Genomic DNA, 115,343 nt, shown 5'->3' on the forward strand with positions numbered 1-115,343 from the left:
AAATCCTGCTCCAGGACCGAGCAGGATTTGCGAAACCCAGCTGAGACTCGACGCTAATCAGGCTGCCTGCAGGGGAGGGCTGGGGTGGGGTTGTACGAGCTTGCCGCACCGTTGAAGTTCACCGCGCGGTTGCTTCACCCCACTCCAGCCCTCCCCTACTACACGTAGGGGAGGGAGCAAGTACTCGCCAGCTGACACATAGCACTCAGGTGCACGTAGGGGAGGCGGCAGGTCGCGACAGGGTGTAGGCTAGGATTGCGATGCCGGCATCGGAATGCCGGGTGGAAAGCTGGGAATGCCATCTCAGCCAGCGTACTTGCCTCTCCCGTTGATCGACACCAACACGCCACGCTTTGCGAATGCGGGTGCGGCGAGTATCCTGAACGGAAAACCACCCTTCGCCTACGGACCATGAGCCAACAGACTGTCCTGGTCATCGACGACGAACGCGACATCCGCGAGCTGCTGACGATCACGCTCGGCCGCATGGACCTGAAGGTCGATGCCGTCGGTACGGTCGCGGAAGCGCGTCAGGCGCTTTCTGAACGCAGCTACGACCTGTGTTTCACCGACATGCGCCTGCCCGATGGCAGCGGTCAGGAAATCATCGAGCTGATCGCGACCGAGCATGACGAAACCCCGGTGGCGATGATCACCGCCTACGGCAACGTTGACGCCGCCGTCACGGCGCTGAAGGCCGGCGCCTTCGATTTCGTCTCCAAGCCGGTGGACATCCAGATGCTGCGCCGGCTGGTGCGCACCGCGCTGAAGCTGGCCGAAGAAAAGCGCACCGGCGGCGGTGCCAGCCCGGCCGCATCCAGTTCGGGCGAACGGCTGATCGGCGACTCGTCCGCCATGCAGCAGGTGCGCAACACCATCACCAAGCTGGCCCGCAACCAGGCTCCGGTCTACATCGCCGGCGAATCGGGAGTGGGCAAGGAGCTGGTGGCGCGCCTGATCCACGAACTGGGTCCACGCGCCAGCGGGCCGTTCGTGCCGGTGAACTGCGGCGCGATTCCCTCCGAACTGATGGAAAGCGAATTCTTCGGCCACCGCAAAGGCAGCTTCACCGGCGCGGTCGCCGACAAGGAAGGCCTGTTCCAGGCCGCGCACGGCGGCACCTTGTTTCTCGACGAGGTGGCCGAGCTGCCCTTGCACATGCAAGTAAAGCTGCTACGCGCGATCCAGGAGAAGGCCGTGCGCCCGATCGGCGCGCGCGAGGAAATCGCGGTGGACGTACGCATTCTTTCCGCCACGCACAAGAACCTTGCCGCGCTGGTGGACCAAGGCCAGTTCCGCCAGGACCTGTTCTACCGCATCAACGTGATCGAGCTGCGCGTACCGCCCTTGCGCGAACGCCGCGGCGACGTGCCGTTGCTGGCCGATTTCGTGCTGCGCCAGCTGGCAACGAAGAGCGGCGGCGGCGTACCTGTACGCCTGCTACCGGACGCACGCCAGGCGCTGGAGGACTACGACTTTCCAGGTAACGTGCGCGAACTGGAGAACATCCTCGAACGCGCCGTAGCCATGTGCGACGGCGACCGCATCGAGGCTAGCGACCTGATGCTGCCGCAGCGTCCCGCCCGCCAGATGGCGGAAGCGGTTGCTTCCACCCACAGTGGCCATCACGCGCAAACCACCTACGCGCCGTCGCATGCGCCCAATGGCACGCCGGCTACGCAAACGCCTTCCAGCGAATTGCCGCTGGACGACTACATCAGCAACCTCGAACGCAGCGCGATCATGAAAGCGCTGGAAGAATCGCGCTACAACAAGACGGCGGCCGCGCGGAAGCTGGGTATTACGTTCCGGGCGCTGCGCTACAAGCTGAAAAAGCTTGGGATTGATTGAAGAAGCATGCTGGGATTGTCATCCCAGCCTACGCCTCTCGCCTTGTGTGTAGGCTGGGATGTAATCCCAGCATCGGGGAGCGCGCAAAGCCGGGATTTTCAGCCACGTGCACCGTCTTCATTCAGATTTACAGGTCTGGTTTGATACATTCGGGCTACCGGTAGGGTAGCTACCATCAACCAGGGAAAACCTCATGTCATGCATGTCGCGCCAGCTTATTGGAAAAGCCGTATCTACCAGCCTGATCGCTTTTGCCTTTGCGTCCGCAGTCAACGCGCAGACCGCCGCACCAAGTGCCGATAGCAAGCCGGAGATGGGGCAAGCTTGGCCCAAGCATGCCCCCAACGTGAGCACAAACCCGAACTGGGACGTTTACGAGTTCCACACTCACGGCATCAAATATCTGCAATTCACTCGCAACGGCACCATCCATGCGGTGATCGGCATCGTCAACGGAGTTAGCTTCGCCGTGCCGATGGGCGTGGATGCGCAGAATGTCACGGAAACAACTGTGCCTGCGCCATCGGCAGCACAAGTGGTCTACAGCGATGCCAACACAACGGTAACCGCAACCCCGCAAGGCAATGGAGTCACTGTGTTCTCTGTAGATAACTGCCCCGCAGGTTGCAGCGGACCTGGCATTACTTCACAAATCAAGTAGCTCAGCTCACCCATAGGCGCACAGGGGCAGCATCGTCTGCGCTGGCCCGTGCGTCGTGCAATAGCACCGATAGACGTATCCGCTCGACGCCGCAATGGTAGTGCAGTTCACCATCAAAGATGCGTACCTGTTCCCGTAGCTGATCGCGATCAAGACCGCTGGCACCGAGCTTGGCAGTGAGACTTCGGCGACCTTCCGCGTCATGTATGGCACGCGCCACTTTGGCGTCGTCCATTACTCCCTCGATGCGCACCACTAGCCAACGCATACGATGAGTTTCGCCTCCGCGCAACGTCAAACGAATGCTTGAGCATGCCAAGCGGCCGCTGATATGCGCCACAGCCTCGCAAGCAGCACGATAGGCTGCGGCAAGCACCGCTGGTTGCATACGTGTGAACCCGCGACCTGTGATATGGCAACGATAAGCGATACCAGCATCATCCAAAGCGCGTCCAAGTGACTCTTGCAGCGCTGCAGGCAAGCCACGTTCGCGCCATGCGGTCGGATGGATGCTCTCGGCGAGCTGATGTATCTCCTGATGCGCAGACATTGCCTGTTGGTAAGAGGCTTCGTTTTCAATATAGGGGTGCAGGTGCTGCATTTGGCGTAACAGCCGGTTGAGCATGAGATGCAATCGTCCTGCAGAAATGTCCAGCGCCTGGGCAACATTTCGCAAGCGTTGCTCTCCTTGCTGATAGCTCTGTCGCGCCAAGTGGCGGTCGTCATTTGCACGCTGTCCCTGCAGTAGCTGTTCGCTGATGCGCGCACCCACCGCAAATAGGATCGTAATCGCCAGAGCCAGGAACACTTCAGTCTGTATCACGAATGGATCCGCTTGGAGCATCATTTGGCTGGGTAACACGCAGACTGCCCCAACAAGAGTGAAGGTACCTCCCAGGGCAGCTCCTCGCCATCCATGCCGTAAAGTGAGCCAGGCGACAGGCAGGAACATCGCCATCAGCACAAATTGCGCGTAATTCGGGCCGGAGCGGTTACTAAGCAATGCAAGCAATACCGTTATTGGCAGCAGAATCGTGAGGCCTTCAAGCAACAGGCGACTTTGGAGCCCGCGCCGGAGCTTTTCCCGCCACCGGCCTGGGCGCAGTTCAAAGCGAGCAATCAGTGGCCATGGCACTACCGCAAGCATGGCAAAGTAGAATCCTATAAAAAAGCAGCTGGCGATCCCCCATGTGGCCGGACTGGTGTTCGGCTGCAAATGCGCCAATGTCATCGCTATGCAAGTGTAGGCAGTCAACACAAGGGAAGTCGCTACCACGCCGACCAAAAGCGCCTTGATATTAATCAAGCGCTTGCTCGGGAAAAGCGCTAGGCGCGCACGGCAAAACCACACCACTGGCATCATGAAGACTAGGGGCGGAATCGACCGGAAGGCTACCCACAACGCCCCGAATTGTTCCAGGCACGGGTAGACAGCCAGAAAGTTGGGCACGAACTCACCAACAGCTAAAGCAGGCCAGTAGCGATAGGGCAAAAACAGGAGCCAGAGCAGCCGCAGTGCGGAGCCCAAGCCAAACTGCGGTGGAGAGAACGGATGTGCCGCTTCATAGGCAAGCGCGAATCCCAGCGCAACCGCGACCTGTTTCATCCATTCCATATGCCGCGATCCCTTTCCCATGCCTGGCGCCCTTTCCTGTGTGTTTTTTTCGCTTCCTCGATATGGCCTGACCGATCAAGCCATCTCATGATCTTTGTAGCTTAAACGTGAAAGCGCCGTATAACCGCAACTCGGACAAGTCCTATTGCATTGAACCGCGCTTTCAGAAGAAGCAGAGCGAGATCAATGCCGTGACTTCCCCTTGCCACCCTCGCGCAAGCTTTCGCGCACGGCATGCAGCAGTGCCCGCGTCCCCGCCGGCTTGTTCAAGCGCCGCACCCGGTTGCCATCGGGCATATGCAATTTCCCCGAGTCGCGCGGGTCGTCCGCGCGGCAAAGCACCACCACACCGCGGCGGTAGCCATATTGGCTCAAAGCCGCCAGCGTGCGTTCGCTGGTAAAGAGGCTCAGGTCGCCATCCATCACCACCAGGTCAGGCAGGCCGCAGGCTTCGATCCACTGCAACGCGGCGGTACCGCTCTGGCTGCAGTGCACTTCATAGCCCCAGGCGTCCAGCGTGTCGCTTAGCAGGGTAAGCTGGCCGGCCTCTTCCACCACCAGCAGCACATGCTCGGCATTGCCGTGCAGATTGGCGTCATTTTCGATCGACTCATCATCGGCGGTTTCATCGACCGCACGCACCAAGGGTATGTACATGTCGAAACAGCTGCCCTCTCCGACAATGCTATCCATGCGCATAACGCCACCGTGGCTGTAGACGATGCGACGGCACAAGTGCAAACCCAGGCCGGTGCCGTCATCCTTGGTGGTGAAGAACGGTTCGAAGATCCGCGCGCGCACTTCTTCGGTCATGCCCACGCCGGTATCGGCCACCGAAAAGCGCACGTATTCGCCAGGGATCGCCTCCTCGTGTTCGAGGAAAAAGCGCGCATCCAGTTTAGCCCTGCCGGTGGTCACACGCAGGATGCCGCCTTCGGGCATGGCCTGCATCGCATTGAGGCAAAGGTTGAGCAGGCACTGCTGCAACTCGGTGTGATTGCCTTCGAAGGTGAGCTGGGGATCGGTCACTTCGATATCCAGCGTCATCGTGCGCGGCACGCTGCCCTGCAACAACAGCGATAGCGCATCGATCAACGCCTTGACCTTCACCTGCTCGGCGCGGTGCGCACCACGTGCGAACGACAGCATGGACTGCACCATTTCCAGCCCGCGCCGCCCACAGTCGCGCACCAGAGCGCCGAGCCGCGCCAGGCGCGGATCGTCCTGGTAATCCTGCAGGCTTTCGCCGGCCAGCAACAGCGGCTGCAGCAGATTGCGCAAGTCATGGCTCAAGCCGCCAGCCAGCATGGCCAGGCTTTCAAAGCGCTGGATGCGGATCAGCTCCGCCTCCGCCCGGGCACGCGCCCGTTGTTCGTCCGCCTCGCGTAGCGCTCGACGCACGGCGCTGGCCAGCCGCGCCGGATTCTGCTTGAGGATGTAATCGGTGGCGCCTTCACGCAGCGCCGCGATGGCCGCTTCCTCGCCCAGCGTGGCCGATACATAGATGAACGGTATGTCCTGGCTATGGTCGCGCAGCAGCTCCAGCGCGCGCTGCCCCGAGAAGCCGGGCATGCTCAGGTCCGATAGCACGATATGCGGCTTGAACGACTTCAACGTCTCCACATACGACGGCTCATCGTCGACCAGGCGCACCTCATAGTCGATACCGTCGGCCTGCAGTTCGGTCAGCATCAGCTCCGCATCGAGCGGGCTGTCCTCGACCTGCAGCACCCGTATCCGGGGCAACGTACGTTGTTGACTGGACTTGTCCGGCATTCGAAAGGCTTTCCAAGTGACGTGACCATCATATTTCAATCGGGCGCGGCAAAAAGCAAAGCATGTAGGCTGGGATGACCATCCCAGCCTCGGGATCTGGCATGCATGGAACTGCTGGGATGGTCATCCCAGCCTACGCTCGCCCTAGCCCGGCTCCGGCGCCTGATTGAGCAGGGCCCAGAACTGGCCGAGGGTACGCACCGCCTGGAAAAACTGCTCCACGTCCACGGGCTTGATCACGTAAGCGTTTACCCCCAGGTCCCAGCTGCGCGCCAGATCGCTCTCCTCGCGTGAGGAGGACAGGATCACCACCGGCATGAGGCGAAAACGCTCGTCCGAACGCATCTTGGTGAGCACGTCCAAGCCGTTCATGCGGGGCATCTTGATGTCTAGCAGCATGACGACCGGCTCGTCATCCTCGCGGCCCGCGAAAGCGCCGCGCGCGTACAACCAGTCGAGGCAATCCACCCCGTCCTCCAGGTGAATCACCGGATTGGCCAGGTGCGCCTGGCGCAAGGCCTCCAGCGTCATCTCGGCGTCGACGGGGCTGTCTTCAACCAGCAGGATGGGGCGCAGGACCGGCGGCTTCATGGCGATGGCGGTGGGGGTTCGATGGCCGATAGGGTGAAGTGGAAGCGCGCGCCATGTCCCGGTTCGCCTTCTGCCCAGACGCGACCGCCGTGACGCATCACGATGCGCCGCACGTTGGCCAGGCCGATGCCGTTGCCGGGAAACTCGCTGGCTTTGTGCAGCCGCTGAAATACACCAAAAAGTTTGTCGACATAGCGCATATCGAAGCCGGCGCCATCGTCCGCGACGATGAATTCGTGATCGCCGTCATCCTCGTGCCGCACCGAAATGTCGATATGTGCGATCTCGCGCTGGCCGGTGTACTTCACCGCATTGCCGATCAGGTTCTGCCAGACCGTGCGCAGCATGTTTTCGTCGCCCACCACGGTTGGCAGCGCATCGGTGCGCCAGATGATCCTCCGCCCGGGCGCTTCCGCTTCGGCCAGGGCGCAGGTCTCCGCCACCAGCGCCCGCATGTCCACGGCCTGCAGGCGCAACGCGCCACGGCCCAGGCGCGAGAACACCAGCAGGTCTTCGATCAGTTGCGCCATGCGGTGCGAGGCATCACGCACCACCCCGAGGTAATGGCGGGTGGTGGTGTCCGCCTGCTCGCCGAGGTGGTCTTCCAGCTTCTGCGCGAACGCCGTGATGTGCCGCAGCGGCGCGCGCAGATCGTGGGATACCGAATAGCTGAACGCCTCCAGCTCGCGGTTGACGTCGGAAATCTGCGCCACCTTGTTTTCCAGCTGGTGGTTGAGTTCCTTCACCTGCTGCTCGACCAGCGCACGTGCGGTGACATCGCTAACCGTCAGTAGCAAGACGGGGCTGTCACTGTCCTGTTGCTGCAGGCGGCGCGCATTGATCACCACGTGCCGCTCGACGCCGTCGATGGTGCGCTGGGTAAGCTCGAAATCCCATAGCTCGCGGTCGCGCAGCAGCACGTCACGCAGGCGTTGCAGCAGCACTTCGTCCGCCCATGCACCCTGGCCGATATCTTCCAGGTATTCCGCGCGGCTTTCTTCGGAGACGCCGTACAGCTCGCTGAAGGCCGCATTCACCAGCAAGCTGCGCAGGTTATGGTCGAGCAGCGCGATCGGTTCGCGCACCGCCTGCAAAATCATCTGCGAACGCTGCACCGCCTGCCGTTCGCGCACCTCGGCCCGCAAGCGGCGGCCGATCTGCCGTTCGGAGACGATCACCACGATCATCAACATCAGCAGCTGCGCCGCGGAGGTCAGGGTAAGCACCAGGAGGCTGTCATGCGATTGCTTGCGGGCTGCTTCGCGGCGTTGCCGCAGCGACTGCTCTGCGCCAGCGACAACCTTGTCGGCCACTTCATCGACGTGGAACAGCGCATCGGCGTCGCGCAAGGCCTGTTCCGCACCGGCACGATCGTTGTGCTGAAAACGCTGCAATGCTTGATGCAACAGCGCCAGACGGCCGTTCTCCACCACGCTCAGCTGCTCGACCAGGTGCTGCTGTATGGCGTTGTCGGCCGTGATGCGGCGCAATTCGTCCAGCAGGCCGGGGATCTCGTTTTCAGCACCCAACGCCGCCGCCTCCGCGCGGCTGGACGGGTCATCCGCCAGCAGATGCTGGATCGCCGATTCGGCCGCGTGGGTCCGATCGGCGACGCGATAGACCAGCGCCTGGACTTCGGCGGAGCGCGTCACCAGCTCGCCGGCCTGGAAGGACTCGTTGGAACTGCCCCGCGTGATCATGTAGGGCAGCGCGACGATCACCAGCACCGCAAGCAACAGGCCGCCGGTGCGCCAAGGCATCGCCACTTGTCGCACTGCCCCTGAAATCATTGGCCGCCCTTGGTCCGTCGTTTCGGCATGATGCATGCATTCTGCGCATGTTTTACGCTCACTGACTAGTGCGATAGCTCAGCGCCTACGTAAAGACTCGTTACGCAACTGCCGATTCGCCATTCGCGGCACCAGCGATGCCCGTCCTGGACAAAAAGGGCAGCCGCTATCAAAGAATCAGACGGAAAGCCCAGCGCAAACCCCACCCTTGGACAGTAGAACCGCTCGGTTTCGGTTCCGCTCGCGCGACATCGCCCCAGCCCTCTCCTCGCCTCAATCCAGGGAAGTGCGTAGGCTGGGATGGCAATCCCAGCAGCCAGGAAGCGGCAAGGGAAGCTGGGATTGTCATCCCAGCCTACGACGCGAAACATCGCGCAAGGCGCCTGGCCGGGACTTGCGCCGCTCAGGCGCCAGAGCGTTACCGGTAGGGACTCATCGCCGCAGGCCGGGCCGAAACAGCCTTGCCCCAGTCTTTGTTCGGCTGCGCCTGCATCGTGAAATGCAGCTCGCCGCCGGCCAGGATATCTGCGTGCTTCAGGTACACGCGGTCCAGCGGCTTGCCGTTGAGCGTGACCTGGCCAACGTAAGGATGGGCGTCGTCCAATGGCGCGGCGCTGACCGTGAAGCTGCGGCCGTTACCTAGATGTAGCGTCGCGCGCGGCACGAACGGCCGGCCGATGGCGTATTCGTCGCTGGCAGGCGTGACCGGATAGAAACCCAGCGCGGTGAAGATGTACCAGGCGGACATCTGGCCCAGATCGTCATTGCCGATCAGCCCCGCCGGGCCGGGACCGTATTCGTTGTCCATGATCTGCTTCAACCTGGCTTGGGTCTTCCACGCCTCGCCAGCGTAGTCGTACAGGTAGGCGATGTGATGGCTGGGCTCGTTGCCGTGCGCATACCAGCCGATCAGGCCGGTAATGTCCTCCACGTTCTTGAAGATGGAGGGATCGACCTTGGCGTCGAACAATTCGTCCAGCTTGTGCGTAAAGGCCTCATCGCCCCCCATTGCGGTGATCAGCCCGGCCACGTCCTGCGGCACGTACCAGGAGTACTGCCAGGCGTTGGCTTCGGTGTAGTCATCACCGTAACCGGCGCTGGTGGGATCGAACGGCTCGCGGAACGGGCCGGTAGAGAGGCGCGCGCGCATGAAACCGGTTTTCGGGTCCCACACATTGCGCCAGTTGCCGGCACGTTTCTCGAAGCGGTCGTAGATGTCGCGCTTGCCCATGGCCTTGGCCATCTGCGCAATGGCCCAGTCGTCATAGGCGTATTCCTGGGTCTTGGAGCCGCCCTCCACTTCCTTGTCGATCGGCACGTAGCCGAGCTTCATGTAATCGGCCAGGTCGCCGTAGTCGCCATAGGTGGCGGTGGACACCATCGCCCGCATGGCTTTATCGGCGTCGTAACCGCGAACGCCCTTGATGTACGCATCGGCAATGATCGCCACCGCGTGGTAGCCGGTCATGCACCAGGTTTCCAGGCCCTGGTAGGCCCATACCGGCAACATGCCGAACGGACTGGCTTGTTGCGATGCGATCAGCGAACGCACGAAATCCACGCTGCGATCCGGATGCAGCAGGATCATCAGCGGTTGTTGCGCACGATAAACGTCCCAGATCGACCAGCTCGAATAGAAATCGAAGCCGTCGGCGCGATGCACCTGGTGGTCCGGTCCGCGATAGTCGCCGTTCACGTCCATGCTGAGGCTCGGCGATATCAGCGCGTGATAAAGCGCGGTATAGAACTGCGTGCGCAGGGTTTTGGAGCCATCTACGTCGATTGCCGCAAGCGCCTTGTTCCAGTCCGCCATGGCGGCGTAGCGCTGGGCATCGAAATCCCAGCCCTTGCCATCCTGGTCGAGGTTGGCCACCGCATTGGCCTCGCTTACCGGCGAAATGGCCACCTTCACCATCAACGGCGCCTTGAGTTGGCCGAAGTCGAACACGCCGACGAGCGCGCGACCGTTCTCGGCGTTCTGGTCCTGCGGCTGATAGCCCGGCCCCTTGAAGCCCTTGTAGACCAGATCGGTTTCGCGGTTGTAAAGCTCGCGCGAGACCATCGGCTGGTTGAAGCGCATGGCGAAGCACAGCTCGCGCCCCGGCGCCCAGCCGCGCGTGGTGCGGCAACCGGTAACGGTGCCGTCCGCGTGCACTTGCAGACTCGACCACAACACCTTGCCTGGGTAGTCGTAGATGCTGGGACGAAGATCGAGCAAGACATGCGCCGGCTTGGCTACCGGGAAGCTATAGCGATGCCAGCCGACGCGGCGGTTGGCGGTCAGTTCAGCGCGCACGCCGTAGTCGCTTAGCGTCACCGCGTAGTAGCCGGCTTGTTCCACTTCGCTCGCGTGGTCGAAGCGCGAGCGATAGCCGCTGCCCGGCACTTTCTCGTCGCCCGGGTCGAGCTTCACCTCACCGGCGATCGGCATCACCAGCACGTCGCCCAGATCCGAGTGGCCGGAGCCGGAGAAGTGCGTGTGCGAGAAACCCATGATGGTGGGGTCGTTGTACTGGTAACCCGCCGCCCATTTATAGGCATGCCGAAAATCCGGCATCGCCGTATCGGGCGAGAGCTGGATCATGCCGAACGGCACCGTGGCCCCCGGGAACACATGGCCATCGCCGCCGGTGCCGATGCGCGGATCGACTTCGGGCGCATGCGACCCTGTGGCCCGGGCCGCTGGCAGCAGGGTCACGGCCGCTAGCAGCGCCAAGGAGAGACCGGAACGGAGCAGGCGATGGTTCATTGCATGGTGGCCTGTTAATGTGTTCGGTTGAAGCGGGCTGGGGAGCCCGCACAAACCCCATTCAGTGCCGAGGCAAGGCCAGAAGTGGGGTCTGACGGTTTGGATCGTTCCAAGGCGTCGGAAGCTAGCACTGGGGGCGGAGGCTTGGCATGCTGCACTGCAGGATCACGACTTCGCTGGTTCGGGTACATTTGGATCGTTACAAAAGGCGAGGTTCTGGCATAAATGGGGAACACACCGCCGGTCGGCCGTAAGGTCACCCTGAGCGATATTGCCGCGGGCTGCGACGTCTCCCGCGCTACCGTTTCGCTGGTCCTGCGGGGCAGCCCGCTGGTCAACAAGCACACGCGTGCCCGCGTCGAGGAGGAATTGCGACGCCAGGGCTACGTGTACAACCGGGCTGCCGCGAATCTGCGACGGCGTACGTCGTCGAGCATCGCGCTGGTACTCAATGACCTGGCCAACCCCTTTTTCGCGGAATTCGCCGCGGGTGTGGACGAGGTGCTGGGGGATACCGGCTTCGTGACCCTGCTGGGCAGTACCAGCGAATCGACCGAACGCGAACTCGCCGTGCTCTCCTCGCTGATGGAGCACGGGCCGGCCGGCATCATCCTTTCGCCTGCCGAGGGCAGTGACGCTCAGCAGATTCTCTCCGCCGTGGGCGGGGTGACGCCGCTGCTGCTGTTCAACCGCGAAGTGAGCGGCGATGTGGCTGCATGCGACCACTGGGATCGCCTGTTCCTGGACAACCAGCGCGGCGCGCGCCTGGCCACCGAGCACCTGATTGCCCAGGGCCACAAGCGCATCGCGTTCTACGGCGGGCACCTGGGTTCCAGCTCGTGCCGTCAGCGTCGCGCGGGCTATACCGAAGCCATGAAGGCTGCCGGCCTGAGCGTGGAACCGAGCTGGATGGTGGAATGCATTCCCAATCGCCTGGACGCGGTGGCGCAGAGCGACCGGCTGTTCCAAGGCAAGACCGCCCCCACCGCCGCCGTCTGCTACAACGATGCGGTGGCGCTGGGCCTGATGCTGGGCCTGCACCAGCATGGCCTGCAGCCGGGCCGCGACTTCGCCCTTACCGGTTTCGACGACATCGCCGAGGCCGCTGTCAGCGCTCCGCCTTTGACCACTCTTGCGGTGACGCCTCGCGACCGCGGCAGGCAGGCCGCGGAACTGATCCTTCAGCGCGTCAAGGATCCCTCCCCTCCTCCACGTCAAACCATTGCTCCCGTGCAACTGCTGATACGCGCAAGCAGTTGCCCGCCGCACGTCTGATCACCGGACTCCATCATGGCCTTTACCGCAGCAACACCGCCGTCCTCGCGCTCGTCGACGGTTTCCACCGATAGCCGCTATACCTATTACCCGCTCGCGCTGACCGTCATCACGACGGTGTTTTTCATGTGGGGCTTTCTCACCTGCCTCAACGATATTCTGATACCGCATCTGAAAGCGGTGTTCGAGCTGAACTACGCGCAAGCGATGCTGGTGCAGTTCACCTTCTTCGGCACGTATTTCCTGCTGTCGCTACCCGCCGGCTGGGTGGTGGGCAGGCTTGGCTACAAAAAAAGCATCGTGGCCGGGCTGGTGATTGCTGGCGTCGGCGCGCTGGGTTTCTGGCCGGCTGCGGGCTTGCGCTGGTATCCGGCGTTTCTCGGCGCGCTGTTCGTACTCGCTTCCGGCATCACGCTGCTACAGGTAGCTGCCAATCCGTACGTCGCGCTACTGGGACCGGAGAGAACCAGTTCCAGCCGCCTTACGTTGGCGCAAGCATTGAATTCCCTCGGTACCACCATCGCGCCCTATTTCGGCAGTTTGCTGATTCTTTCCACCCAGGTGAAGAGCTCTACCCAACTCGCCAGCCTGGCGATGAAAGAACAGTTGCTCTACCGTGCGCAGGAAGCCCACTCGGTACAGATGCCCTACCTCGGCCTGGCTGTAGTGCTGGCCTTGCTGGCGCTGTTCGTATGGCTGTTCCGCTTGCCTGCTTTGGAAGAAAGCACAATCAAGGCCGATACCGGACACCACACCCTGCTCGATGCCCTGCGTTATCCCCATGTCCTGTTCGGTGTACTCGCCATCTTCTTTTACGTGGGCGCGGAGGTATCGATCGGCAGCTTCCTGGTCAATTACATCTCCCAACCGGATATCGGTCACATGAGCGAGCAGGAAGCCGCGCGCTACGTCATGGTCTATTGGGGTGGGGCCATGGTCGGACGCTTCCTTGGCTCCTTCCTGCTGGCTGCTTTCTCGCCGCGCAAACTGCTGGCGATCTTCTCCGTGGTCAACGTGCTGCTGCTCATCGCCACCATGACATCCGGTGGGACTGTTTCGATGTACAGCGTGGTCGCCATCGGGTTGTTCAATTCGATCATGTTCCCGACCATCTTTTCGCTCGGCATCGAGCGTATGGGTCCACTGACCGGCAAAGCATCGAGCCTGTTGATCATGGCAATCGTCGGTGGCGCGATAGTGCCCTCGCTGCAAGGCATGCTCGCGGACACTATCGGCATCCAGCACGCGTTCGTGCTGCCAACGCTGTGCTATGCGTACATCGTGTTCTACGGCCTGCGCGGTTCAAACATTCGCAACGCTCCGGTCAGCGCCCAATAAAACAAAACATGTCCCCTCTCCCGATGGAGAGGGGGTTGGAGTGAAGGGCCAGGCTCACCGATCGTCCGAAGCCCGCTTTGATCTCGATGGGCCGCTGCCCGGCCGCTCCCTTGAAGAAAACAAAACCATTGCTTGGGGTCCTTTGATGAAACGTTCCATCCTCTGCTTCGGCGAGGCCTTGATCGATATGCACGGCGAAGGCGGTGATGGCCACGGCTTTGCGCGCCATTTCATTCCCTTCGCCGGAGGCGCACCGGCCAACGTGGCGGTTGCCGTAGCCAAGCTCGGCAGCCATGCCCGTTTTGCCGGCATGCTTGGCCTCGACCGCTTCGGCGACTTCCTGTTGCACAGCCTGCAACAGGCTGGCGTAGATACTGCCGACGTCGTGCGCACTGGCGAAGCGAACACTGCACTGGCCTTCGTTACACTGGATGGGCGCGGCGAACGCAGCTTTGCGTTCTACCGGCCACCGTCAGCCGACCTGCTGTTTCGCATCGAGCACTACCGTCCGCAGACATTCCATGACACCGCGGTCTTCCACATCTGCTCCAACAGCATGACCGATCCGGATCTGGCCGAGGTCACCCTCACCGGCATGCGGCGCGCGCGGCAGGCCGGCGCGCTGGTGAGCTTCGACCTGAACTTACGCCCCGCCTTGTGGCCGCTGGGCGTCGACCCCCGCCCGCACGTGTGGCCCGCATTGCTGCTGGCCGACGTAGTGAAGCTCAGTGCCGAGGAATACGACTGGCTGGCCAACGAGGGTGAAGAGGCGATGCTCGAACGCCTGTGGAGCGGCAATGCGCGCTTGCTGATCGTTACCGACGGCTCGCAACCGCTACGCTGGTTCCATCCTGATGCGGAAGGCGAATTACCCTGCTACGACGTCCCGATGGTCGACAGCACCGGCGCGGGCGACGCCTTCGTCGGAGGCCTGCTATACCAGTTCGCCGAAATGAACCTCACTGCCGCCAACCTCGACGCCTGGGTGGCAACGCTGCCACGCCTGCACGCCGCACTGCGTTTTGCCAGCGCCTGTGGTGCCGTTGCGGTAACCCGGCACGGCTCGTTTGCGGCCATGCCGCACGCCAGCGAGGTAGAACAATTCATGGAGACTTACGCATGACCGCGCCGTCCCACCCGGACTTCCGTTCCGAAACCTTCCTGCGCGGGCATATCGGGCAGACCATGGCGTTCTACCACCCGCGCGCAATCGATCAGGCCGGCGGTTTCTTCCACTATTTCCTTGACGACGGCACCGTCTACGACGCCAGCCATCGCCATCTGGTGAGCAGCACCCGCTTTGTTTTCAACTACGCCATGGCCGCGATTGAATTCGGCAGCCCCGAATACCTCGACGCCGTACATCATGGCTTGCGCTATCTGCGCGACGTGCATCGGGACGCCGCCACCGGCGGTTATGCATGGACCCTTCGCGACGGCAAACCGGAAGACCGCACCAATCATTGCTACGGCGTCGCCTTCGTCCTGCTCGCCTATTCAATGGCCTTGAAAGCCGGTATCCAGGAAGCCGCCGCTTGGATGGATGAGACCTGGCAGCTGCTGGAAAAGCATTACTGGGACGCGCAGGCGGAGCTGTATCGCGATGAAGCCGATCCCGCCTGGCACTTCAGCACCTATCGCGGCCAGAACGCCAACATGCACATGTGCGAGGCGATGCTTGCCGCGTATCAGGCCAGCAAGCAAACGCGCTACCTCGATCGCGCATTCACGCTGGCGCGCGTCATGACGCAGCGCCAGGCGAAGCTTGCAGACGGCCTGGTGTGGGAGCACTACCATCAGGACTGGAGCATCGACTGGGATTACCACCGCGACGACCCCAAGCACCTGTTCCGTCCCTGGGGCTTCCAGCCCGGCCATCAGACCGAGTGGGCCAAGCTGCTGATGATCATGGAGCCGCTGCTCAAGCAACAAGGCCAGCACGAAGCTTGGATCCTGCCTACCGCACAGCACCTGTTCGACACCGCGCTGGCGCACGCCTGGGACCCGGTGCACGGAGGCATTTGCTATGGCTTCGCGCCGGACGGCAGCGTCTGCGACGGCGACAAATACTTCTGGGTGCAAGCCGAATCGCTGGCTGCCGCCGCACTGTTACATGCACGCACGGGGGACGCGAAATACGACGACTGGTACACGAAACTGTGGTCCTACTCGTGGGAGCACTTCATCGATCACCAGCACGGCGCGTGGTACCGCATCCTTAGCCAAGACAACAAGAAATACAGCGACGAGAAGAGCCCCGCCGGCAAGGTTGACTACCACACCATGGGCGCCTGCTATGAAGTGATGGCACTGCTGCGCCATGACGGCAAGCCCTGAAAAGCCATACCTATCCGGACCGCCTCCCTGGGGCCGGTGCAAACAAGCCCGCGTTTTGCGGGCTTTTTTGTATCCGAAAAATGTTGCGCCGCAGCTTGTCGGCCTCAAATCAATCTTATTATCCTAAAATACGACAATTGGAAATCGGTCTGAAGCACGGCCTGGTTTTTGGGGAAGTTCGCGCCAAGCCTGTTTCGCACCGTGACTGGCGAACATCGAAGGGGTGGCCTGAAGGCCATGGTGTTTTCCAGTGGGGATGAGTGCGACGTCGACATGAAGCATGCCGACGTTGTAGAGCACTGTGTCACGCGACATCGCATTCGTTATTCGTGGTCGGCAACGTAGTTCCACACGGAGGGGTATTCGATGCAACGTAATCCAATGGCGCGCTCGGTGCGCCTGGCACTGGCAGCGATGGGCATCGCCAGTTTGGCCGGTTATAACGTACAAATACACGCGCAAACCAGCGCACCGGCAGCAGCATCCACCGCCGCACCATCGGGTGTAGGCAGCAGCGGTGATGGTACCGATGCAAGCAGGACCGACAACAAGAAAAAAGCCACCAGTCTCACCGCGATCACGGTCACCGGTCAGCTCGCCGCCATCCAGCGCGCCGAGTCGATCAAACAGAACGCCGTGAACGTCGTCGACTCGATTTCCGCGGAAGAGAACGGAAAATTCCCCGATCCCAACGTCGCCGACGCCTTGCAGCGCGTACCCGGCGTATCGGTGAATCGGAGCGGCGGCGAATCCAGCCAGATCGCCATCCGTGGTTTTGGCCCCGACTTCGTCGCCGTGACGGTCAACGGCCGCCAGATGGCCACAGCCTCCCAGAGCTCCAATACCTCCACACGCGCGTTCGATTTCAACGTGCTTCCCGCCGATATCATCAGCCTCGCTCAAGTCAACAAGACTTCATCGGCCGATATCTCGGAAGTCGATATCGGCGGTGTCGTGGACATTCAAACCGCGCGTCCGCTGGACTTCAGCGGCTTCCATGCGACCGGTTCCGCCGCCGGGGTCAACAGCAACCTGACCGGCAGCTGGGCCGGCAAGACCACGCCCAAGGTATCGGGCCTGGCAGGCTGGACCAATGCGGACCACACGTTCGGCGTTCTGGCCTCCGTGCAGTATTACAAGCGTGATGACACGCAGATCAACACACAGGCCAACTCCTGGTACGCCAACCAGAATATTTCCAAGCTTTCCGGACTTGCCAACCCCAACTACACCAACGTCGCCATCCCCGAAACACTGGCCAACAACGTGCTCAACGAGGAGCGCACCCGCAAGAGCTTCACCGGCGCCATCGACTGGCGCCCGATCGACCAGCTGACCGTCAAGTTCGACACCTTGTACGCGGGCTACCAGATCAAGCCGTTCGAACACGAATTCGGCGAATATGGCAACGCCGGCGACTTCCAGTCGCTGACCACGGACGCCAACAACACCGTGCTCAATTACGTGCGAAAAAATACCGGCACTATGGCGAACGACTACGTCGTGGCCTACAACCCAAGCGATGAAAAGATGGTGCAGAACGGCTTGAACCTGGCGTTCAACGTCGACCCATCGAGCACTATCAGCCTGGACGTATCCAACTCCAAGGCCTGGAACAAGCAAAGTCCCTACGGTTATTTCGCGGTGATCGGCGCGCGCAATATCGGCGTCAATCCGACCTGGACCAACAACGGCAGCAGCGAGCCGCCGAGCTACACCAACATCATCTCCACCACCAACCTGAACGATCTGTACGCGCATTGCTGCAACGAGGGCGGCCAATCGAACAACATTACCGCTGGCGTCACCCAGTACCAGCTGAATTTCGCCAAGAATTTTGAAAGCGGCATCCTGTCCAACCTCGAATTCGGTGTGCAGGAAAACCGCGATTACAACAAGTCGGTGAATGTGGCCACGCCCAACGGCATTCTTTGCAACGCGTACTGCGGTTATGCCGTGTCCGTACCCGCCAGTGCCGTCGGTGCATATGTATATACGCCCCCAGCACCGATCAGCGGCGTTTCCCAGCCGGGGCTGCCCGCGCAATGGATCCAATACAACGTGCCCCAGTTCATGAACTGGCTGACCACGCCTGCGGCCTACAATCAATTGACGGCTGACAAGCGAGCCGCCCTGCTCGCGGCGTTGGCCCAATACGGCAGCTTCGGACCCAAGGTCAATCCCGGCAGCTTCAATGAAGTGCGGGAAGTGCAGAAGGCCGTATTCGCCAAAGCGGTGTTCGAAGGCACGATGTGGGAAAAACCCTGGGCGCTGGATATCGGCGCGCGCTATTTGCACGTAGATTCCCAATCCCAGGCGATTTTCCAGCAGCCGATCAGCTACCGCGTGGATCCCAATGACAGCAGTGCTAGCCAGGTGGCGTACGGACCGCTGCAACCGCAGTCGGCCACGGGTGGCTACCACAAGTGGCTGCCGGCGATGAATTTCAAGCTCAACCTGCTCGACAATCTGGTCTATCGCTTTTCAGCCTCCAAAACGCTTACGCCGCCCCAGTTGAGTAATCTGTACTACAACCAGAGCTTCGGTACGCGCCCGGAATCGTTGACGATCAGCCAGGGCAATCCCAATCTTCAGCCTTATACCTCGACCAACTTCGACACCGGCATGGAGTGGTACATCGACGACGCCAGCTACTTGGCTCTGGAAACCTTTTACAAGCACGTCAGCAACTTCAGCACGATCGTCAGCACACCGGTGTCGTTCCTCGGCCAGACCTGGTCGCTGAGCGAACCGATCAATTTGAATTCGGCGAAGATCTACGGCGAAGAACTGACCTTCAACTATCAGTTCACGCATGTGCTGCCAGCACCGTTCGACGGCCTTGGCACTGCCTTCAATTACACCCACGTACAAAGCAGCGCCAACCTGAGTCCGGGCACCATCAGCACGTCCGGCAAGTTCGCGGTACCCGGCATCGGCGATTCGGCCAACCTTAGCGGGTACTACGAGAAGGGCCCCTGGCAAGTACGCCTGGCTTACAATTGGCGCGGAAAGTATCTGGAGAGCATTTCATACGGATCAGGTGCGCAGCCTGCCACGCGAACTTCCTACGGCGAATTGGACCTGAGCGCCAGCTACAAGATCAACAATCACGTTTCGTTGTTCGTGTCTGGCACCAATCTAACGCAGTCGCATCTTTACGACTACTCCGCCTATCCCAATCGCTTCCTCTACGCGGAAGCAGATGGCACGGTATATACCGTGGGTGTGCGCGGTACGTTCTAAGGCAAGTATATGGGCGGAGCAACGCAAGGGATTTCGATGAATGTATTGAAGAGCATATCGATAGGTGTCGGGCTTGGCCTTTTGCTGTCCGGCCAGGCATACGCCGCGCCCGTCGAAGCGGTGCACGGCCTGACCATCGAACAGGGCCAGTTCGTGCTCAACGGCAAGCCCTTGCGCATCATCGCCGGGGACATGCACTACACGCGGGTTCCCCGCGAGTATTGGCGCTCACGCCTGAAGATGGCGAAGGCGATGGGCCTGAACACCATTACCACCTACGTGTTCTGGAATGCGCACGAGACGACGCCTGGACACTACGACTTCAGTGGCCAGAACGACGTAGCGGAGTTCATTCGCGAAGCTCAGCAGGAAGGCCTGTATGTGATCTTGCGACCCGGCCCCTACGTGTGTTCGGAATGGGACCTGGGCGGCCTGCCCGCCTGGCTGCTGAAAGACCGTGACGCACACATCCGCACTACCGACCCGAAGTTCATGCAGCCAGCGCAACGCTGGCTGCATCGGCTCGGCCAGGAACTGGCACCGCTGCAGTACACGCGCGGCGGTAACATCATCGCCGTGCAAGTCGAGAACGAATACGGCAGCTTCGGCAAGGACAACGATCCGTATCTGCAGCAGATCCGCAAGGACATCGTCGAAAGCGGCTTTGATGCCTCGCTGCTGTACACCTCCGATAGTGCACCCCAATACGGGTCGCTGCCCGATTTGCCCAAGGTGATCAACTTCGGTGTCGGGCATGCACCAGAAAAACTGGCGAAGCTACACACCTGGCAACCAGGCGGCCCGTACATGGTCGGCGAATACTGGGTGGGCTGGTTCGATCACTGGGGTGGTCCGCACTACGTGATCGACGCCACCAAGGTGGCGAAAGAGTTGTCCGGCATGTTGAAACAGGGCTATTCCGTAAGCCTGTACATGTTCCATGGTGGCACTTCGTTCGGCTGGATGAGCGGCGCCAACTGGGACGACAACAGCTACCAGCCCGATGTGACCAGTTATGACTACGACAGCCCGCTGGACGAAAGCGGCAGGCCCACACCGAAGTATTACGCACTGCGAAAAGTGATCGCCGAGGCCACCGGAAGCACGCCGCTGGCGTTGCCGGCAACGCCCGCAACGCAAGCCATCAACAACATCAGGCTGGACGAATCGCGGTCGCTGTGGGATGCGTTGCCGACACCAACGGCATCGCATGAGCTCAAGACCATGGAGGAACTGGGCGAGTCCTATGGCGACATCCTGTATCGCAAGCGCATCGACGCCGATGAATCCGGCACCTTGCGCATCGACGGCCTGCACGACTATGCGCTGGTCTATGTCAACGACAAGCGCATAGGCACGCTCGATCGCCGCCTGAAACAGGATTCGCTCAGCGTCAAACTCGCCAAAGGCGACACCCTCGATCTACTGGTGCAGAACGACGGCCGTATCAACTTCGGCGAGAAGATGGTCAACGAACGCAAGGGCATCGTTGGCGCGGTGACGTTGCAAGGACAGCAGCTGCGCGATTGGCAGATCTATGCCCTGCCCTTTACCGAAAACGAGGCTACGGCCTACGCGCATGGACCTTGCCGGCATGCGCCTTGCGTGTATCGTGCGACATTCAATGCGCTGGTGTCTGGAAGCGCCAACGCCGACACCTTCCTGGACACCAAAGGCCTCGGCAAAGGCGTAGTGTGGCTTAATGGGCATCCATTGGGTCGTTACTGGAGCATCGGGCCGCAGCGCACACTGTACATTCCAGGTGCATGGCTTAAGCCCAGTGACAATCAACTGGTGGTGCTGGACTTGCTGACCGAAGGCCAGCCCTCGCTGCATACGTTGAAGCAGCCCATACTCGGTACGCCCAAGCAAGCAAAATAAACCATGCGCGTTCGACCCCGTTTCCATTAGTGGTGGAGAAAAATCGATGATGGCTTCCCCTGCATCCCTGCGGCATACCGCCGCTTCGCTCGTTCTCGCTGTAGCAACCGTGGCCGGCGCCACGCCAGCTTCTGCCCCGCAGGCATCGCCGCCACAGATGGGCTTCAACAATTGGAACTCGACCCACTGCCGCGACGAATTCAATGAAACGATGATCCGCGGCATCGCCGACAAGTTCATCAGTCTGGGACTGCGCGATGCCGGCTACCGCTACGTCAACATCGACGACTGCTGGGCCAACTGGCAGCGCGACCAGAACGGTAAGCTCGAACCCAATCCCAAGCGCTTCCCCAGCGGCATCAAGGCGCTGGCCGACTACATTCACCAGCACGGCCTGAAGTTCGGCCTGTATTCCAGTGCCGGCACTTCCACCTGCGAGCCGCTGCAGGAAAACCGCGGCTTTCCCGGCGGCCTAGGTCATGAAAAACAAGACGCCGCGACCATCGCTTCATGGGGTGTGGATTACCTCAAATACGACAACTGCAACAACCAGAAGGTCGATGCCCTCAAGCGCTACACGGCGATGGCCGAAGCGCTGCGTGCAACCAACCGTCCGATCTTCTTTAGCGTGTGCGAATGGGGCGAAAACAAACCTTGGACTTGGGCCGGCAAGCCACCGGTCGACGCCGGCTCATGGCGCACCACTGGCGATATCAGCGACAGCTACGCTTCGATGCTGAAGAACTTCAAGCAGAACGTGGTGCTTGATCAGTACGCCACGCCCGGCCACTACAATGACCCGGACATGCTCGAAGTGGGCAACGGCGGCATGACCGACGTCGAATACCGCAGCCATTTCAGCCTGTGGTCGATCATGGCCGCGCCCTTGCTGATCGGCACCGACCTGCGCACGATCAAGCCCGATGCGCTCAAGATCCTGCTCAACAAGGATGTGATCGCGGTGGATCAGGATCCACTGGGCGTGCAAGGCAAACAGGTGCGCGATGCCGATGGCATCCATGTGATCGTCAAGCCACTCAAGGACGGTAGCAGCGCGGTGGCGGTGTTCAACGAAAGCGATACGCCGCGCGATGTCACGGTTTCCGCCTCCGAAATTGGGCTGAAGTCCGCGAGCAGCTACAGCTTGCGTGACCTGTGGGCACATACCCAAACCAAGGGCGACGGCTCGCTGAAGCTCCATTTGCAAGCCCATGAGACGGCCATGTATCGCATCAACCGTCGCTGATGACGCAAGGACACATCAGGTGTGCCTGCTCGTAAGCAGCCCCTCTCTTCTGTGAGCAGGGGCTAGCTCCTCACCCCGCCGCCGCTTTGATTCATGGCGCGAAAATATCGACGCGGAACGGATCGAATGTGTTCTCGCGCAACTCGATTTGCCCTACGCATCTCCAAGCCTCAGCTATATCTTACGACTTGCAACAGATGCAACATATTGAAATAAGTTTTAGCTGCCGCCGCTGAAACTTCCGGGCGAAGGTAGGCGCTAAACTGCGCACGCCGAAGCAACCACTGCGAGATAAAGCCCGTTCGGCCTTTGGGTCTCAAGCGTTCGATTGTGCTGCCCATTTTCCCAAGTGGAGAGAAATCGATGATCGCCTACCGTGCCTACTCGCGGCGGATCGCCGCGAGTCTCGTGTTCGCCCTGACAATCGCCTTCCATGCCAGCTCAAGCGTTGGCGCACAGGCTTCGCTACCGCAGATGGGCTTCAACAACTGGAACGTTACACAGTGTGGCGATGCGTTCAATGAAGGAATGATTCGCGGCATCGCCGACAAGTTCGTCAGTCTTGGGCTGCGCGATGCCGGTTATACCTATGTCAATATCGATGATTGCTGGGCCAATGGGCAACGCGACAAGAACGGCCAGCTGCAACCCAATCCCAGGCGCTTCCCCAGCGGCATCAAGGCACTGGCCGACTACATTCATCAGCGCGGCCTGAAGTTTGGCCTGTACTCCAGCGCCGGCACCTCCACCTGCGAGACGAGGGAAAACGGTGGCTTTCCCGGCAGCCTCGATCACGAAAGGCACGACGCTGCGACGTTCGCAGCGTGGGGCGTGGACTACCTCAAATACGACAACTGCAACCACATGGATATAGACGCCCAGCAGCGCTACGCGGCCATGGCCCTGGCCCTTCGCGCCAGTGGCCGCTCGATTTTCTACAGCATATGCGAAAGGGGCGAGAACGAGCCTTGGGCCTGGGCCGGCAAGCGACCGGTCGATGCTGGATCATGGCGCACCAGCAATGACCTCAGCGATGTCTACGCCTCGATGCTGGAAAATTTCAAGCAGAACGTAGGATTGGATCGCTATGCCAGACCAGGCCATTACAACGATCCGGACGTGCTGGAAGTAGGCAACGGCGGCATGACCGACACCGAATACCGCAGCCATTTCAGCCTGTGGTCGATCATGGCCGCACCGCTGCTGATCGGTGCCGACTTGCGCACGATCAAGCCGGAGGCACTCAAGATCCTGCTCAACAAGGAAGTGATTGCGGTGGATCAGGACCCGCTGGGCATACAAGGCAAACAGGTACGCGATATCGATGGCATCCACGTGATTGTGAAACCACTCAAGGATGGCAGCCGCGCGGTGGCGGTGTTCAACGAAAACGACACGTCGCGCGAGGTAGCCATTTCCACCACCGTGATCGGCCTGGCATCGGATGCTCCATACACCCTGCGCGACCTTTGGGCGCATTCGCAAGTCAAGGGCGAGCGCATGTTGAAAGTTCAGTTACAGCCGCATGCGATAGCCATGTATCGCATCCGTCAGGATTGATACCAGTCATTCGCGCCGGCCTTTGCCGATCAGGTAACGCCTAATGGCGCAACGTCCGCTTTCGTCTTTGGCTCATCGACCCATGGCTCGGAATCGGGCATCCCTTGAACCCAGTCGGGCAGCGCGATGATGAAACTATAGAAATCCGGCTTGACCCGGCTGGTCGAGACGATCCTGGTTTGCTCGCCCAGCAATACACGAAACAAGGGGGTAAGTACGAACTTGAGGAACGATGGCAAAGGAAGAGGGTATCGCCTGACAATGGCAAAATTTTCGTATCCAACCTCTTTCAAGAATGACAAGACGGGCGACTCGCCATTTATGAAGTCGTCGATGTGCTGCTCGAACAGAATGATCGGCCGATGTTCCTGAATGATTTTTTTTGCACCGGACAATGCCTTGTATTCGTGCCCCTCGACATCGATCTTCAATAACTTGACGTTCTCGAATTCGCAAAAGTCATCAAGCTTCACCAGCTTTATGTCCACTGACCTGGAATCTCTCGACTCGCTTATGGTGGATCGGCCAAAATTCACCGCGGGTCCGGACAGGATGGCAGTTCCGTCCTGATCGGACAGGCCGACGTTGTGGCAGATAACATTACTGGCAAGCTCCGCATTCAGGGATAGCACCTTGAATATGCGCGGATGCGGTTCGAAGCTGACAACGCGCTTGAAGTGATCGGAAAAATAAAGACTGTGATTGCCGATGTTGGCGCCTATATCAAGGGCGGTGGCGTCCTTGAAATTGATCCCCATGGACTGTGCCCACTCGAAAAACGTATCCAAATCGTCCTTTTCGTATACGCCATTCAGGTTTATGTTATGCGCAATAAAATCAAATGAGAACACGACAAGCTGCTTTCGTTGTTCAGCAATGTGCCTGCTCGATTGCCGCCGCAACAATTGAATGACAAGCCAACGATAGCCTTCCTTCAAGAAAGCCAGTCGACTGTGCTTTTTCCTGAACATGAGCGTTGCCGTATTTGCTTTAATCACAATCGATTCCCTGCGAAAACCCCAATCGGGTTAGCGAGTCGAAAGGTGAACCGCTTTTTTACTTCGTAAGCAGAAATCGAGGACCGATGCCGCGTCCCCTTGAATATCCCTCACTCCCTTGAGGTAACGCCCAAGTCCTGCCATCAACTAGTCGACCATAAGATTTGATCGGTGAAGAAAAGGAAAACCCCGAAAGCTAGGGAGCCTAGGAAAAAAACGTGCCAGTGATCATGGCCCCTCTCGCATCGACGCCCGTGCCCGTTCATTGCATTTTGAAAAGAAAAGGCCCCCGACCAGACAGGGGCTTTTCTTGGACATCTACCGCTACGACCGCGGGTATTTTCAGAACGGTTCTTACTACCCGAGACCCCCAAACATAGCGTAAGAGCCTATGAATATTGGATTTCTTTCTTCAGACCGGATAGATAGTCCGTCCTTTCGTCACGTTTGGTGCCACACGGCCGTCGAACCGCAAGACTTTGAATTCGGTTCCGGAAGGGCTGGAATGCGGCAACGCAACGATGATGCAAATACACGAGTCCAGGTTCCGGCACGATTGGCCCCAATGGCAGAGGGCAGCAGGTGGATATGGCAGCGCGAGCTAACGGCAAATTTGAATTGAAGCGCCGCACGAACGTCGAAATGTAACCACTTCGGGAACTTCGGGTTCTAGCGGAGAGCACCGCAACAACCGTAATTGTTGTTTAAGGTGAACCACGGAGTGTCCTTTTAGATGACTACCAAACGGGCCCTTGCCGCGTAGCCTACTCATCAGAACACAAGAAAAAACGTCCCGGCGAATTGGAATCTTGTGTCGAGAAAATCGCCGGCAATGAGGGGCCGTTAAAAGTAGGAGTCAAACATGTGTTTGTGCCACGAATCACGCCACCCAGATCACGACTTGGTTCCGTCGCGCTACGCGACGCGTATCGGCGAAATCGACGTACTAGTGATCAGCGATGGCGCGTTACCGATACCTGCCGATATCTTGGGCACCAACGTCGATTCTGCCGTCCGGGACGCCGCACTGCGCGAGAGATTTCTACCGGACGTGATCGATTGGGGGCTGAACGTGGTCGTGGTTCACAGTGGCGGTCGAACGATCCTCATCGACGCTGGGGTGGGGTTGGAGATGCCGGACGCCACGCGGGCGGGGCGGTTGGCCCTGCGGCTGAAGGGTGCCGGCATCGATCCCGCGTCCGTGACTGACGTAGTGGCAACTCACATCCACATGGATCACATTGGCGGGCTGCTCGACCAGCGACTGAGGAGTCAGATGCGTCCGGACCTGCGGGTTCATGTGTCGCATACGGATATCGAGTTCTTTAAGTCACCCGATTTCTCTCACAACACGTTTGGTGGAATTCAGGACATCATCCGGTCGAGCGCCCGGAAGTTCCTGGATGCGTACAAGGCCGAGCTGCGGCCATTTGATAAGCAGCACGAGGTTGCACCCGGGGTCGTCGTTACTCTCACCGGCGGCCACACCCCAGGGCACAGCGTGGTCCGCGTGTCGTCCGGCGGCGAGCGGCTGACCTTCGCCGGCGACGCAGTCGTCCCAGTGGGGGTCGACTGTCCCGAATGGCAAAATGCGTTCGATCACGAACCTGAAGAAGCGACTCGCGTCCGGATGCGCCTCCTGCGGGAGGCGGCCTCGACCGGTGAATTGTTCCTGGCCAGCCACTTGTCGTTCCCATCGCTCGGCCGCGTCGCGGCCGCTGGCAAAGCGTTTAGATATGTACCTGCCAACTGGGCGTACTGAACGCGTGCTGTTGAAGAACCACTTGGCAGAGGGCCCAGAGTCCAGGTGCTTTCGCTGACAACATCAGAACACCGTTGGTGATCGTAATGTTCTTCAACAGCGTCAGGTGCTGCGCCCGTACTTTCAAGGAGTGGCGCGGCACTGGCCATCGAGCCCCAAAAGTCAACGCAGTCGCCCGGCGGCCGCCGACAGGTAAGCAGTAAAATCGTCACAAGCTGGCTGCCTGTTTGGCTCGCCATGGCATGGAGCGAACGGCCAAATCATCTTGGTCGGAGCGGTGCCGCCCATCATGGTGAAGAACGCCGACAACCCTGGTGCAACTCCCATCGAAATATTCGATGACCTCAGGCAGCTACTCGCGGCCAATCGTGCCCAGTTCTTTATCAGCGTCCCCGCAGGGCCGTTCTATGGATTCAATCGGAGCGGAGCCCAAGAATTCAGCAGGAATCACAAACAGCTGGTGGCGGCAGGCCATGATGGGCAGCGCGAAGGCTCACCCTAATTGCATCAAGGCCTTCTCAGAGACCGACTCCTCCGAGGATCTAAAGAAGATCATGCGGCCGACGTTGGTGTTGCGTGGTGACGATGACCCGGCGGTTCGATACAAAGTCAAAGTTCAGCTCTCCCATACGCGCTAACGACATGGTGAACCAATATTTAATGACACGCATCTGATGCAAGATGGACCACCGTATTGAATCAACCATAAACAATGCATCCTGGAGATCGATACCTGTTTGTTTTTCGAGCAACCACGCCATACACAACAACAAAGTTTCAAGCGGTTTCTTTAGCCCGTTTGCGCTCATCGGTACGCCGACGACAATGATCGACATAGCAAAAGACGTGGCGGACTTTTCAATTGAGCCTACACCATTACGCATTCCTCTCAGCTCTCGCCGTGAATCGGCTTCTGACGTAATCATACGTAATGGCCTCACAAAGAGCGCAGTAGCGCGGAATGCGCCATACGCATTCAACACGTAATTGGGCGCGTTAAGTAGAACAGTAAGCGCAATGAAGCCAAGTAAGTAGCTGGTTGGCATCAATCATCATGTTGTACATAGAACAACAATCCAGACTGGGTGCTTTCATCACCATGGAATGCTTGAATCCATGGCGATTGCGATCAAGAAGTCATTCGCACATCGACTGTTTGTGCCCGCATCGATTAGATGCGATATCCCTGGGCAGCCTATCTTGTCTCATGTAGTTCGTACCTATCCTGCAGAAGTCGAGCAGCCTCACCAGCTCCCCTCCCTGAGAAAATCAAACACAGGCACACGGCGTCGAGCGCACAGTCCCTTCAAGTCATCTGAAGCAGGGCGGACCATGTGCCGAATTACGTATCCACCCCTCCAAGACCCATTCGATTGATGCCACACAAGCAACACCGTGAGTCCTTTGCCATGTCTACAAGTGCATTCGGTGCGTGATCACAATGGACCCACACCGAGAAGGCGCCATGACCCGTATGGAAAAAATCATTTTCGCGTGTGTCGGTTACGTGGCACTTGCCTTGGCGATGACCCTTGCTCTTGCGGGCTGCACAATATCGAACGACGTCCGCCCACCAACGCTTGCATCAACCGCAGCGGCCGAACGGTCGCGCGACGCCACCGTGGCGACCTCCCCCACGTTGACTGACAAAGCGCCACCCTCCGAATGGTGGCAACTTTTTGGCGATGCCACGCTGACGACCCTGGAAAATGAGGCATTGGCATCCAATCTGGACTTGCAAGCAGCGACGGCACACGTTGACGAGAGCCGTGCTCAACTTGGGTTGGCCAACGCATCACGGCGGCCACAGCTTGCTGCAGAGGCTGACTACACGCGGTCTGGAATCAGCCAGCATTCTGCCTTGGCCGAACTCGGTGCGCCCTCAAGTGCATTCAATACGTGGGACTTGGGTCTAGAAGTGAGTTGGGAAGTGGACCTGTGGGGTTACCTTCGTCACCTGAGTGAATCGGCGAACGCCCGTCTACAAGCCAGCGAATTCGATAGGGCGTCGGCCAAAGTCTCAGTTGCTGGCGACGTGGCGCGTACCTACCTGTTGCTGCGTGGTACGCAAGCACAAATCAACATCACCGAGCAGAATCGTCAGGTTGCCGAACACCTGCGCCAGTTGGCCGAAAGTCGCCTGCAGAACGGCGTAGCGACCCGCTTCGACGTAGCATCGGCTCGCGCCGATGTGGCCAGTATCGATGCCCGCCTATCACAACTCCATGAGCGGCGCGACGCTTTGATAAACGCGCTAACGCTACTTTTAGGCAAGCCGCCGCGGGACTTGGAAGCAAGTCTTGGCAGTGCGGCCATGCCATCCATGCCGAAACAACTACCCATCGGAGTGCCTTCTGAACTGGCCCGCAATCGTCCAGATATCCTTCAAGCCGAAGCTCGCTTACGCGCTGCGGTTGCCGACGTCGGCGCGGCCAAGGCGGATTTCTATCCTCGAATCAGCTTGACGGGAAATCTCGGGGTTCAAGCGTTAGACCTGGGCGATCTGGGGAGCTGGAACTCGCGGCAGTTTTCCTTCGGTCCGACGCTTTATCTTCCGATCTTTCAAGGTGGGCGGCTCGAGCGCAATCTCGAACTAAGTGAGGCCCAGCAACATCTGGCAGGCGTCGCCTACCTGAAGACAGTCCTGAACGCATGGCACGAGGTTGACGATGCGCTCGACGCCTATACGACTGAAGTCAAGCGACACGATCAACTTCAAGAAGCTCTGGCGCAAAACCAAACCGCACTCGACGTCGCGCTGCGTGCATATCAGCAAGGAACCGCCGACTTCACCACCGTCTTGGTATCAAGGCGATCATTACTGGCCAGTCAGGCAGAGCTGACTGATTGCACAACTGCGTCCGCGTTATCGGTCGTTTCACTCTATCGAGCACTGGGCGGCGGCTGGTCGCCTGAGTTTCTGACCGCGTCGACGGCTAGTGGGAGTCGCAAATGACAGCCCCTGCGTCCGCCCAAATGGCGGAACAAAGGAATCATCCATCGATAGAAGCTCCTGAGTCGGTGTTTGGCGTTCGTCTGGCCATCGGCCTGCTCGGGGTGCTGCTAGCAGCCATGGTGTCTGGACTAAACAATCGTGTCCCCGGCTTGGTCTTGGCTGATTTGCAGGGTGCCCTAGGCGTTGGCTACGACGATGGATCCTGGCTAAGCACCGCCTATGCCGCAGGCGAACTGGTTGCTATGCCTTTTGCGTCCTGGTTCGCAGTCACCTTTTCGCTGCGGCGCTTCCACCTCACCATACTGTCGGCAGCATTAGCGCTGGCAGCGCTTATCCCATTTGTGCACGAGCTACATTTGCTACTGGCCCTGCGTGCCCTCCAAGGCCTCTTTTCAGGCGCGCTGATTCCGTTGCTGATGATGTGTGCGTTGCGCTTCCTGCCAATGTCCCTCCGATTGCATGGCCTGGCACTGTACGCGTTGACCTCGACGTTCTCGCCTAATATCGCGCTATACCTCGCGACACTAACGGTAGATCGGTTAGCCGACTGGCGTTGGGCCTACTGGCACGTGATTCCCATTGGCATAGTGGCAATGGCACTGGTTGCTTGGGGCCTTCCGAAGGCGCCCACGGCTCTACCGCGCTTGAAGAGTGCCGATTGGGCAGGTATGGCGCTCGGCGTTCCTGGTTTGACGTTACTCGTCGTGGGTTTGGACCAAGGGGTTCGCCTAGACTGGTTCCATTCGCCGATAGTCACCGCGTCACTTCTGACCGGAACGATCCTCACTGCGTTGTTCATGGCGTGCGAATGGAGGCACCCTGCACCATTCATCAAGCTGCAGATGCTCCAGCGCCGCAATTTGGGAGTAGGCTTCAGCGTGTTCGTCTTGCTACTGATTATCGGTGGCACTGCAGTCACGCTGCCTGCCAACGTACTTGGACAGCTGCAGGGCTTTCGTCTTGAGCAAAGTATGGACATTGGCCTGATCGTCGGGCTACCCCAGCTGGTGTTGGGATCGTGTGTGGCAATGCTGCTTTATCAGCGCTGGATCGATGCCCGCCATATCTTTGCAGCGGGACTCGCCTGCCTTGCGACCGCATGTTGGCTGGGAAGCTTTATTACAAGCGATTGGATGGTGGCTCAGTTCATCGACCCGGAAGCCCTGTACACGCTAGGGCTGCCTATGACGATTATTCCCCTGCTGTTCCTGGCAACAAGCGTCGTGCAACAGCCGGAGGGCCCATATGTTTCCGGCATCGTCAATCTCTTTCGCGCACTAAGTGCCACACTTGGCAGCGCCGTGATCGGTCAACTTTCGGTAGTACGTAACCGCTTTCACACCGAAATGCTACTCGACCAGGCAGGCCATTTGGCCGCCCGACTGCCTTCTGACGATGCCCGCTGGGCATCAATGCCGTCGATCGTCGCACAGCAAGCCGGCGTGCTGGCCACCGCCGATGTCTATCGCGCTTTAGGACTCCTGGCTCTGTTGTTGATTCCAGTTGTATTGAATCTCCAGTACATCCCAGCACCCACGACGATCACCCGTCCGACCATTTCGCCTTCGACCACACCACCGGCAAGCGCAGCCTCCTGACCCTCTTCTTCTCGGTACGAGACACTCCATGGCAACGAACACTCGCTTTCGCATCATGGTCGGCGCTATTGCCGCCTTTGCTCTGGTCGGCGCATTTATAATTTTGAATCACTCCGAATCTAGTGGGTCCGAACAGAGAACCGATGACGCATACGTGCAGGCCGACTTTACCGTCATCGCTCCCCAAGTAGCCGGTGTTATTACCCGCCTGGCAGTGCAGGAGAACCAGGAGGTCCGGGCCGGCGCCCCCCTCGTAAACATCGATGAACGTGATCTACGCATCGCTGCCGACAGCGCAAAGGCGACCGCTGACGGCCTGCAGGGTCAGCTAGAGCAACAGCAGAGCATGATTGCGGAAGCTCGTGCGATGGTCGCGGCGTCTGGTGCCAACTTAAAGCTCGCCGAGGCCAATCGGAATCGCTTCACGAACCTCGCTCGTGATGGCTCCGGCACGGTTCAAGCCCGCCAACAAGCGGAAGCAGCATGGGAAATCCAGCGGGCCACGCTTGAGCGCGACCGTGCGGCACTTCGAGCGGCAGTGCAGCAAGTGGCCATTCTCCAGGCCAACCTGGACAGGGCCAAGGCCGCCAAGGCGGATGCTGATCTGAAGTTGTCCTATGCAACGATCGTTGCGCCGATTAGCGGCTTTGTGGCGCAGCGCAAAGCCCGAGTCGGGGCATACACGCATGTGGGCGAACCGCTGCTAACCCTGGTACCGCTCGATGCTGTTTACGTTGAAGCGAATTTTCGCGAAACACAGCTTGCCCGCTTGCGCGTCGGCCAGCTGGCGGACATCACCGTCGATGCCTTGCCAGGCACGCACCTCAAAGGCTCGGTCGAAAGCTTGGGTCCTGCCAGCGGCGTCAGCTTCTCTGCCGTACCAGCCCATAACGCCACCGGGAACTTCACCAAGATTGTGCAACGCCTACCCGTTCGCATCCGTCTCGATCCGGGCCAGGATGACATCCGACGGCTACGCGTAGGCATGTCGGTCCGCCCCAGTATCAGAGTCGACCCTAGCTGACACCCCGTCACGCCGAGCCACATGGACCCCAACTTGAATTGAAGTGCTTATTGGCTTCGCCCTGCCGTCACAGAAGCAGCCACTGAAACGTCTATCCGGTTAGAGCCACCAAAGCGTCAGTATTGTGGCGGAGTCGGAAGCATCTCCCGGCGCGAATGCTTGTCTTTATCGACTTGATAGCTTCAGCAACTTGCACCTTGAATCTTGAATACGTGAGCGGACTAGCCCCGACTTTGTCCGCACCATTGATCGCAGCGAGTACAACAAACATGACGAGGGCTACTTTGCGGGTTTTTCTTTACGTGACAGCTCGTTCAGGGCGCGACGATTGGTGCATTGCAGGCAACACCGTGAGCCCATTGGCGGCTCTACCAGTAATTGGCCACCATGCCTAGCATCAACAAAGCAGACACTTTCGGCGTCAACGAAAGGGCAGGTTTCCGCATGCAACTGGAAAACAGCGACTGGCTTGTTGAAACATCCTCGATTGACGACTCGTATCTGTTGGTTGTCCTGCATGGGACAACTCATCTGGATATCGCCTTCTATGGCTTCTTTCACCTGATGAGGTTCACCCGCCGTATGACAGAAAATGCTGGTGTTCGAACGGCTGTCTTTGCCCATGAAAGCATTCTCGCCTGAGGCCAACCATGGCTAGCCAGAACCGCCCCCCCATCACCCTGCTCGACAAACACCACGGGCCGGATTTCCTCCCACTATACACGGCGACCGTACACGCCACGGGCGGCGAATCAAAACATGGACGCGCCTCCGGTGTTGTTCGCTCCGACGACGGAGTCCTGGACCTGCAACTCCGGATGCCGGAACAGTTGGGTGGTGAAGGCGGCGGCACTAATCCGGAGCAGTTGTTCGCAGCCGGCTACGCTGCGTGCTTTCACGGTGCCCTCAGCCTGCTCGCTGAGCGAGGGCGCATCGATATCCCGGACGCGGAGGTGGTCGCCTCGATCACATTCGGCAGGGACCCGATGGACGGCCTGTTTGCACTCATGGCGGAAATCCGCATTCGCTTGCCTGGGGTCGATCGGGCGATTGCTGAAGAGCTGGTGCGCAATACGGAGCGCATTTGTCCTTACACGAAGATGGCCAAGTCCGGGATTAGTTGCGTCATTTTCCTCGAATGATGATTGCATCAAATGCACTGGTATTTTGGATCGACTTTTGACGTGTAGAGCCTCATAGCTTTCATTCCCCTACTGAAGTCCCGGTGGATAGGATCGCCCCGAAAGGAGCTGGACATCAAACCATCGGCGACGAAGTAGCAAAACCGCCATAGGCAACATGAACTGGAGTCAAAAATGAGCGTAGTAACGAACATCTCGCACCCCACGAAAGCGGCGTCCGATGAATTGGTTCCATCGCGTTATTCGCTGCGAGTGGGCGATATTGAAGTGCTCGTGATCAGCGATGGTGTGTTTTCGCTGTCGGCTTCGACGCTGGCCACTAATGTGGAACCGGCCGACCTGTCGGCTTGGCTAACTGCCAGACTTGAGTCAGTGGACGAGTACAAGTGGCCACTGAACGTAGTCGTGGTACGTAGCGGTGACCGGACCGTGCTCATCGACTCTGGCGTGGGGGAGGAGTTCCCTGACGCTCCACGCGTCGGCAAATTGATCGCGCGACTGGACGCCGCCGGAATCGATCCTGCATCCATAACTGATGTGGTGATCACGCACCTGCACGTTGACCATGTTGGCGGCCTGCTTTCAGAAGGGTTGAGGAGCCGGTTGCGTCCCAACGTACCGATTCACTTGGCGGCCGCTGAAGTCGCGTTCTGGACGTCACCCGACTTTTCCCAGAACACATTTGGCGGGTTCCCTGATGTGCTGGAATCAGCCGAAAGTCGATTTGTCGATATGTATCGCGGCCAGCTGCGCCCCTTTGAGACTGAGTTCGAAGTGGCGCCAGGCGTGGTCGCCTGTTGCGTCGGCGGCCACACTCGCGGACACAGCGTGGTCCACATTGCGTCCGGCGGCGACCGGCTGACATTCCTCGGTGATTCGGTGTTCGAGAATCACTTCGATCATCCCGACTGGCACAACGCATTCGACCACGACCCCGAAGAGGCGGTCCGCGTGCGTCTCGCGCTTCTGCGAAAGCTGGCAGCCAGCGGTGAGTCGGTGCTGGCCGCTCACCTGCCATTCCCATCTGTCGGACGTGTCGCAGTCAACGGCGACGTCTTCCGCTGGATACCGACCCCCTGGGACTACTGAGGTCTGGTCATGCCGATGAAACTTCGGCTCGGGTGAACGCATGAGCTTTTCGCGGATCGCCATGCGCAAAGAAATGGGCCGCCCAAACGGGGCGGCCTTTTTTCATTAGTGGCTGCGCGCAGGCCTGAACATGTTGATTCTCTAAGGCACACTGGTGGTCGATTGATGTCTTACAGGCAGAACACTTCATTCCGTTCGGTGCTTGCCGCCGACTGCTTTCGCCACACTGTATGCGTGTCTGGCGGAGCGTAGGCTGGGATGGCAATCCCAGCACCGGGATGCCGTATGGAAAGCTGGGATTATCATCCCAGCCTACGCTCCGCCACTTGTCCGTCTTTCTACGGCTTGATCGAATTCAAGGGTGTTTTTTTTCACCAGCAATAGTCTCTGCTGATCGGCGAGTTGAAGCTCCTCGTGGCCTGCCTGCGCCAACCATGGACAGCGGCTTATAGCTCGATGATGCCTCGTCGCGCCGCCACCGTAACCGCATGCGTACGATCAGCGACATCCAGCTTGGTAAATATGTTCTTCAGGTGTCCCTTGACCGTCTCTTCGGACAGACCAAGCTTCGATGCCACCTGCTTGTTGGCTTGGCCAGATGCCACGAGACGAAGAATCGCGATTTCACGTTCGGTAAGCGGTTCATCGACCACATGCGTCGCTATCTCGTTAGCGACATCACGCTGCACGTGGCGTTGACCGCGATGAACGTCACGAATAGCATCGATCAACTCGGTCCGCAGGCCGCTCTTGAGCAGATAACCGACTGCACCTGCCTTAAGCGCACGCATTACCTGCGCATCGCCCATATAGGTGGTGAGCACGATGATCCGGGCGCCCGGATCATCGCTTCGGATAGCAGCGATCGCTTCAACACCATTCATCCCCGGCATTTGTAGATCCATCAGCGTTACGTCCGGACGCAACGCCCGAAAAAGCTCGATTGCCTCTCTTCCGTTGCGAGCCTCGCCCACCATGACCATGTCGCTATGGTTGCCCAAGGCAGCGGCAACTCCATCCCGCAGGACAGGGTGGTCGTCTACAACGAGAACTCGGATCTGACGGTCGTTCATCTATCGAACTCCTTCGCATGAAGCGCGGCAGTCAAGCTTTGCGGGGCGACCTGAGCTTTGCAAACGCTAGCTTGGCTGGCATGGTGAGCGTGATCTCTGAGCCTGCATCGGGGCTGCTGACGATCATAATATCGCCGCCGATCTTCTCGGCGCGCTCGCGCATGCCAAGCATGCCGAAGTGTCCGTCCTTGTGTCCACTCACTAAAACGTCCTGGGGAATGCCAATGCCGTCATCCCGCACGCGTATAGCAAGGTGTCGCGGCTCGAAGCCGATGGCGACTTCGGCGGACGACGCTTGGGCATGATACGCGATGTTGAACAGCGCCTCGCGCACGATCCTTTTTATCTCTTCAGCGACGAATGGATGTAGAAGCCGCGGCCTCCCCTCCACTACGATGCGGACCGGGATCGGCGGATCGAACGGCGTGTCGGTCACGAGCTGCTCAACGATCACACAAAGATCATTCGTGCCTTCGGCGCCGCGCAGATCACGCACGCGGTTCCTGGCGTCGATCACGACGTCCTCGGCCGCCACCAGCGCAGCCTCGAGCTGTTCATGAATTTTCTCGTCATGCGTCATCCGATCCGCCGTCGCCTGGAAACGAAGCATCAGCCCCTGGATACCCTGCAAAAGCGTGTCATGGAGTTCACGCGCTATGCGCTCTCGCTCCTTGGCCCGCTCGTCCAGTCGACCATGGATGCTGCGCGCAATCTGCGTCACTCGCAGCCGATAGATGGCCCAAAGCAAAATGAGCACGAGCGCAGAACTGACCAGCGGGAACCACACCGATTGGAAGAAGGTCGGCGGAATCTCGAAATCGAGTGTCGCACCAGAACGATTCCAGACCCCATCGTTATTGGCCCCGATGACGCGAAACCTGTACTTTCCGGGCGACAGGTTCGTATAGAACGCTTGCCGCCTGGCGCCCGGATCGACCCAGTCCCGGTCAAACCCCTCGAGCATGTATTTGGCACGGGTACGGGTGGGGTCAGCGAAGCTCAGGACGGAGAAATCGATTTCGATGTTGGCCGTGTCGGCCATCAGTTCCAGCGTCTCCGGATCCCGGTACGCACGCCTGTCGGCGGTGATCGACGTGATCGCAATGCCGGGAGGCAGCGTGTCGCGGACGATGTGCGCAGGATCCATCCACAGGGTTCCGGCCTCGGTCGCGATCCACAGCCGCCCATCGCCGCCGCGCACGATGGACCGTTGCGAATGTGAATGAGGCCGGCTCTCCAATCCATCACCAAAACCGAGCGACGTCGTCGGCGCCGGGAACACCCTGTCGCGGAATGCACGCTCGAGATCGCGGGACTGAAGCCTTACTAGCGATGTTGGGTATGTCAGCCAGATATCGCCGTCCGGCATCTGTACCATACCGCTTATGCGACTAGCCGGTGACACCGGGTCGGCCCTGACCGTTTCGATGTTCGGCCCGCGGATGCGCGACAGACCGAACGCGCCAGCTGCGTAGACATCCCCTCCGGTCGCGTAGAGCGTGAGGACCTGGAGTTCGCTTCCATCGAAATCCATGCGCGTTGACGACCGTCGTCCGGAACTATCGATCCAGACCAGCTTGTCCCCCGTCTGGACAACCACGCCGCCCGATGGGGTCCGGATCATGGTGGTCGGGTAGAAGTCAGATCGATCGCCAGGAGCCAGGATCGTTTCCCATCGACCGTCCCTGTAGCGGCGCACGCCGCTGGCGGCCGCGGATATCCAGAAATCACCTGCCGCGTCGAAGGCGCAATCGTAGATGATGTGCCCAGAACCCTTGTCGGGACGCTCGATTGTCTGGCGGATAGCGCCGTTGGCCCACACAACGATCCGGGGCCCGAAGCCAATCCAGATCGCGCCGTCCGGCGCCTCGCACATGCTCTGGGGCTCGATCCCATTGCCCAGGATCGGCTCCGGCGCGCCCCCGGGCCTGACGCGGAAGACCGTGTGAGCCTCGCCAATGTAGACGCTTCCATCAGAAGCATCCAGCAACTTGTCGCCGAAGATTGCAGGCGACTCCAGCTCAGGGTCCGCTATCAGCGTGGCGGACCGGAACTTGTCGAGGCCACTTTCAGTACCGACCCAGATGTTTCCTTCCCGATCCTCGAGCAACTGGTTCGTGACATCCGAGGACAGGCCGTCGCGGCTCGTGAACGATTCGGGGGCTCCGCCATCGCCGCTTTCGAGAGTAGCGGTTGGCATCGCGAGTCGTCGCACACCACCGTAGCGTGTACCGATCCAAAGGTTTCCTTCATGATCAAACAGCGGCGCCCCCTCGCTAAGTGCGTCACCGGTGCGATAGGGAGTGCTCAGCGACGCCGGCGTACCATGACCGCCTGGCCCGGTAATGGGATAGCTTCCGCTGCTCTCGGAGAGCCATATCCGGCCCTCCCGATCCTGGGACAACAGGCCAAAAGGCGTCTTGCGATAGATCTCGAATCGCTCGGCGCCGGGAGCCAAGCGCGCAACCCCATCACTGCACGCGATCCAGACCGCGCCATCGGCGGCCACGAGCATGTTCGAGGAATTGCCCGACGGAAGGCCATCGGCCGCATTGAACGTTTTCCAATGCCCGTCGCGAAAACGAAGCGCCTCGGCACTGAAATTCGCCGTAAGCGCCCATACCTCACCCCCATTTCCTTCCATCATCTGGACGATACGGCTCGGAGCGGGCGGCGCATTCAGGATGCGGAGCGCGCCCCGTCGATAGATCGCAAAACGATGCGACGGCTCGAGGCTGATCCAGACGTCGCCGCTCCTCGTCACCAACAGCGCGCTTGGCAGGTCAGCTTTCTGGTCAATGCCTTCCGCTTCGATCCGTTCGAACCGCATTCCATCGAATCGGAACAGCCCCTCGCCCGTTGCGAGCCAAATGAAGCCATCCGGCCCTTGCGCCATCGCCCGCACTGGCGCCGGCGCTCCGCTTCCTTCGTTCCATTGCTGGTGCGAGTAGTGTGCGAAAGACCGAGGCGCTCCTGCGAATGTCACCAAAGGCAAAGTTGCCAGGACTGCAGACAGAAGGGTCCGGAATAGCCACCTCGTCACGATCAAGCCCTTCCGGCATCGCCCCACAAGCCAGTTTCACCCTACATAGGGTACATCCTACCCCCCCGAACTGGGGGATGCGAAGCCCCTCGTAAGGGCCTCCCAGTGCAGCGATATGGCGATATTGTCGCCAAATGAGCAATTACGTATGTCGCTACCCTGATGGCCCCGCCGGACTTGCCCTGCTCATCGTTCGCATGAGTTACGCGGTGGTCGCTTTTGGCATAGTCGCGACGATGCCCACGGGCCACGTTGGCGGTGCCTTTCCTTATGTGGCTTCAGGATTGGTCGCCTTGTCCCTGTTGATCGGGCTTGCAACCCGGTGGGCCGCTCTGCTTCTCGGTATGGCAGCTGCCATCGACCTGGCGGCGGCCGGCCCGATCCAGCAACTTATCCTTACAGGCCATATCGGTGCTTGTGCTCTGATCGTGCTGATCGGGCCCGGCGCATTCTCCATTGATGCCAAGCGCCACGGTCGCCGCGTCATCCACCTCAATTCGAACACCCCCGATCGAGGGGCCGACAACTGACCTGACTCGGGATACCGTAGATGGCGCGTTGCTGGCAGCCTTTGGGCAACGGCACGGATGAAACCAGCTATGTCAAACGCCTCGTTACCCTTGAACTCAGGTGATCACTCGGATCTTCTTGTATCCAGCCTGTCGGCCAGCTACGCCGGCGTAGTCGCCTTTCTTACCGTGGCCAACGAAGGCAGTTTCTCCCGCGCTGCCGACAAATTGGGAATCGGCCGCTCAGCGGTGAGCCGGAGCGTGCAAAAGCTTGAGGCTCAAATCGGGGCGCGCCTGTTCTGCCGCACGACGCGCGCAACGTCAATCACACGCGAAGGCGAGCTGTTCTACCAGAGTTGCCGCCCAGGCGTCGATCGAATCATGCAGGCGCTTGAAAAAATGCGTGACCTGCGCGAAGGCCCTCCGTGCGGGCGACTGAGGATCAGCGCTCCCCATGGATTTGGCCGCAAGGTTGTTGCGCCGCTGATGACGGAGTTCCGGGCACGTTTCCCCGCAGTGGCGCTTGAACTACTGCTTGAGGAGCAGACGGTCAACTTGGCGACCGACGGCATCGATGTCGCCTTCCGTGACGGCCGTCTAGACGACAGCCAAATCATCGCCAAGCAACTGATCCCGATGCAAATGCACGTCTGCGCATCGCCCAAGTACGCCCGCCAGCACGGCTTGCCACTCTCGGTTGACGACGTTGCAACGCACTCGTGCATCAACCAGCGACTTGCTAGTGGTCGCCTGCAATGCTGGGACTTCAAGGTAAACGGACAGCCGCGTCGTATCACGCCGGAGGCAGACATCGTCTTCAACGACCCTTCGCTCGCAATGCAGGCAGTGCTCGCTGATCAGGGATTAGCCCAATTGCCGGCATATCAGGTAAGCGAAGCGCTTCGCAACGGCAAGCTAGTGGCGTGCCTGGAACACGTCGCGCCCGACGACCGTGGACATTACTTGTGTTATCTGAGTCGCGAGCAATTGCCAAAGCGGATACGGGCATTCGTCGATTTCATGACCACTAGCATCCGAGCCTTGGATTTCTCCACCGTTGAACTACGAGCGCACAGTTCCATGCAGGAGGAAGTTGCTCTGCCGTGACTAACAAGACGGATCACGCTGCGCTACGCGGCCCTGGGCCGCAATTGTGGCAACACCCCAGTTGAGTAAGCACCTCAACGAATGAGTTTTTCGCAGAACGCAACGTACAAAGAAAAAGGTTCCCCGAACTGAGCGGCCTTTCCAATCGGCAACTTCGCGCTGGCCTTGCATTTGTGCAGTCTGTAGAGGTTCTAGTGCTTCGGAGCTTCAGCCGACAATGTCCGCGGCACTCCGACATCGTTTAGCTGCACGGATTACCAGGCCGTTGCGCGCCTCGAAGCAATGTGGACATCTCCTAACTGAAAGACCAGAACAAGGCTGCATCGACTTTGGTCGTCACGAACCAAGTTCTATCGAATCGAATTCACGACCTTCTGACGACACCTTTTCCCACACCACATCCAGCTCACCGTCGACCAACATCTCATAGGCGGTTCTTCCGCCAAAGGCACGGCGATGTGTACTCATCCATCGCTCAGCGAGATGCCTGTCCCCCACATTCAGTAGAAGCATGCTCGCAAGATTGGACTGCATGATTTCAAGGGCCGAGAATGCCTCCGATAGCAATGTGTCTCGCATCGCATCGACACGCCTGATATCAACCAATATCTTTTCGAAACAACTCTTCTCAGCCATCATGCCTCCGTTTTCGTCCAATGCGCCGGACGGTTATCGGTCAGCTTCGCTCACCACTCTGAATCGACCGAAGAAAACGCATGACTGCCGTAGCCATCCCTTGGGAAACCAATTCCATGGCAGTCAAGTCATTTAGCTCGGCAATGGGTGCAGTTTGGTACCAAGCAGCAAGCAATAACGGATCGTCTTCAAGTCTCGCGGCGAGTCCTAGAACCTCGCACATGGCTGAACGATGCCATGCCGAAACCCTGAATTGACATTCTTTCTCGATCTCTTCTAGGCAATTGAAAAGGGCGGCATCGATGGTTGGCGATGACCCACCATTCAATAACGGCCTAACGCTCACTGACGAGATGCGTTGATCCATAGCATGCTCCTTCAGCACGCTACTCTTGCCACATACATTCAAGCGCATGGCACCACCACTGACAAATTCGATGCTTCATCGACCAACGTATGGGCAAGGAAACACAAACAAGCCACCTTGACCCTACTTAATGATCCCGCACTTTGAGGCGATCATTAGCTCACCGCGGCCAATCGGATGGAACACCGCTGACTGCGAGAGTCATCATAGGCATACTCATCAGTGACGGATAGATACTTACTTTGGCTCACGGCGTTGCCCATGAGACATCAATCGGCTCACCCCTGAATCTCTGGATGCGATTTCCGTTCCGAAGCTGGACGGGTTCCGTTTCCACGGACGGTTTAAATAGTCACCTCAGCCATTCTCTCGAAAGCTTCCGACGAGCGACAGCCAAGCTGCTATGCAACCGTTGCCGGTTGTAGAAGCTTTCGATGTAATCAAAGATATATGTCCTTGGCCATATCGCGGACCTTGAAGCGCTCGTGATGTGTCAACCCCTGCTTGAGGGAACTGACGCATCACAGGCAAGCGCCTGTCCGGGACGACCACACATGGCCCAGCCCACGATGCGCCGGCTATACATGTCCGACACTGCAGCCAGATACGACCAGCCTTGCTGAGTAGTTACAAGCGCTTGATAGCACTCAGATAGCTGATGACAGTATTGAACGATTGTCCGGGTCCGCTAACCCTGGTCGTGATGAATAACGTTGGATAAAACAGCGACTGAACTTTTGAATCCAACAGCAAGGGAACCCGCTCTCCGCTCGTAAACACAATTGTTTTGACGCGGTACTTTTGTTCGCTCATACCTAAAACTACAGCTGACGGATGGGCGGAAATAAACGACAGCCGCACTTGCCATTACCTTGAATATAGAAAAATCCATCTAAATCACGGACTTAGATCAATTCGCAACAAAACTATGCTGGTAGGTTCCAGAACGGTTCTTAGTGCCTGATAGCTCATCAACACGGGAACAAACCCAGCCTTTAAGCCAAGCTAGCACCAAAGAAACTTGCAACAAGTGGCAGGATTGTTCCGTTTTGGCAACCAAACGCCCCAAAACGCAACAAAGCGATGAAAAGGCTTCACGTCAGCATCAGGTTCCCGCGTTGTAGAGGCAACCACAATGTAAATCGCGTACCAACTTCCCCCGATACCCACGCGACCTTCCCATCGATGGCCTGCGCACGACGCTGCTGATTCTGCAAACCGCGGCCGCTGCTTCGCCAAAGCGCAGCGGCCACATCGAAGCCCTGGCCGTTGTCTTCAATGATGACTTGCACGCCAGCGCCTTCGATGGCGGTGGCCACCCGGATAACGGTGGCACGCGTGTGGCGCAGTATGTTGGCTATGCTTTCCTGGACAATGCGCAGAATGTTCAGGGCGCTCGACGGGTTCAGCCAATCCAATGCCGGCAACTCCTTGACGTCCCATGCCAACGCAACATTGGCACCTTCCATGCGCGGCTCCAGCCGGAAACGCAGCGTGGCCAGCAACAGCAACAGATCCGCTTCGACCGGCTCCATGGAATCGATCGCCAGCTTCAGGTCGTCCATGCAGTCTTTGAGCAGTTGCGATACTTCGGCGTCGCGCATGCGGCCCTGCTCCACCGAGCGGATGGCGCTAATCAGGGTCGAACCGAGTCCGTCATGCATGTCCTGCATCAGTCGCTGGCGTTCGTCGCTTAGCAGCTGGCGCTGTTCGATCTCGCGCAGCGCCTGATGGCTTTGCTCCAGTTCGGCCTCGCGCAACCGCAGGCGCTCCGCAAGGCTGGCGTTGACCCGCTCTACTTCTTCAATGGCATTGACGTAGCGCCGATACATCAGCAAGCCGAAGAAGATGAAGGTGATGCCGTTGGTGTAGGCGCCGAGGAACCAACCTTCCGGGCCGACGACGTTGTTGTGCAGCATCCAGTCCGACATGCCGAGCACGACGCAGATGGCGACAGCAACGACGACCAGGCGTCCCTCCGGCGAGGAACGCCAGGTGCAGACGCCGCCGACCAGGCCGACCGTCATAGCCATCAGCAATTCGAGTGCATAGATCACCCCCAGGACGGCCTGCGTATTGGGCAGACCCCACGATACCGGCAAGGTTGCCACGCCAATCAGTATCGGCGCTGCAACCATGCCGACGCTGAGCCAGCGCAGTGGGCGACCGTGCAGCAGTCGCAAAAAGAAATGCCCGATCGTCAACAACCAGCACAGAGAATTGACCACCAACCAGCCGAACCAGTCCCTGGCGATCGGCAGATCCACGTAATAGTGCAGGTGTGCGGCGAAGGCGATCACCGCCAGGTTGAAGAACAACAGATAGCCCGAATCGTGACGACGCTTGAACCATACGAACAAGGCAAAGATGCCAACCGCCAGAAACGCCGCGTTCAACATGGCCGGCAGTCCCTGTTGCAGCCATTGCCGCGTTTGATAACGGCCACGCAAGGCATCAGCAGGCCCCAGCCATAGCGATGACACCGCCACCGGGTATTGCGAGGTGTGCTCCAGCCTGATCAGGATCTCCCGCACGGGCACATCGGCGACGCCCGGCTCCAGCGGCACCCATAGCGGAGTAAACAGGCTGTTCCATTGCTGGCCATGCTGCTGTGCCCGATAAACCAGCTTGCCGTTGATATAGAGGGCGATCGGGCCATCGGTCTTGAGGCGCACGCTATATAACGCCAGCGATTCGGTTGCAGACTGTCCAGCTACGAGTAGCCTGATCCAGGTGATGCGATGCGCATCGGTCGGCGTAGACGCATGCATGGTCAGTGGCAGCGCGGTTGCATGCCACGCATCCGGCAAGCTGCGACTGTCCAGCGAAGCAGGTGGTGCACTGAAACCAGGTGTCTCCACGTCCTGCCAGCTGGCTTGCGTCAAATGCAGGCATTCGCCAGACCGTTGGATACCGCTTACCGCCAGCGAGAGAAACGCGGCGAGCGCCGCCAGCAACGCCACCGAGAAAACGAGCGAGGCGAGGGCTGGAACGCTTCTCAGAAGGCGACGAGGCATCTTTTCGTTCGCCGCTTTCCCCAATATTGATATACGAGCTGAATCAGCCGTCCAGAATCCCCTGATTCCTGGCTTCATAAATCGCTTCCGCCTTGGATGTTACGTTCAACTTGCTGTAGATGCGTCGCACAAAGCTTCGCACGGTGAAAGGCGACAACGACATCAGCCGGGCGATTTCATTCGCGGTAAAGCCTTTGGTGATGAGTTCAAGCACTTCTTTCTCGCGTGCGGACAAAAGTTGCGACGCTTGATCCGGCACAGCCGGCCGACCTGCGCCCCCTGCCCCGATCTGACGAAACCGCGCCAGCAGCTGTCGCGCAATGATAGGGCTGATCGGGCTGCCACCACTAGCCACGCTGCGAATTTCATCGACGATCTTCGCGGGGGAGCTGTCCTTCAGCAGATAACCCGAGGCACCCGCCTCGATCGAACGGATGACATGCGTCTCGTCACCGAAGTTGGTGGCGACCATGACGCTGCAACTGCTCCATTGCCGCACGGCGGCCTTGATGACGTCGATGCCGGAACCATCCGGCAACCCCAGATCCACCAGCAGCACATCGGCCGGCGCACTCAGTAGCAGCCGCAACCCTTCGACGCGCGTGCCGGCGACACCGGCAAGCCGAATGTCCTGCGCACTCTCGATCGCCTCGGTCAGCGCTCGCCTGAAACCCAGGTCGTCCTCCACGATGGCCACGTGGATCAGCGGCAAAGTCTGGCCGGCGGCCGGTGAGTGCATGAAAAGTCCAGGATTCTCAAAGAACGTCATTCTGCAACGTAACCGACAACAATGCGCGTAGCATTTTTGTTCTACAGACGGCCTTACGCGTCAGGCAGGCGCAGCAAGGCCCCGGTCATCCAACCACTCCAGCCCCAGCGCACGAAACTCTCTCGGCGCGACGCCGTACGCCCGACGAAATGCACGCGTGAAATCGGACGGGCCACTGAAACCGAGCCGATGGCCGATTTCCGCCACAGCAATCGACCGCGAACGAACCAGCTCGTCGGCAGCCACGCGAAGGCGGCAATTGCGAATGTAGTGATTGAGGCCGCCCTCATCCTCGAACATGCGGTACAGCGTGGCGCGTGCCAAGGGAAAGCTGCTGAGGATTTTTTCCGGCGCCAGTTCGCCGGAATGAAGATGGCGATCGATGTAATGTTTGATGCGTCCAAGCATCGCCGTACGTGCCGCTGCACGAACACCATGGCTGGCGCGAAGGTCTTTGCTAAAAGCCGCCAGGATCAGATCGGCGGCAACATGCAGCACACTTTCGGCTTGCTCGTCGCTCATCGCGGAAATCTCGTGACACAACGCCATGACGTGTTCGCGCAACAGGCATGCCAGCGGCGAGTTGTACGTCACCACCTTGCCGTGCAGCGATTCAGCGTTGGGAATCACCGCTTCCACCACCGTGCGCGGCAGGAAGAAGGCGAGCACGTGCGCTTGCGTGGGCCGCTTCATCCGCATCGTCTGATTCATGTCCAGCGCAAGGATGCCCGGCATGAACTGCGTGGATTTGCGGCGTTGCGCATGCCCGGTCTCGGTTTCGGCGATGCCCTTGATCATAATATGGAAGCAGTAGTCGCGCATGGTGTCGCACGATATGCACGCAGCGGTTCGCGCCTGCAACATCGGGTCGGTGCGGCTGTCCAGGTAGACCAGCCTGCGGGTGACATAGGTGTCGAGCTCGCCGCGAAATCCCTTCATCACCTGTGTGCGCGCCACCGGCACATCGAGGATGCGGCTGAGCCGATCGCTCCACGTCAGCATTTGCAGGCGCGTGGTCTCCTCCGCTGTGCTGAAGTGCTGGCGAATCACCAACGGCATGGTCGAGGCCATGCCGCTGGTCGGCGGATAGACAAGCCGCCGGTCCGCAGAGGCGATAGCCTGCCTCACGGCTTCGCCATAAGCGCGTTTTACGTGGATTGCTTGCACCAGGTGTGTCCTTGCGTGTTTCGCCCAGCGTTCTGGCGTTGTGAATCCAGATGCCGTCCCAGCCGCACACGGCAAGCAAGTATGAGGCCCGGCTAGAGCACCATGGTTTGTCACCCGCATAAACCTCTCAAGGCCCAACCTGACAGCAAACCGTCACTCTCCAGATAGGCTTCACTGACGCAAAACGGCAGCTTTTGCCCCCGTCGCTGTTCCGCTTAACCCTCCGTCTCAATTTCCGGGAAGTGACCGCTCGAATCGACCGGCCGGCCCCTAAGCCCCGGCCCGCGCCGCCACCAAACATGATGGCGGTCGCAGAATATTCGTCGCCATTGGATAGAGGGGCCATGACCAAACGCCTTCTTTGCGTCGTGAGCTTGCAGCGCCCGCTTGCCGCGCTTTTTCACGCGAGCGCATGCAACGCGCGTAGCGAACGGACTCCGAAAGAAGGCTATTGTGCGATCCGACCACCAACCGCGCATGTAGCGTCTTTGTTCTACAGACAGCCTGGCGCCCTGTCCTCACGATATCCGGCCACGGCCGCGCGCTCCCACCGTGCGCGCCTATTTTTTCGGGGGCAACTTGCGAACCACATCGACCGCATGGCCCGGATTGCCGTGCCGCAAAGGTGGGTAGCCGCCACCGACTAACGCTTTACCGTTATCCACAGGGGAATACATGCAACGCCGCATCCACTTCATCTCGGGCCTGCCAAGGTCCGGGTCTACGCTGCTGTCTGCCTTGTTGCAGCAAAACCCGCGCTTTCACGCGGGCATGAGCAGTCCGGTCGCGGGCATGTTCAGCACCATGCTTGGCGAACTGAGCGAGCGCAACGAGTTTTCGGTTTTCATCAATGATGCGCAACGCCAGCGTGTCCTGCGCGGACTGTTCGCCAATTACTACGACGGTGAGGTTGACGCCGAGGTGATATTCGACACCAGCCGGACGTGGTGCACCCGCCTTCCCGCGCTGAACACGTTGTTTCCCGACGCACGCATCATCGCCTGCGTGCGCGACACGGCATGGATCGTCGACAGCATCGAGCGACTGATCCGCGGCAACGCGTTCCAGCCCTCTTCGATCTTCAATTTTCAAACCGGAGGCACGGTGTATTCGCGTGCCGAAGGGATCGCCAATGGCGATGGCATGCTCGGCTATGCCTACAACGCATTGAGAGAAGCGTTCTTCGGCGAAGACACCAGCAACCTGATGCTGCTGCAGTACGACACGCTGGTCAGCAATCCAGCACGCGCACTGGCTGCCGTGTACGACTTCATCGGCGAACCCGCCTTCATCCACGATTTCGAGCACGTCAGCTTCGACGACAAAGGTTTCGACGAACGCGCCGGTACGCCGGGATTACATCGCGTGCACGCGCGCGTCGGCGCGATTCAACGGCAAAGCATTTTGCCGCCGGATGTATTTCGCCGATTCGAGAACGACTCGTTCTGGCGCGATCCGCAGCTCAATCCGCGCGGCGTGCGCATCGTCTGACGGACGCCATTCCCGCATCGCCCCCCACTACCGCCAGCCACCGCGCCATCTGCCAGGGACCGCGCCATGAATCACTGTAGGCTTCCGCTTCCTCGCGACGCCACATCTCTCAGTGGATGCGACCTACAACGGACAGTTCGCTCGTCGCGTCAACGATCAGGCAGCGCATCTGAGCCTTACGTACTCGTTCTGAATCAATGTATGTGCGCTAAAAAAGCCCATGTGATGCACGGGCTTTCTTTCCAAAATGCAACGAATTTGGAGAGATGCACGGACGGGCAAAACCAGTTGTTCATGAACGATGTAGCCAGTTGTCGGGGAAAAAGAAAGATCAACGATTTACGAAGATGCAAAAAAGGAAAAGCCCCCGCAAAGGCAGGGGCTTGGCACTAGAAACGCAACACACCGCCGCGTGTGTTTTCAGAACGGAATATCGTCATCGTCGAACTGGTTGCCGCCCATGTCCGGCGGCGGCGCCGACTGGCGCGGCGCGGCGCTGGCATAGTCTTCGCGGCTCTGCTGGCGAGGAGCACCGCCACCGCTTTGCGAGCGTTCGCGGTAACCACCGCCACCACCACCCATGCCGCCGCCTTCACCGCCGCCCATGCCGCCAAGCATCTGCAGGTCGCTGGCGATGATGTCGGTGGAGTAGCGCTCGACGCCTTGCTTGTCGGTGTACTTGTCAGTGCGCAGCGAGCCTTCGACGTATACCTGGCGCCCCTTCTTGAGGTATTCGCCGGCGATCTCGGCTAGGCGGCCGAACAGCTTCACGCGGTGCCATTCCGTACGCTCCTGCTTCTGGCCGCTCTGCTTGTCGGTCCATTGCTCGGAAGTCGCCACGCTGAGGCTGGCGATGGCCGTGCCTCCGGCCGTGTAGCGCACTTCGGGGTCCGCGCCGAGGTTGCCGACCAGGATGACTTTGTTGATACCACGTGCCATGTATGACCTCGAAAAACTTCAATCGGAATAAGGGCTTTCCAGCCGGGCTCAGTGAGCTTAGGGCGACTCCCAGCCGCGCAGCCAGCGCTCTCGGGAGCCAATGGGTATAGGCCCATGGCTCGCCATGATACACGCCCAGCCCCTCAAGCCACGTCGGTGAATGGCGCCTTGCGGCCATCCGCCAATCGGAGTGGAGGCATCGTAAGCTGGCGCTGTCGCAAGCCTTGAAACTGGGTTCGGAGGCAGGACTTTAGCTCAAACCTTGAACGCCATGGTCGCCTCCACGGCCTGTTTCCAGCCCGCGTAGAGCGCTTCCCGCTGAGTCTCCGGCATCTGCGGCTCGAAGCGGCGGTCGATGACCCAATGACGCGCGATGTCTTCGCGGCTGGACCAGAAGCCAGTGGCGAGCCCAGCCAGATAGGCCGCACCCAGCGCGGTGGTTTCCGCCACCTTCGGCCGCAGCACAGGCACATTGAGTATGTCGCTCTGGAACTGCCCCAGGAAGCCGTTCGCGATGGCGCCGCCATCGGCGCGCAACTCCTTCAGCTTGATGCCGGCATCGCTTTCCATCGCAGCAAGCACATCGCGCGTCTGGTAGGCCATCGACTCCACCGCGGCGCGAACGAAATGTTCCTTGCTGGTGCCGCGCGACAGGCCAAATACCGCGCCACGCACGTCACTGCGCCAGTACGGCGCCCCCAAGCCTACGAAGGCGGGCACCATGTACACGCCCTCGTTGGACTTGGCCCGCTCGGCGTAGTCCTGCGAATCACTGGCCCGGCCAAGCATGCGCAAGCCATCACGCAACCACTGGATCACTGAGCCGGCCACGAAGATGGCGCCTTCCAAGGCATATTCCACTTTGCCGCCCACGCCCCAGGCAATGGTGGTAAGCAGGCCGTTGTGCGAGGTCACCGCCTTGTCACCGGTATTCATCAGCATGAAGCAGCCGGTGCCGTAAGTGTTTTTGGCCATGCCTGGCTCGAAACAAGCCTGGCCGAACAGTGCCGCTTGCTGGTCGCCGGCCACGCCGGCGATCGGCACTTCCTGGCCAAAGAAATGCTGGCCGAGCGTATTGCCGTAGATTTCGCTGCACGACCGCACTTCCGGCAGCATGGCGCGCGGCACCTCAAGCATCGCCAGCAACTCGTCGTCCCAGCACTGCTCATGAATGTTGTACATCAGGGTACGCGACGCATTGGTGTAGTCGGTCACATGCGACTTGCCGCCAGTGAGATTCCAGATCAACCAGGTATCGATGGTGCCGAACAGCAGTTCGCCGCGCTTGGCGCGTTCGCGCGCTCCGTCGAGGCGGTCGAGCATCCACTTCACCTTGGTGCCCGAGAAGTAGGCATCGATCAGCAGGCCGGTCTTCGCGCGCACCATCTGGTCATGCCCGGCCGCGATCAATTGGTCGCAGATCTCGCGGGTCTGTCGCGACTGCCACACGATCGCGTTATAGATCGGCTGACCGGTGGCCTTGTCCCAAACCACTGCTGTTTCGCGCTGGTTGGTGATGCCGATGCCGGCCACTTGGCGAGGATCGATCTGGGCGTTGTTCATCACCTCAGTGATGGTGGTGAGCACGCTGGTCATGATTTCGCGCGGGTTGTGCTCCACCCAGCCCGGCTGCGGAAAGATCTGCCCGAATTCGCGTTGCGCGACGCCGACGATGCCACCGGCGCGATCGAACAGGATCGCGCGGGAACTGGTCGTGCCCTGATCGATCGCCAAGATGTATGACTTATCCACGTGACGGTTCCTGTTCAACGGGTAGGGTCTGCCTCGACGCGACGTGCACCACTGGCCTCTTGGGGCGACTGCAACACGCGCAGGCGCGCCGGCAGGAACGGATACACCAGCCACTGGTACGCGGCCGCGCCGACCACGCCGCCGAGCAAGGGACCGACAATGGGAATCCACCAGTAGTGCTCGGGGGCCGGCAGCGCGGAAGAACCCCAGCCGGCGAAATAGGCAAACAGACGCGGGCCGAAATCACGCGCGGGATTGATTGCCCAGGCTTCGAGGTAACCCATCGACGCACCGATGGTGGCCACCAGCAAACCGATGATCAACGCGCCCGAATTGGCGCCTGGCGCCATCTCATTGTACTGCTCGGTGATCGCGAAAATGCCGAACAGCAGGAAGGCGGTGAGGATGACCTGGTCCAATAGCGCGTGCATCGGCGTGACAGCCAGGCCCGGATGCGTGAAGAACACGCCCGCCGCACCGCCCGCCTCGCGCGTGAGCTGGTGCACCTGGTTGTAATGATCGATCACCGGCGAGAACAGTACGTAGACGACGGCGGCGCCGAGAAACGCGCCAACTACTTGCGCCACGCTATAGGGAAGCACTTTTTTCCACGGAAAGCCGCGAAACAAGGCCAGCGCCAGCGTAACGGCCGGATTGGCATGCGTGCCGGATACCGAGCCGGTGACGTAGATCGCGATCGTTACTGCCAAACCCCATGCGATGCACACGCCCCAATACGAGTTGGCGTAAGGGCTGGGGTCATACAGCACATACATGCAAGCGACCGAGTCGCCCAAAGCGAGGATGATGAAAGTGGCAACCGCCTCGGAAATCAGCTCACCGATGCTTTGCCGGCTCATGCCCCTGCCCCCGGCGTACGCGTAACGATGAACAGGCGGTTCGTGCAATTGGACATAAATTCTTCCCCTTGATGACCTCCCCCTGCTGCCGCCATCTCCGCTTTCGCGGCAACGCTGGCGAGACGAACCGGGGCTTCACGAGCAATTTGCGAAATCTAGCTTCAGAAACTGGCTCAAGCGAACGAAGCGCGACGGGGCGGCGCATCAGCAAAGTAAGCCGCCAAGCGTTTCACTTGTGCAGGGTTAAGGCGCAGGCCAAGCTTGCTGCGCCGCCAAAGCACGTCGCTTGCATCAACCGCCCACTCCATGGCGCGCAGGTAATCCACTTCGGCCTGATAGAGATCGGCGCCGAAATATTCGCCCAAGTCCGCAAGCGAACGCGCTTGTCCGAGTATACGCGTGGCACGGCTGCCGTAACTGTGTACCAGGCGCCACGTCATCGATTCGGGCAGCCAGGGATGCGCCGCTTGCAATTCGCGCTGCCAGGCATTCACGTCTTGCCGTTCACCGCCGGGCAGCGGATGGCCGGTGGAGGTCCATGCTTCGGTCGCATGGGGAAACACCGGCGCCAGCCGGTCCATGGCCTCCTCCGCGAGCTTGCGATAGGTGGTCAGCTTGCCGCCGAACACGTTGAGCAGCGGTGCGCCGTGCTGATCCAGTTCCAGCAAATAGTCGCGCGTGACTTCCGAGGCACTGCCTGACTCATCGTCAAGCAAGGGACGCACGCCGCTGTAACTCCACACCACGTCGGCCGGCGCGATGCTGCGCTTGAAGTAGCGATTTGCCGCATCGCAAAGATAACGCGTTTCTTCCTCGCAGATGCGTGGCGCCGAGGGATCGTCGCGGTATTCCAGGTCGGTGGTGCCGATCAGGGTGAAATCGTGTTCGTAGGGAATGGCAAACACGATGCGGCGATCGGGCTGCTGAAAGATGTACGCGTAAGGATGCTCGAACAGGCGTGGCACGACGATGTGACTGCCTTTGACCAAGCGCAGGGCATGATCGTGTCCGACCTTGGCGACCTGGTCGAGGAATTGCACGGCCCAAGGGCCGGTGGCATTGACCAGCGCCTTGGCGCGAATGCTGGTGAGTTCGCCGTGCGCGGTTTGCAGCTGCGCGGTCCAACCCAGCTCATCGCGCTCTGCGCTGACACAGCACGTGTGAGTGAAGATGCTTGCGCCGCGCTCCATCGCGTCCATGGCGTTGAGCACCACCAGCCGTGCGTCCTGCACCCAGGCATCGGAGTAGACGAAGCCGATGTGGAACTCCTCGCGCAAGGGCAAGCCGGACTTATGGCGCTTCAAGGACACACGCCGCGACTTCGGCAGCGTGCGCCTGCCGCGGCCCAGATGGTCGTAGAGGAACAGACCCAGCCGGATCATCCACGCCGGCCGCAGATGGGACTGGTGCGGCAGCACGAAGCGCAATGGCCAGATGATGTGCGGAGCGGCATGCAGCAGCACTTCGCGCTCGGCCAGGGCCTTGCCGACCAGGGCGAACTCGTATTGCTCCAGGTAACGCAGGCCACCATGGATCAGCTTGGTGCTGGCGCTGGAGGTGTGCGCGGCGAGGTCGTCGCGCTCGCACAGGCACACCGACAGCCCGCGCCCTGCCGCATCTCGCGCAATACCTACGCCATTGATGCCGCCGCCTACCACCAGTAGATCGAACTGCTCGGTCATCGCTCGTTCCGTGGGTACTCACCCAAAGCCTAGGTTCGTTTTCGATCAGACGAACTGAAAATATCCAAAATTTGTGGGAAATCAAGCCTAATTTGTTCGAATTTTCAACAAATCATGATCGTATTCGAACATTTTCGCGTGGCAGACTGCCATGCCCTGCCGCCTTCAAGCATCGGCGACATGCACCTGGGTGCCAGCCTCAACCAGCACTGTGCCCAGCTCGGGCGGCGGGGCGCGGTCGGTAAACCAGGCCTGGACCAGGGAAATCGGCCCCAAGCGCACCAGGGCGTTGCGCCCCACCTTGCTGTGGTCGGCCGCCAGGAATACTTGCCGGGAATGCTCGACGATGGCCTGCGCCACGCGTACCTCGTTCAAGTCGAAATCGAACAGGGTGCCGTCCGGATCGATGCCGGAAATGCCAATCACGCCGAAATCCACCTTGAACTGGCGGACCAGCTCGATGGCCGGTTGACCGGTGACGCCGTGATCGCGCCCGCGCACCACGCCACCGGCCACGATCACCTCGAAACTCGGGTTTTCGCTGAGCATGGTCGCCACATTGAGGTTGTTGGTAATCACCCTGAGGCCTTTGTGGTTCATCAAGGCGCGGGCTACGTCTTCGTTGGTAGTGCCCAGATTGATGAACAGCGAAGCGTCGTCGGGAATGTGGCGGGCCAGCAAGGCGGCGAGGCGCGACTTTTCCTCGTGCAGCAAGTGCTGGCGCTTGGCATAGGCCAGATTTTCCACGCTCGAAGGCAGGCTTACGCCGCCGTGATAGCGGCGCAAAAAGCCGGCGTCGCACAGCGTGGCCAGATCACGGCGGATGGTCTGCTGAGTGACTTCGAAGTGCCCGGCCAAATCCTCCACGGTGGCAAAGCCCTCCTCCCGCACGCGCGCTACGAGCTGCTCCTGCCTGCGGTTTAGTACCAAATCGCCCATCTTCGCTTCCCTTGGCGCAATGGCCGCCATGGTAGCGTGAGCGCATAAGCGCCTGAGGGCACCAGAGCACCCCTAGAGCCACATTGGTAACCCTCCCACATCCCCCATGGCCCAAGGCCGGCAGAACTTTCGGGCCGGATCACACGTAGTGCTGCCTCCGCCTCTATAATCGAAGTTCTATGTCCAGCCCCAGCCGCATGAACACCTCCGTTCTCCAGACCATCGACCCCGCTCGCGATTTTGCCGGGGTGCGCGCCCTTGCCGAAGGTGACATGCAGCGCATCGATGCCCTGGTCCGGCAGCGGCTCGCCTCCGACGTAGTCCTGATCAACCAGATCGCCGACCACATCATCGCCGGCGGCGGCAAGCGCCTGCGCCCGATGCTACACGCCCTCGCCGCCCGCGCGGCCGGCTATTCCGGCGACAAGCACATCAAGCTGGCGGCGGTGATCGAGTTCATCCACACCTCCACCTTGCTGCACGACGATGTAGTGGATGAGTCGGACCTGCGTCGCGGCCGCAAGACCGCCAATGCCCTGTGGGGCAATGCCGCCAGCGTGCTGGTGGGCGATTTCCTGTATTCGCGCTCGTTCCAGCTGATGGTGGAACTGGATGACATGCGCATCATGCGCATCCTCGCCGACACCACCAACACCATCGCCGAGGGCGAGGTACTGCAATTGCTCAACATCGGCAATGCCGATGTGGACGAGGCCGCCTACCTGGCCGTGATCGAGCGCAAGACCGCGGTGCTGTTCGCCGCGGCCACCCAGCTTGGGGGCCTGCTCGGCGGCCTGTCGGAAGTGCAGGTCGCTGCATTGCGCCGTTACGGCATGCAGCTAGGCTACGCCTTCCAGATCGCCGACGACCTGCTGGACTACATCAGCGATACCCGCACCCTGGGCAAGAACATCGGCGACGACCTGGCCGAAGGCAAGCCAACCCTGCCGCTGATCTATGCCCTGCAGCGCGTGAGTGCGGAGCAGGCGAAAGAGATGCGCCACGCCATCGAGCACGGCGGCCTGGGTTCGCTGGATCACATCATCGCCGCCATCCGCGAATCGGGCGCGCTCGAACGCACTCGCGAATGCGCGTTGAGGCATGCGCGCGCGGCGCGCGAAGCGCTGGCGCCCCTGCCGCCTTCGTCTTATCGGGATGCGCTGACGGCGCTGGCCGATTACTCGGTCCAACGCACGTTCTAGTAGGTTGGGGTGCAAACCCTGAGGTATCCCCACGTTTTTCCTTTACCTGCATACGTGCGCCAAATGCCGTCATTCCCGCGAAAGCGGGAATCCATTTTCAGGATGCATCAGAGCAAGATGGATTCCCTCTTTCGCGGGAATGACGGCCCGTTTCTTTGGATGTCAGCGGGCTAAAACGCAGCTGCCTGATTTTTACGGGATCCAAGAGCAAAAAACGTGGGGATACCTCAGGGTGCAAACCCCAACCTACAACGCATCAAGGCGTACCCGTGAACGCCGCCTGCAACCACTCGTGCATCAAGCGATAGCTGCGCGCCGCTGCTCTTGCGTCGTACTTGCAACCCGGCAGGTTCTCTTCCGTTTCGGTGAAGCAGTGCACGGCATTGCCGAGTACCACGAATTGCCAGTCGGCCGGGCTGGCGCGCATTTCGTCCATGAACTTGCCGGCATCGGGCATGGTGCCCTTGTCGTCGGCGCCGTTCATTACCAGCACGCGTGCCTTGATGCGCTTGGCGAGCGCGGGATCGTCGGTGGTGAGGCCGCCATGGAACGACACTACCGCGGCAATGTCGGCACCGCTACGCGCGAGATCCAGCACAGCCGTGCCACCGAAGCAGAAGCCGATCGCCGCAAGTTTGGCGGTATCAATCGGCGCATTCGCTGCCTGCGCCTTCAATTGCGCGAGTGCTTCGTTGATGCGCTTGCGCATCAACGCACGATCGGTATACAGCGGTGTGGTGGCAGCTTTCGCCTGATCGGCGCGGCCCGGTTCAGGCCGCAGGTTTTCGCCGTACATATCGGTGAGCAGGATCACGTAATCCTTGCCTGCGATCATCTGCGCCTTCTTGATGGCGATGTCGTTCACGCCATACCAGTTCGGCACCATCACCAGGCCGGGACGCTTGGCATGGCTGGCATCGTCGTAGACCAGCACGCTCTTGAAGTGCGTACCATCCAGCGTCCACTCGACAGGACGTTGCACCATCCTGGCCTGTGCGGCGAAGCTCAGGCCGGCGAACAAGGCGAAGCAGACTGCTCGAACGAAGCGCATACGGGTTTCCTCAGTAGGGAGCGGAAAGCCAAAACACTGCCATCCTGCACGAAGCCTGCTGCTCGCCTCCAAGCGAGCCGACACTAAAGCCCTGCCGCATGTGTCGCCAAGCGCTGCTTGAGTGGCCGCAGACGGTCGACCAGGCGAATGCCTAACCCGCGTGCCATCACCCATGGCGCGCTTTGCCACGCATAAATGCGCGCGAGTGCATCGAAACTACGCGCATCGAGCGTATCCGCGCTACGGCGGCGGCGCGCATAACGGTTAAGCACCGACGTGGAAGAAAAATCACGTCCTTCGTCACGCGCGGCGGCCAGTACATCACGCAGCTCGGCAACATCGCGCAAGCCCAGATTCACCCCCTGCCCGGCCAGCGGGTGTACGACATGGGCCGCATCGCCGAGCAGCACGAAGCGCTCAGCCTGATAGGTGCTGGCGAGCTGTAGCTTGAGCGGAAAGGCGGCGCGCCGGGTGGTGGCAGTGACACGTCCAAGGCGGAAATCGCTGGCGACGCCAAGCTCTTTGACAAAGGCCTCGTCATCCAGCGATAGCACGCGTCGCGCTTCGCTTTCAGGCAGCGACCAGACGATGGAACTGCGCCCGTCGGCGAGTGGCAGCAAGGCGAGCGGCCCGGCCGGAAGAAAACGCTGCCAGCAAGCATGTGCATGCGGGCGCTCGGTGGTGACGTGCGCCACCACTGCGCGCTGCGAATAATCCCTGCCGCTGGTCGCGATGCCGGCGCGTTCGCGCAAGGGCGAATTGCCGCCATCGGCGGCAACCAACAAGCGCACCGATACGCTTTCGCCGTCAGCCAGCTCCAGCACCACGCGATCGGCACGCGTTTCGAAATCCTTGACCGTAACCGGGCACAAGCGCTGCACCCCGGCCGCATCCAGCGCCTGCCACAGCTTCCACTGCACCAGGTTGTTTTCGACGATATAGCCCAGCAGATTACGTCCTTCGTCCGCGGCGTCGAAATCGATCGACGCGCCGTTCTGCGCATCCCATACATGCATATGCGCATAAGGACAAGCGCGTGCGTCACGTATGGACGTCCAGACACCCAGTTCGTCGAGCAACTTGATCGATGAAGGTGCGAGGCCGACGACGCGCAAGTCAACGTCGTCCTGCGGGTGCCAAGGCGCTGGCTCACGCGCTTCCAGCAGCGCGGTGCTGAAGCCGGCACGACTCAAAGCGAGCGCTGCGGCAGCCCCAACCATGCCACCACCGACTACCGCCACATCCAGGGCGGGCGTGCGACGCTGTGTTGCGGGGATCGTTCTCACGGCAGGCGCTCCAACACTGCACGCGGCGGCTCGCCGCGGAAACCCATGCCACGCCGCGCCAGTGCTTGTTGCAGCGGCGGCACGCGATCGTACGCCAACAAGGCAAGCGAACGGAACGGCGCCAGCCATGGCTCCGGCATGCAGGCGAAGCGCACCAGATCGTGGCTCATGGCCATGGTGCCTTCGCGATCCGGCGCGCGGCGCGCGGCGTAGCGCTCGAGCAAGTCGGGGGACCCGGGATCCGCCGCTGCAGCGACCAGCTCGGCCAGGGTCAGCGCATCGCGCAATCCCAAATTGAAACCTTGCGCACCGATCGGATGCACCGTCTGCGCGGCATTGCCTACCAACACGGCGCGCGGAGCGATCAGCCCGCGGGCGGCAACTCGCTTGATGGCATAAGGATGACGCTTGCCGGGTCGGTTCAGGCGCCCCAGGCGCCATCCGAAACGGCGCTGCGCCAGCGCGATGAAGTCCGCGTCGTTCAAGTCGGTTACCGCGCCAGCCATCTCCGAATCAACCGTAAGCACCAGGCCACAGCGGCGCTCCGCGAGCGGCAGCATGGCGATCGGGCCTTCGTCGGAAAAGCGCTCCCAGGCGCGATTCGCCGGATCGCGCTCCGGGGTGACGGTGCATACGAACAAGGTCTGCTGGTAATCGTGCACATCGGCCTGGATGCCCAACTGGGCGCGCACGAAGGACTCGGTGCCGTCCGCACCGACCAGCAAGGCAGCGTCAATGTGTTGCGCGCCGTCAGGCGTCTTGATCTGCGCGCGCCAGCCATCGGCGCACTTGGCAAGGCCGGTCAGGCTGGCCGGCGCCAGGCGCACCAGGCGCTGGCAAGCATCCAGGCGACGCAACAGAGCAGCGCCCAGTTCACGCGCCGGTAAAGTCCAACCCAACGCGTCGACGCCATGCCTGGCGGCATCCAGCCGTGCGCTACCGAACTCCCCCGCGCGGCTGACATGGATGTGTTGGATCGGCGTAGCTTGCGCGGCGGCGAGCGGCCATACGCCGATCGCCGTCAGCCCATTCACGGTGGCGCGTGCCAACGCAAGATTGCGTTCGTCATAACTGGGCTGCGCATCCGCACGCGGCGCGGCAGCTTCGACCAGGGTGACGTGGCACCCGGCCGCATCCAGCGCGATCGCCAGGCTGGCGCCGACCAGGCCACCGCCGACCACCAGCACGTTGCCCTCGGGGGCAAAAGGGGGAGAGATAGTCATGCGCGGATGATACGCGGTGTACGGGTTGCTCTGGTCCATGTCCCAGCAGCGCCCATAACGATGGTCTGAAAAAGTCCGTCACGGACTTTTTCAGACGCGCCGCGTCCGGTACACGCCCGGACGTGGCTACGCCAGATCAGGCACTTACGTGCCTGATCTGCGGCGGGCCTTCCCTGGCCCGCGGAAACTCTGAACTAAGTTCAGAGTTTCCTTAAATTCCTCCGCATTGGGCTAAACTGCGCAGTCTTCGCACCGTCTTGCACTTGGCTTTCCTACGGAGTTCTTCATGGCTACGACTTCGACCCAGCGCTTTGGCATCTTCGCCGCGCTCGCCTTGGTTATGGCAGCGACACGCGTGCATTTGTCGCTATTCCACCACGATATCTGGGACGCGTCGTGGGGCGTGTTCTTCCTGGCCGGCTTCTGGTTGCGCGGTACCGGCCGCTGGGCGTTCCCGCTGCTCATGGCCGAGGCGGTGCTGGTCGACTACGTGGTCATCACGCGGATGGGCATCAGCTTCTGGGACCACTACTGCGTATCGGCCGGTTATTGGTTCCTGGTTGCCGCCTACGGCGCGCTGTGGATCGGCGGCAGCTGGCTGGCCAAGCATCAGCGCGGCATCAAGCTTTCCACGCTGGGCATGGCCGTGGCCGCGCTGCTGGTGAGCGAGAACGCGTGCTATGTGATCTCCAACGGCAGCTTCTATTGGTTGAGCGCGCACGTGCCGGCGCCGAAGAGCTTTGCGGCCTGGTTCGAAAACCTGGGCGACTGGTACCTGCCGTTCCTTGAAACCACCGCGGTATACGTGGGCCTGGGTGGCGTGCTGCATGTCCTTGCCGTGCAGCTCGCACGCCTGTCGCAGCACAGCGGCCAGACGCAGCACTGAGAGCCGGACCACTGTGGGCAACCGGCTTTCGAAAATCTATACGCGCACCGGTGACGACGGCAGCACCGGCCTGGGTGACGGTTCGCGCGTCCGGAAGGATTCCGCGCGGGTCAACGCGTACGGCACTGTCGACGAACTCAACAGCACGATCGGCATGGTGCTGGCCTGCGATGGGCTTGACGCCGAGATGCATGAAACGCTCACCCAGGTGCAGCACGAGCTGTTCGATCTCGGCGGCGAACTGTGCATTCCCGGCATGGCGATGATCGAGGATGCCGACATCGATCGCCTGGAGCAGGTGCTGGACCGCTACAACGATCCGCTGCCGCCGCTGAAGGATTTCATTCTGCCGGGGGGCGGCATGGCCGCCTCCTGCTGCCATCTGGCGCGCACCGTATGCCGGCGTGCGGAACGCGAAGTGATTGCCCTGGGACGAGTGGAAAGCGTGCGGCCGCAGGCGCAACGCTATCTCAACCGCCTGTCCGACCTGCTATTCGTGTTGTGTCGCGTGTTGGCCCGCGCCAGCGGTCATGGCGAGGTGCTCTGGCAGCACGAACGGCGCCGCAAGCCCGCGAGCTGAACAAGATGCTGCGGCTTTTTACCCACGCGGTCTGCCTGCAGCACGATCCCGGCCTTGGTCATCCCGAATCGCCGGCCCGCCTGAAGGCGGTGCTGCAGGCGCTGGATCAGGATCGCTTTGCCAGCGTGGACCGCGTCGAAGCGCCGCGGGCTACCCGGGAGCAATTGCTGCGGGTCCATACTCCTGAGCACGTGGAGCGCATCCTTGCGACAACGCCGGACGCAGACACGATTCGGCTGGATGAGGACACCCTGATGTCGCAGGCTTCGGCCGAGGCCGGCTTGCGTGCGGCCGGCGCACTGGTGGCCGCGGTGGATGCCGTGATGTCGGGCAGCGCCACGCGCGCCTTCTGCGCGGTGCGCCCTCCCGGCCACCACGCCACCCCTGATACCGCCATGGGCTTCTGCCTGTTCAACAATGTCGCCGTGGGCGCTGCGCATGCGTTGGCTGCCCATGGCCTGAAGCGGGTGGCCATCGCCGATTTCGACGTGCACCACGGCAACGGCACGCAAGACATTTTTCAGCGCGAGCCGCGGGTCCTGTTCATCTCTTCGCACCAGCAGCCGCTGTATCCGGGCACAGGTAGTCCGGAAGAACAGGGGGTAGGCAATATCGTCAATGCGCCCCTGTCGTCCGGCGAGGGTTCAGACGAATTCCGTGCGCTTTGGAACGAAGCGCTGCTACCGAAACTGCATGCGTTCAAGCCGCAGCTCGTACTGGTTTCGGCCGGTTTCGATGCACACCAGCGCGATCCGCTGGCGAATCTGCAGTTGCAGACCGAGGACTATGCCTGGATCACCGAGCGGCTGGTCGACCTGGCCCGCGCGCATGCGAGCGGCAGGCTGGTTTCCACCCTGGAGGGCGGCTACGACCTGCAGGCGCTGGCGGCCAGTGTGGGAGCCCACGTTAGTGCGCTGATGGACTAGGTCCAGGCTGGAATGGCTTTTGTCCATGCGGCGCCCGATGCCGGGTTTGTCACCCCAACCTACCGGTCTGAGCTAGGGTGAGCGGGTGTGCTGGTCAGGCGCGAAATCCAGCGCCACCGAGTTGATGCAGTAACGCATCCCCGTCGGCTTGGGGCCGTCCGGGAAAACATGCCCCAGGTGAGAGTCGCATTCCGCGCAGCGCACTTCCGTGCGGCGCATGCCGTGGCTCTCGTCCGATACCAGGCTTACCGCCGTGCGCTTGATCGGCTGGAAGAAGCTCGGCCAGCCGGAACCGGAATCGTATTTGGTTTCGGAGGCGAACAGCGGTGCTTGGCAGGCCACGCAGAGATAGGTTCCCGCCTCCTTGTGCTTGTACCACTTGCCACTGAAGGGTGGCTCAGTGGCCGAGCAACGGCAGACCGCGTACTGCGCCGGATCCAGGCTCCCTCGCCACTCCTCGTCGGTCTTGTAAGGCTTGTGCTCATTCATATCTCATCCAAGATGCGTGCCGTCCACAGGGCCTTTCTGATAGCTTAACGCCCCTTCGTCGCCGATTGATCGCCTCCGTGAAGCCCAAGAGCCTGCCGTCCTCGCGTTCTCTGCCTCCACGCCGCCTCCTAGCAATCGCTGCTGCCGCTGCGCTGTTCAGCAATCAGGGCGCGCATGCATCCTCACAGACCAAGCACCCGAAGGCCACGCTGAACGGCTCGGAAGTAGTCTGCCCCCTGGGTGACTTCCTCTGCCCCCCCCGTCCGGATAACTTCGCGCTGTGCAAGCCCAACGGCATGCTGGAGTTCTACGACCCGTTCCTGAGCAAGGATTCGGCCCTGCGCGCCTCGGCCACCACCCAGGTGTGGGCCGATCACGTGGAAAGCCCCGACCAGATCACCTATCACCTGAACGGCCACGTGAAAACGGTCCGCGCCGACCAGGAGTTGCACGCGGACTTCGCCGACTACAACAGCGATAGCACCGATTACGACGCCCGCGGCAATGTGAGCTACCAGGAAGCCACCCACTTGCTGTCGGCCGACCATATCACTGGTAACACCGGCGACAGCACCGGGCTGGCAACCGGCAACGTGCGCTATCAGCTGCTCGACTCGCACGGCAACGGCACCGCGGTGCGGGCCCAAATGCTGGACGCGGATCGCAACCGCTACACCATGGCCACCTATTCCACCTGCGACGTCGGTGGACATATCTGGGAGTTGCGCGCCCGGGAGATCGACACCGACGACACCTCCGGCCGTGGCGTGGCGCACAGCGCCACCATGAGCATGTACGGGGTGCCGTTCTTCTATTTCCCGTGGATGTCCTTCCCACTCAACAACGATCGCCAAAGCGGCTTCCTGTACCCGTACTTCGAGCACACTGGCCGCGCCGGCTACCAGTTCCGCATTCCGTACTACTTCAACCTGGCACCCAATTACGATGCCACGCTCACGCCGCGCTACTACAGCCTGCGCGGCGCGATGCTGTCCGGCGAAGTGCGCTACATGTTCCCGCGTAGCAGCGGCGAGTTCCAGCTGGAGTTCCTGCCGCACGACAACTACAACGACCAGAAGCTCACCTCGGACTCGATCGATACACAAGGCCGGCAGCGCTACCTGTACCGCTTCGTCAACAACACCAGCCTATGGCCGGGCTGGTCGCTCAGCACGAACATCAACCGCGCGTCGGACCAGAACTACCTGCGCGACTTTGGCGATGACCTGTTCAGCATTTCCACCGCACTGCTGACCTCAAGCGTCTATTTGTATGGCGGCGGCAGTTGGTGGAGCGCTTCGCTTGGTGGCGATGTGTGGCAGAACGTGGACCCCTCGCAACCGAACAGCGTGGAACCCTACAAGCGCCTGCCGCGCGCCACCTTCAACATGGATATCCCGTTCGCGCGCTGGTACGACGTCGGCCTGACCAGCGAAGCGGTAAAGTTCCACAAATTCGACCAGGTGGAAGGTTCACGCGTCGACCTGTACCCCTACGTCGACGCGGATTTCCGGGGCGCCGCCTGGTTCATCCGGCCCAAACTGGCCTACCGCTATACTGGCTATTCGCTGGACAGCGGCTATCAGCGCTACAGCTATTACGGCGCCCTTCCCATCCCCAGCGACCCTAACGCCGCCAAGCCGGTCTCGCCGTTCACGCAAAGCAATCCAAGCCGCTCGTTGCCGATCATCAGCTTGGACCAGGGCCTGATCTTCGAGCGCAGCACCAACCTGTTCGATACGCACTACACGCAGACGTTGGAGCCGCGGCTGTATTACCTGTACGTGCCGTATCGCAACCAGAACAACTTGCCGTTGTTCGATACCTCGCCAATGGCGTTCGATGACTGGATGCTGTTCGCTCCGAACCAGTACTCCGGCGCGGATCGCCAGATGAACGCGAACAACCTTACCGCCGCGGTCACCACGCGCCTGCTCGACGACGGCGGTGTAGAGCGCCTGTCGGCCACGTTTGGCCAGATCCACTACTTCACGCCCCAGCGGATAGAACCGCTACTGTGCGAGACCATCGGCGCCACCGCTGCCACCTGCAACGCGGCCAAACCCTGGACAGGTTCGGACTACGTCGCCGAGCTCAGCACCCAGCTCAACGACCAGTGGACGGCCAGCACCGAATACCTGTGGAACCCGAACACCCGGCTGACCGACCTTGGCACCTTCACCTTGCAGCGCCGGCTGGGTTTCGACGGCGTCCTCAACTTCTCCTACCGCTTCCGCCGCGGCCTGCTGGAACAATATCAAGCCTCGACGGTCTATCCGCTCACGGAACGCTGGCGCCTGATTGGCGAGTGGACCTACTCGATGAGGGACAAGCGCACGGTGGAGGCCCTGGCTGGTGTGCAGTACGAAGGCTGTTGCGTAAAGGTGGCGTTGGTGGCCCGCCATTACGTGACCGGCTATTACGGCGTGATCAGCGCCCTGCCACCGGGCCAGAAGCCGCCGGGGAGCGATACCGCGGTCATGTTCCAGTTGGAATTCAAGGGACTAGGCGCCTTCAGCGGCCAGACGGAGAGCGTGCTGCGGCGTGATATCCTTGGCTATCAATAAGCGCGCCCAGGCAGGTTCGGGCGCCCTTAAAAAAAGCGGCCAGCGCGGCCGCGTTTTGAGTCATACGTTTACCCACCCTTCGCCTCCGGCGACAGAAGGCTGTTCACTGATGAAGCAGATTTTTGCGTTTGTCCTGCTGACGATCGTCACGGCGATCCCGTCGCTGGCCCAGGCTCAGTTCCTGGCGCCGCAGGACTCCAACTCCGGGTCGATCGACCGCATCGTCGCCGTCGTCGAGGACGAGGTGATTCTGCAAAGCGAGCTGAACGACGCCGTCGCCGCGATCCAGCAACAATATGCCAACCAGCCCGGACAGCTGCCGCCGATCGACGTGCTGCGCCGGCAGGTGCTCGATCGCCTGGTCTTGATGAAGCTGCAGCTGCAGCGCGCCGATGACCAGGGCATTCGCGTTTCCGACTCTGACGTCGACCAGGCCGTGCAGTCCGTGGCCGCGCAGAACAAGATGGCGCCTGAGCAGTTGCGCGCCGCCGTGGAACAAAGCGGCATGAGCTATGCCGCGTATCGCCAGCAATTGCATGACCAGCTGGTGGTGCAGAAGCTGCACGAAAACGTGGTGCACAGTTCGGTGTCGGTGACCGAGAGCGAAATCAACAACCTGCTCAACAGCTCCACCTACAAGGCGGGTGAAGTGCACCTGGCGCACATCCAGGTCAGCATCCCCGGCGGCGCTTCCGCTGCCGACATCCAGGCTGCGCAGAACAAGGCCGAGCAGGCCCTGGCCGCCATCAAAGGCGGCATGCCGTTCAAAGCGGCGGCGATCCGCTACTCCGACGCCCCGGACGCGCTGGATGGTGGCGATCTCGGCTGGCGCCGCATGGATGAAGTGCCTCCGGCCTTCGTCGACACTATCAGCGGCCTGAAGCCTGGTCAGACCAGCGGCATCCTGCACGGCCCCACCGGCTTCCACATCCTTCAGCTGGTGGACCAGCGCGCGCAGTCCAAGCAGATGGTGACTGAGTTCCATGCGCGCCAGATCATGATCCGTCCCAGCGAGCTGCTGTCGCCAACGCAGGCCCAGCAGAAGATACAGGATCTCTACAACCGCATCGTCAATAAGCACGAAGACTTCGCCAAGCTGGCGAAGGACAGCTCCAATGACGACACCACCGCCAATGCCGGCGGCGACATGGGCTGGTTCCAGCAGGGCGACTGGGGCACGCTGATCGGCCAGAAGGTGGCGGACATGAAGGACGGCGAGGTCTCGCAGCCCTTCCAGAGCGAACAAGGCTGGCACATTGTGCAGCGCCTGGGCACGCGCAACAGCGACATGACCAGCGAGATCGCACACAACCAGGCACGCCAGGCCATCGGCAATCGCAAAGCCGACCAGGCCTACGACGACTTTCTGCGCGACCTGCGCTCCGGCTCGTACGTGAAGATTCTCGTGCCGGAGCTGGAAGAACCCGCCACCGGCAACGGCAAGGCTTCGTCGTAATGGCGCAATGCAGTTAGGCGTGAACAGCCTCGCGCTACCGCGGCTCGCTCTTACCGCCGGCGAGCCGGCCGGTGTAGGTCCAGAGCTGCTGATCCGATTGGCCGCCACAGCGTTGGCGGCCAATTTCGTTGCGCTGACCGATCGAGGCCTGCTTGAACGCGCGGCGCAACGTTGTGGCGCCGCCATCCAGTTGCTGGACGATGATGGCGAAAACATCGCATGCCGCCCGCCTGGCACGCTACGCGTAAGACATATTCCTCTGCTCGAAACCGAGCTTCCCGGCCGCCCAGATCCAAGCAATGCCAGACACGTGCTAGCGGCGCTGACGGAAGCCGCGGACGGATGTCGGAGCGGACGCTATGCCGCGGTCGTCACGGCACCGCTGCAGAAATCCTCGATCAACGACGCCGGCATCCGTTTTAGCGGCCATACCGAATTTTTTGCCGAGCACAGCCACGCTGATGTAGTGATGATGCTGGCCAGCCCGGAACTGCGCGTGGCATTGGCCACCACCCATTTGCCATTGCGCGCAGTATCCGCCGCCATCGATGCCGCGTCGCTGGAACGCACGTTGCGCATCGTGCACGAGGAGCTACGCGCAAAGTTCGGCTTCGCCGAACCGCGCATCGCGGTGCTGGGCCTAAACCCGCATGCCGGGGAAAGCGGGCACATCGGGCATGAGGAGATCGAAACGATCATTCCAGTGATGAACAAGCTGCGCCAACAAGGCATGCAGCTGCTGGGCCCCCTGCCCGCCGATACGGCGTTTGTTCCCGCACAGCGCACGCGCTACGACGCTGTGTTGGCGATGTATCACGACCAGGCCTTGCCGGTGCTCAAGAGCGAAGCGTTCGACCGCACCGTGAACGTCACACTGGGCCTGCCCTTCATTCGCACGTCCGTCGACCACGGTACCGCGCTCGACCTTGCCGGCACCGGCAAGGCGGATCCCGCCAGCTTGATCGCGGCGGCGCGCATGGCCATGGATCTGGCATCCCGCAACAAAAGATGATGAACACCCCAGCCCGTCCCAAGAAAAGCTTTGGCCAGCACTTCCTGCACGAACGCCGCTACATAGAGCGCATCGTCGCCGCCATTTCGCCGCGTCCGGACGATTTCGTGGTTGAAATCGGCCCTGGCGAAGGCGCGCTGACCTTTCCGTTGCTGAGCGCCGCCGGCAAACTCACCGCGATCGAGCTGGATACCGACCTGATCCCGCGTCTCAAGGAACAGGCAAGCAGCATCGGCGAACTGTCGATCGTGCACTCCGACGTGCTGAAGGTGGACTTCACCGCGATGGCGCGACAGGCAGGCGTGACGCGGCTGCGCATTGCCGGCAATCTGCCTTACTACATTTCCAGTCCCATCCTGTTCCATTGTGTCGAGCATGCAGCGGCTATTGCCGATATGCATTTCATGTTGCAGAAGGAAGTGGTCGATCGCATGGCGGCGCCTCCCGGCAGCAAGGTGTATGGACGGCTATCCGTGATGCTGCAGCTGGCCTGCCGGGTGGAACCCTTGTTCGACGTTCCGCCGGGCGCGTTCCGGCCACCGCCGAAGGTGGATTCGTCGGTCGTGCGACTGGTGCCGCTTGCGCCCGAGGCGCGCCATGACGCCGATCCGGCGCGCGTGTATGCGATCGTCAAGGCAGCCTTCGCGCAACGCCGCAAGACACTTTCCAACGCGCTGCGGCAACTGATGGATGCCCAAGCCATTCGGGCGGCGGGGATCGACCCGAAGGCACGGGCCGAGGTATTGGCGCCCATGGACTTCGTGGCGCTGGCCAAAATCCAGGATCCGACATAGGTCGCGCAGGCTGGATGACAATCCCAGCTTGCCATGCGGGATCCCAATGCCGGGTCCCGAGTCCCGCTACAATGGGTGCATGAAAGACAAGTCCCCCTACACGATTGACGTGCAGGTGCAAACGCGTTTTGTCCCTGACCAGTCCGCTCCCAATGAAAACCGCTACGTTTTCGCCTACACGATCAGGCTGCGCAATGCCGGCTTCCTGCCGGCACGCCTGCTTACCCGCCACTGGGTCATCACGGATGCCAATGGCAAGGTCGAGGAGGTCTTCGGCGAGGGCGTGGTGGGCGAGCAGCCGTGGATGCGTCCGGGCGACGATTACGAATACACCTCCGGCGCCGTGCTGGAAACCGCGGTCGGGACGATGCAAGGCAGCTATCAGATGATGGCCGACGACGGTACGCGCTTCGATGCGCCGATCCCGATCTTCACGCTATCCATTCCCCGCACGCTGCATTGATCGAGGCCCCGTTGATGACACGCGCACGGCAGACCTCAAAGGCGAATCGCTGATGGCCACCTACGCAATCGGCGATGTCCAGGGTTGCTATCCGGAACTCAAGCGCTTGCTGGAGAAGTTACGCTTCGATCCGGCAGCGGACCGGTTGTGGTTCTGTGGCGATCTGGTCAACCGCGGCGGGCAGTCGCTGGACACGCTGCGCCTGGTGCATTCATTGCGCGACAACGCGATAGTCACGCTCGGCAACCACGACCTCAGCCTGCTGGCCATCGCGCAGCGCAAGCAGGATGCGCAGGCGCGCGTGAATCCGGAGCTGCGCGAAGTGCTGTTCGCCGAGGATGCGCAGACGCTGCTCGACTGGCTGCGCACCCAGAAGCTGCTGCATCTGGACGAGGGTATCGGCTGGACCATGGTGCACGCGGGCCTGGCGCCGAGCTGGACGCTGAAACAGGCACAGCGCTGTGCCTTGGAAGTGGAACGCGAGTTGGCCAGCCCACGGCATCCGCGTTTGCTCAAGAATCTGTTCGGCAATCGGCCTGCGGCATGGGCCAGCCGCCTGCAAGGCATAGAGCGCATGCGTGCCTCGATCAATACCTTGACCCGCATGCGCTTTTGCGACGTCAGCGGCCGCATCGACTTCGAAAGCAAGGGCGCGCCCGGCTCACAAAAACCCGGCATGTATCCCTGGTTCGAAGTTCCCGGCATGCGCAAGCGCGACACCCGCATCGTCTGCGGGCATTGGTCGGCGCTTGGCCGCTTCGCCGGCTTGGATGTCTACGGCATCGACACCGGCTGCGTGTGGGGTGGCAAACTCACCGCCCTGCGCCTGGATGGCGAGGAGCCGCAGTACATCACGGTGGATGCGGAACCGCATCGCAAGCGGATGCCTGGCGAGGATTGATCGCGTAGGCTGGGATGAAATCCCAGCCTCGTCATCGAGCTGGAAGCTGGGATTTCATCCCAGCCTGCACAGAGGTCAGTTCAGCTGACCGTGACAGTGCTTGTACTTCTTGCCCGAGCCGCACGGGCAGGGGTCATTGCGGCCCACTTTGGGGCCCGCCGCCGCTGGCTCCATGGTAGCTGCCGCAGCCTGTGCTGCCGGCGCTTCCATACCCAGCAGCGCTCCGCCCGCCGGCGCACCGCCGCCGGAGGCTTGCATCTGGCGCGCCATGCGCTCGGCCAGGCGCTGCTGCTCGGCTTCCATCGCGGCGACTTCTTCCTCGCTGCGAATACGGATGCGCGCCAGCATTTGCGTCACTTCGGTCTTGATGCGCGCCAGCATCTGCGAGAACAGCGAGAAGGACTCTTGCTTGAACGCCTGCTTTGGATCCTGCTGGGCGTAACCGCGCAGATAGATGCCCTGGCGCATGTAATCCATGCTGGCAAGGTGCTCCTTCCACGCGTTGTCGAGCACGCTCAGCATGATGTGCTTTTCCAGCTGGCGCATGGTTTCTGCACCAATCTGCTGTTCCTTGGCCTGGAACATCTCATTGACCAGGTCGCGCACATGCTCCAGCACGGTGTTGGCATCGGCTTCCGACTGCTGTTCCAGCCATGCCTTGAGCTGGCCCGAAACGCCGAACTCGCTTTCAAGCTCGCGCTCCAGACCGGCAATGTCCCACTGCTCGTCGATGCTGTCGGCCGGCACGTAGCGGCGCACGAGGTCGTTGACCACATCCTCGCGCACATCGGCGATGGTCGCGGAAACCTCTTCCTCTTCCAACAGCTCGTCGCGCTGGCGATAGATGACTTTACGCTGATCGTTGGCGACGTCGTCGTATTCGAGCAGGTTCTTGCGGATGTCGAAGTTGTGCTGCTCGACCTTGCGCTGGGCCTTTTCGATCTGCCGGCTGATCATCCGGTCTTCCAGTGCCTCGTCTTCCTTCATGCCGAAGCGCTTCATCCAGCGCACCAGGCCTTCGCCGCCGAAAATGCGCAGCAGGTTGTCCTGCAGCGACAGGTAGAAGCGCGAGGAACCCGGGTCGCCCTGGCGACCGGAGCGGCCGCGCAGCTGGTTGTCGATGCGGCGGGATTCATGGCGTTCGGTACCGACGATGTGCAGACCGCCGGCGGCGATCACCTGCTCGTGGCGCTTGAGCCATTCGGCTTTTACGTTCGCACGCTCGGCGTCGCCGGCATCCGGGCCTAGCGCATGCTGCGCCGCCTCCAGACTGCCGCCCAGCACGATGTCGGTACCACGACCGGCCATGTTGGTGGCGATGGTGACGGCGCCGGGCATGCCGGCCTGCGCCACGATGTGCGCCTCGCGCTCGTGCTGCTTGGCATTGAGCACTTCGTGCGGGATTTTTTCCTTGCGCAGCAGGTTGGACAGCAGCTCCGACACATCGATCGACGCCGTACCGACCAGCACCGGCTGGCCACGCTGATGGCAATCGCGAATATCCTCGATCACCGCCTTGTATTTCACGTCCTGGCCGAGGAACACCATGTCCGCGTTGTCCCGGCGGATCATCGGCTTGTGGGTGGGAATCACCACCACTTCCAGGCCATAGATCGTCTGGAATTCGTAGGCTTCGGTATCGGCCGTACCGGTCATGCCGGCCAGCTTCTTGTACATGCGGAACAGGTTCTGGAAGGTCACCGTGGCCAGCGTCTGGTTTTCGCGCTGGATCGGCACGCCTTCCTTCGCTTCCACCGCCTGATGCAGGCCGTCGGACCAGCGGCGGCCCGGCAGCGTGCGACCGGTGAATTCGTCGACAATGATCACCTCGCCGTCGCGCACGATGTAGTCGACGTCACGCTGATAGATCGCGTTCGCGCGCAATGCGGCGTTGAGGTGATGCACTATCGCGAGGTTGCGCGCATCGTACAGGCTGCCTTCCGGATCGATGACCTTCGCCTGCTGCAGCAGCTCTTCGGCGTGCTGCATGCCCTCTTCGGAAAGATGGACCTGCTTCTGCTTCTCGTCGACCCAGTAGTCGCCTGGACCATCTTCCAGCTCCTGGCGCGTCATGCGCGGCACGATCTTGTTCACCGCAATGTAGAGCTGCGGCGAATCCTCGGCCGGGCCGGAGATGATCAGCGGCGTGCGCGCTTCGTCGATCAGGATCGAATCCACTTCGTCGACGATGGCGTAGTGCAGGCCACGCTGCACGCGTTGCTCTTTGGACAGAGCCATGTTGTCGCGCAGATAGTCGAAGCCGTATTCGTTATTGGTGCCGTAGGTGATGTCCGCGGCGTAGGCGGAATGCTTGTCGGCATGCTCCATCCCCGGATACACCACACCCACGCTCATGCCGAGGAAGTTGTACAGCTTGCCCATCTGGGCGGCGTCGCGCTTGGCCAGGTAATCGTTGACGGTCACCACATGCGAACCCTTGCCTTCGAGGGCATTGAGGTACACGGGCGCGGTAGCCACCAGGGTCTTGCCTTCGCCGGTGCGCATCTCGGCGATCTTGCCCATGTGCAGCACCATGCCACCGATCAGCTGCACGTCGTAATGGCGCATGCCGAGCACACGCTTGGCGCCCTCGCGCACCACCGCGAAGGCTTCCGGCAGCAGCTTGTCCAGCGCCTCGCCCTGGCCTAAGCGTTGCTTGAATTCGTCGGTCTTGCCGCGCAAGGCCTCGTCACTGAGTTTCTCCAACTCAGGCTCCAGCGCATTGATGCGCGCGACGGTTTTGGACAGCTGGCGCAGTACTCGGTCGTTACGGCTGCCAAAGAGGCTCGTCAGGGCACGATTAAGCATCGATCTTCCGGATCAGGAAACTGGGGAAGCCCGCCGGAGCTAATCCGGCCGGGCAAAGATCTGATAATACTAGGGTCGGCCGGGTATCCCAAACGTGGAAAATCACGACTTCCCCATGTCCAGGGGTGGCGGTACGGCCGACTGCTTTCAAGGGTGACGCCGGGGAAAAGCGAAGCTCGCTCAGCGGTGGTTCTTGACGTACGCCAGCGGATTGAGCACGCGGCCGTCATACCAGACCTCGAAGTGCACGTGCGAGCCGGTGGAGCGGCCGCTGGAACCAGCCTGGGCGATCTCGTCGCCCACGCGCACATGCTGGCCGGGATGCACCAGCAGCTTGCTGTTGTGCGCATAGCGGGTCATATAACCGTTACCGTGGTCGATTTCCACCACGTTGCCGTAGCCGTTACGTACACCGGCATAGGTAACCATGCCCTCGGCCACCGTATGGACCGCACTGCCATAAGGCACCGCGATGTCCAGGCCGGTATGGCGAGCGGCGAGGCCATCGAAGGGATCGGCGCGAACCCCGAAGTAGGACGAGATGTAGCCGTCCGCCGGCATGCCGGTAGGCTTCAGGTTCGAATCGATGCGCGCGTTGAGCAACAGGCTCTGCATCGCGCTCAATTGCGCCTGCTGGGTTTGGAACTGGGTCGCCAACTGGTCGATGCCGGCGTCCAGTGTCTGCGGCAGTGCATAGGCACTGCTGCCATCGGTGACTTCCACACCGCCAACCGGCGGCGGCTGGTCGAAGTTGAATTCATTGCCATCGAGCTTGCCCACCTGCACCAGGCGCTCGCCCAGGGCATTGATGCGAGTTGCCTGCGCCTGCAGCTGTCCCAGCTTGATGGCCAGCGCATCAAGTTGGCGGTGCGCATCTTCGCGCAACTCTCCAAGCTGCCGATCCTGCATCTTCACCTGCCGGTGCAGCGTGTCGATCTCGGTCAGCGCACGGCCACGGGGACTGGCCACCGTCAAGGCCACGCTGGCGCCGATGCCGGCCAATACCAGCACGATCGCCGCACCTATGGAGCAGACCCGCCAGCGCAAACGCGAGTTGGCGAGGTCCAAAGTCTTGGGCACCTTCCCTGCGCGTGAGACGAGTATGATCTGCATGTCGTTTCCGGTTTGAAATTTCTTATCGCCACTGATGCAACGCGACGTGCCCGCCACTCACCGCTCAGGTCATGGGCCGCAACCCATCACCCAGGTCGGTCCTGTCGCAGCGCTGGCCAGAAAAGCTGGCAAGCTGGAAGCGTTGGACCGCGCATTGCGCCAGACGTTGCCGTCGCCCCTGCGCGAGCAGGTCAGATTCGCCAACTGGCGCGACGATCGCCTGGTTTTCCTGGCTTCCTCGCCGGCTTGGGCCTCGCGTTTGCGCCTGCAACAGGCACAAATCCTCGCCGCCGCACGCGCCATAGGCGCGAATGCCAGCTCAGTCACCGTGAAAGTGGCCCCCCTTCCTCCGCCTGACCCACAGCCGGAGCAATCAAAACCGCTTTCGCCCGCCGCAGCCCTTCACCTGAAGGCAGCCGCGGGTTCCATCCAAGATCCCGAATTACGGGCCATGTTCCTGGCTTTGGCGTCCGTCGCCGAAACTGCTGACTCCAGCTCTTCCGCCACGCCCTGAGCTAAAGACGCTTCGGTTCGGGAACAGGCGGACAGCCGCCCACCCCGCTGCGGAAGCGGTTTTATACCATGGCTCACCCCATCCCGGCCTGTATCCCTCGTGGTCATAACGTGAACCTGAGGACGATAAAAGTGTGATGAACATCACAAAAATGAAGAAACCGGGCCCAAAGGGCCCGGTCTAGGGGGTAGGGATCGGCTTTTTAAGCGCCCTGGATCAGATCGCCTGGGCGGGATGCGCGTAGGAGATCGGGGCGGTGGCCGGGTCGTCCTGGTAGCTCACTTCTTCCCATGCCGTGGCATCGGCCATCAGTGCGCGCAGCAACTTGTTGTTGAGCTCATGCCCGGACTTATGCGCGTAGTAAGCGCCGATCAGGCTGTGGCCGAGCAAGTACAGATCGCCGATTGCATCGAGGATCTTGTGCTTGACGAATTCGTCTTCGTAGCGAAGACCGTCCTCATTGAGCACACGGTAGTCGTCGAGCACCACGGCGTTATCCATCGAACCGCCCAGCGCGAGATTGTGTTCGCGCAGCATCTCGATGTCGCGCATGAAGCCGAAGGTACGTGCGCGGCTCACTTCCTTGACGAACGAGGTGGTGGAGAAATCGATCTCCGCGCGTGAGGTGCGCTTGGAAATGATCGGGTGATTGAACTCGATCGAGAAACCCACCTTGAAGCCTTCAAATGGCTCGAAACTGGCCCACTTGTCGCCTTCCTGCACCTTCACCGGCTTTTTGATGCGGATGAAGCGCTTGGGCGCGGACTGTTCTTCGATGCCTGCCGATTGCAGCAGGAAGACGAACGGACCGGCACTGCCGTCCATGATCGGCACCTCCGGCGCGGACAGGTCGACATACGCGTTGTCGATGCCCAGGCCCGCCATGGCCGATAGCAGGTGTTCCACGGTCGAAACACGCACGTCACCGTTGACCAGCGTGGTGGACAAACGCGTGTCGCCCACATGATCGGGACGCGCGTGGATTTCCACCGGCGGATTGAGATCGGTACGACGGAAGATGATGCCTGTGTTCGGCGCCGCCGGACGCAACGTCATGTAGACCTTATCGCCGGTATGCAGCCCGACGCCGGTGGCACGGATGATGTTCTTCAACGTACGCTGCTTAATCATTTATTGGGTACCTATAGGGGCAGCAGCCAATTTGTGCTGGGATGCTAACACAGTCTTAACCTGCGGAAAAACAAACCGTACCGTACTGAACGGTCAATCCTTCATTTTCCTTTCATCAAATAATGCGAGTCATTCGCATCCCGATGCTGCAAGCACTATAGGCAAAACAAGCACTTGCGATTCGACACAAAACCCCGCGCCGGGGACGGGAAAGATCCGGCAACGGGATTTTGGATCGGCAGCATGGAATCCGGCTCCACACGGCCAATCGTGCGCCATCCTTAAGCTCGCACTGCCTATCGCATTCAACGCGCGAACGCGACGCCAGCCGACATCAGTTGGATGCCCCCCTTCCTCGCTGCCGGTACCCCGGCGGCAATCAGGCAGCGGACTGAAGAGGATACCCTCCTCGCCCGGCACAGGGAACACTGACAAGTTAATGCGTCGTTAGTTCATGCGGCTCACACTTTTTTACATTTTTTTCTCTCCTAACGCCCGTGGCGGCGCCTCTTAGTCAGCCTGGCGGCGCAAAAAGGCGGGGATGTCCAGGTAGTCGAAGCTGGGATCGGCGCTCTTGGCCGGGCCTTCGCCGCCACGCGGATTGCTGGCCACCCCTTCTGGGTGCGCGTAATCCACCACTTCGTTGCCGGTACCGGTACGCAGCACCATCGGGCGCGGACGCTGGCGCATTTCCACCTGCTGGGCCGCGGCCTGGCGGACCGGCTGGCGGGCGGTGGCACGATTGAGGCCGGTGGCCACCACCGTCACGCGCACGTCGTCCTGCATTTCCTGGTCCAGCGAGGTGCCGATCACCACCGTGGCGTCTTCGCTGGCGAAGTCGTGGATGATGCGGCCGATTTCGTCGAACTCGCGCATGGTGAGGTTCGGACCGGCGGTGACGTTCACCAGGATGCCGCAAGCGCCATTGAGGTTGACGTCTTCCAGCAGCGGGTTGTTGATCGCCGCTTCCGCCGCCGCCTGGGCGCGATCGTCGCCACGGGCGGTACCCGAGCCCATCATCGAAAGCCCCATCTCGCTCATCACCGTGCGCACGTCGGCGAAGTCGACGTTGATCAGGCCCGGCGCCGTGATCAGATCGGCAATGCCCTGCACTGCGCCCAGCAGCACATCGTTGGCGGCCTTGAACGCGTTGAGCAGGGTCACTTCGCGACCCAGCACCGAAAGCAGTTTCTCGTTCGGTACCGTGATCAGCGAATCGACGTGCTGCGACAGATCCTCGATGCCCTTCAGGGCGACCTGCATACGGCGGCGGCCTTCGAACGGAAACGGCTTCGTAACCACGGCAACCGTCAGAATGCCCTTCTCTTTCGCCAGCTGGGCTACGACCGGAGCCGCACCGGTGCCGGTGCCGCCGCCCATGCCGGCGGTGATGAACACCATGTCCGCGCCTTCGAGCATTTCCTCGATGCGCTCGCGGTCTTCCAGCGCGGCCTGGCGGCCCACTTCCGGATTGGCGCCGGCGCCCAGGCCCTTGGTGACGTTGGCGCCCAGTTGCAGGTGCATACGCCCGCCGCAACCCTTCATGGCCTGTGCATCCGTGTTGCACACCACGAATTCGACGCCTTCGATGTTGGAGTTGAGCATGTGCGCGACCGCGTTGCCGCCGCCGCCACCCACGCCAATGACTTTGATCACCGCATTCGGTGCCAGTTTTTCGACCAGTTCAAACATTTCCCGTCCTCCGTAGAGCTTTCGTTGTCGTTGTAACCGCGGTGCGACTCCTGTCTTCCCGCGGTGGTGAGCGAACCTCCATTCGCCCGGGCCGCTCTTTCCTGCGCGGCCTAACCCTTTGCTTTCTAAAAATTCTTGGTGATCCAGGTACGCAGCTTGTCGACCAGGCCGCCCACGCTGCCACCGGCCGGACTGCTACCGCGCATGCCGCCGGAGCGCGCGCCGTGCAACAACAGCCCCACCCCGGTGGAGTGCAACGGGTTGGCGATCACCTCGCCCAGGCCCATCACGTGTTGCGGCACGCCGATGCGCACCATCTTGTGGAAGATTTCCTCGGCCAGTTCCAATGCGCCCTCCATGCGTGACGCACCACCCGTGAGCACTACGCCCGCCGCAACCAGGCTGTCGTAGCCGGAGCGGCGCAATTCGTCCTGCACCATCTCGAAAATTTCCTCGTAGCGCGCCTGCACGCTCTGCGCGAGCGACTGGCGCGCCAGCCGGCGCGGCGGGCGATCGCCCACGCTGGGTACCTGGATGGTTTCTTCCGCGTGCGCGAGCTGAGCCAAAGCACAGGCGTACTTGATCTTGATCTCCTCCGCATGCGCGGTCGGCGTATGCACGCCGTAAGCGATGTCATTGGTGACCTGGTCACCCCCCACCGGCAGCGACTTGGTGTAGCGGATCGCGCCCTGCGTGTAGATCGAGATATCCGTCGTACCCGCACCGATGTCGACCAGGCACACGCCCAGTTCGCGCTCGTCATCGGTCAGCACAGCCTTGGCGCTGGCTACCGCCGAGGGCACCAGTTCGTCGACCGACAGGCCACAACGCTGGATGCATTTGCTGATGTTCTGCACCGCCGCGGCGGCGCCGGTCACCAGATGCACGGAAGCTTCCAGGCGCACGCCGCTCATGCCCACCGGCGCGCGGATGCCGTCCTGGCCATCGATGCGGTACTCCTGCGACTCCTTATATAAGACCTTGCGGTCGGCCGGGATCGCCACCGCGCTCGCCGCTTCCAGCACCTGCTCCAAGTCGCCTGGCGCGACTTCGCGATCACGGATCGCCGCCGTGCCGTGCGAGTTGCGCGTTTCCAGGTGGCTGCCGGAGATCGAGGCGTACACCGAACGGATGTCGCAGCCGGCCATCAGCTCGGCCTCTTCCACCGCGCGCTGGATCGAGTGCACGGTGGATTCGATATCCACTACCGATCCGCGCTTCATGCCGCGCGAGACGTGCGAACCGATCCCGATCACTTCGATCGGCTCACCCGGTTCGTACTCGCCCACGATCGCCACCACTTTCGAAGTGCCGATGTCCAGGCCCACTACCAATTGCTTTTCGTTCTTGCCTTTCATGTGCGTGGCGTGCCTCCGGCGGTCGGGGCGGCCGTCGCTGGCGGCCATTTCACGGCAAAGCCGTTGGTGTAACGAAGGTCGGCGTACTCCAAACCCTGGCCGTGGCCGGCAGCCAGCTGCGGATACACGTCGAGGAAGCGGCGCAGGCGGCGGCCCGCCTGGCTGCGATCGCCGATCACGATCTGCGCGCCGGTGTCGGTGCTCACGCTCCAGCTGCCCCGCTCGGTGAGCGTGACGCCGGCGACCTTCAGATGCTCGCCGGCGAACGCCTTCTGCACGTCCGCGAAGAAGCTCACCACTTCGGCGAGGTGATCTTCCGGGCCACGCAGATCGGGAAGCTGGTTGTAATCGGCCGCGTCCGGCACGCTGAACACCTTGCCTTCGCGACTGATCAACTGGTTGGCATTCCAGCGCGCGAACGGCTCGCGCTCGTACACGCGCAGCAGCAGTGCGTCTGGCCAGCGCTTGCTGGCTTCCACCGATTCCACCCACGGCAGCGCCGCAACCGCCTTCTGCACGCCATCAAGATTCAAGGCAAAAAAGCCCTTGCCCAGGCGCGGCAGCACGGCGGCACGAATCTGTTCCGCGCTCACGTGCTTGAACTCGGCCTGCACCGTCAGCTGGGTAACCGGCCAGCGGTCGGCGGCAAACCAGCCGCGCAACACGCCGACGATCGGCAAGACCACCAGCGCGATGGCCAGGCACCAGGCGACGAGGCGAATACTTCCCCTCATTGCTCCTCCCTGAAACTGGTTTCCAACACTCGCCAGCACAGCTCCTGGTAGTCGATGCCCGATACCGCCGCCGCCTTCGGCACCAGCGAATGCGAAGTCATGCCCGGCGCGGTGTTCACTTCGAGCAACCAGTTGCGGCCCTGGGTATCGCGCATCACATCGACGCGGCCCCAGCCGTGGCATCCCAGCGCATCGAAAGCTTCCAATGTCAGCGCGCGCAACGAGGCCTCCCTCTCGCCTTCCAGGCCGGGACAGATATAACGCGTGTCTTCCGCCACGTACTTGGCGTTGTAATCGTAGAAGGCGCCTTTGGGCACGATATGGATGCTCGGCAGCACCTGCCGGCCGAGGATGCCGACGGTAAGCTCGTCGCCCTCGATCAGCGCTTCCATCAGCAGGTCGCCGGGATATTTCTCTGCCAGCGCCACGGCGGCATCCAGGTCTTTTTCCTGGAACACGCGTGTCACGCCGACGCTGGAACCTTCGCAAGATGGTTTCACGATCAAGGGAAAGCCGATTTGCTTCGCCGCGGCGTATACATCCGCACCGCGCGGCAGCGGCACGAATTTCGGCGTCGGCAGACCTAGCGATTGCCACACGCGCTTGGAACGGGTCTTGTCCATCGACAGTGCGGAACCCAGCACACCCGAACCGGTGTACGGCACATGCAGCGATTCCAGCGCACCTTGCAGCACGCCATCTTCGCCGCCGCCGTGCTGGCCGTGCAGGATGTTGAACACGCGCGCGAAATGGCCGGCCCGCAGGGCGTCCAGCAAGGCCGGAATGCCGTCGATCGCGTGCGCATCCACCCCGCGCGCCTGGAGCGCGGCCAGTACGTTGCGGCCGGAGTCGAGCGACACCTCGCGCTCGGCCGAGCTGCCGCCCATTACCACGGCGACGCGTCCAAATTGGGCGGGATCGTTGATCTTTCTCATGTTTCGTTCGTCCTCAAGGAACCCGCCTGCGCCAGTTCCACCGCGGCGGTACCGATATCCCCAGCGCCAAGCAGCAGCAGCAGATCGCCGTCGCGCAAAAGCGCCGGCAAGGTGTCCTTCAATTCGCGCGGATGGCTGATCAGCACCGGATCAACCTTGCCGCGCGCACGCACCGCACGCGCCAGAGCGCGGCCGTCAGCGCCCGCGATCGGCGCCTCGCCGGCCGGATAGACCTCGGTCAGCACCAGCACGTCCGCTTCCGCCAGCACCTTGGAAAAGTCGTCGAGCAGGTCGCGAGTACGGCTGTAGCGATGCGGTTGGAAGCCCACCACCAGGCGGCGATCCGGCCAACCGCCACGCGCCGCCGCGAAAACGGCGGCAAGCTCGCGCGGATGATGGCCATAGTCATCGACCAGCATCACCTTGCCTTGGTCGATGGCGATTTCGCCGCGGCGATGGAAGCGACGGCCCACGCCCTGGAAATGCTGCAGGGCATGCGCAATGGCCTCGGCTTCCACGCCAAGCTGCCAACCGATCGACGCAGCCGCCAGGGCATTGAGCACATTGTGCCGGCCCGGCAGATTCAGCGTGACCGAAATCGGCTCGTGCATGCCCGGCAGCAGCAGGTCGAAATGCATTTCGAAGCCTTGCTGGCGCACATTGGCGGCGCGCACATCGGCATGCTCGGAGTCGATGCCATAGGTCATCACGCGGCGCGCGGTGAGTTTGGCCAGCTCCGCCACTTCCGGGTCGTCCACGCACAAGACGGCAAGGCCATAGAACGGCAGACGGTGCAGAAAATCCGAAAATGCCTTGCGCACCAAGGCGAAATCGCCCTGATAATTTTCCAGATGATCGGCATCGATGTTGGTCACCACCGCAATCACCGGCGACAGCAACAGGAACGAACCGTCCGATTCGTCAGCCTCCGCCACCAGGTACTGGCCGGTGCCCAGCCGCGCATTTGCGCCGGCGGCATTGAGCTGGCCGCCGATCACGAAGGTGGGATCGTAGTTGGCTTCGGCCAGCACGCTGGCGACGAGGCTGGTGGTGGTGGTCTTGCCGTGCGTGCCGGCGATGGCGATGCCACGGCGGAAACGCATCAGCTCACCCAGCATTTCCGCGCGCGGAATGACCGGGATGCGCGCTTCGCGCGCGGCGATCAGTTCCGGGTTGTCGCTTTTGATTGCGCTGGACGTAACCACGACATCGGCATCACCGATATGCGCGGCGGCATGGCCAATGCGCACATCTATACCCTGCTGACGCAGGCGTTGTGCGGTCGGCGACTCGCTGCGGTCCGAACCGGACACGGCGTAGCCAAGGTTGTGCAGCACTTCGGCGATGCCGCTCATGCCCACACCGCCGATGCCGATAAAGTGCACGCGGCGGAAGGTGCTCATCAGGTCTTCGTGGGCAAGCAGGCGACGCGGCGTCATGCGGCCACCTCCACGCAGGCGCGCGCGATGTCAGCGGCGGCATCGGGCTTGGCCAAGGTGCGTGCCGCGGTCGCCATCGCCAACAGCTTGGCGCGCTCTCCCAACAGCGCAGTCAAACGCTGCGCCAAGTCTTTCGTCTTCAAATCGCGTTCCTGGATCAATTCAGCGGCACCGGCAGCGACCAGTGCCTCGGCGTTGCGCGTCTGGTGGTCGTCCACCGCGTGCGGGAACGGCACCAGCACGGCACCCAGCCCGCAGGCCGTGAGTTCGGCCAATGTCAATGCACCTGCGCGGCATACGGCCAGATCGGCCCATGCATAGGTTCCGGCCATGTCTTCGATGAAAGGCACGATGCGCGCTTCCACACCGGCTTCGGCGTAAGCGTTGCGCGCCTCATCGATGCCCCGATTGCCACACTGATGCAGCACTTCCGGCCGCTGCTCGGCCGCCATTTGCGCCAGCGCCTGCGGCACCGAGGTATTCAGGGCGCGCGCGCCAAGACTTCCACCGAGCACCAGCAGGCGCGGCTTGCCGGTGCGTTCGGCCATGCGCTGCGCGGGTGCCGGCAGGGAGGCTATCGCGGCGCGCACCGGGTTCCCTACCCACTCCGCATTGGCTAATGCATCGGCAAAACCTGCCATCACGCGGCGTGCATGCCGTGCCAGCTTGCGATTGGTGAAACCGGCCACGCGATTCTGTTCGTGCACCAGCAACGGACGACGCAGCAGGCGCGCGGCAACACCACCCGGACCGGCCACGTAACCGCCCATCGAAAGCACGCTGCGCGGCTGCAACCGATGCAGTACAGCCAGCGATGACAACAGCGCACGCAGCAGCATCCACGGTGCCAGCAAACGCGTCTTCAGGCCTTTGCCGCGCAAACCGCCCACGGCAATGGTGTGCAACTCGATGCCATGGGCCGGCACCACCTTGGTTTCCATGCCGCCTTCCGCGCCCAGCCACACTACCGGCACGCCTTGCGCACGCAAGGTCTCGGCCACGGCCAGGCCGGGGAAAATGTGGCCGCCGGTACCGCCGGCCATGATCAGCACGGGTGCGGGTGCGCTCATGCTGCCGCTGCCTCGCGCTCACGCGCGTTGGTGGGGTTGGCATCAGGTACTGCCGCCGCCGGCATGCGTGTAGCCATCTGCCGCGCGTCCAGGGCGCGATAGATCTCGAAGGTCGCGCGCAGCAGCACACCCGCCATCGCGCAAGTCAGCACGATCGAGGAACCGCCATAGCTGATCAGTGGCAAGGTCAGCCCCTTGGTCGGCAGCGCTCCCAGGTTCACGCCGATCGACACCATCGTCTGCAAGCCAAGCATCAAGGAAATGCCGAAGGCGATATAGCCGGCGAAACGCTGACCGATTTCCACCCCCTTCAGGCCCACGTGCAAGCCACGCCACACGGCCAGCGCGAACAGGCTCATCACCGCGATGATGCCGACCAGACCCAGCTCTTCGCCGATGACCGCGAAGATGAAGTCGGTATGCGCTTCGGGCAGATACGACAATTTCAACACGCTCGAACCCAGGCCCACGCCGGTCCACTCGCCGCGGCCGACCGCCATCAGCGATTGGGTCAGCTGGAAACCGTCGTCGAACGGATGCGCCCACGGATTGAGAAACGACGTCAGCCGCTTCATGCGATAGCTTTCGCTGGTCGCCGCTATCGCCAACAGCGGCATCAGCGGCAGGCCCATCAGGAACAGGAAGATCGGTCGCGCGCCGCCCAGCCACACCATGCCGATGGTGACAGCGATGATCAAGGTGGCCGAACCGAAGTCGGGCTGCGCCAGCAGCAGCAGCACCATGACACCAGACACCGCAAGCGGCTTGATCAACCCCAGGAAGCGCGTTTCGATGCTCTCGCGATGACGCACCAGGTAGCTGGCCAGATACACCACCAGGATCAGCTTCACCGCCTCGACCGGCTGGAACGAGGTCACGATCAGGTTGAGCCAGCGCCTTGCGCCATTGAGCTTCATCCCTAAGTGTGGGACGAACACCGCCAACAGCATGATGAAGGCCACCAGCATCAGGAAGAACGCGTGCTTTTCCAGCTCCTTCAGTTCGGTGCGCATGGCAACTCCCGCTGCCACGATGCCGATCGCGAGAAACAGCAGTTGTTTCTTCAGGTAGTAGAACTCACCCATGTGCGAGCTGTCGGCCACGGCGATCGAACTGGACGTCACCATGATCACGCCCACGCAGGCAAGGCCGACCAGGGCCACCAGCAGCAGCAAGTCGAACTTGCCGCGCGGGCCCTGCCGGCGCTTTGCCTGAGTGGTATCGAAACCGAACATCGTCTAGCGCACCTTCAACGTCGCCAAGCCAATCAGCACCAGCACCACGCTGATGATCCAGAACCGCACAATGACCCGGGGCTCGGGCCAGCCTTTCAATTCGAAGTGATGATGAATCGGCGCCATGCGGAAGATGCGCTTGCCGGTCATCTTGAAGCTGGCGACCTGCATCATCACCGACACCGTTTCCATCACGAATACGCCGCCCATGATCAGCAGCACGATTTCCTGCCGCACGATCACCGCGATCGCCGCCAGCGCCGCGCCGATGGCCAGCGCCCCCACATCGCCCATGAATACCTGCGCGGGATAGGTGTTGAACCAGAGGAATCCGAGGCCGGCACCGGACAGCGCGCCGCAGAAGATCGCCAGCTCGCCCGCGCCGGGAATGGAGGGAATCCCCAGGTATTCGGAGAACACGCGGTTGCCGGCGAGATACGCGAAGATGCCCAGCGCGCCCGAGACCAGCACCGTCGGCATGATCGCCAGGCCGTCCAGACCGTCGGTCAAGTTCACCGCATTGGAAAAGCCCACGATCATGAAGTAGGCGAGCACGATGAAAAACGCACCCAACGGGACGGCCACGTGTTTGAACAGCGGCACGTACAACGCCGTTTCCGAAGGCAGATTGGCGGTGTGAAACAGAAACCACGCCGCGCCGACGCCGAACACCGACTGCCAGAAATACTTCCAGCGCGACGCGAGGCCGCGGCTGTCCTTGAGCACCAGCTTGCGGTAGTCGTCGTAGAAACCGATCGCGCCGTAGCAAAGCAGCACCAGCAACACCAGCCACACATAGCGGTTGTTCAGATCGACCCAAAGCAAAGTGGCAACGGCCACGGACAGCAGGATCATCACACCGCCCATGGTGGGTGTACCGGCCTTCGACAGATGCGACTGCGGGCCTTCCTTGCGCACCACCTGGCCGGCCTTGAGCGCGGCGAGCTTGCGGATCAGCGCGGGACCGAACAACAGCGACATCGCCATGGCGGTGAGCGCCGCCATGATCGTGCGGAAGGTGATGTACTGGAACAGGTGCGGCGTGGCGAAATGCCGTGCGAACCATTCGGCCAGTTCAAGCAGCATCGTGTGCGCCCTCCTTCGTTGGACCGTTCTTGAGCGCAACCACGACTTGTTCCATGCCCGCCGAATGCGAGCCCTTTACCAGGCAAGTGACGCCGGCGCGCAATTCGGCGCGCAGGGCATCGATCAGGGCGGCTTTATTGGCGAAATGATTGCCGCCCGCCCCGAAGGCTTCGACCGCCGCCGCACTCAATGGCCCGACCGAGAACAGCCGATCGATGCCGCGCTCACGCGCATGGCGCCCGACGCCGGCGTGCAGCGCGCGCGCATCCGCGCCCAGCTCGGCCATGTCGCCCAGCACCAGCCAACGCTCGCCCGCAGCCAGCGCCAACGTATCGATCGCCGCGTGCATGGAACTCGGATTGGCGTTGTAGCTATCGTCGACCAGCGTCCAGCCTTCCGGCATCGTGATGCGGTTGAGGCGTCCTTCGACGGCGCTCGCTTGCGCCAGCCCCGCAACGATGGTGTCGAGCGGAACCTCCAGGGCCAACGCAACCGCACTAGCGGCGAGGGCATTGGCGATGTTGTGGCGGCCCGGCAGCGGCAGTTGCACTTCGGCATCACCGTGCGGCGTACTCAGCACGAAACGCGAACCGTCGACGCGCTGCTCCAGGATTTCCGCACCGACATCGGCCTTGTGATCCAGGCCAAAGCGCAGTACGCGCCGCCCTCCGGCGAGACCCATGAAAAAGCTGGCGAAGGCATCGTCGGCGTTGATCACCGCCACGCCATCGGCCGGCAGCGCGCGATACACCGCGCCCTTGGTTTCCGCCACCATCTCGATCGTACCCATCCGCTCAAGATGCGCGGGCGCGATGATGTTGACGAGGCCGATATCGGGCCTGGCGATGGCAGCCAGATAATCGATGTCGCCAGGCTTGCCGGCGCCCATTTCGAGCACGGCATATTCGGCATCTTCTGGCATCCACAGCAGCGTGAGCGGAAGACCGATCTCGTTGTTGAAGCTGCCGGTGTTTACGTGCGTGCGGCCGTGCAGCGACAGGATCGAGGCAGTGAGCATCTTCACCGTGGTCTTGCCGTTCGAACCGGTAATGCCGATCACCCGCGCATTGCGCTGCGCGCGCACCGCACTGGCCAGATCGCCCAGCGCCAGTTCGGCGCTCTCGACTTCGACCTGCGGCAGCTCGCTTTCCACCCGATGTTCGACCAGGGCGGCCACGGCGCCGCGCGCTTTTGCATCGGCGAGATAATTATGGCCATCCACACGCTCGCCCTTGAACGCGACGAACATATCGCCCGGCTTGACCTTGCGCGAATCGATTTCCACGCCGGTCACTTCGGCGTCGGCGCCGTGCAACTGTCCGTGCGTCCACATGGCGATGGCGCTCAGCCGCATCATGCGCGTGCTCCCAGCGCAATCCGCGCTACCGCCATGTCATCGAACGCACGCTTGCCGCCGGCGCTCTCCTGGTAGGTTTCGTGGCCTTTGCCGGCAATCAACACAACATCTCCGGTACGCGCTATTTCCAGTGCCGCGCGGATCGCCGCTTCGCGATCGCGCAGTACGGTGGCTGCCTGCGGCCGAGCCATGCCGGCCAGAATCTGCGCGACGATGGCGTCACCGTCTTCGCCGCGCGGGTTGTCATCGGTGACGATCGCGACGTCAGCCAGACGCTCGGCGATTTCGCCCATCTCAGGACGCTTGCCCGCATCACGCTCGCCACCGCAGCCGAACACGCAGATCAGCCTCGCATCGCAATGCGCACGCAGCGACTTCAGCGCCTGCTCAAGCGCATCGGGCGTATGCGCGTAATCAACCACCACCAGCGGCAGCCCTTGCAGGCCGCCGATGCGGTTCATGCGGCCATTCACCGGCTCCAGGGCTTCGACCGCTGCGGCGATGCGCTCGAACGATTCGCCCAGCGCGGCAAGACAACCGATCACGGCCAACAGATTGGCCACGTTGAAGCGGCCGAGCAGGTGGCTGCGGATATGCCTTGCGCCCCACGGCGTACGCAACACGAAGGCCGTGCCCTCCGCGGAAGTGACGATGTCGCTGGCCACGATGTCGGCCTCCCCATCGCCAGCACTGCTCAGTCGCCATGCGCGCACCCCGGCCGGCAGTTTGCGCACCAACTCGCGGCCAAAGGCGTCATCGACGTTGATCGCGGCCGCCTTCAGCCCCGGCCATGCGAACAGCCGGGCCTTGGCGGCACCGTAGGCATCCATGCTGCCGTGATAGTCGAGGTGATCCCGCGTGAGGTTGGTAAAGGCCGCCACTTCGAACGCGGTAGCGGCGACGCGCCCCTGCTCCAACGCATGCGATGACACTTCCATCGCCACGTGGGTAGCGCCATCACGACGGAATTCGGCGAACAGCTGCTGCACGGCGATCGCATCCGGCGTGGTGCGTTCACCTTCGCGCAGGTGCCCATGCAGGCCTGCACCCAGAGTGCCGATGGTGGCGGCGCGAGACCCTAGATGATCCAGCGCCTGCGCCAGCAATTGCACGGTGGAAGTCTTGCCGTTGGTACCAGTGACGCCGATCACGCACATCGCTTCGGACGGGCGGCCGAAGAAGCGCGCGGCAATTTCGCCGACAAAGGTGTGCAAGCCATCGATCCACAGCACCGGCACACCCGGGTCTTGCAGGCCCGCCGGCGCAGGGGCTTCGGCCAGCACCACGCTGGCGCCGCGCTGCACCGCGCCCTGCACGAATTCGATGCCATGGCCACGCGTACCGCGCAGCGCAAAAAACGCGTCGCCGCGCTGTACTTTGCGCGAATCGAGCGCAAGCCCGGAAACGACAACAGGCCCCGTGGCCTTCGTCTCGGCGATGCCTTGCAGCAAATGATCCAGGCGCTGGCCGCTCATGGCTCGACGGCCTCCACCGCGGATTGATCGTCCTGCGCACTCTGCGCCGGTGCGGTACCAGCCAGGCCCCCGCCAGCCTGCAGCGGACCGCCGACATACCAGCGCCCGATGTTGTCCGGCGGTATATCAAGCAAGCGCAGCGCGCCGGTCATCACCAGCGGGAATACCGGCGCGGAAACCACGCCGCCGTAATAGGCGTTCTTCTTGGGGTTGTTGACCACCACCACACCGACCAGGCGCGGATCGGTGGCCGGCACGATGCCGGCGAACAAGGAGTTGTAGTTGTTCTTGGCGTAGCCACCGGCCGAGGCCAAATGCGCCGTACCGGTCTTGCCGGCGACGATGTAGTTGGGGATCTGCGCGCGGGTGGCCGAACCGCCCGGTGCCGTCACCGTCTCCAGCATGTCCACCAGTTCCCGCGCGATGGTTGGCGAGACGACCTGCTTGCCTGCCTCGCCGCCGCCCTTGATGAAGGTGGGCGTATGCATGATGCCGCCGTCGGCCAACGTGGCGTAGGCAACAGCCAGTTGCAATGGCGTGACGTTGAGGCCATAGCCATAGGCCATGGTCGCTTTTTCGATCGGACGCCAGCTTCGGCCTGGGCGCAGGAATCCGGCCGATTCGCCGGGGAAGCCGCTGCCGGTGCTTTCACCGAAGCCGAACGCGCGATAGGTGTCATAGACGAACTTGGTATCCAGCGACAACGCGATCTTGGCCGCGCCGATGTTGCTGGACTTGGTGAGCACGCCGGTGGGGGTGAGCAGGCCGTTGCCGCCGGACTCCACGTCGCGGATGTCCTTGCCCATGAACATCCAGTGGCCGTTGCCGGTGTCCACCAGCGGCGAAGTGGGTGTGTACTTGCCGCTTGCAAGGCCGGCCGCCATGGTGAACGGCTTCATGGTGGAGCCGGGCTCCACGACGTCGGTCACGTCACGGTTACGGCGCGCCGCGAGCGGACTGCCGGTGACGGCGTTGGGGTTGTAAGTGGGCAAGCTCACCATGGCGAGAATCTCGCCAGTGCGTATATCCAGGACCACCATTTCACCGGAATCGGCGTCGAGATCCTGCAACTGCTTTTTCAGCTCGCTATAGGCGAGGAACTGGATGCGGCGATCGATGCTGAGTGTGAGGTTCTGCCCGGGCTGCGGTGCATGCACCTGCTCCACGTCTTCCACGACGCGACCCATGCGATCGCGAATTACGCGCTTGGCGCCCGGCTTGCCCGCCAGCCAGTTGTCAAAAGCCAGTTCCAGCCCTTCCTGGCCGTGGTCATCGATGTTGGTGAAGCCGAGCACGTGCGCGGTCACTTCGCCCGAAGGGTAGTAGCGCTTGTATTCGCGCTGTCCGTTTACGCCGGGAACGCCCAACGCAAGCACGGCCTGGGCTGCATCCGGGCTCATCTGGCGGCGCAGGTAGGTGAAGTCGCGATCGGCGCGCTGCTCCAGATACGACTTCAGCTCGTCCGCGTTGGTGCCCAGTGCCTGCGCCAATGCGGGAATTCGATCGGCGTTGTCGAGCACTTCGGACGGGACGCAAGTGATGGACACCATCGGCGTCGACACCGCCAGCGGCTCGCCGTTGCGATCGAAGATCGTGCCACGCGACACGGCGATCGGCATCACGCGCAGGAAGCGTGCGTCGCCCTGGTCCTGATAGAACTGCTTGCGCACCACCTGCAGATCGAAGGCGCGCGCTACCAGCCCCGCCGACGCCAGGCCGAGTATGCCGATTACCAGCGACATGCGTCGGCGCGCACTAGGACCGGCAGCTGTGCGCCTCGCAGCGAACTTGGCACCAGGGGGCTGCTGCCGGTTCACTGCCGCACCAGCTGTACGTCCTGCGGACGCGGCGCAAACATGCCGAGCTTGGTGCGCGCTTCGCTGTCGATGCGGCGTGGCTCGGCCCAGGTAGCCTGCTCCAGTTCGAGCCGGCCGTATTCGATATTCAATTCATCGCGCTGGCCCTGCAGCTGCGAAAGCTGCACGAACAGCGAACGGCTCTGGTGGCGCGTCCACACGACGGCAATCGCGCTAGCCATTACCGAGGCCAACAGGAGCAGCAGGCTGAAGATGCCGACGGCCCTCATGCAAGCTTCTCCGCCACGCGCAGCACGGCCGAGCGCGCGCGCGGATTGGCCGTCTGCTCGGCCTCGGAGGGGAACTGCGCCTTGCCCACGGCCGCCAGCCTGGCGGGTGCCGCTGCGACCGGCGGACCGCGGCGGCTGCCCTGCACGCGGCCGGAATGATCGCGGATGAATTGCTTCACCATGCGGTCTTCCAGCGAGTGGAAACTGATCACTGCCATGCGGCCACCTGGCTTGAGCCGCTCCAGCGCCGCATCGAGCCCGCGCTCCAGTGCGTCCAATTCGCCATTCACGCGAATGCGCAAGGCCTGGAATGTGCGTGTGGCCGGATGCTTGCCCGGTTCGCGCCGGCCAATCAGGCGCTCCACCAAGGCGGCGAGTTCGCCGGTACGCGCAATCGGCGATTCCTTGCGAAGCTCGACGATGGCACGGGCGATCTTGCGGCTGAAGCGCTCTTCACCGTACAGCCACAGCACGTCGGCGATTTCGCGCTCATCGGCGAACTGGAGAAAATCCGCCGCGCTTTCGCCTTGCGTCGGGTCCATGCGCATATCCAGCGGTGCATCGGCCAGGAAGCTGAAGCCGCGGGAGGCTTCGTCCAGCTGTGGCGAGGACACCCCGAGATCCAGCAGCACGCCATCCAAACCCGCCGCTGTTGCATCCCATTCGGCCAGCATGGAGAAATTCGCGTGACGGATCGACACGCGCGGATCGTTGGCAAACGCGCTTTGCGCGGTATCGATGGCCTGCGGATCGCGATCCATCAGCAGCAGGCGGCCATCGGGCCCCAGGCGCGACAGCACCGCGCGAGCGTGACCGCCGCGTCCGAAGGTGCCATCCAGATAACGCCCGCCTGCCCGCACGGCGAGACCCTCCACCGCTTCATTCAGCATCACCGGGATGTGCTGACGCTCAGCCATGCCGCACTCCCGCTCTTGTTCGCATCCATCCCACGCCGGACCATCACGGTCTACAGACGCAGGTCCGCCATGTCGTCGCTGATTTCGTCTTCGCCGATGGTCTGGCGGATCTTGGCCAGGTGGGCTTGTTCGCTCCACAGCTCGAACTTGTTGCCCATGCCTAGCAATACCGCCTTCTTCTCGATGCCTGCCGCCGTACGCTGGCTACCCGGCAGCAGGATGCGCATGGCGCCGTCCGGCTCCACCATCGCCGCCGCACCGACCAGCTTCATCTGCAAGGCACGGTGCACAGCTTTGACGTTCGGCAAGGCAACGACCTGGTCACGCACCCGCTCCCATTCGGCTTGCGGGAACAGCCAGAGGCAGCCCGACTCGAACGGGTTGTAGGTGATCACCAGCCGATTGGCGCAAGCGTCCGCAACCAGTTCCCGATATGCGGTCGGGATAGCCAGCCGGCCCTTGTCATCGACAGTGATGGCGGTCTCGCCCTGGAACACGACCCTCGAGAACTCCCACGAAATCCCACGATTTCACACAGGGCCCCACGATAGTCTCGCCCCCTGAGACTGTCAAGGATTTTTTGCTTGTGAATCAAGGAGAAAGGCAACAGTGTGGCCAAAATTCCAGCGATTTCGAGGAAGCTTTCCAAGGTGCTTGATCATGGTAGGTTTTTTGTCTCCGGCGCCCGTTTCCTGGCAGCCCGATTCGGGCGACCGGCAAGGGCCGTGCATGAACCGTCCGTTCATGCCCGCCTAGTCCATGCCGGCGTGCCGCCCGACATCCATCGGGCGGCAACGCCTACAGCTGAAGAGGGTGGAGTCGGCCTATAAGCCGGGTTCTGTACGCCTTGCGGCGCGACAGTCATTCCTCTCGGCCAGGCGTCACCGCCTGGCTCCAGCAACCTACCCGGGAACAACGCGGGCCGCGTTATCGTTCCCCTATTCGGTCTTGCTCCGGGTGGGGTTTACCGTGCCACGCGGCGTTGACCCCGCGCGCGGTGCGCTCTTACCGCACCGTTTCACCCTTACCTGTGCCCCGTTGGGGCCATCGGCGGTTTGCTTTCTGTTGCACTGGCCGTCAGCTCGCGCTGCCCAGGCGTTACCTGGCACCCTGCCCTATGGAGCCCGGACTTTCCTCGACGCGCACTAGGCGCGACGCGACTGCCCGGCCGACTCCACCGCGAATTATAGCGGGACTTTAAGCGACAAGACGAAAAACGCGCAGGCGACGCCACACCCCTGCTCACTCTTGATAAAGCTGCTTTCTTGGCGCCCCGGTGATCGCCGCGGCCAGCTTTGCCGCCTTGGAGGGCGGCAATTCCTCGCGCAGGATCGCGAACACGCGCTGACCTTCGGCGAGTTTCGCATCAGCCTCCTCGCCGCGCCCGGCGACCAGAATCACGCACTCGCCGCGCTGTTGGTCGGGGTCGCTGGCAACACGCGCTGCCAGTTGCGACAGCGGCTCTCCGATCACCGTCTCGAACAGTTTGGTAAGTTCGCGCGCCAGCACGGCTTCGCGTTCGGCGCCGAAGACCTCGCGCATGTCGGCCAGGCTTTCTACGATGCGATGTGAGGATTCGTAAAAAATCAGCGTGCGCGGATCGCCCGCAAGTTCTTCCAGACGACCGCGACGCGCCGCGGACTTGGGCGGAAGAAAACCTTCGAAGACGAAGCGATCGCTTGGCAGTCCCGCCACGGACAACGCCGCGATGGCGGCGCACGCCCCCGGCACCGGAATACAGCGAATGCCCGCCTCACGCGCGGCGCGTACGAGGCGAAAACCCGGGTCGCTGATCAGCGGCGTGCCGGCATCGGAGATCAGCGCTACCGATTCACCCTGTTCGAGTCGCCGCACGATGGATGCGACTGCTTCGCGCTCGTTGTGCTCGTGCAAAGCCACCAGCTGGGTGCCAATGTTGTGCTGAAGCAGCATGGGACGGCTGTGCCGGGTGTCCTCGGCGGCGATCAGCGAGACCTTGCGCAAGGTCTCGATGGCACGCGCGGATATGTCATCGCGATGACCGATCGGTGTCGCCACCACCCACAGGCAGCCCATCTGTTTGCTGGACATAGATTTTGAAGTAACCCTTCGCGGCGTAGCCCTGATGCGATCGGCTATGATCGCGCAATTGCCACCGGTGATGTAGGAACCCCATGCGCCCGAGTCGTGTTGTCGCGTCAGGACTGCTGATTGCTCTGGTGTTGAGCGCTTGCGTGCCTGCCGTGGTGCCGCGCTCGCCCGCCGAAATCGCCGCCGCGCAGCAGGCCGCCAACCTGGCCAACCAGGGGCAGCTCGACCAGGCCGCACAAGCCTATATGGCCCTCGCCGCGCAATCGCCCAGCCGCGCGGATCACTATAAGTTGTTGGCCGCCGAGGCCTATCGCGAGGAAAACGCGCTCGATCGCGCCGCGCCCATCGTCGCGGGCATCGATCGTGACAAGCTTGCCGACGACGAACCCGTGCGCATGGATCTGCTGCGTGCGGAGATCGCGCTGCGCCAGCGCGACGCAAGCACCGCGCTCAGACTTACCACGCAGCCGAACTTGAATGTTCCGCCGAATCTGCGCCCGCGCTTGCTGATCTTGCGTGCCGATGCGCTTGCCGGCACTGGTGATCTGTGGGGCGCGGCCCGTAGCCGCATCGAACTGGACGACACCTTGCACGGCGCCGATCGCGCGCAGAATCGCGACCAGGCGCTGATCCTGCTGACCAAGCTCGGCGCCGATCCGCTCAAGCAGCGTGCCGCCGCCATGCAGCCGGGTGATCGCATGCTGCCGTGGGTGAACGAAGCGCTCGGCCGTCTCGGCGTGACCGTCGCGCAAACCCAGCCGAATCTTGAGCAAGCCGTCGGTACGCTGGTACCTGGCAGCAGCGCCAGCGTGCGCGAAGGCTACAAGATGCCGGCACGCGTCGCGTTGCTGCTGCCTAACAATGATGGCCTTGTTTCCGTCAGCGCGGCTATTCGCGAAGGTTTTTTCACCGCGTATTTCCAGTCCGCCGATACGCATGCGCCGCGCGCCACGGTGCGCGTGTACGACAGCGGCGGCAATGCCGCCAGCGCCATCAAGGCCTACAACCAGGCGGTAAGCGATGGTGCCCAGATGGTAGTGGGACCGCTGCTGCGCACGGAAGTGGTGGGCGTGCTCGGCCAATCTTCGCTGCCGGTGCCGGTACTCGCCCTCAATCATGTGGATAACCGGAACCTGTCCGCCGGAACCGCCAGCGAATTCGCCCTGATGCCGGAAGACGAAGGCGCCCAAGCCGCCGACCACATGGTCGAGCGCGGCCTGCACAACGCCTACGTGCTTATTTCCGGCGACGATTTCGCCAAGCGAGCCGCGGCGGCGTTCAAGGCTGAGCTGCAGGCCAAGGGCGGCCAGATCGCCGGCAACGCGCAGCTGCCCGCGAGCGGCGTCAACGACAGCGACGCCATCAACGCCTTGAATGTCGGCAGCGCCGGCACCGACGCGGGCATCTTCATCAGCATGCGGACGGAGCAAGCGCGCATGCTATTGCCGCAATTGCGCGTGCAGCGCATCAACTTGCCCGTGTTCGGCACCTCGCACATCTATGGCGGCAGCGATAACGCCACTGCCGATCGTGATCTTGAAGGCGTGGAATTCTGTGGTGCGCCATGGCTGTTCGACGCGCAAACCGGCCTCCCCGGCTATCACGACGTTGCCGGGCAATTGCCTGCCGCGCGGGCCGGTACGTCCCAGCTGTTCGCATTCGGCATGGACGCGTGGAACCTCGTGCCCTATCTGGACTGGCTACGCAGCCATACCGGCAGCTATCTGCCGGGCGCCACCGGCCAGCTTGCCGTCGATACCTTCGGCCATGTAAAGCGCGTGCTGACCTGGCTCAAGTTCCAAGACGGCGTGGCGCGGCCGATCAACAGCAGCCTGGAAATGGACAACGCACCAGGCGGCGTCGCTCCGGCAAGCAGCGCACCTGCACCGGCCAGCAGCGCACCGATGCCCTCCGCGCAACCGAACGGTGGTTGATGCGAGCGGCAGGAAGCGCGTTCGAGCAGCGCGCCTGCGAGGACCTTGAGCGGGCCGGACTCAAACTGCTGGCCCGCAACTACACGACGCGCCACGGCGAGCTGGATTTGGTGATGCGCGACGGCGACACCCTCGTATTCGTCGAGGTACGTCACCGGATTCGATCGGGGTTCGGCGATGCAGCCATGTCGATCACCGCCGCCAAGCAGGCCAAGCTGGTGCGGACCGCTCAGCTATGGCTGGCCGCTCATCCCAAAGATGCACAACGGGCTTGCCGGTTCGACGTGGTGACGTACGACGGGCCGCGCGACAGTGCGAAAATGGAGTGGTTGCGAAACGCGTTTGAGGCGGAGTAGAAGCGTGCCATGACCCTGCCTGCCTCCCTGCTGGACATTTTGCACACCACCTTCGGCGAAGGCGCGTGCTCCACTCACGAAGCCGAGCGCGTCGCCTACGCCTACGACAATTCGCGCCGTAACGCCCTACCCGACGCAGTAGTGTTCGCCCGGGAGCACGCACAGGTGGAAACGCTGGTCCGCACCTGTCGCAAACATCGCGTGCCGGTGATCGCGCGTGGGCGCGGCACCAATACCACTGGCGCTACCGTACCGGTGGAAGGCGGCGTGGTGCTGAGCTTTGAACGGATGAACCGCATTCTGCGCATCGACCCGAACAATCGTTTCGCCGTGGTCGAGCCCGGCGTATTGAACGGCGACCTGCAGCGCGCACTCGCACCGCACGGTTTTTTCTGGCCACCCGACCCGACCTCATCGCCATGGTGCAGCATCGGCGGCAATCTCGCCTGCAATTCGGCTGGACCGCGCACGGTGAAATACGGCAGCCCGCGCGAAAACACGCTTGGCTTGCGTGCAGTCGCCGGCACGGGCGAAAGCTTTCGCTGCGGTACCTATACCAGCAAAGGCGCCACCGGCTATGACCTCACCCGTTTGCTGATCGGCTCGGAAGGCACGCTGGCGCTGATGACCGAAGCCACGCTCAAGCTGACACCCAAGCCATCAGCCTTGCGGACGCTGCGCGCCACCTATCGCGACGTCAGCAGTGCCGCACATGCGGTAGCACGCATCATGGCGCAGCCGGTGACGCCGTGCGCACTGGAATTCATCGACGACGTTGCCCTGAAACTCGCGCACGATCACGCCGGCGGCGATGTTCCGCTCGCCGGTGCCATGCTGATGATCGAGGTGGACGGCGAACCCGAAACGCTGCCTGCGGCCGTGGCTGCCGTATCGCGCGCTGCACATGGCGAAGGATTGGAGGAACTGAGCGTCGCGCAAACAGCTGAGGAGGCACAGGCGCTATGGTCTGCCCGCAAGGCCCTATCTCCCGCACAACGCACGATCTCCCCGAACAAGATCAACGAGGACGTCGTGGTACCGGTCAGCCATCTACCCGAACTGGTAGACGGCATACGCAAACTTTCCCGCAAGCACGACGTACTGGTCGTTACCTTCGGGCATGCCGGCAACGGCAACCTGCACGTCAACCTGTTGCCGCGCGACGAAGCGGAGCGCGAACGCGCACGCGCCTGTCTGGCTGAAGTGTTCGCGCTGGTGATTGCGCTGCAGGGCACCTTGTCCGGTGAGCACGGCATCGGACTGGTGAAACGGGAATTCATGCCGTTGGCGCTGGAACCGGCCACGCTTCAGCTGATGCGCAATGTGAAAGCGGCCTTCGACCCGGACGGTATCTTGAATCCCGGCAAGCTGCTGCCGTGAAAAAGCCGTCCGACTCGCTGGACGCCTTGCTCACCGAAATACGCGCGTGCCGGCTGTGCGCCGCGCATCTGCAGGACGGGCCGCGGCCGGTAGTGCAAGCCAGTGCATCGTCACGCTTGCTGATCGTGAGCCAGGCGCCCGGACGCAAAGTCCATGCGACCGGCATTCCGTTCAACGATGTCAGCGGCGATCGCTTGCGCGGCTGGCTGGGTATTGATCGCGAAATCTTCTACGACGCGCAACGCATCGCCATCGTGCCGATGGGGTTCTGTTTTCCAGGCAGCGGCCGCAACGGCGACTTGCCGCCCCGGCCCGAATGCGCACCTACGTGGCACCCGCGCGTGCTGCCACTACTTAAACAAGTGCAATTGACACTGGCCATTGGCCAGTACGCGCAGGCCGGCGTACTCGGCATGCGATGTGGCGCATCACTTACCGATACCATGCACGCGTGGCGCGAACATCTCGCGGACGGAGTCCTGCCGTTGCCGCATCCCAGTCCGCGCAACCAGGCGTGGCTCAAGCGCAATCCGTGGTTCGAAGCGGAGCTGCTGCCGGTATTGCGAGAGAGAGTCAAACGGGTTTTGTAGGCTGGGATGCCAATCCCAGCATCGCGATGCCGCATGCACGGCAAAGCTGGGATTGGCATCCCAGCCTACGCTTTACGCAGCGCGGCGCGAAAAGATCAAATGCAGGCCAAACAGCATGAATGCCACCCCTGCGCAGCCATCGATCCAGCGGCTGATGCGCAGATAGCCGCGGCGCATCACCGGCAAGGCGAAACATCCGGCCACGAAGGAAAACCATAGCAAGGTTTCGGCCACCACCATTGCCCACAAGCCCCAGCGGGTAGCCGATGACACGCCCTCACCGACCAGCGCCGAGAAGATGCTGCCGAAATAGATCACCACCTTCGGATTGGAAAGATTGGTGAACAAGCCATTGCGCAGGGAACGCCAGGCGCCGACGAAGACTTGCACGGGTGCCGCGGTTATCGCCTCGGCTGGCTTGGACACGGCCGCCCGCAGCAGCTTCACCGCCATCCAGCACAGGTAAAGGCCGCCGCCAATGGAAATGAGGCGCTCCAACCAAATCAGCTTTTGCAGCAGCAGTTGCAGGCCGAGCAAGGCCAGCGCCGCCCATATCGCCACGCCAAAGGCAATGCCGGCCACACCGGCCATGGCCTCATGCCGCGAACGGCTCACCGCCGTCTGCGAGACGAAGAAGAAATCCGGCCCGGGGATCATCAGAGCAAGGATCTGGACGATCGCGATGGTGATGAACAGGCTCATGGGGTCGCTCCGGCAAACTTGGGGTGCAGTGTAGCGGCACCGTCTGCCGCGGCGAACCTTGCTGGCCGGGCTGGGCTTCCTCTACGCTGCCGAAAATCCGGGCATGGGCCATCCCTGCCAGACAAGTGACGGCCCATCATTCCGGCGCAGGCCGGAACGTCCGCGGGTCGACAAACAGACCGATACTCCCAGGGGAAAGCAAACCATGCAGGAAGCCAGCCCATGAGCCTGAAGTTGCGACTCATAGCGATGAACTTCCTGCAGTACTTCATCTGGGGCGCCTGGCTGATCACCATCGGCGCCTACTGGTTCGAGAACCGGCATTGGTCCAGCACCCAGTTCGGCGCGATCTTCTCGACCATGGGACTGGCCGCATTGTTCATGCCTTCGATCCTGGGCGTGGTGGCCGACAAGTGGATGCGCGCCGAGCACCTGTATGGCTGCCTGCATATCGCTGGCGCGGCCGTGCTGTGCATCGTGCCGGAGATCGATCACCCCGGCACCCTGTTCTGGGTGATGTTGGTGGACATGATGTGCTACATGCCCACCATCTCGCTCGCGATCGCCGTCGCCTTCAACGCATTGAAGCGCGATGGCGCGGACGTGGTGCGCGTCTATCCGCCGATCCGCGTGTGGGGCACGGTGGGTTTCATCGCGGCCATGTGGATGGTGAGTCTGCTGCACCTGGAAACGACTACTGGTCAGTTCTACGTCGCCGCGGGCGCATCGTTGCTGCTGGGTGTCTACGCGTTCACCCTGCCGCCCTGCCCGCCTCGTTTGCGCGGCCAGGACCACCGCTCGTGGCTGGACGTGCTGGGGCTGACGTCATTCGCGCTGTTCAAGCAGGCCAAGATGGCAGTCTTCTTCCTTTTCGCGATGCTGCTTGGCGCGTCGTTGCAGTTGACCAACGCCTATGGCGACACTTTCCTGCACGACTTCGAGCACGTGGACGCGTACAAGGACCTGATCGCCGTGCGTTATCCGGCAATCATCATGTCGATCTCGCAGGTCTCCGAAACGCTGTTCATCCTGGCCATTCCGTTCTTCCTCAAGCGTTTCGGCATCAAGACGGTCATGCTGATCAGCATGCTGGCGTGGACGCTGCGTTTTGGCCTGTTCGCATTCGGCGATCCCGGCAACGGCTTGTGGATGATCGTGCTGTCGTGCATCGTCTACGGCATGGCCTTCGACTTCTTCAACATCTCCGGCTCCCTGTTCGTGGAGGGCCAGAGCGATCCGGCCATCCGCGCCAGCGCGCAAGGGCTGTTCGTGCTGATGGTCAATGGCATCGGCGCGGTATTGGGCAGCTACCTCAGCGGCGTGATGATCGATACGTTTTTCACCCGGCCAGACCATTCGCGGGACTGGCACGGCATCTGGCTGGCGTTCGCGGCCTATTCGCTGATCGTGGCAGGGCTGTTCGCGGTTCTGTTCAAGCACAAGCACGTTCCTGAGGCACTTGAGGAGCTGCCTGCCCACTAGGGATGCTCTGATCTATTCCACGTACCCGGCGCTACAATGCCCGGATGCAGATCGGCCCTTACCGCATCGACCCGCCCGTGGTACTCGCCCCCATGGCCGGGGTCACCGACAAGCCCTTCCGCCTGCTGTGCAAACGGCTGGGTGCGGGCCTTGCCGTGTCCGAGATGACTACGGCCGATCCGCGTCTGTGGCAAACGCGCAAATCGCTCAAGCGTATGGACCACGAGGGCGAGCCGGAACCGGTCAGCGTGCAGATCGCCGGCTACGACCCGGGCATGCTGGCGGAAGCGGCGCGCTTCAACGTGGCCAATGGCGCGCAAATCATCGACATCAATATGGGCTGCCCCGCCAAGAAGGTTTGCAACGTGTGGTCGGGCTCGGCCCTGCTGCAGGACGAGCCGCTGGTGGCGCGCATCGTCAAAGCCGTGGTGGATGCGGTGGAAGTGCCGGTCTCGCTGAAAATCCGTACCGGCTGGGATCGCCAGCACAAGAACGCGCTCAACATTGCCCACATTGCGCAAGATAACGGCATCGCCGCATTGTCCGTGCACGGTCGCACGCGTGCCGACAAATACGAAGGCGAAGCCGAATACGACACCATTGCTGCCGTGAAGGCCGCTGTGCGCATTCCAGTACTGGCCAACGGCGACATCACCACACCGCTGCAAGCCAGGCACGTGCTGGACGCCACCCGTGCCGACGCGGTGATGATCGGCCGCGGCGCACAAGGCCGACCCTGGGTGTTTCGCGAGATTGCCCATTACCTCGCCACCGGCCAAAGGCTGCCCGAACCGTCTCCAGCGGAGGTTTCCGCCATCTTGCTCGGCCACCTGGAGCATCTTTACGCGTTCTATGGCGAACACGCCGGTGTGCGCATCGCGCGCAAGCATCTTGGCTGGTATGCGAAAGACCGGCCCGAAAACCAGGCGTTTCGCGACATAGTCAATCGCGCGGAAAATGCACGCGATCAGTGGCAGTTGACCTGCGAATATTTCCAGGCGCTGCAGGATAACTGGCGCATCGCTGCCTAATACTCCGGTCGCAAGCCCTTGCGGCGTCCATGCAGGCATCATCGCCGGGTCGTTTCAGATCACCGCGCCATGACCCATTCGCCCCGACCTCGCTGGCTGGCTTATGCAATTCGATGCACCGTTGTACTGAGCATTGCGTTCCTGCTCGGCGGCTGCGAAGGCACCCTGTTCGCCGGGCTGAACGCCACCAATCGGCGCTCGGGGATCGAAACGCAGCACGGCGTCGTGTTCGATCCGGCGCATGGGTTGAAACTGGACATCTATCGCCCGGTCACAGCCGGCCACGTGCCGATCGTGGTGTTCTTCTACGGCGGCAGCTGGGTGCACGGCGAGCGCAGCTGGTATCGCTTCGTGGGCACGGCGCTGGCCTCGCACGGCATCACGGTGGTAATCCCCGATTACCGTAAGTATCCGCAGGTGAAAATGGACGGCTTCATGCAGGACGCAGCGCGCGCCGTGGCATGGACATACCGTCACGCCGAAACGCTGGGCGGCGCTCCGGACGATCTTTTCATCATGGGACACTCGGCCGGTGGGCAGATCGGCGCATTGCTCGCCACCGATGCTTCTTGGCTGGCGCCATATGACTTGCATCCGGACCAGCTGGCCGGCTTTATCGGCCTTGCCGGCTGCTACGACTTCATGCCGATTCCGGCAAACGAGCAAGACATGCTTGGCATGTTCGGCCGCGATGCGGCATCGCAAGCCCGCGCACAGCCGGTGCGTTTCGTGCACGGAGCGGAGCCGTCAATGCTGTTGTTGCAGGGCAGCGCCGATCGCGAAGTCGATCCGGCCAATGCCCTGTCGCTGGCCCATGCGCTGGCGACGCATCAGGAGGACGTAACTTTGCGCATGTATCCAGGCACGGGGCACAATGCGCTGGTTTTTGCCTTGTCCCGGCCGTTCCGTGCCGATGCGCCCACGCTGGAGGATGTGCTGCATTTCATCCAGACACACCCGGCGGCGGCACGGGGACAACATCCTGCACTCCGCAGTGACGGGGAGTAACGTAGAAAAGGCGGCCTAAGCCGGTCCAACGCCCCTCCTTTGGCGGACGATTCGTCATGAACAGCATCGCTACCGGTGACTTTCCCTACATTCATGGCTTTTCCGGCGATGAACAGCTGCGCCTGGTGCGGCAAGCGCGCATGTTCGAAAGCAGCTTGTTCCACCACATCGACTACGGCGATGCGACACGCCTGCTGGAAGTAGGCTGCGGCGTGGGGGCGCAGACGGAAATTCTGCTGCGGCGCTTTCCGGACCTGCACGTTACCGGTATCGACCTCTCGACCGCGCAATTGGCGGCGGCGGAGCGCAATCTCTCCGCGAAGGCCTGGTGCGAATCGCGCTTTGCCCTGCGCCAGGCCGATGCCGCCGACTTGCCATTCGCCGATCGCAGCTTTGACGCGGCGTATCTGTGCTGGGTGCTCGAACACGTGCCCAGCCCGGCGCGCGTACTTAGCGAGGTGCGCCGCGTACTTGCGCCCGGCGCGGTGGCGTACATCACCGAAGTGCTCAATTCCTCGTTCTTTCTCGATCCCTATTCGCCCAACCTGCTGCGCTACTGGATGGCCTTCAACGACCACCAGTACGACAGCGGCGGCGACCCGTTCATCGGCGCCAAGCTCGGCAACCTGCTGCTCGCCGGCGGCTATCGCGATGTACAAACCGAGGTGAAGAGCGTCCATCTGGACAACCGCCAGCCGGGGCGCCGCAAGCAGATGATCGAGTTCTGGGAAGAACTGCTGCTTTCGGCCGCAGAGCAGCTTATCGCCACCGGCAAGACCGATACGACCACCGTGGAAGGCATGCGCAACGAAATGCAGGCGGTGCGCAATGATCCGAACGCCGTGTTTTTCTTCGCGTTCGTACAGGCAAGGGCTACGGTGTATTGAGCGGCGATCCCTCCCGACACCGCCAATTGCCCCCTTCCGAGCGTCGATCCACGCCCTCTCCTTACCCCGGGGAGGGCTCGGTTCCGCGCTCGCCCCGTCCCGGCGCAACACGCCTGAATCCCGCCCTCACCCGTCATACGGATATGCCAGACTGGGCAGTGAAACCCGGGGTTAGTGCGTGTATGATGCGCAATTCCCCTTTCCATCTCTTTATCCGTAAAGAAGGATATAAGCCGTGACGAGCAACTACCTCTTCACCTCCGAATCGGTCTCCGAAGGCCATCCGGACAAAGTCGCCGACCAGATTTCCGACGCCGTACTGGACGCTATCCTGGCCCAGGACCAGCGTGCCCGCGTGGCCTGCGAGACCATGGTGAAGACGGGCGTGGCCATCGTTGCCGGCGAAGTCACCACCAGCGCCTGGATCGACCTGGAAGCGCTGACCCGCAAGGTGATCGTGGACATCGGCTACAACTCCAGCGACGTCGGCTTCGACGGCGAGACCTGCGGCGTGCTGAACCTGATCGGCAAGCAGTCGCCCGACATCAACCAGGGCGTGGACCGCAAGAAGCCCGAAGAACAGGGCGCCGGCGACCAGGGCCTGATGTTTGGCTACGCTACCAATGAAACCAAGGATTTCATGCCGGCGGCGATCTACTACTCGCACCGCCTGGTGGAACAGCAGGCCAAGGTCCGCAAGAAGAAGAATTCCCCGCTGCCGTGGCTGCGCCCGGATGCCAAGAGCCAGGTGACCCTGCGTTATGAAAACGGCGTGGCCACCGCGATCGACGCCGTGGTGCTGTCCACCCAGCACGATCCGAACGTGAAGCAGAAGGACCTGGTCGAAGCGGTGCGCGAGCACATCTTGAAGCCGGTACTGCCGGCCAAGCTGCTGCACAAGAACACCAAGTTCCACATCAACCCGACCGGCAAGTTCGTGATCGGCGGCCCGGTGGGCGACTGCGGCCTGACCGGCCGCAAGATCATCGTCGACACCTACGGCGGCTGGGCCCGTCATGGCGGCGGCGCGTTCTCGGGCAAGGACCCGTCGAAGGTGGACCGTTCAGCCGCCTACGCCGCGCGCTACGTGGCCAAGAACGTCGTGGCCGCCGGCATCGCCGACCGCTGCGAAGTGCAGGTGAGCTACGCCATCGGCGTGGCCGAACCCACCTCGATCTCGGTCACCACCTTCGGCACCGGCAAGATCGCCGACGAGAAGATCGAAAAGCTGATCCGCAAGCACTTCGACCTGCGCCCGTACGGCATCATCAAGATGCTCGACCTGATTCATCCGATGTACCAGGCGACCGCCAGCTACGGCCACTTCGGCCGCGCGCCGTACGAGCTGAAGGACGCCAACGGCAACACCTTCACGGCGTTCTCCTGGGAGAAGACCGACAAGGCCGACGAGCTGCGCGCGGACGCCAAGCTCAAGTAAGCGCCAAGTTCCAGCCTTGCATTCGAAAACGGGCCGCGATGCGGCCCGCTTTCTTTTTGTGACGCAGGCGATAACACACTACCGCATGCCCTGAGGGGAAGACATCACCCGTACGCTGCGGCAATCTTGCTTTTAGGTGTAGGCATGTTGTTCCGACCATACCCGAGAACGACGCCTCCATCGGCTTCATCAGCCACGGGCGTGATGACCAGGCGGGGCTATCGGATGGATTACCTGCAAATATGGCAGCGACAGCCCGGGGCCCTGGAACGACCGCGCAAAGAAATCGTAAAACCTCTAATTTTTCAGTAGATCGATGTAACCCTTGTAGCTGAACTCCTGGCCACGTTTCTTGCCCGTCGTTTCCACCAGGATGCCCGCCTGTTCCAGCAGCTTCACAGCAGCAGCGGCGGTCGGATAGGTCACTTCAAGTGCCCTCGCTGCGCGATCCATGGTCAGCCGTGGCATCGTCGGCAAGCTCTCAAAAAGACGAATCGACTGAACCGTACCGCCCTCGGCAAGCATAACTTTCTTACGATCTTCGGCAATGAGCGTCGCAATATTGATGATGTTCGCCAGCGCGTTTTCAGACGCTTGAGTGGTGCATTCCAGAAAAAACGCCACCCAGCCTTCCCAATCACCATTGGCGCGAATGTTCGACAGGTGACGGTAATATTCGGCTTGATGCGCCTTGAGCTGGCCAGACACATACAACAAGGGTTGCGGCAGGATCTTCCAGTCTTCCAACAAAGCGGCGATAAGCAGACGACCGATACGCCCGTTACCATCCAGAAACGGATGAATCGTCTCGAATTGCGCGTGAATCAGCGCGATACGGACCAAAGGCGGCAAGTCCGCCGAACCCTCGTACTTGCGATGGATATAGTTTTCCAATTCACCTAGTAAACGCGGTACTTCCTGGTGCGGCGGGGGAATATGAACCGCGTTGCCGGGCCGGGTGCCCCCAATCCAATTTTGTGAAGTGCGCACCTCCCCCGGCTGCTTTGTGTTGCCGCGGACACTTTGCATCAAAATCCTGTGTGCATTGCATAGCAAACGAGTGGAAATGGGCAACCCATTCCCGCTGGTCAGTTCGCCGCGCACATATTCGAACGCCCGAAGGTAATTCGTGACGTCGCCGACGTCGCTCGAATGCGCGACCTGTATGCCGGCTTCCTCGTCGAGCAGATCCGTCAGCGTCGCCTGTGTGCCTTCTATTTGCGAGGTTAGCAGTGCTTCCTTACGAATGGCGCTGTAGATGAGCCATTCGCCGGATGCCACCAGGCCGGTCATGGCCTTCAAGCGTCCAAGCGACTGCTCGGCCGCTGCGTTGCCTTGATAGCTAGCCGGATGAAGTTTTGGGTCTGTTGGGGGAAGGCTGAAAGGCAAAAACGCTTCGACGTTTTCGCCCCCAACAATCGAAGTGACGTACTTACCTGTAGCCCGATCCATAGATGCTTTGCCGTGACTTATTCAAGGTCCCTTGAATTACCCAAAGCTTAAATAAAAGGTCTTTGAACAATCCAAGACGCTATTAAAAACACCTTTAATAGCGTAGCAGGATATCGCACCGCAAATTGAAGCGATCAGATGAGGAGATTCAGTAGTCCGCACCCCACGTCGGACAATTCGCTAAGTACTACGGCTCAGCCGCCTTTATCGCCCGAGGAAGCCAACACCACCTTCTTGGCCTTGTGACGATGCGCCAGCCGGGTGGTGGACTTGCCGTGGGACTTGGCCACGCGCGGGCAAGTCTTGCCCCGGTGCCGTGTGCAGCCATGCGAAGCGCGACGATGCGCCGGCGCCGTTTCATCCGCTTCGGCCGTATCGATCGGCGACAACGCCGCCAGTACGCGGCGGGTGGTGCTGGGCACGCCGGCCCGGGCGACCAGCACTTCAGGCGTGGGCTGGTTGTCGAAACCATCGTCCAGCAGGCGGGCCATCAGGTTGTCGCGGGCAGAGGCGCTGCGGCCGCCGAGCACCACGGCAAACAGGCGACGCCCATCATGTACTGCGGTGGAGGCCAGGTTGAAACCGGACGCATCGGTGAAACCGGTCTTCAGGCCATCCATGCCTGGATAGCGGTCCATCAGGTTGTTGTGGCCACGAATCAGTTGGCCGCGGAACACGAATTCCTTGGTCGCGAAATAATGCGTGTACTGCGGAAAGTCGCGATACAGTGCCATGGCGAGCTTGGCCATGTCGCGCGCGGTGGAAGTGTTGTTCGGGTCCGGCAGGCCGTTGGCGTTGGCGAAATGGGTGGATGTCATGCCGAGCAGCACTGCCTGGGCCGTCATCATGTCGGCGAAGTGGCCCTCGTTGCCGCCCAGGCTCTCGGCCACCACAGTCGCCGCGTCATTGGCCGACCTGGTCACCATGCCGAGGATGCAGTCGTTGACCGAGATGGTCTGGCCGGAGCGCAATCCCAGCTTGGTCGGCGCACGCGAGGCGGCCCAGCTGGACACCGGCAGATCCTGATCCACCTTCAGCTTGCCGCTCTGCAGCGCCTGGAAGGTGAGGTACAAGGTCATCATCTTGGTAAGCGAGGCCGGGTAGTTCTGCTCGTCCGCGTTGACCGCGCTGAGCACTTCGCCGGTGGCCGGATCGATCACAATGGCGGCATAGCCCGCGTGGGCCACCCCGGCGTAACCGGCAAGCGCCAACAACAGCATCGCCGCGACCAGGCTCCACAGCCGGTTGAGCAACAGCATTGGCTGGATGGATTGGATGTTTGCCACGGCCCTTCACTCCCAAACCGCGGTATTGCCCCCGCGTCGCGCAACCTTAATGCATGACGACCGCAAATTCCAGAGGAAAAGCTTTAATCAGCCATGCTAAGTACATGTTTTTATAAATTTTACCGGCCCCAGAAGCGTAAAATTTCGTTATGCCCCGGTGACGGTCGCCTAAAGTCCAGATCGGCAGTTGGCGACATTTTCTTTAAGCGAAGCTTTCGCCGACTCCCGACAGAGGAATGCAAAGAACGAGCCAGTACAATAGCGGCATGTCCCTGATCCAGCTTCAGCGCCTCGACTTCAGTGTCGGCGGCCCTCTTCTGCTCGAACACGTCGATCTGTCGATCGATGCCGGCGAGCGCGTGTGCATCGTCGGTCGCAACGGCGAAGGCAAATCCACCCTCATGAAACTGATCGCCGGCGAGTTGCAGCCCGACGACGGTGAAGTGCGCTTGCAAAGCGGCGTAGTTGTCGCCCGCATGGCGCAAGAGGTGCCGCAGGCGACGGCTGGCAGCGTCTTCGACGTGGTAGCCGAAGGCCTGGGCGATCTGGGCCGGCTGCTCGCGCGCTATCACCATCTGCTTGCCGAAGGCGACCTGGATGCGCTGGGAGAGGTGCAGGACCAGATCGAAGCGCGGCATGGCTGGGATCTGGATCGCCGCGTCAGCGACGTACTGACCAAGCTGGAGCTTCCCGCCGATACCGATTTTGCCGCGCTGTCCGGCGGCATGAAGCGCCGCGTGCTGCTGGCGCAGGCGCTGGTGCGCAAACCGGATGTGCTGCTGCTGGACGAACCGACCAACCACCTGGACATCGAAGCGATCGGCTGGCTGGAAGGCTTCCTCAAGCAGTTCGAAGGCAGCATCGTATTCATTACGCACGATCGCAGCTTTCTGCGCGCACTGGCCACCCGCATCGTGGAGATCGATCGCGGTCAACTCACCAGTTGGCCGGGCAACTACGACAACTATCTGCGCCGCCGCGAAGAACGCCTGCACGCCGAAGCGCAAGCCAATGCGCTGTTCGACAAAAAGCTGGCGCAGGAAGAAGTGTGGATTCGCCAGGGCATCAAAGCACGCCGTACGCGAAATGAAGGCCGTGTACGCGCCTTGAAAGCCATGCGGCGCGAGCGCTCCGAACGCCGCGAACTGGGCGGCAACGCGAAGATGGCATTGGCCAATGCACAGGCTTCCGGCAAGAAGGTCATCGAGCTTGATCACGTCCATCAGGCGTATGCCGGGCGCGTTCTGATCGACGACCTCAGCACCGCGATCATGCGCGGCGATCGCGTCGGCATCATCGGCCCGAACGGCGCCGGCAAGAGTACCTTGTTGAAGATATTGCTCGGCGAACTCAAGCCCCTGCGCGGCGAAGCGAGCCTGGGCACCGGTCTGCAGATCGCCTATTTCGACCAGCACCGCGCCCAGCTCAACGATGCCCTGAACGCGCTGGACAATGTGGCAGAAGGCCGTGAATACATCGAACTCAACGGCCAGCGCAAACACATCATCGGCTATCTGCAGGATTTCCTGTTCTCGCCCGAACGTGCCCGCGCGCCGATCACGCGTCTCTCCGGCGGCGAACGCAATCGGCTGCTGCTGGCCAAGCTGTTCGCCCAACCATCCAACCTGCTGGTGATGGACGAACCCACCAACGACCTTGACGTCGAAACGCTGGAACTGCTGGAAGAGCTGCTCACCGAATACAAAGGCACCCTGCTGCTGGTGTCGCACGATCGCGAATTCCTCGACAACGTGGTATCCAGCACGCTGGTGCTGGAGGGCGAAGGTCAGGTGGGCGAGTACGTGGGTGGCTATAGCGATTGGTTGCGGCAGAAGCCGCTGAATCGTCCATCCGCCGAAATGTCGGCCGCTGCGGCCAAGCCAGCAAAATCCGATGTAACGCCGGTCGCGCCGAACAGCGAAAAGTCCAAACGCAAACTCAGCTTCAAGGATGCGCGCGAACTGGAACAGTTGCCTGCACGCATCGAACAGTTGGAAACCGAAATCGCCAAGCGCGCCGAAGCCATGAACGATCCCTCGTTCTTCCAGCAGGACAACGCGGCAATTCAGAATGCGAACGAAGCGCTGGCCAAAGCGCAGGCCGAGCTGGACTTGGCATATTCGCGGTGGGCAGAACTGGAAGGTTAATCCAGTAACGCTTCAAGTAGGCTGGGATGACAATCCCAGCTTGCCCGCGTCATGCTGGTGCTGGGATTCCATCCCAGCCTACGCGTGCCGAACACCGTCATGTCACGCCCTGACAAGCGGCAACCATAAACGCGCACGCACTCCGATACCCGCATCGCGCGCCACCAGCATCACGCCGCCCTCGTGGGCTTCGGCAATTTGCCGGACCAGCGCCAGCCCAATGCCGGAGCCGCCAGGCTTGGTGGTGAAAAACGGTACGAACAGATTGTCGCTGGATGGCAAGCCTGCCCCTTCGTCTTCCACTTCGATCACCGCGTTTTCGCCGTCGCGCGCCCAACGGACTGTTACATGGCCTTCGCCGGGCAGCATCGCTTCCACGGCATTGCGCAACAGGTTGATCAATGCCTGCTCCAGCTGGTCCGCATCAACATGCACCTGCAAGGCCTCCCCCGCTTCGATGCGCACCGGCAAGCGTTGCTCCAGCCGCGCCGTTTTCTCGATCAATGCCGCCAGTTCCACCTCGCGCCACTGCGGCGGCGGTAGGCGAGCCAGTTTGCTGTAACTGGACAAAAAACGGCCCAAGGCCGCCGCGCGATGCGCGATGACATCCAAACCGCCGCGGAAATCCTCACGCCAATCTGCCGGCAATGGGTCGCGCGCCATCAGGCTCGCCAGCGTTCCTGCCATCGACTGGATCGGCGCCAGCGAATTGTTGACCTCATGCCCCAGCACGCGTAGCAAGCGCTGCCACGCCTGCCGCTCTTCCTCACGCAGGACGCGGCCAACATCGTTGATCACCAGCAGCGAGCCACCTCGCCCCTTGTTGCGCAATGCGGCGTGGCGCACCTCGAAGCGGCCCTGGTGTCCGGGAAAGACATGTGTGAGCAAGGCCGACGGTGGGCCTTGCAACAAGCCTGACAAGCCCAATGCCTCGGCGGTGTTCCCGAACAGTTGCTTGCGTTCCGCGTCCAGCAGGCGCAGGCCTGCGGGATTGACCAGACGCAGACGCGAAGCATCGTCGAAGACGAAGACCGCGCTATCCAGCGCAGCCAAGGTCTTGCCCAGCAAGTGCGAGGATTCCTCGAATTCCAGTCGCTCTTGCTGCAATCGATCGGCCAGGGCGTTGATGTCGTAGATGACGTCGCCCAGCACTCCACCTTGTACACCGCGCAGACTGTAGTCGCCCTGCCGCAATGCCTCCAGCAGACCGGCCAGCGTATACAAGGGGAACATGATGCGACGGAGCTGCCAGCGGGCCAGCAAGGCGGTGGCGATTACGACCAGCAGTACCAGTCCCAAGCCCCACGACACGGACGGCAGACCGAATACCACCACCAACAGCAAACCGGCCGCACCAGGCAGCGCACACAGCAGGCTCCCTAGCAACACGCGCTGCTCGAAGCGCGGGATGGACGGCAACTTAAGCGCCACCGCTGTCGCCCGCTTCGTCACGCAAGGCATGTTTGTCCAGTCGGCGGTAGAGCGCTTGTCGCGTGATGCCCAAGGCATCGGCGGCATGCTGCAAATTGCCGTTGTGCCGCTCCAGCGCGCGCTGGACCAGCCATGCTTCGGCCTGTTCCAGTGTCAATCCCTCGATATCCTGCCCGCCATCGGGCGGGGCACCGAAAGACAAAGAGGAAGCACTGACCTGATCGTGCTCGGCCAGCAAGGCCGCGCGCTCCATCAGATGCTGCAATTCGCGCACATTGCCGGGCCAGCGCCAGGTTTCCAGCGCGCGCTCGGCAGAGGACGCCAAACGCAAGCCATCGCGGCCATAGCGTTTCGCGTTGCGCGCCAGAAAGCGGCGAGCCAACGGCAGAATGTCCGCAACCCTTTCGCGCAAGGGCGGCAGGCGGATTTCCAGCGTGTTGAGGCGATACAGCAGATCCTTGCGAAAGCGGCCTTCCACCACCTCGGTATGCAAATCCGCATTGGTGGCCGAAATCAGCCGTAGGTCGACGCTTTGCGTGCGCGAAGAACCCAGGCGTTCAAACTCGCCCTCTTCCAGCACGCGCAGCAGCTTGGGTTGTTGCGAGGCCGGAATATTGCCGACCTCGTCCAGGAACAGCGTGCCGCTATCGGCCAGCTCGAAGCGACCGATGCGTTCGCTCTTGGCGTCCGTATAGGCCCCCCGCACGTGACCAAACATTTCCGATTCGAACACAGTCTCGGAAATGCCGCCCATGTTCACCTTGACGAACGGCTTCGTGGCGCGTGCCGACAACGCATGCAGGCGTCGCGCGATGACTCCCTTGCCGGTGCCGTTCTCGCCGAGCACCAGTACGTTGGCGTCGCTGGGCGCGACTCTCGCGACGAGCCCCAACACACGCTGCATCGCCTGCGACTCGCCGATGAAGTCATCCTCGGCATTGCCGCGCAACAAGGCGTTTTCCGCCTCCAGGCGACGCTCACGCCGTGCCGCTTCGCCCAATGCGATCTGGGTGCGCAGGACATTGAGCAGACGCGTGTTGTCCCACGGCTTTTCAATGAAATCCGCTGCGCCACGGCGCATGGCTTCTACAGTCAGCGCCACATTGCCCCAGGCCGTCATTGCGACCACCGGAAGATCCGGCGCGTGCTGCCGCAGTTGCTCCAGCAAAGCCAGGCCTTCTTCACCGGATGTGGTATCGCGGCTGTAGTTGCAGTCGATCAGGGCGCAGGCGAATTCGTGCCGGCGCACCGCCTCGATGGCTTGTGCCGGATCGGCCACGCCGACACTGGCAATGCCTTCGGACTTCAGCAACAGGCGCAAGGCCTCACGCACGTCGGGCTGATCGTCGGCCAGGAGCACTTGGGGGGTGGATGGCTTCATAGGGACAGTGTAATGGGATGATTTACAGAGATAGCTTGGGGCGCAGACCCCGAGCATCCCCACCTACGGAAGGATCAATCGTGACGCAACGCGATCACTGGCTCCACCGCCAGCGCACGCCACAGCGGCACCAGCGAAGCGAGGGTCGCCACCAGCACGATCAAGACCAGCACCGGCAAAAATACCTGTATCTCGTAACCCTGCGTACGCAACTGCGCATTGGCCAACAACGCAGACCACGGCAAGGCCAGGCCGACGCCGATCGCCAAGCCCATGCCGAGCTGAAGGACCAGTTGCCGGCCTACGTGACCGGCGATCGCCAGGTTGCCGGCGCCGATGGCACGCCGTATCCCTAGTTCACGCGTACGCTGGGCAACCGCAAATGAGAGCACGCCATACAAGCCGGCCGCAGCCAATATCACGGCGATCAAGCCGACCGCGCTGAATAGCTGGATGAGGATGGTGAGCTTGATACGCGCCATCTCGATGGCTTGCGACTGCGTGCGCAGTGCATAAAGTGGTGCGTCAGGATCCAGTTCGTGTGCGATCCGCGTCAGCGACGGCGCGTACTCAATGGCCTTTTCACGGGTGTGCACGGCCACGTAGGCGCCGCCCATCGGTTGCTGCCACAGTGGCCGCATGAAGCTGGGCAGCGATGTTTGCAGTGCGCCATCCAGTTGCAATGGCCCCACCACCCCAATCACTCGCAGCGTCTGCGGCTGCGGATCTTCCGGGTGCAGAACCAGCCGCTGCCCCACTGCAAGGCGTCCTGGCCAAAGCGCCTGTGCCAGGCGCTGATCGATCACCGCCAACGGCTCGCTGCCAGTGCGGTCTTGCGCGTCAAAAAATCGCCCCGCTATGAGCTTGAGACCGTAAGTCTCAGCAAAGTGCTCATCGACAACGCCCATTTGCGCACGCTGGTAACCGCCCGCTCCACGCCCCTGACCGTAAGCGGCGACAAATTCGTGGCTGCCCAGCTGCGCATCGGGAACGGTGTTGGCCACACTCGCGTCAAGTACGCCCGGCATTCGCCGCATGCGCTCCACCAGGCGCTCGAGATAGCGCAATCGCGTGTCACCATCCGAATACTCCCCTGGCAACAAGTGCACGCGCGCGGTAAGCACGTAGGCCGGGTCGGAACCGCCTCCTGCAGGCTGGGCGAGGACACGCTGCAAACCATGAAGGAAGGTGCCTGCACCCACCAGCAGGATCACGGTGAAGGCGATTTCCGCAACCACCAGCGCCTTGGCGACGCGCGCAAAGCCGCCGCCACTGGCCGTGCGATTGCCGTCACGCAGCATGTCCTGCAATTGCATGCGCGATACGTGCCAGGCGGGCAACAGGCCGGCCAGGACGGTGGTCAGCAACGCGACGATGGCACCAAGGACGAACAGGCGCGGATCGATGTGGAAATGCATGAAGTAAGGCGGCGCCGTGTCATTGCTGACCAGAATGTGCACAAACCAGCCGAAGCCAAAGTGAGTGATCAGCAAGGCCACGCCATAGGCTGCGATACTCAGCAACAGGCACTCCACCCACTGCGCACGCAACAAACGGCCCTGACTGGCACCGAGCGCACTGCGCAGCGCCAGTTCCCGCCCGCGGTTGAGCGCTTGCACCAGTTGCAGGTTCGCCACATTGCTACAGGCCAGCAACAGCACCATGACCCCGGCTGCAAACATCAACCAGCTATAGCTGCGGATGTTCTCATCCACAAACCGCAAGGCTAACGGCTTCATTACCAGACGGCGGCCCGCACGCTGGCCCCGCAGCGCACTGCCCAGGTTGGCAGCCACCGCCTGCCATTCGTCGCGCGCCTGGGCCAGGGACAGCGATGGCTTGAGCAAAGCCAGGGTTTCAACGTCCTCATCACTGCCCGGTTGCAGGCGCGCCGGCAGCCATACATCACTGACGAAGGGAAAGCCGAACGTTTTCGGCAATACCCCAACCACCGTGGCCCAGTCGCCATTGATGCGCAGCTTTCTGCCCACGATGCTCGGATCGGCAGCAAGCTCGTGGCGCCAGATCGTTTCACTGAGCATCACGACCAATGGAGCGCCGGACCTGTCGTCTTGCTCACCGATCAACCGCCCCAGCAAAGGCTGCACGCCCAGCATCGGCAGGACGGATGCGGAAACCTCGGTCCCGATATGAGATACCGAACCGGTTCCACCATCCACATCCATCATGCGTTCGCTATAAGCGCCGGATGCTTCAAAGCCATGCATACCGCGTTGCAACGCCAGAAATTCATCCGCGCTCATATCATGCAAGCCCGTACCATCCTGGTTCGCATATCCCATTGCCACCAGGCGCGGCGAATGTGGAAACGGCAACGGCCTGAGCACCATGCTATCGACCAGGCCGAACAGGAACAGCACAGCACCGAGGCCGATGCCCAATACCGCAATCGACAATGCGGTATAGCCGGGCTGCCGCCGCAAACGTCGCCAGGCATCCTTCAGATCACGCAGGGTCATCACTCTGCTCCCGGCACAACGCGCGCCATAGAATGCTTGTCCCGCTCCAGTTCACCATTGCCGGTCGCATTGGCGGCTTTTCGCATGATTTCGCTCACCGGCTTCGTCATGCGCCTCAATCCCCTCGTAAAACCGACATCGGTTGGACACGACCGGCACGCAGCGCAGGCAGCAGGCAAGCGATCAAGCCGACCAGCGCCAAGGCCAGCGAAGTGCCCAACATCGCGGGAAGATCGAACACGGTACGCCCGAGCTGCTCCAGCACGGCGCGCGCAAGGTGTGACAACAACAGCGCCAGCCCCAATCCCAACAGCAAGCCCGCCAGGATCTGCAGCATGCCGCCGCGCAGAATCCAGCTCGCCAACCTCACTGGCGACGCACCTAATGCCATACGCACACCGAATTCTCGTTGCCGCGCTGTAACCGCTACCGCCATCACCGCATACATGCCCACCGCCGCCAGCCCCAGTGCCATCAAGGCGAACAGGCCGACCAGCATCAGGTTCATACGCGGATAGTCTGTGGTCGCGTGCACCACGTCGTCCATCGTGCGCAGCGTGGCAATCGGCTGTCCCGGGGCTACCTCTGCCACAGCCGCATGCACGCTGCCGCGATAGGTGTTGGGATCACCTTTCACGCGCACGGCAAATCGGAATGGGTTGAAGTAACGAAAGTTGTTCAAGATGTACGAAGGCACCTGCGCCAGGGGCATATAAAGGAACTCGCGGTGCCCGTCATCCAACGGACCAGATTGCCGTGTATCGGCCACCACGCCGATGATGCGCGCAACGACCGGCTGCTTGTCAGGATCTTGCGCAAGTAGCTTGCCGCCGGGATAGCCGCTGTAGTCATTCACTACCACGAACTTGCCCAGGGCATGACCACCGTATTCGTGCCGGGCCAACGCTTCATTGACGATAGCCACTGGCTCGCTGCCCGCGATATCCGTAGCGGCGAATGCACGCCCCTGTTTAAGCGCGATGCGGAAGAGCGAGAAATAGTCCGTACTGACCCCGCGCATCTGCAGGGGCGTATCGAAATAGGGCTGATTCGGCGCATGCACCCCGCCCATGTTGAATTGTTGTGCCTGGTCGCCTGCGGGCAAACCATTGGTGACGGCAGCTTGCTCAACGCCAGGCACCGCGCTCAAACGCTGCACGACGCGCTGCGCCAAGGCTCGCGTTGACGCCGCATCCGGATTGCGGCCCAGCACTGGTGCCAGGTCGAAGGTCAGCACATGGTCGCTGGAAAAGCCCAGGCTGGCATGCGCCGCGTCGTATAGCGCGTGCAAGAACAAACCTGCGCCGCAGAGCAGGCAGGTGGCCAGACTCATCTGCGCCACCACCAAGGCGCGCCCCAAGCGCCCACTTTGACGACTCATGCTGCGGCCACCCTCGCGCAATTCACCCGTCGAAACTGCAGCGCGGCTTCGCCACACGGCCAGGATTGCCGCCAACAACGCGCCAAGCACACCCACCGCCAGCGCCAACACCCAGGCCTCCCACTCGGGGTGCATCGCTTCACCATGCGTCCAATCGATCGGCATGAAATGACTGAACAAGGCCAGGCCGATCATCGCCAGCCCCATTCCCACCAGGGCGCCGCCCACACCGATCAAGCCACCTTCCGCCAACGCCGGTAAAGCCAGCCGCCATGGCGATGCTCCCAACGCAGCGCGCACCGCCGCGTCGTGGTTGTGCGATAGCGCACGCAACAACATCAGATTGGTCAGATTCACCACCGCGATCAGCAACACGCATAGGGCACTGGCCAAAAACAGCAACATGACTGGGCGATCTTCCTGATGCAGTGCGATCTGCAGCGGCACCGCGCCGAAGGACGCGCGCTGCCAGTCGTTTGAAGTGGAACCGGGCATTGCCGCGTACATCGCATGAATTGCGGCGAGCAGCTGCGCACTGATTGCTGCAGGAGCAATGCCGTCCGCCAGACGTGCAACGACATAGTAATTGCGGTCGTCCTCCATCGAATTGGGCTGCAGTTGCTCGGGCAGCATGATGTCGTCATCACCAAACTGATCGAAGCTCGTCGGCAACACCCCAACGATGGTGCGCGGCACGCCCTCCACCTGCATGCTGCGACCGATCACGTTCATGGCCCCGCCATAGCGACGTTGCCAATAGCGCTCAGCGAGAATCACAGCCCTGGGGCCACCAGGTCGATCTTCATCCATGGAGAAATTGCGTCCCAGGCGCAGCCTCACCCCAAGAGTTGGCAATGCGTCGTGATCGACCCGCAATGCCATTATCTGTTCTGGCTCACCTTGGCCGGTCGCATTGACGGCTATCGTGCCACCCATGATCAAACCCATGGAGGCAACGCCTCTGAGAGATTGCATGTGCTGGTACTGCCGGGGCGATGATCCTCGGTAAGCATCTCCCTGGACCATTCCCAGCACCATCAACTGCTCCGCTGCAGGATAGGGCAAGGGCCGCCACAGCACGTGCTCGATCAAGGTAAACACGGCCGTACTGGTGCTTACGCCCAATGCCAATACCCCACTGGCCAACAGTAGAAAACCAGGGCGACGCAGCGTGGCGCGCCAGCTTTGCAGGATTTCGCTAATCCAGATCGCCATTTGTCTCAATCCCCACGCAGAGCTTGCATCGGGTGCACCCGGCCGGCACGCCATGCGGGTTGCAGACATG

Annotated in this window: 91 protein-coding genes and 1 other RNA gene (1 of these 92 running past the window's edge); 42 read left to right on the forward strand and 50 right to left on the reverse strand. The window is 61.6% G+C overall.

The annotated features are described in order from the left end of the window. Nucleotides 1-411: 411 nt before the first annotated feature. A complete protein-coding gene (locus QQJ96_RS22190) occupies nt 412-1,851 on the forward strand; it encodes a sigma-54-dependent transcriptional regulator (RefSeq protein WP_284334225.1) in 1,440 nt (479 codons plus the stop codon). A 193-nt stretch (nt 1,852-2,044) separates the two neighbouring features. After that, nucleotides 2,045-2,512, forward strand: coding sequence for a hypothetical protein (locus QQJ96_RS22195; protein ID WP_284334226.1), 468 nt, complete (start codon nt 2,045-2,047; stop codon nt 2,510-2,512). Between the two features lies 1 nt (nt 2,513). Here the strand turns inward: QQJ96_RS22195 and QQJ96_RS22200 are convergent, their stop codons facing one another. The 5 genes from QQJ96_RS22200 to QQJ96_RS22220 all read right to left on the reverse strand — a co-directional run bounded on the left by QQJ96_RS22200 (nt 2,514) and on the right by QQJ96_RS22220 (nt 11,033). Then, the gene (locus QQJ96_RS22200) at nt 2,514-4,127 is read right to left on the reverse strand and encodes an MASE1 domain-containing protein (RefSeq protein ID WP_284334227.1); all 1,614 of its coding nucleotides are present in this window, start codon (nt 4,125-4,127) and stop codon (nt 2,514-2,516) included. 183 nt (nt 4,128-4,310) lie between these two features. Then, a complete protein-coding gene (locus QQJ96_RS22205) occupies nt 4,311-5,903 on the reverse strand; it encodes a sensor histidine kinase (RefSeq protein WP_284334228.1) in 1,593 nt (530 codons plus the stop codon). Nucleotides 5,904-6,047: 144 nt separating this feature from the next. Next, nucleotides 6,048-6,494: a response regulator gene (locus QQJ96_RS22210; protein ID WP_284334229.1), complete on the reverse strand. Its 447-nt coding sequence runs from the start codon at nt 6,492-6,494 to the stop codon at nt 6,048-6,050. Then, nucleotides 6,491-8,254, reverse strand: coding sequence for a sensor histidine kinase (locus QQJ96_RS22215; protein ID WP_284334230.1), 1,764 nt, complete (start codon nt 8,252-8,254; stop codon nt 6,491-6,493). Before QQJ96_RS22215 ends, QQJ96_RS22210 begins: the two co-directional genes overlap by 4 nt. 448 nt (nt 8,255-8,702) lie before the next feature. Beyond that, nucleotides 8,703-11,033, reverse strand: coding sequence for a GH92 family glycosyl hydrolase (locus QQJ96_RS22220; protein WP_284334231.1), 2,331 nt, complete (start codon nt 11,031-11,033; stop codon nt 8,703-8,705). Between the two features lie 225 nt (nt 11,034-11,258). On the opposite strand from QQJ96_RS22220, the gene QQJ96_RS22225 reads away from it, so the two are divergent. The 8 genes from QQJ96_RS22225 (at nt 11,259) to QQJ96_RS22260 (ending at nt 23,916) form a co-directional block, all read left to right on the forward strand. Then, on the forward strand, nt 11,259-12,308 hold the full coding sequence (locus tag QQJ96_RS22225) for a LacI family DNA-binding transcriptional regulator (RefSeq protein WP_284334232.1): 1,050 nt from the start codon (nt 11,259-11,261) through the stop codon (nt 12,306-12,308). Between the two features lie 15 nt (nt 12,309-12,323). Beyond that, the gene (fucP, locus tag QQJ96_RS22230) at nt 12,324-13,646 is read left to right on the forward strand and encodes an L-fucose:H+ symporter permease (RefSeq protein WP_284334233.1); all 1,323 of its coding nucleotides are present in this window, start codon (nt 12,324-12,326) and stop codon (nt 13,644-13,646) included. 145 nt (nt 13,647-13,791) lie between these two features. After that, on the forward strand, nt 13,792-14,769 hold the full coding sequence (locus QQJ96_RS22235; RefSeq protein WP_284334234.1) for a carbohydrate kinase family protein: 978 nt from the start codon (nt 13,792-13,794) through the stop codon (nt 14,767-14,769). Then, a complete protein-coding gene (locus tag QQJ96_RS22240; RefSeq protein ID WP_284334235.1) occupies nt 14,766-15,983 on the forward strand; it encodes an AGE family epimerase/isomerase in 1,218 nt (405 codons plus the stop codon). The genes QQJ96_RS22235 and QQJ96_RS22240 overlap by 4 nt, the downstream gene beginning before the upstream one ends. A 366-nt stretch (nt 15,984-16,349) precedes the next feature. Continuing rightward, nucleotides 16,350-19,229 (forward strand): TonB-dependent receptor, encoded by a 2,880-nt coding sequence (locus QQJ96_RS22245; protein WP_284334236.1) that lies wholly within the window; start codon nt 16,350-16,352, stop codon nt 19,227-19,229. A 36-nt stretch (nt 19,230-19,265) separates the two neighbouring features. Further along, entirely contained in the window at nt 19,266-21,110 is a 1,845-nt protein-coding gene (locus QQJ96_RS22250; protein ID WP_284334237.1) for a glycoside hydrolase family 35 protein, read from the forward strand. Nucleotides 21,111-21,156: 46 nt separating this feature from the next. Then, the gene (locus QQJ96_RS22255) at nt 21,157-22,356 is read left to right on the forward strand and encodes a glycoside hydrolase family 27 protein (protein WP_284334238.1); all 1,200 of its coding nucleotides are present in this window, start codon (nt 21,157-21,159) and stop codon (nt 22,354-22,356) included. 363 nt (nt 22,357-22,719) lie between these two features. Then, nucleotides 22,720-23,916 (forward strand): glycoside hydrolase family 27 protein, encoded by a 1,197-nt coding sequence (locus QQJ96_RS22260; RefSeq protein WP_284334239.1) that lies wholly within the window; start codon nt 22,720-22,722, stop codon nt 23,914-23,916. Between the two features lie 29 nt (nt 23,917-23,945). Here QQJ96_RS22260 and QQJ96_RS22265 read toward each other — a convergent pair whose 3' ends face one another. Continuing rightward, nucleotides 23,946-24,914 carry an FkbM family methyltransferase gene (locus tag QQJ96_RS22265; protein WP_284334240.1) on the reverse strand — a complete coding sequence of 323 codons (969 nt, stop codon included), beginning with the start codon at nt 24,912-24,914 and terminating at the stop codon, nt 23,946-23,948. Nucleotides 24,915-25,776: 862 nt separating this feature from the next. On the opposite strand from QQJ96_RS22265, the gene QQJ96_RS22270 reads away from it, so the two are divergent. Then, nucleotides 25,777-26,676, forward strand: coding sequence for an MBL fold metallo-hydrolase (locus tag QQJ96_RS22270; RefSeq protein WP_284334241.1), 900 nt, complete (start codon nt 25,777-25,779; stop codon nt 26,674-26,676). A gap of 289 nt (nt 26,677-26,965) precedes the next feature. Beyond that, complete coding sequence (locus QQJ96_RS22275; protein WP_284334242.1) at nt 26,966-27,178, forward strand: hypothetical protein; 213 nt, start codon at nt 26,966-26,968, stop codon at nt 27,176-27,178. 40 nt (nt 27,179-27,218) lie between these two features. Here QQJ96_RS22275 and QQJ96_RS22280 read toward each other — a convergent pair whose 3' ends face one another. Then, nucleotides 27,219-27,722 carry a hypothetical protein gene (locus QQJ96_RS22280; RefSeq protein WP_284334243.1) on the reverse strand — a complete coding sequence of 168 codons (504 nt, stop codon included), beginning with the start codon at nt 27,720-27,722 and terminating at the stop codon, nt 27,219-27,221. Nucleotides 27,723-28,141: 419 nt separating this feature from the next. Here QQJ96_RS22280 and QQJ96_RS22285 point away from each other — a divergent pair, with 419 nt between their 5' ends. The 6 genes from QQJ96_RS22285 (at nt 28,142) to QQJ96_RS22310 (ending at nt 34,485) form a co-directional block, all read left to right on the forward strand. Further along, the gene (locus QQJ96_RS22285) at nt 28,142-29,632 is read left to right on the forward strand and encodes an efflux transporter outer membrane subunit (RefSeq protein ID WP_284334244.1); all 1,491 of its coding nucleotides are present in this window, start codon (nt 28,142-28,144) and stop codon (nt 29,630-29,632) included. Then, entirely contained in the window at nt 29,629-31,230 is a 1,602-nt protein-coding gene (locus QQJ96_RS22290; RefSeq protein WP_284334245.1) for an MFS transporter, read from the forward strand. Before QQJ96_RS22285 ends, QQJ96_RS22290 begins: the two co-directional genes overlap by 4 nt. A gap of 28 nt (nt 31,231-31,258) precedes the next feature. Then, entirely contained in the window at nt 31,259-32,254 is a 996-nt protein-coding gene (locus tag QQJ96_RS22295) for an HlyD family secretion protein (protein ID WP_284334246.1), read from the forward strand. 387 nt (nt 32,255-32,641) lie between these two features. Then, nucleotides 32,642-32,896 carry a hypothetical protein gene (locus QQJ96_RS22300; RefSeq protein ID WP_284334247.1) on the forward strand — a complete coding sequence of 85 codons (255 nt, stop codon included), beginning with the start codon at nt 32,642-32,644 and terminating at the stop codon, nt 32,894-32,896. An 8-nt stretch (nt 32,897-32,904) separates the two neighbouring features. Beyond that, complete coding sequence (locus tag QQJ96_RS22305; protein WP_284334248.1) at nt 32,905-33,396, forward strand: Ohr family peroxiredoxin; 492 nt, start codon at nt 32,905-32,907, stop codon at nt 33,394-33,396. 174 nt (nt 33,397-33,570) lie between these two features. Next, nucleotides 33,571-34,485 (forward strand): MBL fold metallo-hydrolase, encoded by a 915-nt coding sequence (locus tag QQJ96_RS22310; RefSeq protein WP_284334249.1) that lies wholly within the window; start codon nt 33,571-33,573, stop codon nt 34,483-34,485. 446 nt (nt 34,486-34,931) lie between these two features. Here the strand turns inward: QQJ96_RS22310 and QQJ96_RS22315 are convergent, their stop codons facing one another. Together QQJ96_RS22315 and QQJ96_RS22320 are read right to left on the reverse strand one after the other, a co-directional pair. After that, nucleotides 34,932-35,558, reverse strand: coding sequence for a response regulator transcription factor (locus QQJ96_RS22315; RefSeq protein ID WP_284334250.1), 627 nt, complete (start codon nt 35,556-35,558; stop codon nt 34,932-34,934). Nucleotides 35,559-35,589: 31 nt separating this feature from the next. After that, nucleotides 35,590-38,454 carry a sensor histidine kinase gene (locus tag QQJ96_RS22320; RefSeq protein ID WP_284334251.1) on the reverse strand — a complete coding sequence of 955 codons (2,865 nt, stop codon included), beginning with the start codon at nt 38,452-38,454 and terminating at the stop codon, nt 35,590-35,592. A gap of 281 nt (nt 38,455-38,735) precedes the next feature. Between QQJ96_RS22320 and QQJ96_RS22325 the strand changes: the two genes are divergently transcribed. Both QQJ96_RS22325 and QQJ96_RS22330 read left to right on the forward strand, forming a co-directional pair. Continuing rightward, nucleotides 38,736-39,131 (forward strand): hypothetical protein, encoded by a 396-nt coding sequence (locus QQJ96_RS22325; protein WP_284334252.1) that lies wholly within the window; start codon nt 38,736-38,738, stop codon nt 39,129-39,131. Nucleotides 39,132-39,299: 168 nt separating this feature from the next. Then, nucleotides 39,300-40,217, forward strand: a complete 918-nt coding sequence (locus tag QQJ96_RS22330; protein ID WP_345782724.1) for a LysR family transcriptional regulator — start codon at nt 39,300-39,302, stop codon at nt 40,215-40,217. 336 nt (nt 40,218-40,553) lie between these two features. On the opposite strand, the gene QQJ96_RS22335 is transcribed toward QQJ96_RS22330, so the two are convergent. The 5 genes from QQJ96_RS22335 to QQJ96_RS22355 all read right to left on the reverse strand — a co-directional run bounded on the left by QQJ96_RS22335 (nt 40,554) and on the right by QQJ96_RS22355 (nt 46,173). Then, nucleotides 40,554-40,856 (reverse strand): antitoxin Xre/MbcA/ParS toxin-binding domain-containing protein, encoded by a 303-nt coding sequence (locus QQJ96_RS22335; protein WP_284334254.1) that lies wholly within the window; start codon nt 40,854-40,856, stop codon nt 40,554-40,556. 37 nt (nt 40,857-40,893) lie between these two features. Continuing rightward, nucleotides 40,894-41,220, reverse strand: coding sequence for a hypothetical protein (locus QQJ96_RS22340; protein WP_284334255.1), 327 nt, complete (start codon nt 41,218-41,220; stop codon nt 40,894-40,896). Between the two features lie 1,094 nt (nt 41,221-42,314). Beyond that, nucleotides 42,315-44,237, reverse strand: a complete 1,923-nt coding sequence (locus QQJ96_RS22345; RefSeq protein WP_284334256.1) for a sensor histidine kinase — start codon at nt 44,235-44,237, stop codon at nt 42,315-42,317. Nucleotides 44,238-44,280: 43 nt separating this feature from the next. Next, on the reverse strand, nt 44,281-44,976 hold the full coding sequence (locus QQJ96_RS22350) for a response regulator (RefSeq protein WP_284334257.1): 696 nt from the start codon (nt 44,974-44,976) through the stop codon (nt 44,281-44,283). Between the two features lie 90 nt (nt 44,977-45,066). Beyond that, nucleotides 45,067-46,173: a helix-turn-helix domain-containing protein gene (locus QQJ96_RS22355; RefSeq protein ID WP_284334258.1), complete on the reverse strand. Its 1,107-nt coding sequence runs from the start codon at nt 46,171-46,173 to the stop codon at nt 45,067-45,069. A 675-nt stretch (nt 46,174-46,848) separates the two neighbouring features. On the opposite strand from QQJ96_RS22355, the gene QQJ96_RS22360 reads away from it, so the two are divergent. Continuing rightward, nucleotides 46,849-47,664 carry a sulfotransferase family protein gene (locus tag QQJ96_RS22360; protein ID WP_284334259.1) on the forward strand — a complete coding sequence of 272 codons (816 nt, stop codon included), beginning with the start codon at nt 46,849-46,851 and terminating at the stop codon, nt 47,662-47,664. 420 nt (nt 47,665-48,084) lie between these two features. Here the strand turns inward: QQJ96_RS22360 and ssb are convergent, their stop codons facing one another. From ssb to QQJ96_RS22385, 5 genes are all read right to left on the reverse strand, one after another. Further along, on the reverse strand, nt 48,085-48,603 hold the full coding sequence (ssb, locus tag QQJ96_RS22365) for a single-stranded DNA-binding protein (RefSeq protein ID WP_284334260.1): 519 nt from the start codon (nt 48,601-48,603) through the stop codon (nt 48,085-48,087). A gap of 255 nt (nt 48,604-48,858) precedes the next feature. Beyond that, nucleotides 48,859-50,355, reverse strand: a complete 1,497-nt coding sequence (gene glpK / locus QQJ96_RS22370) for a glycerol kinase GlpK (RefSeq protein ID WP_284334261.1) — start codon at nt 50,353-50,355, stop codon at nt 48,859-48,861. Nucleotides 50,356-50,369: 14 nt separating this feature from the next. Beyond that, nucleotides 50,370-51,215 (reverse strand): MIP/aquaporin family protein, encoded by an 846-nt coding sequence (locus QQJ96_RS22375; protein WP_284334262.1) that lies wholly within the window; start codon nt 51,213-51,215, stop codon nt 50,370-50,372. Nucleotides 51,216-51,388: 173 nt separating this feature from the next. Continuing rightward, nucleotides 51,389-52,897 (reverse strand): glycerol-3-phosphate dehydrogenase, encoded by a 1,509-nt coding sequence (gene glpD, locus QQJ96_RS22380; protein WP_284334263.1) that lies wholly within the window; start codon nt 52,895-52,897, stop codon nt 51,389-51,391. A 165-nt stretch (nt 52,898-53,062) separates the two neighbouring features. Next, nucleotides 53,063-53,866, reverse strand: coding sequence for a DeoR/GlpR family DNA-binding transcription regulator (locus tag QQJ96_RS22385; RefSeq protein WP_404649186.1), 804 nt, complete (start codon nt 53,864-53,866; stop codon nt 53,063-53,065). A gap of 167 nt (nt 53,867-54,033) precedes the next feature. Here QQJ96_RS22385 and QQJ96_RS22390 point away from each other — a divergent pair, with 167 nt between their 5' ends. After that, nucleotides 54,034-55,038: a polyprenyl synthetase family protein gene (locus QQJ96_RS22390; protein WP_284334340.1), complete on the forward strand. Its 1,005-nt coding sequence runs from the start codon at nt 54,034-54,036 to the stop codon at nt 55,036-55,038. Between the two features lie 256 nt (nt 55,039-55,294). Here the strand turns inward: QQJ96_RS22390 and QQJ96_RS22395 are convergent, their stop codons facing one another. The 3 genes from QQJ96_RS22395 to ubiH form a co-directional block, all read right to left on the reverse strand. Continuing rightward, nucleotides 55,295-56,089, reverse strand: coding sequence for a dienelactone hydrolase family protein (locus tag QQJ96_RS22395; RefSeq protein WP_284334265.1), 795 nt, complete (start codon nt 56,087-56,089; stop codon nt 55,295-55,297). An 83-nt stretch (nt 56,090-56,172) separates the two neighbouring features. Continuing rightward, on the reverse strand, nt 56,173-57,375 hold the full coding sequence (locus tag QQJ96_RS22400) for a UbiH/UbiF/VisC/COQ6 family ubiquinone biosynthesis hydroxylase (RefSeq protein WP_284334266.1): 1,203 nt from the start codon (nt 57,373-57,375) through the stop codon (nt 56,173-56,175). Continuing rightward, nucleotides 57,372-58,598 carry a 2-octaprenyl-6-methoxyphenyl hydroxylase gene (gene ubiH, locus QQJ96_RS22405; RefSeq protein ID WP_284334267.1) on the reverse strand — a complete coding sequence of 409 codons (1,227 nt, stop codon included), beginning with the start codon at nt 58,596-58,598 and terminating at the stop codon, nt 57,372-57,374. The genes QQJ96_RS22400 and ubiH overlap by 4 nt, the downstream gene beginning before the upstream one ends. Before the next feature lie 286 nt (nt 58,599-58,884). Between ubiH and QQJ96_RS22410 the strand changes: the two genes are divergently transcribed. From QQJ96_RS22410 to QQJ96_RS22420, 3 genes are read left to right on the forward strand one after another with little or no spacing between them, the layout of a single operon-like run. Continuing rightward, entirely contained in the window at nt 58,885-59,484 is a 600-nt protein-coding gene (locus tag QQJ96_RS22410) for a hypothetical protein (RefSeq protein WP_284334268.1), read from the forward strand. Nucleotides 59,485-59,497: 13 nt separating this feature from the next. Then, nucleotides 59,498-60,064 (forward strand): cob(I)yrinic acid a,c-diamide adenosyltransferase, encoded by a 567-nt coding sequence (locus QQJ96_RS22415; protein ID WP_284334269.1) that lies wholly within the window; start codon nt 59,498-59,500, stop codon nt 60,062-60,064. 5 nt (nt 60,065-60,069) lie between these two features. Next, nucleotides 60,070-60,990, forward strand: a complete 921-nt coding sequence (locus tag QQJ96_RS22420) for a histone deacetylase family protein (RefSeq protein WP_284334270.1) — start codon at nt 60,070-60,072, stop codon at nt 60,988-60,990. A gap of 72 nt (nt 60,991-61,062) precedes the next feature. On the opposite strand, the gene msrB is transcribed toward QQJ96_RS22420, so the two are convergent. After that, nucleotides 61,063-61,479, reverse strand: coding sequence for a peptide-methionine (R)-S-oxide reductase MsrB (gene msrB, locus QQJ96_RS22425; protein WP_284334271.1), 417 nt, complete (start codon nt 61,477-61,479; stop codon nt 61,063-61,065). A gap of 77 nt (nt 61,480-61,556) precedes the next feature. Between msrB and QQJ96_RS22430 the strand changes: the two genes are divergently transcribed. From QQJ96_RS22430 to QQJ96_RS22455, 6 genes are all read left to right on the forward strand, one after another. Continuing rightward, the gene (locus QQJ96_RS22430; protein WP_284334272.1) at nt 61,557-64,046 is read left to right on the forward strand and encodes an LPS-assembly protein LptD; all 2,490 of its coding nucleotides are present in this window, start codon (nt 61,557-61,559) and stop codon (nt 64,044-64,046) included. Nucleotides 64,047-64,155: 109 nt separating this feature from the next. Further along, on the forward strand, nt 64,156-65,502 hold the full coding sequence (locus QQJ96_RS22435) for a peptidylprolyl isomerase (RefSeq protein WP_284334273.1): 1,347 nt from the start codon (nt 64,156-64,158) through the stop codon (nt 65,500-65,502). Between the two features lie 19 nt (nt 65,503-65,521). Continuing rightward, nucleotides 65,522-66,514, forward strand: coding sequence for a 4-hydroxythreonine-4-phosphate dehydrogenase PdxA (gene pdxA, locus QQJ96_RS22440; protein ID WP_284334274.1), 993 nt, complete (start codon nt 65,522-65,524; stop codon nt 66,512-66,514). After that, nucleotides 66,511-67,308: a 16S rRNA (adenine(1518)-N(6)/adenine(1519)-N(6))-dimethyltransferase RsmA gene (gene rsmA / locus QQJ96_RS22445; protein WP_404649189.1), complete on the forward strand. Its 798-nt coding sequence runs from the start codon at nt 66,511-66,513 to the stop codon at nt 67,306-67,308. Before pdxA ends, rsmA begins: the two co-directional genes overlap by 4 nt. A 79-nt stretch (nt 67,309-67,387) precedes the next feature. Continuing rightward, nucleotides 67,388-67,771 carry a Co2+/Mg2+ efflux protein ApaG gene (gene apaG, locus QQJ96_RS22450; protein ID WP_284334275.1) on the forward strand — a complete coding sequence of 128 codons (384 nt, stop codon included), beginning with the start codon at nt 67,388-67,390 and terminating at the stop codon, nt 67,769-67,771. Between the two features lie 52 nt (nt 67,772-67,823). Then, nucleotides 67,824-68,672 carry a symmetrical bis(5'-nucleosyl)-tetraphosphatase gene (locus QQJ96_RS22455; RefSeq protein WP_284334276.1) on the forward strand — a complete coding sequence of 283 codons (849 nt, stop codon included), beginning with the start codon at nt 67,824-67,826 and terminating at the stop codon, nt 68,670-68,672. A 75-nt stretch (nt 68,673-68,747) separates the two neighbouring features. Here the strand turns inward: QQJ96_RS22455 and secA are convergent, their stop codons facing one another. Beyond that, nucleotides 68,748-71,480, reverse strand: coding sequence for a preprotein translocase subunit SecA (gene secA, locus QQJ96_RS22460; protein ID WP_284334277.1), 2,733 nt, complete (start codon nt 71,478-71,480; stop codon nt 68,748-68,750). A 180-nt stretch (nt 71,481-71,660) separates the two neighbouring features. Next, nucleotides 71,661-72,593, reverse strand: a complete 933-nt coding sequence (locus QQJ96_RS22465) for a M23 family metallopeptidase (protein WP_284334278.1) — start codon at nt 72,591-72,593, stop codon at nt 71,661-71,663. A 34-nt stretch (nt 72,594-72,627) separates the two neighbouring features. Between QQJ96_RS22465 and QQJ96_RS22470 the strand changes: the two genes are divergently transcribed. After that, a complete protein-coding gene (locus QQJ96_RS22470; RefSeq protein ID WP_284334279.1) occupies nt 72,628-73,107 on the forward strand; it encodes a DciA family protein in 480 nt (159 codons plus the stop codon). Between the two features lie 216 nt (nt 73,108-73,323). Here the strand turns inward: QQJ96_RS22470 and lpxC are convergent, their stop codons facing one another. From lpxC to rsmI, 17 genes are all read right to left on the reverse strand, one after another. Next, nucleotides 73,324-74,238: a UDP-3-O-acyl-N-acetylglucosamine deacetylase gene (lpxC, locus tag QQJ96_RS22475; protein WP_284334280.1), complete on the reverse strand. Its 915-nt coding sequence runs from the start codon at nt 74,236-74,238 to the stop codon at nt 73,324-73,326. 510 nt (nt 74,239-74,748) lie between these two features. Beyond that, nucleotides 74,749-75,930, reverse strand: coding sequence for a cell division protein FtsZ (ftsZ, locus tag QQJ96_RS22480; protein WP_284334281.1), 1,182 nt, complete (start codon nt 75,928-75,930; stop codon nt 74,749-74,751). A gap of 125 nt (nt 75,931-76,055) precedes the next feature. Beyond that, nucleotides 76,056-77,288, reverse strand: a complete 1,233-nt coding sequence (gene ftsA, locus QQJ96_RS22485) for a cell division protein FtsA (RefSeq protein ID WP_284334282.1) — start codon at nt 77,286-77,288, stop codon at nt 76,056-76,058. Continuing rightward, the gene (locus tag QQJ96_RS22490; protein ID WP_284334283.1) at nt 77,285-78,022 is read right to left on the reverse strand and encodes a cell division protein FtsQ/DivIB; all 738 of its coding nucleotides are present in this window, start codon (nt 78,020-78,022) and stop codon (nt 77,285-77,287) included. Before QQJ96_RS22490 ends, ftsA begins: the two co-directional genes overlap by 4 nt. Further along, nucleotides 78,019-78,957 (reverse strand): D-alanine--D-alanine ligase, encoded by a 939-nt coding sequence (locus QQJ96_RS22495; protein ID WP_284334284.1) that lies wholly within the window; start codon nt 78,955-78,957, stop codon nt 78,019-78,021. Before QQJ96_RS22495 ends, QQJ96_RS22490 begins: the two co-directional genes overlap by 4 nt. Next, on the reverse strand, nt 78,954-80,396 hold the full coding sequence (gene murC / locus QQJ96_RS22500; protein ID WP_284334285.1) for a UDP-N-acetylmuramate--L-alanine ligase: 1,443 nt from the start codon (nt 80,394-80,396) through the stop codon (nt 78,954-78,956). The genes QQJ96_RS22495 and murC overlap by 4 nt, the downstream gene beginning before the upstream one ends. After that, on the reverse strand, nt 80,393-81,466 hold the full coding sequence (gene murG / locus QQJ96_RS22505) for an undecaprenyldiphospho-muramoylpentapeptide beta-N-acetylglucosaminyltransferase (protein ID WP_284334286.1): 1,074 nt from the start codon (nt 81,464-81,466) through the stop codon (nt 80,393-80,395). Before murG ends, murC begins: the two co-directional genes overlap by 4 nt. Continuing rightward, on the reverse strand, nt 81,463-82,701 hold the full coding sequence (ftsW, locus tag QQJ96_RS22510) for a putative lipid II flippase FtsW (RefSeq protein WP_284334287.1): 1,239 nt from the start codon (nt 82,699-82,701) through the stop codon (nt 81,463-81,465). Before ftsW ends, murG begins: the two co-directional genes overlap by 4 nt. 3 nt (nt 82,702-82,704) lie before the next feature. Continuing rightward, nucleotides 82,705-83,787 (reverse strand): phospho-N-acetylmuramoyl-pentapeptide-transferase, encoded by a 1,083-nt coding sequence (gene mraY / locus QQJ96_RS22515; RefSeq protein ID WP_284334288.1) that lies wholly within the window; start codon nt 83,785-83,787, stop codon nt 82,705-82,707. Next, nucleotides 83,777-85,144: a UDP-N-acetylmuramoyl-tripeptide--D-alanyl-D-alanine ligase gene (locus tag QQJ96_RS22520; RefSeq protein WP_284334289.1), complete on the reverse strand. Its 1,368-nt coding sequence runs from the start codon at nt 85,142-85,144 to the stop codon at nt 83,777-83,779. The genes mraY and QQJ96_RS22520 overlap by 11 nt, the downstream gene beginning before the upstream one ends. Next, a complete protein-coding gene (locus QQJ96_RS22525; protein ID WP_284334290.1) occupies nt 85,141-86,619 on the reverse strand; it encodes a UDP-N-acetylmuramoyl-L-alanyl-D-glutamate--2,6-diaminopimelate ligase in 1,479 nt (492 codons plus the stop codon). The genes QQJ96_RS22520 and QQJ96_RS22525 overlap by 4 nt, the downstream gene beginning before the upstream one ends. Beyond that, nucleotides 86,616-88,361, reverse strand: a complete 1,746-nt coding sequence (locus QQJ96_RS22530; protein WP_284334291.1) for a peptidoglycan D,D-transpeptidase FtsI family protein — start codon at nt 88,359-88,361, stop codon at nt 86,616-86,618. Before QQJ96_RS22530 ends, QQJ96_RS22525 begins: the two co-directional genes overlap by 4 nt. A 71-nt stretch (nt 88,362-88,432) precedes the next feature. Next, the gene (gene ftsL, locus QQJ96_RS22535) at nt 88,433-88,705 is read right to left on the reverse strand and encodes a cell division protein FtsL (protein WP_284334292.1); all 273 of its coding nucleotides are present in this window, start codon (nt 88,703-88,705) and stop codon (nt 88,433-88,435) included. Further along, nucleotides 88,702-89,622 carry a 16S rRNA (cytosine(1402)-N(4))-methyltransferase RsmH gene (rsmH, locus tag QQJ96_RS22540; RefSeq protein ID WP_284334293.1) on the reverse strand — a complete coding sequence of 307 codons (921 nt, stop codon included), beginning with the start codon at nt 89,620-89,622 and terminating at the stop codon, nt 88,702-88,704. Before rsmH ends, ftsL begins: the two co-directional genes overlap by 4 nt. Nucleotides 89,623-89,672: 50 nt before the next feature. Further along, nucleotides 89,673-90,119, reverse strand: coding sequence for a division/cell wall cluster transcriptional repressor MraZ (mraZ, locus tag QQJ96_RS22545; protein ID WP_284334294.1), 447 nt, complete (start codon nt 90,117-90,119; stop codon nt 89,673-89,675). Nucleotides 90,120-90,433: 314 nt separating this feature from the next. Then, nucleotides 90,434-90,798: RNase P RNA component class A (gene rnpB, locus QQJ96_RS22550), an RNA gene on the reverse strand. Nucleotides 90,799-90,864: 66 nt separating this feature from the next. After that, complete coding sequence (gene rsmI, locus QQJ96_RS22555) at nt 90,865-91,692, reverse strand: 16S rRNA (cytidine(1402)-2'-O)-methyltransferase (RefSeq protein WP_284334295.1); 828 nt, start codon at nt 91,690-91,692, stop codon at nt 90,865-90,867. An 83-nt stretch (nt 91,693-91,775) separates the two neighbouring features. Here rsmI and QQJ96_RS22560 point away from each other — a divergent pair, with 83 nt between their 5' ends. From QQJ96_RS22560 to QQJ96_RS22575, 4 genes are read left to right on the forward strand one after another with little or no spacing between them, the layout of a single operon-like run. After that, nucleotides 91,776-93,626 carry a penicillin-binding protein activator gene (locus QQJ96_RS22560; protein WP_284334296.1) on the forward strand — a complete coding sequence of 617 codons (1,851 nt, stop codon included), beginning with the start codon at nt 91,776-91,778 and terminating at the stop codon, nt 93,624-93,626. Further along, entirely contained in the window at nt 93,626-93,982 is a 357-nt protein-coding gene (locus tag QQJ96_RS22565) for a YraN family protein (RefSeq protein ID WP_284334297.1), read from the forward strand. Before QQJ96_RS22560 ends, QQJ96_RS22565 begins: the two co-directional genes overlap by 1 nt. Nucleotides 93,983-93,991: 9 nt before the next feature. Then, nucleotides 93,992-95,362: an FAD-binding oxidoreductase gene (locus tag QQJ96_RS22570; RefSeq protein ID WP_284334298.1), complete on the forward strand. Its 1,371-nt coding sequence runs from the start codon at nt 93,992-93,994 to the stop codon at nt 95,360-95,362. Further along, the gene (locus tag QQJ96_RS22575; RefSeq protein WP_404649195.1) at nt 95,359-95,952 is read left to right on the forward strand and encodes a uracil-DNA glycosylase family protein; all 594 of its coding nucleotides are present in this window, start codon (nt 95,359-95,361) and stop codon (nt 95,950-95,952) included. Before QQJ96_RS22570 ends, QQJ96_RS22575 begins: the two co-directional genes overlap by 4 nt. Nucleotides 95,953-96,024: 72 nt before the next feature. Here QQJ96_RS22575 and QQJ96_RS22580 read toward each other — a convergent pair whose 3' ends face one another. Next, nucleotides 96,025-96,654 carry a homoserine/threonine efflux transporter gene (locus QQJ96_RS22580; protein WP_284334299.1) on the reverse strand — a complete coding sequence of 210 codons (630 nt, stop codon included), beginning with the start codon at nt 96,652-96,654 and terminating at the stop codon, nt 96,025-96,027. A 222-nt stretch (nt 96,655-96,876) separates the two neighbouring features. Between QQJ96_RS22580 and QQJ96_RS22585 the strand changes: the two genes are divergently transcribed. The 5 genes from QQJ96_RS22585 to metK all read left to right on the forward strand — a co-directional run bounded on the left by QQJ96_RS22585 (nt 96,877) and on the right by metK (nt 102,500). Further along, nucleotides 96,877-98,136 (forward strand): nucleoside permease, encoded by a 1,260-nt coding sequence (locus tag QQJ96_RS22585; RefSeq protein ID WP_284334300.1) that lies wholly within the window; start codon nt 96,877-96,879, stop codon nt 98,134-98,136. 44 nt (nt 98,137-98,180) lie between these two features. After that, nucleotides 98,181-99,167, forward strand: a complete 987-nt coding sequence (gene dusB / locus QQJ96_RS22590; protein ID WP_284334301.1) for a tRNA dihydrouridine synthase DusB — start codon at nt 98,181-98,183, stop codon at nt 99,165-99,167. A gap of 69 nt (nt 99,168-99,236) precedes the next feature. Continuing rightward, nucleotides 99,237-100,175, forward strand: coding sequence for an alpha/beta hydrolase (locus QQJ96_RS22595; RefSeq protein WP_284334302.1), 939 nt, complete (start codon nt 99,237-99,239; stop codon nt 100,173-100,175). Between the two features lie 56 nt (nt 100,176-100,231). After that, nucleotides 100,232-101,062 (forward strand): class I SAM-dependent methyltransferase, encoded by an 831-nt coding sequence (locus QQJ96_RS22600; protein ID WP_284334303.1) that lies wholly within the window; start codon nt 100,232-100,234, stop codon nt 101,060-101,062. 235 nt (nt 101,063-101,297) lie between these two features. After that, on the forward strand, nt 101,298-102,500 hold the full coding sequence (metK, locus tag QQJ96_RS22605) for a methionine adenosyltransferase (protein WP_284334304.1): 1,203 nt from the start codon (nt 101,298-101,300) through the stop codon (nt 102,498-102,500). A 297-nt stretch (nt 102,501-102,797) separates the two neighbouring features. On the opposite strand, the gene QQJ96_RS22610 is transcribed toward metK, so the two are convergent. Beyond that, entirely contained in the window at nt 102,798-103,952 is a 1,155-nt protein-coding gene (locus QQJ96_RS22610) for a Fic family protein (RefSeq protein ID WP_284334305.1), read from the reverse strand. Nucleotides 103,953-104,146: 194 nt separating this feature from the next. Beyond that, a complete protein-coding gene (locus tag QQJ96_RS22615) occupies nt 104,147-105,238 on the reverse strand; it encodes a D-alanyl-D-alanine carboxypeptidase family protein (RefSeq protein WP_284334306.1) in 1,092 nt (363 codons plus the stop codon). Between the two features lie 266 nt (nt 105,239-105,504). Between QQJ96_RS22615 and QQJ96_RS22620 the strand changes: the two genes are divergently transcribed. Then, complete coding sequence (locus QQJ96_RS22620) at nt 105,505-107,385, forward strand: ATP-binding cassette domain-containing protein (RefSeq protein WP_284334307.1); 1,881 nt, start codon at nt 105,505-105,507, stop codon at nt 107,383-107,385. A 102-nt stretch (nt 107,386-107,487) separates the two neighbouring features. Here the strand turns inward: QQJ96_RS22620 and QQJ96_RS22625 are convergent, their stop codons facing one another. The 5 genes from QQJ96_RS22625 to QQJ96_RS22645 all read right to left on the reverse strand — a co-directional run. Next, nucleotides 107,488-108,816 (reverse strand): sensor histidine kinase, encoded by a 1,329-nt coding sequence (locus QQJ96_RS22625; protein WP_284334308.1) that lies wholly within the window; start codon nt 108,814-108,816, stop codon nt 107,488-107,490. Next, complete coding sequence (locus QQJ96_RS22630; RefSeq protein WP_284334309.1) at nt 108,806-110,197, reverse strand: sigma-54-dependent transcriptional regulator; 1,392 nt, start codon at nt 110,195-110,197, stop codon at nt 108,806-108,808. The genes QQJ96_RS22625 and QQJ96_RS22630 overlap by 11 nt, the downstream gene beginning before the upstream one ends. A gap of 74 nt (nt 110,198-110,271) precedes the next feature. Next, nucleotides 110,272-112,677, reverse strand: coding sequence for an ADOP family duplicated permease (locus QQJ96_RS22635; RefSeq protein ID WP_284334310.1), 2,406 nt, complete (start codon nt 112,675-112,677; stop codon nt 110,272-110,274). A gap of 115 nt (nt 112,678-112,792) precedes the next feature. Further along, nucleotides 112,793-115,273, reverse strand: a complete 2,481-nt coding sequence (locus tag QQJ96_RS22640) for an ADOP family duplicated permease (protein WP_284334311.1) — start codon at nt 115,271-115,273, stop codon at nt 112,793-112,795. Nucleotides 115,274-115,278: 5 nt separating this feature from the next. Next, nucleotides 115,279-115,343 carry the 3' end of an ADOP family duplicated permease gene (locus QQJ96_RS22645; RefSeq protein ID WP_284334312.1) on the reverse strand. 2,380 nt of this gene lie beyond the right edge of the window, so 65 of the gene's 2,445 nt are visible here — the last part of the coding sequence; its start codon lies off the right edge, out of view; its stop codon occupies nt 115,279-115,281.

Source organism: Dyella flagellata, assembly GCF_030160275.1.
GTDB lineage: Bacteria > Pseudomonadota > Gammaproteobacteria > Xanthomonadales > Rhodanobacteraceae > Dyella_B > Dyella_B flagellata.

What these genes read in the sequence shown, in the direction of transcription:
- QQJ96_RS22190 (WP_284334225.1), top strand. Translation starts at nt 412, where the DNA reads ATGAGCCAACAGACTGTCCTGGTCATCGACGACGAACGCGACATCCGC.
- QQJ96_RS22195 (WP_284334226.1), top strand. Translation starts at nt 2,045, where the DNA reads ATGTCATGCATGTCGCGCCAGCTTATTGGAAAAGCCGTATCTACCAGC.
- QQJ96_RS22200 (WP_284334227.1), bottom strand. Translation starts at nt 4,127, where the DNA reads ATGGAATGGATGAAACAGGTCGCGGTTGCGCTGGGATTCGCGCTTGCC.
- QQJ96_RS22205 (WP_284334228.1), bottom strand. Translation starts at nt 5,903, where the DNA reads ATGCCGGACAAGTCCAGTCAACAACGTACGTTGCCCCGGATACGGGTG.
- QQJ96_RS22210 (WP_284334229.1), bottom strand. Translation starts at nt 6,494, where the DNA reads ATGAAGCCGCCGGTCCTGCGCCCCATCCTGCTGGTTGAAGACAGCCCC.
- QQJ96_RS22215 (WP_284334230.1), bottom strand. Translation starts at nt 8,254, where the DNA reads ATGCCTTGGCGCACCGGCGGCCTGTTGCTTGCGGTGCTGGTGATCGTC.
- QQJ96_RS22220 (WP_284334231.1), bottom strand. Translation starts at nt 11,033, where the DNA reads ATGAACCATCGCCTGCTCCGTTCCGGTCTCTCCTTGGCGCTGCTAGCG.
- QQJ96_RS22225 (WP_284334232.1), top strand. Translation starts at nt 11,259, where the DNA reads ATGGGGAACACACCGCCGGTCGGCCGTAAGGTCACCCTGAGCGATATT.
- fucP (WP_284334233.1), top strand. Translation starts at nt 12,324, where the DNA reads ATGGCCTTTACCGCAGCAACACCGCCGTCCTCGCGCTCGTCGACGGTT.
- QQJ96_RS22235 (WP_284334234.1), top strand. Translation starts at nt 13,792, where the DNA reads ATGAAACGTTCCATCCTCTGCTTCGGCGAGGCCTTGATCGATATGCAC.
- QQJ96_RS22240 (WP_284334235.1), top strand. Translation starts at nt 14,766, where the DNA reads ATGACCGCGCCGTCCCACCCGGACTTCCGTTCCGAAACCTTCCTGCGC.
- QQJ96_RS22245 (WP_284334236.1), top strand. Translation starts at nt 16,350, where the DNA reads ATGCAACGTAATCCAATGGCGCGCTCGGTGCGCCTGGCACTGGCAGCG.
- QQJ96_RS22250 (WP_284334237.1), top strand. Translation starts at nt 19,266, where the DNA reads ATGAATGTATTGAAGAGCATATCGATAGGTGTCGGGCTTGGCCTTTTG.
- QQJ96_RS22255 (WP_284334238.1), top strand. Translation starts at nt 21,157, where the DNA reads ATGATGGCTTCCCCTGCATCCCTGCGGCATACCGCCGCTTCGCTCGTT.
- QQJ96_RS22260 (WP_284334239.1), top strand. Translation starts at nt 22,720, where the DNA reads ATGATCGCCTACCGTGCCTACTCGCGGCGGATCGCCGCGAGTCTCGTG.
- QQJ96_RS22270 (WP_284334241.1), top strand. Translation starts at nt 25,777, where the DNA reads ATGTGTTTGTGCCACGAATCACGCCACCCAGATCACGACTTGGTTCCG.
- QQJ96_RS22275 (WP_284334242.1), top strand. Translation starts at nt 26,966, where the DNA reads ATGGTGAAGAACGCCGACAACCCTGGTGCAACTCCCATCGAAATATTC.
- QQJ96_RS22280 (WP_284334243.1), bottom strand. Translation starts at nt 27,722, where the DNA reads ATGCCAACCAGCTACTTACTTGGCTTCATTGCGCTTACTGTTCTACTT.
- QQJ96_RS22285 (WP_284334244.1), top strand. Translation starts at nt 28,142, where the DNA reads ATGACCCGTATGGAAAAAATCATTTTCGCGTGTGTCGGTTACGTGGCA.
- QQJ96_RS22290 (WP_284334245.1), top strand. Translation starts at nt 29,629, where the DNA reads ATGACAGCCCCTGCGTCCGCCCAAATGGCGGAACAAAGGAATCATCCA.
- QQJ96_RS22295 (WP_284334246.1), top strand. Translation starts at nt 31,259, where the DNA reads ATGGCAACGAACACTCGCTTTCGCATCATGGTCGGCGCTATTGCCGCC.
- QQJ96_RS22300 (WP_284334247.1), top strand. Translation starts at nt 32,642, where the DNA reads ATGCCTAGCATCAACAAAGCAGACACTTTCGGCGTCAACGAAAGGGCA.
- QQJ96_RS22305 (WP_284334248.1), top strand. Translation starts at nt 32,905, where the DNA reads ATGGCTAGCCAGAACCGCCCCCCCATCACCCTGCTCGACAAACACCAC.
- QQJ96_RS22310 (WP_284334249.1), top strand. Translation starts at nt 33,571, where the DNA reads ATGAGCGTAGTAACGAACATCTCGCACCCCACGAAAGCGGCGTCCGAT.
- QQJ96_RS22315 (WP_284334250.1), bottom strand. Translation starts at nt 35,558, where the DNA reads ATGAACGACCGTCAGATCCGAGTTCTCGTTGTAGACGACCACCCTGTC.
- QQJ96_RS22320 (WP_284334251.1), bottom strand. Translation starts at nt 38,454, where the DNA reads ATGGCGCAAGGGCCGGATGGCTTCATTTGGCTCGCAACGGGCGAGGGG.
- QQJ96_RS22325 (WP_284334252.1), top strand. Translation starts at nt 38,736, where the DNA reads ATGAGCAATTACGTATGTCGCTACCCTGATGGCCCCGCCGGACTTGCC.
- QQJ96_RS22335 (WP_284334254.1), bottom strand. Translation starts at nt 40,856, where the DNA reads ATGATGGCTGAGAAGAGTTGTTTCGAAAAGATATTGGTTGATATCAGG.
- QQJ96_RS22340 (WP_284334255.1), bottom strand. Translation starts at nt 41,220, where the DNA reads ATGGATCAACGCATCTCGTCAGTGAGCGTTAGGCCGTTATTGAATGGT.
- QQJ96_RS22345 (WP_284334256.1), bottom strand. Translation starts at nt 44,237, where the DNA reads ATGCCTCGTCGCCTTCTGAGAAGCGTTCCAGCCCTCGCCTCGCTCGTT.
- QQJ96_RS22350 (WP_284334257.1), bottom strand. Translation starts at nt 44,976, where the DNA reads ATGCACTCACCGGCCGCCGGCCAGACTTTGCCGCTGATCCACGTGGCC.
- QQJ96_RS22360 (WP_284334259.1), top strand. Translation starts at nt 46,849, where the DNA reads ATGCAACGCCGCATCCACTTCATCTCGGGCCTGCCAAGGTCCGGGTCT.
- ssb (WP_284334260.1), bottom strand. Translation starts at nt 48,603, where the DNA reads ATGGCACGTGGTATCAACAAAGTCATCCTGGTCGGCAACCTCGGCGCG.
- QQJ96_RS22375 (WP_284334262.1), bottom strand. Translation starts at nt 51,215, where the DNA reads ATGAGCCGGCAAAGCATCGGTGAGCTGATTTCCGAGGCGGTTGCCACT.
- glpD (WP_284334263.1), bottom strand. Translation starts at nt 52,897, where the DNA reads ATGACCGAGCAGTTCGATCTACTGGTGGTAGGCGGCGGCATCAATGGC.
- QQJ96_RS22385 (WP_404649186.1), bottom strand. Translation starts at nt 53,866, where the DNA reads ATGGCGGCCATTGCGCCAAGGGAAGCGAAGATGGGCGATTTGGTACTA.
- QQJ96_RS22390 (WP_284334340.1), top strand. Translation starts at nt 54,034, where the DNA reads ATGAACACCTCCGTTCTCCAGACCATCGACCCCGCTCGCGATTTTGCC.
- QQJ96_RS22395 (WP_284334265.1), bottom strand. Translation starts at nt 56,089, where the DNA reads ATGCGCTTCGTTCGAGCAGTCTGCTTCGCCTTGTTCGCCGGCCTGAGC.
- ubiH (WP_284334267.1), bottom strand. Translation starts at nt 58,598, where the DNA reads ATGACTATCTCTCCCCCTTTTGCCCCCGAGGGCAACGTGCTGGTGGTC.
- QQJ96_RS22410 (WP_284334268.1), top strand. Translation starts at nt 58,885, where the DNA reads ATGGCTACGACTTCGACCCAGCGCTTTGGCATCTTCGCCGCGCTCGCC.
- QQJ96_RS22420 (WP_284334270.1), top strand. Translation starts at nt 60,070, where the DNA reads ATGCTGCGGCTTTTTACCCACGCGGTCTGCCTGCAGCACGATCCCGGC.
- msrB (WP_284334271.1), bottom strand. Translation starts at nt 61,479, where the DNA reads ATGAATGAGCACAAGCCTTACAAGACCGACGAGGAGTGGCGAGGGAGC.
- QQJ96_RS22435 (WP_284334273.1), top strand. Translation starts at nt 64,156, where the DNA reads ATGAAGCAGATTTTTGCGTTTGTCCTGCTGACGATCGTCACGGCGATC.
- rsmA (WP_404649189.1), top strand. Translation starts at nt 66,511, where the DNA reads ATGATGAACACCCCAGCCCGTCCCAAGAAAAGCTTTGGCCAGCACTTC.
- apaG (WP_284334275.1), top strand. Translation starts at nt 67,388, where the DNA reads ATGAAAGACAAGTCCCCCTACACGATTGACGTGCAGGTGCAAACGCGT.
- QQJ96_RS22455 (WP_284334276.1), top strand. Translation starts at nt 67,824, where the DNA reads ATGGCCACCTACGCAATCGGCGATGTCCAGGGTTGCTATCCGGAACTC.
- secA (WP_284334277.1), bottom strand. Translation starts at nt 71,480, where the DNA reads ATGCTTAATCGTGCCCTGACGAGCCTCTTTGGCAGCCGTAACGACCGA.
- QQJ96_RS22465 (WP_284334278.1), bottom strand. Translation starts at nt 72,593, where the DNA reads ATGCAGATCATACTCGTCTCACGCGCAGGGAAGGTGCCCAAGACTTTG.
- QQJ96_RS22470 (WP_284334279.1), top strand. Translation starts at nt 72,628, where the DNA reads ATGCAACGCGACGTGCCCGCCACTCACCGCTCAGGTCATGGGCCGCAA.
- lpxC (WP_284334280.1), bottom strand. Translation starts at nt 74,238, where the DNA reads ATGATTAAGCAGCGTACGTTGAAGAACATCATCCGTGCCACCGGCGTC.
- ftsZ (WP_284334281.1), bottom strand. Translation starts at nt 75,930, where the DNA reads ATGTTTGAACTGGTCGAAAAACTGGCACCGAATGCGGTGATCAAAGTC.
- ftsA (WP_284334282.1), bottom strand. Translation starts at nt 77,288, where the DNA reads ATGAAAGGCAAGAACGAAAAGCAATTGGTAGTGGGCCTGGACATCGGC.
- QQJ96_RS22490 (WP_284334283.1), bottom strand. Translation starts at nt 78,022, where the DNA reads ATGAGGGGAAGTATTCGCCTCGTCGCCTGGTGCCTGGCCATCGCGCTG.
- QQJ96_RS22495 (WP_284334284.1), bottom strand. Translation starts at nt 78,957, where the DNA reads ATGAGAAAGATCAACGATCCCGCCCAATTTGGACGCGTCGCCGTGGTA.
- murC (WP_284334285.1), bottom strand. Translation starts at nt 80,396, where the DNA reads ATGACGCCGCGTCGCCTGCTTGCCCACGAAGACCTGATGAGCACCTTC.
- murG (WP_284334286.1), bottom strand. Translation starts at nt 81,466, where the DNA reads ATGAGCGCACCCGCACCCGTGCTGATCATGGCCGGCGGTACCGGCGGC.
- ftsW (WP_284334287.1), bottom strand. Translation starts at nt 82,701, where the DNA reads ATGTTCGGTTTCGATACCACTCAGGCAAAGCGCCGGCAGGGCCCGCGC.
- mraY (WP_284334288.1), bottom strand. Translation starts at nt 83,787, where the DNA reads ATGCTGCTTGAACTGGCCGAATGGTTCGCACGGCATTTCGCCACGCCG.
- QQJ96_RS22520 (WP_284334289.1), bottom strand. Translation starts at nt 85,144, where the DNA reads ATGATGCGGCTGAGCGCCATCGCCATGTGGACGCACGGACAGTTGCAC.
- QQJ96_RS22525 (WP_284334290.1), bottom strand. Translation starts at nt 86,619, where the DNA reads ATGAGCGGCCAGCGCCTGGATCATTTGCTGCAAGGCATCGCCGAGACG.
- QQJ96_RS22530 (WP_284334291.1), bottom strand. Translation starts at nt 88,361, where the DNA reads ATGTCGCTGGTAATCGGCATACTCGGCCTGGCGTCGGCGGGGCTGGTA.
- ftsL (WP_284334292.1), bottom strand. Translation starts at nt 88,705, where the DNA reads ATGAGGGCCGTCGGCATCTTCAGCCTGCTGCTCCTGTTGGCCTCGGTA.
- rsmH (WP_284334293.1), bottom strand. Translation starts at nt 89,622, where the DNA reads ATGGCTGAGCGTCAGCACATCCCGGTGATGCTGAATGAAGCGGTGGAG.
- rsmI (WP_284334295.1), bottom strand. Translation starts at nt 91,692, where the DNA reads ATGTCCAGCAAACAGATGGGCTGCCTGTGGGTGGTGGCGACACCGATC.
- QQJ96_RS22560 (WP_284334296.1), top strand. Translation starts at nt 91,776, where the DNA reads ATGCGCCCGAGTCGTGTTGTCGCGTCAGGACTGCTGATTGCTCTGGTG.
- QQJ96_RS22565 (WP_284334297.1), top strand. Translation starts at nt 93,626, where the DNA reads ATGCGAGCGGCAGGAAGCGCGTTCGAGCAGCGCGCCTGCGAGGACCTT.
- QQJ96_RS22570 (WP_284334298.1), top strand. Translation starts at nt 93,992, where the DNA reads ATGACCCTGCCTGCCTCCCTGCTGGACATTTTGCACACCACCTTCGGC.
- QQJ96_RS22580 (WP_284334299.1), bottom strand. Translation starts at nt 96,654, where the DNA reads ATGAGCCTGTTCATCACCATCGCGATCGTCCAGATCCTTGCTCTGATG.
- QQJ96_RS22585 (WP_284334300.1), top strand. Translation starts at nt 96,877, where the DNA reads ATGAGCCTGAAGTTGCGACTCATAGCGATGAACTTCCTGCAGTACTTC.
- dusB (WP_284334301.1), top strand. Translation starts at nt 98,181, where the DNA reads ATGCAGATCGGCCCTTACCGCATCGACCCGCCCGTGGTACTCGCCCCC.
- QQJ96_RS22595 (WP_284334302.1), top strand. Translation starts at nt 99,237, where the DNA reads ATGACCCATTCGCCCCGACCTCGCTGGCTGGCTTATGCAATTCGATGC.
- QQJ96_RS22600 (WP_284334303.1), top strand. Translation starts at nt 100,232, where the DNA reads ATGAACAGCATCGCTACCGGTGACTTTCCCTACATTCATGGCTTTTCC.
- QQJ96_RS22610 (WP_284334305.1), bottom strand. Translation starts at nt 103,952, where the DNA reads ATGGATCGGGCTACAGGTAAGTACGTCACTTCGATTGTTGGGGGCGAA.
- QQJ96_RS22620 (WP_284334307.1), top strand. Translation starts at nt 105,505, where the DNA reads ATGTCCCTGATCCAGCTTCAGCGCCTCGACTTCAGTGTCGGCGGCCCT.
- QQJ96_RS22630 (WP_284334309.1), bottom strand. Translation starts at nt 110,197, where the DNA reads ATGAAGCCATCCACCCCCCAAGTGCTCCTGGCCGACGATCAGCCCGAC.
- QQJ96_RS22635 (WP_284334310.1), bottom strand. Translation starts at nt 112,677, where the DNA reads ATGACCCTGCGTGATCTGAAGGATGCCTGGCGACGTTTGCGGCGGCAG.
- QQJ96_RS22640 (WP_284334311.1), bottom strand. Translation starts at nt 115,273, where the DNA reads ATGGCGATCTGGATTAGCGAAATCCTGCAAAGCTGGCGCGCCACGCTG.